Annotated in this window: 105 protein-coding genes, 1 pseudogene, 1 riboswitch and 2 other annotated features (1 of these 109 cut by a window edge); of the genes and pseudogenes, 25 read left to right on the forward strand and 81 right to left on the reverse strand. The window is 36.5% G+C overall.

Annotated features, from left to right (window positions below; translation table 11 throughout):
* Positions 1-241, reverse strand: a pseudogene (locus tag KHA93_RS09440) (sugar ABC transporter permease); the annotation flags it as partial.
* A gap of 217 nt (positions 242-458) precedes the next feature.
* Complete coding sequence (locus tag KHA93_RS09445) at positions 459-1,226, reverse strand: sugar phosphate isomerase/epimerase family protein (RefSeq protein WP_213110514.1); 768 nt, start codon at positions 1,224-1,226, stop codon at positions 459-461.
* Between the two features lie 433 nt (positions 1,227-1,659).
* Here KHA93_RS09445 and KHA93_RS09450 point away from each other — a divergent pair, with 433 nt between their 5' ends.
* The gene (locus KHA93_RS09450; RefSeq protein WP_213110515.1) at positions 1,660-2,646 is read left to right on the forward strand and encodes a LacI family DNA-binding transcriptional regulator; all 987 of its coding nucleotides are present in this window, start codon (positions 1,660-1,662) and stop codon (positions 2,644-2,646) included.
* A 46-nt stretch (positions 2,647-2,692) separates the two neighbouring features.
* Here the strand turns inward: KHA93_RS09450 and KHA93_RS09455 are convergent, their stop codons facing one another.
* The 4 genes from KHA93_RS09455 to KHA93_RS09470 all read right to left on the reverse strand — a co-directional run bounded on the left by KHA93_RS09455 (position 2,693) and on the right by KHA93_RS09470 (position 6,431).
* A complete protein-coding gene (locus tag KHA93_RS09455) occupies positions 2,693-3,343 on the reverse strand; it encodes a bifunctional 4-hydroxy-2-oxoglutarate aldolase/2-dehydro-3-deoxy-phosphogluconate aldolase (RefSeq protein ID WP_213110516.1) in 651 nt (216 codons plus the stop codon).
* On the reverse strand, positions 3,337-4,485 hold the full coding sequence (gene dgoD, locus KHA93_RS09460; RefSeq protein ID WP_213110517.1) for a galactonate dehydratase: 1,149 nt from the start codon (positions 4,483-4,485) through the stop codon (positions 3,337-3,339). The genes KHA93_RS09455 and dgoD overlap by 7 nt, the downstream gene beginning before the upstream one ends.
* 88 nt (positions 4,486-4,573) lie before the next feature.
* Positions 4,574-5,386: a phytanoyl-CoA dioxygenase family protein gene (locus KHA93_RS09465; RefSeq protein ID WP_213110518.1), complete on the reverse strand. Its 813-nt coding sequence runs from the start codon at positions 5,384-5,386 to the stop codon at positions 4,574-4,576.
* Between the two features lie 73 nt (positions 5,387-5,459).
* Positions 5,460-6,431 (reverse strand): ROK family protein, encoded by a 972-nt coding sequence (locus tag KHA93_RS09470; protein ID WP_213110519.1) that lies wholly within the window; start codon positions 6,429-6,431, stop codon positions 5,460-5,462.
* Positions 6,432-6,601: 170 nt separating this feature from the next.
* On the opposite strand from KHA93_RS09470, the gene KHA93_RS09475 reads away from it, so the two are divergent.
* Positions 6,602-7,807, forward strand: a complete 1,206-nt coding sequence (locus KHA93_RS09475) for an ATP-grasp domain-containing protein (protein ID WP_213110520.1) — start codon at positions 6,602-6,604, stop codon at positions 7,805-7,807.
* Between the two features lie 117 nt (positions 7,808-7,924).
* Positions 7,925-8,368, forward strand: a complete 444-nt coding sequence (locus tag KHA93_RS09480) for a CotY/CotZ family spore coat protein (RefSeq protein ID WP_213110521.1) — start codon at positions 7,925-7,927, stop codon at positions 8,366-8,368.
* Between the two features lie 72 nt (positions 8,369-8,440).
* On the opposite strand, the gene KHA93_RS09485 is transcribed toward KHA93_RS09480, so the two are convergent.
* A protein-coding gene (locus tag KHA93_RS09485) for an IS3 family transposase (protein WP_432806308.1) occupies positions 8,441-9,999 on the reverse strand; the annotation gives its coding sequence in 2 pieces (ribosomal slippage) (positions 8,441-9,366 and positions 9,366-9,999; 1,560 coding nt in all).
* Between the two features lie 354 nt (positions 10,000-10,353).
* Between KHA93_RS09485 and KHA93_RS09490 the strand changes: the two genes are divergently transcribed.
* Positions 10,354-12,519, forward strand: a complete 2,166-nt coding sequence (locus KHA93_RS09490; protein ID WP_213110522.1) for a YheC/YheD family protein — start codon at positions 10,354-10,356, stop codon at positions 12,517-12,519.
* 60 nt (positions 12,520-12,579) lie between these two features.
* On the opposite strand, the gene KHA93_RS09495 is transcribed toward KHA93_RS09490, so the two are convergent.
* A protein-coding gene (locus tag KHA93_RS09495; RefSeq protein WP_213108995.1) for an IS3 family transposase occupies positions 12,580-13,916 on the reverse strand; the annotation gives its coding sequence in 2 pieces (ribosomal slippage) (positions 12,580-13,535 and positions 13,535-13,916; 1,338 coding nt in all).
* A 178-nt stretch (positions 13,917-14,094) separates the two neighbouring features.
* Positions 14,095-15,324: an ATP-grasp domain-containing protein gene (locus tag KHA93_RS09500; protein ID WP_213110523.1), complete on the reverse strand. Its 1,230-nt coding sequence runs from the start codon at positions 15,322-15,324 to the stop codon at positions 14,095-14,097.
* A gap of 214 nt (positions 15,325-15,538) precedes the next feature.
* Here KHA93_RS09500 and KHA93_RS09505 point away from each other — a divergent pair, with 214 nt between their 5' ends.
* From KHA93_RS09505 to KHA93_RS09525, 5 genes are all read left to right on the forward strand, one after another.
* Positions 15,539-16,963 (forward strand): Mur ligase family protein, encoded by a 1,425-nt coding sequence (locus KHA93_RS09505; protein ID WP_213110524.1) that lies wholly within the window; start codon positions 15,539-15,541, stop codon positions 16,961-16,963.
* 50 nt (positions 16,964-17,013) lie between these two features.
* Entirely contained in the window at positions 17,014-17,445 is a 432-nt protein-coding gene (locus KHA93_RS09510; RefSeq protein ID WP_213110525.1) for a hypothetical protein, read from the forward strand.
* A 133-nt stretch (positions 17,446-17,578) separates the two neighbouring features.
* Positions 17,579-18,889 carry a YheC/YheD family protein gene (locus tag KHA93_RS09515; protein WP_213110526.1) on the forward strand — a complete coding sequence of 437 codons (1,311 nt, stop codon included), beginning with the start codon at positions 17,579-17,581 and terminating at the stop codon, positions 18,887-18,889.
* Positions 18,890-19,002: 113 nt separating this feature from the next.
* The gene (locus KHA93_RS09520; protein ID WP_213110527.1) at positions 19,003-19,983 is read left to right on the forward strand and encodes a YheC/YheD family protein; all 981 of its coding nucleotides are present in this window, start codon (positions 19,003-19,005) and stop codon (positions 19,981-19,983) included.
* Positions 19,980-21,095, forward strand: coding sequence for a UDP-N-acetylmuramoyl-tripeptide--D-alanyl-D-alanine ligase (locus KHA93_RS09525; RefSeq protein ID WP_213110528.1), 1,116 nt, complete (start codon positions 19,980-19,982; stop codon positions 21,093-21,095). The genes KHA93_RS09520 and KHA93_RS09525 overlap by 4 nt, the downstream gene beginning before the upstream one ends.
* 148 nt (positions 21,096-21,243) lie before the next feature.
* Here the strand turns inward: KHA93_RS09525 and KHA93_RS09530 are convergent, their stop codons facing one another.
* From KHA93_RS09530 to KHA93_RS09535, 3 genes are all read right to left on the reverse strand, one after another.
* Positions 21,244-23,388, reverse strand: coding sequence for an NlpC/P60 family protein (locus tag KHA93_RS09530; RefSeq protein ID WP_213110529.1), 2,145 nt, complete (start codon positions 23,386-23,388; stop codon positions 21,244-21,246).
* 252 nt (positions 23,389-23,640) lie between these two features.
* On the reverse strand, positions 23,641-23,985 hold the full coding sequence (locus KHA93_RS23220) for a C40 family peptidase (RefSeq protein WP_233711477.1): 345 nt from the start codon (positions 23,983-23,985) through the stop codon (positions 23,641-23,643).
* Positions 23,986-24,033: 48 nt separating this feature from the next.
* Positions 24,034-24,960, reverse strand: coding sequence for an NlpC/P60 family protein (locus KHA93_RS09535; protein ID WP_233711103.1), 927 nt, complete (start codon positions 24,958-24,960; stop codon positions 24,034-24,036).
* Positions 24,961-25,272: 312 nt separating this feature from the next.
* Between KHA93_RS09535 and KHA93_RS09540 the strand changes: the two genes are divergently transcribed.
* Complete coding sequence (locus KHA93_RS09540; protein WP_213112856.1) at positions 25,273-26,109, forward strand: MBL fold metallo-hydrolase; 837 nt, start codon at positions 25,273-25,275, stop codon at positions 26,107-26,109.
* Positions 26,110-26,159: 50 nt separating this feature from the next.
* Here the strand turns inward: KHA93_RS09540 and KHA93_RS09545 are convergent, their stop codons facing one another.
* The 4 genes from KHA93_RS09545 to KHA93_RS09560 all read right to left on the reverse strand — a co-directional run bounded on the left by KHA93_RS09545 (position 26,160) and on the right by KHA93_RS09560 (position 30,319).
* Positions 26,160-26,384, reverse strand: coding sequence for a helix-turn-helix domain-containing protein (locus KHA93_RS09545; RefSeq protein WP_213110530.1), 225 nt, complete (start codon positions 26,382-26,384; stop codon positions 26,160-26,162).
* Positions 26,385-27,111: 727 nt separating this feature from the next.
* Entirely contained in the window at positions 27,112-27,879 is a 768-nt protein-coding gene (gene sdhB, locus KHA93_RS09550) for a succinate dehydrogenase iron-sulfur subunit (RefSeq protein ID WP_213110531.1), read from the reverse strand.
* A gap of 2 nt (positions 27,880-27,881) precedes the next feature.
* Entirely contained in the window at positions 27,882-29,642 is a 1,761-nt protein-coding gene (sdhA, locus tag KHA93_RS09555; protein WP_213110532.1) for a succinate dehydrogenase flavoprotein subunit, read from the reverse strand.
* 44 nt (positions 29,643-29,686) lie between these two features.
* Positions 29,687-30,319, reverse strand: coding sequence for a succinate dehydrogenase cytochrome b558 subunit (locus KHA93_RS09560; RefSeq protein ID WP_213110533.1), 633 nt, complete (start codon positions 30,317-30,319; stop codon positions 29,687-29,689).
* A 245-nt stretch (positions 30,320-30,564) separates the two neighbouring features.
* On the opposite strand from KHA93_RS09560, the gene KHA93_RS09565 reads away from it, so the two are divergent.
* Positions 30,565-31,047 (forward strand): YslB family protein, encoded by a 483-nt coding sequence (locus KHA93_RS09565; protein WP_213110534.1) that lies wholly within the window; start codon positions 30,565-30,567, stop codon positions 31,045-31,047.
* Positions 31,048-31,335: 288 nt separating this feature from the next.
* On the opposite strand, the gene KHA93_RS09570 is transcribed toward KHA93_RS09565, so the two are convergent.
* From KHA93_RS09570 to KHA93_RS09605, 8 genes are all read right to left on the reverse strand, one after another.
* A complete protein-coding gene (locus tag KHA93_RS09570; RefSeq protein ID WP_213110535.1) occupies positions 31,336-32,568 on the reverse strand; it encodes an aspartate kinase in 1,233 nt (410 codons plus the stop codon).
* A gap of 253 nt (positions 32,569-32,821) precedes the next feature.
* Positions 32,822-33,008, reverse strand: a riboswitch (Lysine riboswitch).
* 46 nt (positions 33,009-33,054) lie between these two features.
* Positions 33,055-34,827 (reverse strand): excinuclease ABC subunit UvrC, encoded by a 1,773-nt coding sequence (gene uvrC / locus KHA93_RS09575; protein ID WP_213110536.1) that lies wholly within the window; start codon positions 34,825-34,827, stop codon positions 33,055-33,057.
* An 83-nt stretch (positions 34,828-34,910) separates the two neighbouring features.
* Positions 34,911-35,225, reverse strand: coding sequence for a thioredoxin (trxA, locus tag KHA93_RS09580; RefSeq protein ID WP_213110537.1), 315 nt, complete (start codon positions 35,223-35,225; stop codon positions 34,911-34,913).
* Between the two features lie 77 nt (positions 35,226-35,302).
* Complete coding sequence (locus KHA93_RS09585) at positions 35,303-36,286, reverse strand: electron transfer flavoprotein subunit alpha/FixB family protein (RefSeq protein ID WP_213110538.1); 984 nt, start codon at positions 36,284-36,286, stop codon at positions 35,303-35,305.
* A 13-nt stretch (positions 36,287-36,299) separates the two neighbouring features.
* The gene (locus KHA93_RS09590; RefSeq protein ID WP_213110539.1) at positions 36,300-37,064 is read right to left on the reverse strand and encodes an electron transfer flavoprotein subunit beta/FixA family protein; all 765 of its coding nucleotides are present in this window, start codon (positions 37,062-37,064) and stop codon (positions 36,300-36,302) included.
* Positions 37,065-37,231: 167 nt separating this feature from the next.
* On the reverse strand, positions 37,232-38,005 hold the full coding sequence (locus KHA93_RS09595) for an enoyl-CoA hydratase (protein ID WP_213110540.1): 774 nt from the start codon (positions 38,003-38,005) through the stop codon (positions 37,232-37,234).
* A 23-nt stretch (positions 38,006-38,028) separates the two neighbouring features.
* On the reverse strand, positions 38,029-38,613 hold the full coding sequence (gene fadR / locus KHA93_RS09600) for a fatty acid metabolism transcriptional regulator FadR (RefSeq protein ID WP_213110541.1): 585 nt from the start codon (positions 38,611-38,613) through the stop codon (positions 38,029-38,031).
* A 169-nt stretch (positions 38,614-38,782) separates the two neighbouring features.
* Positions 38,783-40,480: a long-chain-fatty-acid--CoA ligase gene (locus KHA93_RS09605; RefSeq protein WP_213110542.1), complete on the reverse strand. Its 1,698-nt coding sequence runs from the start codon at positions 40,478-40,480 to the stop codon at positions 38,783-38,785.
* A 392-nt stretch (positions 40,481-40,872) separates the two neighbouring features.
* On the opposite strand from KHA93_RS09605, the gene KHA93_RS09610 reads away from it, so the two are divergent.
* Both KHA93_RS09610 and KHA93_RS09615 read left to right on the forward strand, forming a co-directional pair.
* A complete protein-coding gene (locus tag KHA93_RS09610) occupies positions 40,873-41,775 on the forward strand; it encodes a Gfo/Idh/MocA family protein (RefSeq protein ID WP_233711104.1) in 903 nt (300 codons plus the stop codon).
* A 133-nt stretch (positions 41,776-41,908) separates the two neighbouring features.
* Positions 41,909-42,232 carry a MazG nucleotide pyrophosphohydrolase domain-containing protein gene (locus KHA93_RS09615; RefSeq protein ID WP_213110543.1) on the forward strand — a complete coding sequence of 108 codons (324 nt, stop codon included), beginning with the start codon at positions 41,909-41,911 and terminating at the stop codon, positions 42,230-42,232.
* 355 nt (positions 42,233-42,587) lie between these two features.
* Here KHA93_RS09615 and KHA93_RS09620 read toward each other — a convergent pair whose 3' ends face one another.
* The 5 genes from KHA93_RS09620 to zapA all read right to left on the reverse strand — a co-directional run bounded on the left by KHA93_RS09620 (position 42,588) and on the right by zapA (position 48,356).
* Positions 42,588-42,995 (reverse strand): DUF350 domain-containing protein, encoded by a 408-nt coding sequence (locus KHA93_RS09620; protein WP_213110544.1) that lies wholly within the window; start codon positions 42,993-42,995, stop codon positions 42,588-42,590.
* Positions 42,996-43,032: 37 nt separating this feature from the next.
* Positions 43,033-45,390 (reverse strand): endonuclease MutS2, encoded by a 2,358-nt coding sequence (locus KHA93_RS09625; RefSeq protein WP_213110545.1) that lies wholly within the window; start codon positions 45,388-45,390, stop codon positions 43,033-43,035.
* A 17-nt stretch (positions 45,391-45,407) separates the two neighbouring features.
* Positions 45,408-47,126 carry a DNA polymerase/3'-5' exonuclease PolX gene (gene polX / locus KHA93_RS09630; protein ID WP_213110546.1) on the reverse strand — a complete coding sequence of 573 codons (1,719 nt, stop codon included), beginning with the start codon at positions 47,124-47,126 and terminating at the stop codon, positions 45,408-45,410.
* Positions 47,127-47,545: 419 nt separating this feature from the next.
* Positions 47,546-48,088: a CvpA family protein gene (locus KHA93_RS09635; protein ID WP_213110547.1), complete on the reverse strand. Its 543-nt coding sequence runs from the start codon at positions 48,086-48,088 to the stop codon at positions 47,546-47,548.
* A 7-nt stretch (positions 48,089-48,095) separates the two neighbouring features.
* Positions 48,096-48,356 (reverse strand): cell division protein ZapA, encoded by a 261-nt coding sequence (gene zapA, locus KHA93_RS09640; protein WP_432806309.1) that lies wholly within the window; start codon positions 48,354-48,356, stop codon positions 48,096-48,098.
* Positions 48,357-48,800: 444 nt separating this feature from the next.
* Here zapA and rnhC point away from each other — a divergent pair, with 444 nt between their 5' ends.
* On the forward strand, positions 48,801-49,733 hold the full coding sequence (gene rnhC / locus KHA93_RS09645; protein WP_213110549.1) for a ribonuclease HIII: 933 nt from the start codon (positions 48,801-48,803) through the stop codon (positions 49,731-49,733).
* Positions 49,734-49,755: 22 nt separating this feature from the next.
* On the opposite strand, the gene KHA93_RS09650 is transcribed toward rnhC, so the two are convergent.
* The 5 genes from KHA93_RS09650 to KHA93_RS09670 all read right to left on the reverse strand — a co-directional run bounded on the left by KHA93_RS09650 (position 49,756) and on the right by KHA93_RS09670 (position 56,438).
* Entirely contained in the window at positions 49,756-50,811 is a 1,056-nt protein-coding gene (locus KHA93_RS09650; RefSeq protein WP_233711105.1) for a PQQ-dependent sugar dehydrogenase, read from the reverse strand.
* A gap of 1 nt (position 50,812) precedes the next feature.
* Entirely contained in the window at positions 50,813-51,358 is a 546-nt protein-coding gene (locus KHA93_RS09655) for a hypothetical protein (RefSeq protein ID WP_213110551.1), read from the reverse strand.
* Positions 51,359-51,854: 496 nt separating this feature from the next.
* Positions 51,855-54,269, reverse strand: coding sequence for a phenylalanine--tRNA ligase subunit beta (gene pheT, locus KHA93_RS09660; RefSeq protein ID WP_213110552.1), 2,415 nt, complete (start codon positions 54,267-54,269; stop codon positions 51,855-51,857).
* A 17-nt stretch (positions 54,270-54,286) separates the two neighbouring features.
* Entirely contained in the window at positions 54,287-55,324 is a 1,038-nt protein-coding gene (gene pheS, locus KHA93_RS09665; RefSeq protein ID WP_213110553.1) for a phenylalanine--tRNA ligase subunit alpha, read from the reverse strand.
* Positions 55,325-55,373: 49 nt separating this feature from the next.
* Positions 55,374-55,630, reverse strand: a binding site (T-box leader).
* 52 nt (positions 55,631-55,682) lie between these two features.
* On the reverse strand, positions 55,683-56,438 hold the full coding sequence (locus KHA93_RS09670) for a TrmH family RNA methyltransferase (protein WP_213110554.1): 756 nt from the start codon (positions 56,436-56,438) through the stop codon (positions 55,683-55,685).
* 97 nt (positions 56,439-56,535) lie between these two features.
* Between KHA93_RS09670 and sspI the strand changes: the two genes are divergently transcribed.
* Entirely contained in the window at positions 56,536-56,742 is a 207-nt protein-coding gene (gene sspI, locus KHA93_RS09675; protein ID WP_213110555.1) for a small acid-soluble spore protein SspI, read from the forward strand.
* 87 nt (positions 56,743-56,829) lie between these two features.
* On the opposite strand, the gene KHA93_RS09680 is transcribed toward sspI, so the two are convergent.
* The 3 genes from KHA93_RS09680 to KHA93_RS09690 all read right to left on the reverse strand — a co-directional run bounded on the left by KHA93_RS09680 (position 56,830) and on the right by KHA93_RS09690 (position 59,563).
* Positions 56,830-57,672, reverse strand: coding sequence for an aminoglycoside 6-adenylyltransferase (locus KHA93_RS09680; protein WP_213110556.1), 843 nt, complete (start codon positions 57,670-57,672; stop codon positions 56,830-56,832).
* 109 nt (positions 57,673-57,781) lie between these two features.
* Positions 57,782-58,867 carry a M42 family metallopeptidase gene (locus KHA93_RS09685; RefSeq protein ID WP_213110557.1) on the reverse strand — a complete coding sequence of 362 codons (1,086 nt, stop codon included), beginning with the start codon at positions 58,865-58,867 and terminating at the stop codon, positions 57,782-57,784.
* Positions 58,868-59,071: 204 nt separating this feature from the next.
* Entirely contained in the window at positions 59,072-59,563 is a 492-nt protein-coding gene (locus KHA93_RS09690) for a dUTP diphosphatase (RefSeq protein ID WP_213110558.1), read from the reverse strand.
* Positions 59,564-59,658: 95 nt separating this feature from the next.
* Between KHA93_RS09690 and KHA93_RS09695 the strand changes: the two genes are divergently transcribed.
* Entirely contained in the window at positions 59,659-60,051 is a 393-nt protein-coding gene (locus KHA93_RS09695; protein ID WP_213110559.1) for a sigma-w pathway protein ysdB, read from the forward strand.
* 9 nt (positions 60,052-60,060) lie between these two features.
* On the opposite strand, the gene KHA93_RS09700 is transcribed toward KHA93_RS09695, so the two are convergent.
* The 5 genes from KHA93_RS09700 to infC all read right to left on the reverse strand — a co-directional run bounded on the left by KHA93_RS09700 (position 60,061) and on the right by infC (position 62,424).
* Positions 60,061-60,651: a TVP38/TMEM64 family protein gene (locus KHA93_RS09700; RefSeq protein WP_213110560.1), complete on the reverse strand. Its 591-nt coding sequence runs from the start codon at positions 60,649-60,651 to the stop codon at positions 60,061-60,063.
* A gap of 48 nt (positions 60,652-60,699) precedes the next feature.
* Entirely contained in the window at positions 60,700-60,972 is a 273-nt protein-coding gene (locus KHA93_RS09705; RefSeq protein WP_213110561.1) for a DUF1294 domain-containing protein, read from the reverse strand.
* A gap of 349 nt (positions 60,973-61,321) precedes the next feature.
* Positions 61,322-61,675, reverse strand: a complete 354-nt coding sequence (gene rplT / locus KHA93_RS09710) for a 50S ribosomal protein L20 (protein WP_213110562.1) — start codon at positions 61,673-61,675, stop codon at positions 61,322-61,324.
* Positions 61,676-61,698: 23 nt separating this feature from the next.
* Positions 61,699-61,899: a 50S ribosomal protein L35 gene (gene rpmI / locus KHA93_RS09715; protein WP_213110563.1), complete on the reverse strand. Its 201-nt coding sequence runs from the start codon at positions 61,897-61,899 to the stop codon at positions 61,699-61,701.
* A 21-nt stretch (positions 61,900-61,920) separates the two neighbouring features.
* Positions 61,921-62,424 (reverse strand): translation initiation factor IF-3, encoded by a 504-nt coding sequence (gene infC / locus KHA93_RS09720; RefSeq protein ID WP_233711106.1) that lies wholly within the window; start codon positions 62,422-62,424, stop codon positions 61,921-61,923.
* A 401-nt stretch (positions 62,425-62,825) separates the two neighbouring features.
* On the opposite strand from infC, the gene KHA93_RS09725 reads away from it, so the two are divergent.
* Positions 62,826-63,368 carry a YusW family protein gene (locus KHA93_RS09725; protein ID WP_213110564.1) on the forward strand — a complete coding sequence of 181 codons (543 nt, stop codon included), beginning with the start codon at positions 62,826-62,828 and terminating at the stop codon, positions 63,366-63,368.
* A 181-nt stretch (positions 63,369-63,549) separates the two neighbouring features.
* Here the strand turns inward: KHA93_RS09725 and thrS are convergent, their stop codons facing one another.
* From thrS to citZ, 16 genes are all read right to left on the reverse strand, one after another.
* Positions 63,550-65,472 (reverse strand): threonine--tRNA ligase, encoded by a 1,923-nt coding sequence (gene thrS / locus KHA93_RS09730; RefSeq protein ID WP_213110565.1) that lies wholly within the window; start codon positions 65,470-65,472, stop codon positions 63,550-63,552.
* A gap of 134 nt (positions 65,473-65,606) precedes the next feature.
* Positions 65,607-65,841, reverse strand: a binding site (T-box leader).
* A gap of 45 nt (positions 65,842-65,886) precedes the next feature.
* Entirely contained in the window at positions 65,887-66,711 is an 825-nt protein-coding gene (locus tag KHA93_RS09735) for a putative sporulation protein YtxC (RefSeq protein WP_233711481.1), read from the reverse strand.
* A gap of 120 nt (positions 66,712-66,831) precedes the next feature.
* On the reverse strand, positions 66,832-67,770 hold the full coding sequence (gene dnaI, locus KHA93_RS09740; protein ID WP_213110567.1) for a primosomal protein DnaI: 939 nt from the start codon (positions 67,768-67,770) through the stop codon (positions 66,832-66,834).
* A complete protein-coding gene (locus KHA93_RS09745) occupies positions 67,757-69,172 on the reverse strand; it encodes a replication initiation and membrane attachment family protein (protein WP_213110568.1) in 1,416 nt (471 codons plus the stop codon). Before KHA93_RS09745 ends, dnaI begins: the two co-directional genes overlap by 14 nt.
* Before the next feature lie 13 nt (positions 69,173-69,185).
* The gene (gene nrdR, locus KHA93_RS09750) at positions 69,186-69,641 is read right to left on the reverse strand and encodes a transcriptional regulator NrdR (RefSeq protein WP_213110569.1); all 456 of its coding nucleotides are present in this window, start codon (positions 69,639-69,641) and stop codon (positions 69,186-69,188) included.
* A gap of 643 nt (positions 69,642-70,284) precedes the next feature.
* The gene (gene coaE / locus KHA93_RS09755; RefSeq protein WP_213110570.1) at positions 70,285-70,887 is read right to left on the reverse strand and encodes a dephospho-CoA kinase; all 603 of its coding nucleotides are present in this window, start codon (positions 70,885-70,887) and stop codon (positions 70,285-70,287) included.
* A 12-nt stretch (positions 70,888-70,899) separates the two neighbouring features.
* Positions 70,900-71,532: a sporulation membrane protein YtaF gene (gene ytaF / locus KHA93_RS09760; RefSeq protein WP_213112859.1), complete on the reverse strand. Its 633-nt coding sequence runs from the start codon at positions 71,530-71,532 to the stop codon at positions 70,900-70,902.
* Between the two features lie 94 nt (positions 71,533-71,626).
* Complete coding sequence (gene mutM, locus KHA93_RS09765) at positions 71,627-72,457, reverse strand: DNA-formamidopyrimidine glycosylase (RefSeq protein WP_213110571.1); 831 nt, start codon at positions 72,455-72,457, stop codon at positions 71,627-71,629.
* Positions 72,458-72,492: 35 nt separating this feature from the next.
* Positions 72,493-75,123 carry a DNA polymerase I gene (gene polA, locus KHA93_RS09770; protein WP_213110572.1) on the reverse strand — a complete coding sequence of 877 codons (2,631 nt, stop codon included), beginning with the start codon at positions 75,121-75,123 and terminating at the stop codon, positions 72,493-72,495.
* 179 nt (positions 75,124-75,302) lie between these two features.
* Complete coding sequence (locus KHA93_RS09775) at positions 75,303-76,328, reverse strand: nuclease-related domain-containing protein (protein ID WP_213110573.1); 1,026 nt, start codon at positions 76,326-76,328, stop codon at positions 75,303-75,305.
* Between the two features lie 683 nt (positions 76,329-77,011).
* Complete coding sequence (gene hflC / locus KHA93_RS09780) at positions 77,012-77,944, reverse strand: protease modulator HflC (protein ID WP_213110574.1); 933 nt, start codon at positions 77,942-77,944, stop codon at positions 77,012-77,014.
* On the reverse strand, positions 77,944-78,891 hold the full coding sequence (hflK, locus tag KHA93_RS09785; protein ID WP_213110575.1) for an FtsH protease activity modulator HflK: 948 nt from the start codon (positions 78,889-78,891) through the stop codon (positions 77,944-77,946). Before hflK ends, hflC begins: the two co-directional genes overlap by 1 nt.
* A 461-nt stretch (positions 78,892-79,352) precedes the next feature.
* Complete coding sequence (locus tag KHA93_RS09790) at positions 79,353-79,832, reverse strand: MaoC/PaaZ C-terminal domain-containing protein (protein WP_213110576.1); 480 nt, start codon at positions 79,830-79,832, stop codon at positions 79,353-79,355.
* A 254-nt stretch (positions 79,833-80,086) separates the two neighbouring features.
* The gene (gene mdh / locus KHA93_RS09795; protein ID WP_213110577.1) at positions 80,087-81,025 is read right to left on the reverse strand and encodes a malate dehydrogenase; all 939 of its coding nucleotides are present in this window, start codon (positions 81,023-81,025) and stop codon (positions 80,087-80,089) included.
* A 227-nt stretch (positions 81,026-81,252) separates the two neighbouring features.
* The gene (gene icd / locus KHA93_RS09800) at positions 81,253-82,524 is read right to left on the reverse strand and encodes an NADP-dependent isocitrate dehydrogenase (protein ID WP_213110578.1); all 1,272 of its coding nucleotides are present in this window, start codon (positions 82,522-82,524) and stop codon (positions 81,253-81,255) included.
* A 68-nt stretch (positions 82,525-82,592) separates the two neighbouring features.
* Positions 82,593-83,711 (reverse strand): citrate synthase, encoded by a 1,119-nt coding sequence (citZ, locus tag KHA93_RS09805; protein ID WP_213110579.1) that lies wholly within the window; start codon positions 83,709-83,711, stop codon positions 82,593-82,595.
* Positions 83,712-84,079: 368 nt separating this feature from the next.
* Here citZ and ytvI point away from each other — a divergent pair, with 368 nt between their 5' ends.
* Positions 84,080-85,204, forward strand: a complete 1,125-nt coding sequence (gene ytvI / locus KHA93_RS09810) for a sporulation integral membrane protein YtvI (protein WP_213110580.1) — start codon at positions 84,080-84,082, stop codon at positions 85,202-85,204.
* Between the two features lie 182 nt (positions 85,205-85,386).
* Here ytvI and KHA93_RS09815 read toward each other — a convergent pair whose 3' ends face one another.
* The 8 genes from KHA93_RS09815 to dnaE form a co-directional block, all read right to left on the reverse strand.
* On the reverse strand, positions 85,387-85,773 hold the full coding sequence (locus tag KHA93_RS09815) for an FxsA family protein (RefSeq protein WP_213110581.1): 387 nt from the start codon (positions 85,771-85,773) through the stop codon (positions 85,387-85,389).
* Positions 85,774-85,956: 183 nt separating this feature from the next.
* Positions 85,957-87,717: a pyruvate kinase gene (pyk, locus tag KHA93_RS09820; RefSeq protein ID WP_213110582.1), complete on the reverse strand. Its 1,761-nt coding sequence runs from the start codon at positions 87,715-87,717 to the stop codon at positions 85,957-85,959.
* 181 nt (positions 87,718-87,898) lie between these two features.
* On the reverse strand, positions 87,899-88,858 hold the full coding sequence (pfkA, locus tag KHA93_RS09825; RefSeq protein ID WP_213110583.1) for a 6-phosphofructokinase: 960 nt from the start codon (positions 88,856-88,858) through the stop codon (positions 87,899-87,901).
* 164 nt (positions 88,859-89,022) lie between these two features.
* Positions 89,023-90,003, reverse strand: a complete 981-nt coding sequence (accA, locus tag KHA93_RS09830) for an acetyl-CoA carboxylase carboxyl transferase subunit alpha (protein ID WP_213110584.1) — start codon at positions 90,001-90,003, stop codon at positions 89,023-89,025.
* Positions 89,997-90,866, reverse strand: a complete 870-nt coding sequence (gene accD, locus KHA93_RS09835; RefSeq protein WP_213110585.1) for an acetyl-CoA carboxylase, carboxyltransferase subunit beta — start codon at positions 90,864-90,866, stop codon at positions 89,997-89,999. The genes accA and accD overlap by 7 nt, the downstream gene beginning before the upstream one ends.
* A 50-nt stretch (positions 90,867-90,916) precedes the next feature.
* On the reverse strand, positions 90,917-91,531 hold the full coding sequence (locus tag KHA93_RS09840) for a FadR/GntR family transcriptional regulator (protein ID WP_349772276.1): 615 nt from the start codon (positions 91,529-91,531) through the stop codon (positions 90,917-90,919).
* A complete protein-coding gene (gene ystJ, locus KHA93_RS09845) occupies positions 91,528-92,766 on the reverse strand; it encodes an NADP-dependent malic enzyme (RefSeq protein ID WP_213110586.1) in 1,239 nt (412 codons plus the stop codon). Before ystJ ends, KHA93_RS09840 begins: the two co-directional genes overlap by 4 nt.
* A 138-nt stretch (positions 92,767-92,904) precedes the next feature.
* Positions 92,905-96,249: a DNA polymerase III subunit alpha gene (gene dnaE / locus KHA93_RS09850; RefSeq protein ID WP_213110587.1), complete on the reverse strand. Its 3,345-nt coding sequence runs from the start codon at positions 96,247-96,249 to the stop codon at positions 92,905-92,907.
* A 511-nt stretch (positions 96,250-96,760) separates the two neighbouring features.
* Between dnaE and ytrH the strand changes: the two genes are divergently transcribed.
* Together ytrH and ytrI are read left to right on the forward strand one after the other, a co-directional pair.
* Positions 96,761-97,093, forward strand: coding sequence for a sporulation membrane protein YtrH (ytrH, locus tag KHA93_RS09855; protein WP_213110588.1), 333 nt, complete (start codon positions 96,761-96,763; stop codon positions 97,091-97,093).
* A complete protein-coding gene (ytrI, locus tag KHA93_RS09860) occupies positions 97,090-97,596 on the forward strand; it encodes a sporulation membrane protein YtrI (RefSeq protein WP_213110589.1) in 507 nt (168 codons plus the stop codon). The genes ytrH and ytrI overlap by 4 nt, the downstream gene beginning before the upstream one ends.
* A gap of 46 nt (positions 97,597-97,642) precedes the next feature.
* Here ytrI and KHA93_RS09865 read toward each other — a convergent pair whose 3' ends face one another.
* A complete protein-coding gene (locus KHA93_RS09865) occupies positions 97,643-98,575 on the reverse strand; it encodes a DHH family phosphoesterase (protein WP_213110590.1) in 933 nt (310 codons plus the stop codon).
* A gap of 125 nt (positions 98,576-98,700) precedes the next feature.
* On the opposite strand from KHA93_RS09865, the gene KHA93_RS09870 reads away from it, so the two are divergent.
* Complete coding sequence (locus tag KHA93_RS09870) at positions 98,701-99,003, forward strand: YtpI family protein (RefSeq protein WP_213110591.1); 303 nt, start codon at positions 98,701-98,703, stop codon at positions 99,001-99,003.
* 154 nt (positions 99,004-99,157) lie between these two features.
* Here KHA93_RS09870 and KHA93_RS09875 read toward each other — a convergent pair whose 3' ends face one another.
* The 3 genes from KHA93_RS09875 to KHA93_RS09885 form a co-directional block, all read right to left on the reverse strand.
* Positions 99,158-100,468 (reverse strand): CBS domain-containing protein, encoded by a 1,311-nt coding sequence (locus KHA93_RS09875; protein WP_213110592.1) that lies wholly within the window; start codon positions 100,466-100,468, stop codon positions 99,158-99,160.
* Between the two features lie 77 nt (positions 100,469-100,545).
* Complete coding sequence (locus tag KHA93_RS09880; protein WP_213110593.1) at positions 100,546-100,785, reverse strand: hypothetical protein; 240 nt, start codon at positions 100,783-100,785, stop codon at positions 100,546-100,548.
* A gap of 69 nt (positions 100,786-100,854) precedes the next feature.
* Complete coding sequence (locus KHA93_RS09885) at positions 100,855-101,538, reverse strand: metal-dependent hydrolase (RefSeq protein ID WP_213112861.1); 684 nt, start codon at positions 101,536-101,538, stop codon at positions 100,855-100,857.
* A 274-nt stretch (positions 101,539-101,812) separates the two neighbouring features.
* Between KHA93_RS09885 and KHA93_RS09890 the strand changes: the two genes are divergently transcribed.
* Positions 101,813-102,904 carry a M24 family metallopeptidase gene (locus tag KHA93_RS09890; RefSeq protein WP_213110594.1) on the forward strand — a complete coding sequence of 364 codons (1,092 nt, stop codon included), beginning with the start codon at positions 101,813-101,815 and terminating at the stop codon, positions 102,902-102,904.
* A 294-nt stretch (positions 102,905-103,198) separates the two neighbouring features.
* Here the strand turns inward: KHA93_RS09890 and KHA93_RS09895 are convergent, their stop codons facing one another.
* Positions 103,199-103,726, reverse strand: a complete 528-nt coding sequence (locus KHA93_RS09895) for a GNAT family N-acetyltransferase (protein WP_233711109.1) — start codon at positions 103,724-103,726, stop codon at positions 103,199-103,201.
* Positions 103,727-103,851: 125 nt separating this feature from the next.
* Between KHA93_RS09895 and KHA93_RS09900 the strand changes: the two genes are divergently transcribed.
* Complete coding sequence (locus tag KHA93_RS09900; RefSeq protein ID WP_213110595.1) at positions 103,852-104,856, forward strand: phosphotransferase enzyme family protein; 1,005 nt, start codon at positions 103,852-103,854, stop codon at positions 104,854-104,856.
* An 82-nt stretch (positions 104,857-104,938) separates the two neighbouring features.
* Here the strand turns inward: KHA93_RS09900 and ald are convergent, their stop codons facing one another.
* Together ald and KHA93_RS09910 are read right to left on the reverse strand one after the other, a co-directional pair.
* Positions 104,939-106,054 (reverse strand): alanine dehydrogenase, encoded by a 1,116-nt coding sequence (gene ald / locus KHA93_RS09905; protein WP_213110596.1) that lies wholly within the window; start codon positions 106,052-106,054, stop codon positions 104,939-104,941.
* Positions 106,055-106,200: 146 nt separating this feature from the next.
* Positions 106,201-106,344: a hypothetical protein gene (locus KHA93_RS09910; protein WP_213110597.1), complete on the reverse strand. Its 144-nt coding sequence runs from the start codon at positions 106,342-106,344 to the stop codon at positions 106,201-106,203.
* Positions 106,345-106,451: 107 nt separating this feature from the next.
* Here KHA93_RS09910 and KHA93_RS09915 point away from each other — a divergent pair, with 107 nt between their 5' ends.
* Complete coding sequence (locus KHA93_RS09915) at positions 106,452-106,904, forward strand: universal stress protein (RefSeq protein WP_213110598.1); 453 nt, start codon at positions 106,452-106,454, stop codon at positions 106,902-106,904.
* A 233-nt stretch (positions 106,905-107,137) separates the two neighbouring features.
* On the opposite strand, the gene argH is transcribed toward KHA93_RS09915, so the two are convergent.
* From argH to KHA93_RS09955, 8 genes are all read right to left on the reverse strand, one after another.
* The gene (argH, locus tag KHA93_RS09920) at positions 107,138-108,523 is read right to left on the reverse strand and encodes an argininosuccinate lyase (RefSeq protein ID WP_213110599.1); all 1,386 of its coding nucleotides are present in this window, start codon (positions 108,521-108,523) and stop codon (positions 107,138-107,140) included.
* Positions 108,520-109,731, reverse strand: coding sequence for an argininosuccinate synthase (locus tag KHA93_RS09925; RefSeq protein ID WP_213112863.1), 1,212 nt, complete (start codon positions 109,729-109,731; stop codon positions 108,520-108,522). The genes argH and KHA93_RS09925 overlap by 4 nt, the downstream gene beginning before the upstream one ends.
* A 143-nt stretch (positions 109,732-109,874) precedes the next feature.
* On the reverse strand, positions 109,875-110,474 hold the full coding sequence (locus tag KHA93_RS09930; protein ID WP_213110600.1) for a hypothetical protein: 600 nt from the start codon (positions 110,472-110,474) through the stop codon (positions 109,875-109,877).
* Positions 110,467-110,988: an RNA polymerase sigma factor gene (locus tag KHA93_RS09935; RefSeq protein WP_213110601.1), complete on the reverse strand. Its 522-nt coding sequence runs from the start codon at positions 110,986-110,988 to the stop codon at positions 110,467-110,469. Before KHA93_RS09935 ends, KHA93_RS09930 begins: the two co-directional genes overlap by 8 nt.
* Before the next feature lie 129 nt (positions 110,989-111,117).
* Positions 111,118-111,624 carry a MogA/MoaB family molybdenum cofactor biosynthesis protein gene (locus KHA93_RS09940; RefSeq protein WP_213110602.1) on the reverse strand — a complete coding sequence of 169 codons (507 nt, stop codon included), beginning with the start codon at positions 111,622-111,624 and terminating at the stop codon, positions 111,118-111,120.
* The gene (locus tag KHA93_RS09945; protein ID WP_213110603.1) at positions 111,621-112,466 is read right to left on the reverse strand and encodes an EcsC family protein; all 846 of its coding nucleotides are present in this window, start codon (positions 112,464-112,466) and stop codon (positions 111,621-111,623) included. The genes KHA93_RS09940 and KHA93_RS09945 overlap by 4 nt, the downstream gene beginning before the upstream one ends.
* Before the next feature lie 39 nt (positions 112,467-112,505).
* The gene (locus KHA93_RS09950) at positions 112,506-113,699 is read right to left on the reverse strand and encodes an acetate kinase (RefSeq protein ID WP_213110604.1); all 1,194 of its coding nucleotides are present in this window, start codon (positions 113,697-113,699) and stop codon (positions 112,506-112,508) included.
* A 45-nt stretch (positions 113,700-113,744) separates the two neighbouring features.
* Entirely contained in the window at positions 113,745-114,734 is a 990-nt protein-coding gene (locus tag KHA93_RS09955; protein WP_213110605.1) for a class I SAM-dependent methyltransferase, read from the reverse strand.
* Positions 114,735-114,914: 180 nt separating this feature from the next.
* Here KHA93_RS09955 and KHA93_RS09960 point away from each other — a divergent pair, with 180 nt between their 5' ends.
* Positions 114,915-115,343: the start of a helix-turn-helix domain-containing protein gene (locus KHA93_RS09960; RefSeq protein WP_213110606.1), read on the forward strand. 693 nt of this gene lie beyond the right edge of the window; only the first 429 of its 1,122 coding nucleotides appear in the window; the start codon lies at positions 114,915-114,917; the stop codon falls past the right edge of the window.

A 115,343-nucleotide genomic window follows, 5' to 3' on the forward strand; every position in this document is an offset into this window, starting at 1 on the left:
CGGTAAAGAACATATTAAAATGTTTCCAACCCGCCCAAGGACTTTCCGCAATCCCCTTGAATATGTTGTAATCCTTAAACGCCATGATGATTCCGTACATCGGAATATAACTAAAGATAAAGACGAATATAATGGCAGGAATTACCATCAATTGGAGTTCCCACTGACTCATAAGTCTAAAGAAGACTGATTTCTTCTTTGGAACGATTACGACATTTTTATTTGCAACTGCTTTTTCCATATGCCCCCCCATTTACTCTTTCGCATGTATTAAAATTTTTCTGAAAATGGCCAGCACACAAATATTTAAAAATCAGTTTTTTAGGAATATTTCACTTTTCCTTAACCATTTCTAAAAAATCATCCAAATCATTCAAGCTGCACCAATTTCTCCCTTATTAAGCGTTATCAAAAATATTTTTATATTCAGGAGAGAGAAGTCTCTCTCCTGAAACACTTTATTTAGCTAGATAAGGCAACTTTTCTTTTAAATAGTTAATGCTAATTTCTATACTTTCAAAAGGTGTTTTACGGCTTACGTCTTGTTCAACTACATACCATTGTACATTTGCTTCGTCACCAATATTTAATACCGCCTCAATATCGACGCCACCTGTACCTAGTTCAGCAAAGAACTTTTCATCATCTGTCGTCATATCTTTTAAATGAACTAATGGTGTTCTATTTTGATATTTTTTAATCCACTCAACTGGATTTTCTCCAGCTTTCGTTAACCAATAAATATCAAATTCTGTTTCCAAATTTTCAGAACTTACATCATCAAAAATGCTTTCGAGTGCTGTTCTACCATCTGATAAACGATCAAGTTCAAAATCGTGGTTATGGTAGCAAAGTGTGATGCCTTCCTTGCGACATTCTTCACCTGCTTTTTCTAAAAACGGAATAAGTTCTTTATAGTCTTGTTCACTTCTTTGATCTGGCATTAAATAAGGACAAACTATAAAGTTACTGCCTAATATTTTTTGTTCTTCGATAACTTTTGCTAGATTGCTTTTTAAATCATCTAATCCTACGTGACTTGAAGCTGCTTTAAGTCCATACTCATCAAGTAGGGCTCTTACTTCTTTCACATCTAGGCCGCCGTACCCAGCAAATTCAACACCATCAAATCCTAGATCTGCAACTTTTTTCAGTGTACCAGCAAAATCTTGAGCACTTTCATCACGCAATGTGTACATTTGAACTGCTACTGGAATCGTTCTCATAATAACCTCTCCATTTCTACTTTTTGTGAAAATGCAGCCTTTCCATTTAATGAAGGAAGGGTAGAGTTGATTAACAAAGAAGAAGATTTACTATCTTAAAATATTTATAGATGCATAACATCTCCTTCTATATGTAGATCTGTAACAAAGCTTGTTGAAAATTTTTCCTGTTAACCGTTTACAAAATTTAATAGTTTAACGGGAGTTAATCGTTTCAACTGATGTAATTGTATATCAACTTTTTTAATCTTTCAATACATTTTTACATTTTATGATCTTTTTTGTCAAATCTCGCATATAATATGTATTATGATTACATAGATTTCCTATTTCGTAATATTTTTTTCTTAAACGATTAACTTATTTCTGTTATTATAGTAAAATAGCAAAAGATATGAAAGCGATATCATTACAACTATTGGGAGGTGGAGACATGGTAAGTATGAAAGATATTGCGAAAAGAGCTGGTGTCTCTATTGCAACTGTTTCTTATGCATTGAATGGAAGCTCAAAAATTCCAGAGGCGACTCGAAAAAAGATAAAAGATATTGCAAATGAGATGTATTACGTTCCGAATGCAATGGCACGTTCATTAAAAAAGCAGGAAACAAAAATAATTGGTATATTTTTCATTCTTGATTACAGTGGTAGTTTTTTCGGACCGATTTTGCAAGGTATTTATGAATCACTTGCCGATACGGGATATGAAGTGATTGTTTGTTATGGAGAAAACTCACATCGATTTTTACCCGAACAAGTTATTGATGGCGCCATTATACTGGATGCAGGATTTTCTACTGAAGAATTGACAAGGTATGCTGATCATGGGCATAAAATGGTCGTCTTAGATAGAGAGATTAATCACCCGAATATTAATCAGATTTTACTTGATAATAGAGGTGGATCCAAAATAGCTATTGACTATTTACTTGAAAAAGGTCATAGAAAGCTTTACATCGTAAAAGGCCATGCTGATGCCTATGATGCTAATGAACGACTTCTTGCTGTAAGAGAGACGGTACAGCAATATAAAAATATTGAATACTATGAGATTGAGGGTTCTTTTGATAAACAATCAGGGGAACTAGCTGCGGAAAAAATCGTCAAAGAATACAGTGAACCAGCTGCTATTTTTTGTTTAAATGATAATATGGCCATCGGGATGTATGATTACATCTCAAATACACATTATCGTATTGGTGAACATTTCCACATAATAGGATTCGATCATACTGAGCTTTCTCAATACGTTACACCGAAACTAGCTACTATCGATTATTCGAAACGACAATGGGGTACTATTGCTGCTAAAAATTTATTAAAATTACTAGATAACAAACAAGTTTCAAATGAAATGATACAAGTTTCGCTCGTCGAAGGGGAATCTGTAAAAAACGTAAATAATGAAATATTAGACTAAAAAGATGGACAGGGTGACGTGTATTGACCTTGTCCATCATACTCCATTACTCTTCCATTTTGGCTAATTCTATATATTGTTTTGCCAGTTCGGTCAATCCTCTAAAATTTCTACTATCAATCATAGTCTTATTCACAATATTACTTCCTATCCCTACCCCTATTACTCCAAGTTTGAAATAGTCTTGAATATTGTATAGGTTTACTCCTCCAGTCGCGATTATTTTTACGTTAGATAAAGGTGCTCTAATTTCTTTTAAATAATTCAATCCAAGTGAACCCATTGGAAATAACTTAACTGCATTTGCTCCTGCCTTTATTGCCTTCATAATTTCTGTTGGCGTCACTACTCCAGGGAAAATTTCAATTCCTTGTTTGCATGCCAAATCAACTACATCCTCATCGAGATTTGGTGTCACGATATATTGAGCTCCAGCCTGAATCGCCTCGAATGCCATTTCCGTATCCAATACGGTTCCCGCTCCAATACAAACATCATCATGTTTAAAATATTCACGCCACTCGCTAATAATCTCAGTTGCGCCTTCTGTATTCATTGTCACTTCTATAAAACGGATGCCGCCTGCAACCAATGCTTCAGCAACAGGAATACAGTCCTTTTGTTTAATTCCTCTAACAATGACAATTATTTTCTCTTTTTCTATCCTTTTTATTAGATCACTCTCATACTTTACCATTCTGCTACACTTCCATCACGATGACGCCAAACAGGATTTTTCCAATCGTGTCCAATTTCAGCCATCTTACGGACATATTCTTCATCCACTTCAATTCCCAGACCTGGACCTTGCGGAATAGCAACATGCCCTTCATTATACGAAAATACAGCTGGATCTTTTATATAATCAAGCAAGTCATTTCCCTTATTGTAATGAATGCCTAAACTTTGTTCTTGAATAAAGGCATTATGTGCGGTTGCATCAACTTGCAAACATGCAGCTAATGCAATCGGACCAAGAGGACAATGAGGTGCGACTGCCACATCATATGCTTCTGCCATTGAAAAGATTTTCTTGCATTCTGTAATTCCTCCTGCGTGCGAAAGATCCGGCTGAATAATATCTACATATCCATCATGTAATAAATGTTTGAAATCCCAACGTGAAAACATTCTTTCACCTGTAGCAATTGGAATATTCGTTGAACTTGCAATTTCTTTTAGTGCTTCATTGTTTTCAGGGAGGACAGGCTCTTCAATAAACATCGGACGAAAAGGCTCCAATTCCTTCGCCAATATTTTTGCCATCGGTTTATGTACACGACCATGAAAATCAATTCCAATTCCTAAATAGTCACCTGCAGCATCACGGACAGCTGCAATTCTCTCGACGGCTTCGTCAATCTTTTTATAGGAATCAATATATTGCAACTCCTCTGTCCCATTCATTTTCACAGCAGTAAAACCATTTTCTACTGCTGCTTTAGCTGCTAAACCGACATCAACTGGCCTGTCCCCTCCTATCCACGAATAAACGCGAATCGATTCGCGACAAGCCCCTCCTAATAATTGATATACTGGGGTTTGCAAAAACTTTCCCTTTATATCCCAGAGTGCCTGGTCAATTCCGGAAATTGCACTCATGATAATTGGTCCACCGCGGTAAAATCCGGATCTGTACATGACGTTCCAATGATCTTCAATGCGTAAAGGATCCTTCCCAATCAAATAACTCATTAATTCTTCAACACACGTTTTAACCGTTGCCGCTCTTCCCTCAACAATCGGTTCCCCCCACCCAACAATTCCTTCATCTGTTTCCACTTTCAAAAAAAGCCATCTAGGGGGAACTTGAAATAGTTCAAAACTAGTAATCTTCATATTATTTCCACCTTTTCCATCTCAAAGTGTAAAAGAAGAGATGATGGTCAACGCCACTATCTCTTCCTCTTTAGCTATTACTTAACTATTAATCAACCGCCACTTTTTCTTCCTTTGTAAATTGCTGCATATTTTCCCTATAATGCATCCAAATATCTGTCATTGGTGCTTTCCAATCTTTTCTCACATCTACATGATTAATTCGGAAAAATGTAGCATAACGAATATTCGGTGAAATATTAGGGCCTATACCATGGGCTAGTTGGTAATGGCAAAAAATGATATCACCAGCTTTTCCCTTTATTTGAATTGGTTCGGGCATATCTATAGGCGGCATACCTTCCAATAATGCCTCTGGGCCATGTTCTCTAAAATATTGTTCATATTGAAGGTGAGTCCCAGGCCATACTGTAAAATTACCTGCGTCCTCCTCTGGTAAATCGCTTAATAAGATCCCGACTAATGCGGTAAAATTCTGAATTGTACCTTCGGGAACCCCGTTGTTAGGTGAGTACATTCCATCAATATGTGGGCTAGCTGGAGGTATAGGGTCCTCCATTCTTGGAAAACGCAATGCAATCTGAGCTCCTGTAATAGGATACGTCTTATCTAAGTCAATGACTGAATTAACAAGATCAAATACCGGTGTTTTATTAAAAAGATCCGAGATGACAGAAGTATATTGAATCTCAGGACAATACGATTGGGAACGTAGAATTGGCAGCTTTTCCTTGTTCATACCTTCTTCACCAAGTGAATGGTTGATGGCTTTTTTCACTTCATCCAACATAACTTGCGGGATAACTCCTGGAATCACTACAAAACCATTATCATACAACTCTTTCCTTTGATTAAAACTTAACTCCATTTCTTCACCCCTCTTTAATGTTTGCGCTTTCATTATAGTACAAGCTGAATAGCACCGCAATAAAATTCACTCAATTCAAAAAAGTAAAACGGTGCTAGTTCTCTTTTTAATTGTTATTTTGTTCGAATTCTGCTACCGCTAAATGGGCAGAACCTATAAGTCCCGCAGAGTCTCCAAGACTACCAATCACTAATTTTGGCAGCTCACTATTATCATAATGTTGTACAAATATATCTTGAATAGGCTCTAAAATAAACTTACCCGCTGAAGCTGCTCCGCCTCCAATGATTATGGCTTCAGGATTCAATAAAAACGTAGCGGTTAAAAGTTTCTCAGCCAATGTCTTACCAACATAATCAAATATCCCTAATGCCACTTGATCATTTTGTAAACAAGCCAAATATACATCTTTTGAAGTAATCGTACCATCGTTAGACTTTAAAATGGTTTGATCTCCAGATTGAATGGCTTCTTGTGCCAATCTACTAATTCCACTAGCAGAAGCAATTGTTTCTAGACATCCAATTTTACCACAGTTACATAGATAATTTGCTCCAGGTACTGGATCATGTCCTAATTCTCCTGCATAATAGTCTGATCCTGTTACCATTTGGCCATTTATCATGACTGCTGCTGCCATTCCTGTCCCTAACGTTATACAGATCAAATTATCGGCACCTTTGCCACTCCCTGCCAACGCTTCTCCCCTTGCATAGTTTCGGACATCGTTATCAATAAAAACCGGTACACCTAATCTTTTTTCCATTTCGGATGCAAATGGGACCTCTTCGTAACCTAAATTTACTGCCCTAATGACGATACCTTTGTTCGGGTTAACTTTACCAGGAACGCCTATTCCTACACATTTTATTTTATTTTTATAGTCATTTTTTTCAGCAAGTGCGCTTACTTCTACTTCAATTAAATCGAAAAATTCTTCCGGATTACTCGTTTTTTTAGGAAAATAGGGCTTCAACGTAGGAATGCTTACTTTATCTAGCAATTCTAATTCATGATTAAAGATTCCAATAACCGTATTCGTTCCCCCAATATCAATCCCAATAACTCCCTTTTCCATACCATCGCTCCTCTTCAGAATAAATTTCTTATTAAGATGGATTTTATCATGGTACCTATTAATCGAGCAATTTTACTCTTAACTTGTCCATGATTATTTTATTAATTTCCCCTTCATGATTCGATTTGCATAATATAAAAAAAGGGATTTACAAAAGGAATGAAGAACAATTGGAAACAATCATTTTTATAGGTTGTAATAATACTGGATCGAGTATGGAAGCGTTAATGATAGCAAAAGAAATGGACTACTTTATTGTACTATTTACAAACAGAATAATTCCTTGCCTCCCCAATGTTGATAAATTAATTCATATGAAAAATATATTTAATGAAGAGATGGTACTATATGAAGTAAATTTATTAAAAGAACAAGGAAAGCAGATTCGAGCATGTTTAAGCTTTATTGATCCCTTTGTCTCGTATGCTGCTAAACTTTCAAATAAGCTTGGATTAATGAAATTATCAGTAGAATCTCTGTATCTAATGGAAAATAAAATAAGGGTACGAAATACGCTTCTTAATCATCCTACCTCTCTTCTCTATACGACCATAGATGGGAATAGTACACTGGAGGAACTGCTAAAAAAATATCATCTCTCTCTTCCATTCATTCTTAAAAGCCCTACATCAAATGGATCCAGAGACGTTATTCTTGTTAATAATCCGGAATCATACATTAAAGGAATTCGTTTATTGCAAAACAAACATGCAGCCCCCATACTACTGGAGGAATATATTACAGGCCCTCAATACTTAATCGAATTGATTATATTCAATAAACAACCATGCATCGTGGCGGTCATTGAACAAGAGGTTGTATATAATGGAGCTTTTATTGTTGTTGGGTACAATTATCCTGCTGAATTAACAAAGAATGAGTACGAAAGCTTAACAGAGTCTATAGAGGGCATTGTAAATCTACTTGGAGTCACAAACAGTTCATGCCATTTAGAAATGAAAAAAATACAAGGCAGCTGGAAACTAATAGAAATAAATCCAAGAATGTCTGGAGGACATATGAATCAAATCATTGAAGAAGGGACAGGAATTAATCTTATTAAAGAAATTATTAAAATGAATATAGGAGAACAGCCATCTTTAATACCTTCTAGGACTGAATATGTATATGCACATTATTTAACCGTAAAGTCAAATGGCACCCTTCTTAAAGTAATAGGTAAAGACGATGCTTTTAAACATGACGGGGTAAAATTGATCGACATTAAAGCAAAAGAAGGAGATCTTGTAACAGTACCGTATTCTATGGGCAATCGATATGGATGTGTAATTGCTGTTGGAGAGTCAAGGCAAGTAGCAAAAACAAATGCGCTGAATGCTTTAAGTGAAATAAAGTTTTATTTAGAAGCCTTATGAAAAATCCCCAATGAAAATGGGTGTTGTAACCAAGTCCATATTCTAATATTATTTACACCTTCCCACGCCCCGACAATACTATAGATAATAATAATCAACGAAGGGGCTGACATCTAAATGCCTAATAAACATAACAAAAAGCATACTATATGTCATGCACTAAATGAGTTAAAAACGATGCAGGACTTATTAACAGAATCCTCATACAAATATTTAGGTAAAATGCTTTCAGATTTAGTAGGTGCAGATACAATCCCTTTCATTATGTATACAAATGATGGTTTATTCAATCGAATTGGACGGGAAACAACAACGAATGATGAAACGTTTGTAACTAATTATTTTCGCATTGAATCAATCAATAAAGAAAGTGGCAGAGCAACTATTTCTTTGCTTCGCCCATTCGATATCCATGGGAAAAATACACTTTCAATTGACGAGCTAATCGTATTGAAAAAAACATCCTCATCCATGAGCATTGATTTATCACATATAAATGGAATCCAGCCATTAGACATAGATTATATGAAAAGAAAGAATATTATTGAACAAAAATGGTAAATCGACAAATTTCACTCTAGGCATACTGAACTGCCCCCTGTCAAGTAGACAGTGGAAATAATAAAAACTAATCTAAGCGGCGTTAGCTCTAAATTCCATAGGGCTAAGGCCGTTTAGTCGTTTTTGATATCTTTCATGATTATAAAAACGAATGTATTCATTTATCGCTTTAGAGAGGTCTTCAAATGTCTCGTACTTATCTAGATAATACTTCTCGCATTTGAGTGTACCCCAAAAAGATTCCATCGGTCCATTATCGATACACCTACCAACTCGTGACATACTCTGTGTCATCTCTGCTTTATCAATTCTACGTTTAAAGCCATGAGAGGTATATTGGAATCCACGATCACTATGAATAAGTGGATGATTCTCGTCCAATTGTTTTGTAGCTTGATCAAGTGTTTTAAACACAAGGTTATTATTATTGGAATGTCCTAAAACATAGCTAACAATTGAGCCATCATACAGGTCAAGAATAGCGCTTAAATAAGCTTTCTTTGATGGACCATATTTAAATTCTGTGACATCAGTTACCCATTTTTCATTGGGCTTTTCAGCTTTGAAGTCACGATTTAATACATTCTCCGCAACATGTTGGGGGATAGAACGCTTATAACGTTTCTTCTTTTTCCGTATGATGGATTGTAAACCAGCAACCCTCATCAGCCTATAATAACGTTTGTGGTTGAAGTTCTGCTCGAATTTTCGATTTATGTTCAACATCATTCTACGATAGCCATAAATGCCCCCCACTTTTTCATGGAGAGCCTTCATCTCTTTTATAATTTCATCATTCTGAAGTTCTCTTGCAGATGGTGTACGTTTAAGCCACTTATAGTAAGCAGCTCTTGAAATACCAGCGATTTTACAAAGCAAGAAAAGACTCAAATCTTCCTTCACATGAACCTCATGAATAGCGATATAAATAGTTTCAAATCGGATTCGGCTTACTTTCGCCTCCTTTCGATCTCCTCTAACTTTTTTAAGAATAAGTTCTCCGCACGTAAACGTTCATTTTCTCTTTCTAACTTTTTCATCTGAAGTTTGATTTTCTCTTCTGGCGTTAGCTCAGCTTCTTCCTTCTTTCTTCCACGTTTATCTTTAAGTGCCTCATCTCCGCCATCTTCATACTTCTTAACCCACTGATACACTTGTTGATAAGAAACTTCAAACTTCTCAGCTGTTTTTTGATAATCTTTACCGTTCCCCAAGAAATCCAGCACTATTTGTATCCGTTCATCCCAAGTAGTTTTTCTCCCTTTAGTCATAGAGATCGTTCTTCCTTTCGACGTATCCTTTAATTCTCTATGACTATTATACTTGTTAATCCATTCTCTGAGGACAGAGTTATCCGAGATATTGTACTTTCTCACAATCTCTCGAAGAGAGTATTCGCCTGAATGATAATCCCTGACAGCAGCTAGTTTTAATTCTTTACTGTACCTTTTCCAAGATGATGACTCTTTAAGACCTTCGGTACCATATTTATCAAATTTATATTTCCACTCATTAATTGTGGATATATTTACCTGGTACTTCTTAGAGATTTCGGTTAATGTCCATTTTCCATCTTCGCATGCTTTTATTACTTTATACTTATACTCTGCTGTGAAAGCTCTTTTAGACACAAAAAATGCTCCCCTTTTGGTAGTCAGATTTTTATTTTTTAATCTGTCTACCATAAGGGGAGCATATCATACTTAGAGTGGTTTTTTTATTTCAACTTTCAAACTCCACAAAACTAAACGTCTGTCAGTTACAAAAGAAAAAGGAAATGAATCTAATATACAAGGTATCTATATGGAAAAGCGCAAGCCATTGCTTATCAATATACAAACTTCTGGACCGAAGACTTGCTATAGGTAAGTCCGACAACACACAAGGTGAGAAGTTTGTTGTTCGAAAGGAGCTGGACTGGACAAAAAAATGCTTTTCTAAATACTTTTTATACTTTCTTTAGAAATGAAAGAGGAGATTATTCAATGACATCGATAGGAATGTTACATCATCGGAAAGATCCAAATACGGTCATTAAGTCATATGCTTATGCTGCTGTGGCCAAGGCAGAAGGTGCAACATTTTTCTACTTTTCCCCCGGTAAAGTCAATTTCGCGAACAGTACAATTAGAGGACAGGTTTACGAAAATGGGAAATGGGTAGAAAAGATTATGCCTTTCCCGGATGTTATATATAATGCCGGGAGTCCAGAAAAGCTAGCGAAATCAAAAGAGGTTATACAAAAGTTAAAGGATAAAATTCCTTTTACCACTCACTCAATCGGGAATAAATGGAACGTCCAAAAGAGATTGAAAGAAGCAAATGAGTTCTCAAATTATCTTATCCCAACTGAAATCATTAAGTCTTCTGATAGCTTTTTCAAATATATGGATGTATTTGAAAAAGTGGTGTTTAAACCAATAGATGGAAGAAAAGGGAAAGGGATATTATTCATTACCAAAAAATCGAATGGCTTCCATGTACAGACTGACTCAGATAGTAAATTCTATACAACTCAACAGCTAGCAGTCCTTATCAAGTCAAAAATTAAAACGGGCACCCATATTTTGCAACCATATATAACATCGGTAACAAAGTCGGGGCAAGTATTTGACTTTAGACTTCATGTCCAAAAAAATGGAGAAGGAAAATGGGTGATCACCACCATCTACCCAAGGATTGCCCCATCGGGATCTATTATTGCAAATATTAATAACGGAGGAAATACAAATTACTTAGAACCATTTTTAGAACAAGAATTTCAAGAAAAGGCATTTAATATTAAGAGAATGCTAGAGTACTTTTCCCTATCACTTGCAAAACATTTAGATGAGATTCAAATGTTACTTTTTGATGAAGTTATTGACGAAATTGGCATAGATGTTGGGTTAGACCAAAATCATAAAATATGGATTTATGAGGTGAATTGGCGACCAGGTTGTCCTCCTGCTTTTTACTTAGAGTTAGACGTAGTGACGAATACGATACGATACGCCATTTACTTAGCGAATAATCAACAAAGGATTAAAGCACAAATAAGACAACTAAAGAGAAAAAGGAATCAGAAAAAAAGAGAAATCCCAATTATTGCGATAACCGGAAGTGCTGGTAAAACAACTTCAAAAGCCTTCCTTGCATCTATTTTAGCGAAAAAGTGGAATGTTTTTGAATCTAAAGATTATTGGAATACTACGGAGCATACGAAAAAACATAAAGAGCTAATAGAACCTTCACATGAAGCGGTTGTATTGGAATACGGAATGGCCTATCCAGGTGTTATTACAGAGCATTGTAAAATCATTACGCCAAATATCAGTATCGTAACGAATATCGGTCTTGCTCATGTTGGTAATTTTAATAGTGATATTAGAGGAGTAGCACATGCAAAGTCAGAGCTAATCCACGGAATGGATCAACATGGTTTGCTAGTCGTGAATAAAGATGATGCTAATTCGAGATTTTTGGAGACTCAGAAATTTAAAGGAAAAATCCTAACAGTCGGTATAAAATCAGCAGCAGACTACAGAGCCTATGACGTAAAATATGCGAAAGAAGGCATGGAATTTAAAATAAGATTGCAAGGTAAAGTTATCCAACTATATATCCCTATTTTAGGTGAACATCATGTTTATAATGCTCTTAATGCCATTGCAGTTGCAGACCAGCTAGGATTTTCTCCTATGGATATTAAAGCAGGACTAATCTTTAAAAAGCCACCAAGAAGATTAACAATCTACAATTGCAAAAATAATATTACGGTCATTGATGATACCGTTCACTCTCACCCACAAGGGGTCCGTGCAGCGATTGATGTTCTCTCCAATATCAGTAAGGACCGGACAATTGCTATTATTGGACAAATGAGGGAATTAGGTGATTTAAGAGAAGCGGAATATCGAAAACTTGGCGAGTATCTATTGAGCAAAAAGATTGACTACTTAATCACATATGGCTTTAGAACAGATGAAATTAGTAATCATGCAAAAGCAAAAGGATTTCCTTCACAAAGAGTGTATCATTTTACAGATAAAGATAAATTACATGATTTACTGTCACAAATCATTAGAAGTAATGATACGATCTTAGTTAAAGGTGCAAGTAAAACAAACATGTTTGAAACCGTGAAGTTTTTAGATGAAAAATATGGTTAATTTTTAAAAGGACACCACTTAATCTAAACTGTACCCTTTGTAAAGGACATTAAAAAAAGGTTATGCAACTTGGAGAAGATGATTTCTGTATTCAACAGGAGTCATCTTCTTTAAATTCCATTGATACCTAAAATTATTGTGATAAGTCATATAACTTCTTATTTCCTTTTTAAGTTCATCTAAAGAACTACATGTCTTTATAGTAGCTTCATCCTTAAGATGTCCAAAAAAAGATTCTTGTGGTGCATTATCCCAACAGTTTCCCCTTCTTGACATCGATTGCTTTAGCCCCAGTTGCTTAACTTGTTTTTGAAAAGTAGGACTAGTGTAATGTCCGCCCTGATCCGAATGAATAAAAGCTCCTTCAGCAAACTCTATTTTTCTATTATTTTTTAACTTTACTAATGTATCCGTAGCTAGATCCAATGTAAGTTTATCGGATACGTTATAGGCCACTATTTCATTCGTTGACCCGTCTAAAATAGTGGATAAATAAGCCTTTTGATTCTTTCCATAATAAAGATAAGTGATGTCTGTAAGCAGCACTTTACCTGGAATATCTTGTTTGAACTCTCTATTTAGTAAATTGGGCAATATGGAGTGTTCCTGGGTAGCCTTTAACATTTTCTTATAAGGATTAGCTCTTCTAATAGGACATACAATATTATATTTCCTCATGATTCTTCGTATTAGCTTTAAGTTGTATGTAATATTAAACTGCTTTTCTAAGGTCATTTTAATCTGTCGGGCGCCTTTAGTACGGCGTTTATAATGAAAAGCCTTTAAAATAATATCTTTTAGTACTAAATCTTTCTTCTCTCGTCGATTTCTTATTTCCTTTGATTCTACAGAGAAATATTTATAGTAACCTGATCGTGAAACCTGTGAAAGCTCGCACAAATAACCAACCATATTTTTAAGTTCGTACTCTTCAATCACTGAGTGAATTAAAAGAAACTTCTGTTCAGCAGAAACCTTTACTTGTTTATCTTCACTCCCCTTTCCATCATGTCTAGCTTTTTTAACAACTCGTTCTCCGCACGAAGAAGGTGAATCTGAGCCTCTAACTTTGCATTTTTTTCTTCTAGTGAAAGTTCCTTTTCAGACGGTCTCCCAGAATTCGTTGTACGTGCATCCTGAAGACCAAATACCCCAGATTCTTTAAATGCTTTTCTCCATCTATAGGCAGCCTTATGAACTCTGACTATTCCAATCAGTTCAACGTCAAAACCATGATCTTCAAAAACCTGTCTAGGTGTCTTGCCATTCTCTGTTTCAGCTATCAATATTCTTTTAAATTCATCTGAATAAGTAATACCCTTTGAACTAACAGATTTAGCATATGGATTATTAGAAAGTAATTTTATTTCTTTCTCTGAAAAGTGTTTTTTTGTCATTTTATTGTTCTCCGATTCCCCATTTTGTTCATTATACAAAAAAGTACCCTATAGGGCAGACCTTTTTTAGTGTCTACTCTATAGGGTACAGTTTAATCAAATGGTGTCCTTTTAATGTGTTGTTAGATTAATTCTCAAGTATCAGACTGCCAATAGTCAACAGTTTAAGGACACCAGGTTATTGGGTGTCCTCGTTTAAATGAAATGTAATTTCTCTTGCAGCTTTTTTGGCATTTCTTTTTGCTTCATCAATACTGTCCCCCGTAGCAATTACATACGCGTATCGATGGCCTAAAGATAATGGAGGTGTAAGTCGAGTCCCTTTTTTTGGCTTAATGAATACTTCAACCACCCCAGGTGATTTTTTTGCTCTTCCTCTCCCTGTTACCCTTTCCAATATACCTTTTCTTGTCACAATTACATATTGTGTATATATATGATTTATATGTTTAGGTTCTAATGAAGGTGTTTCTCCTAGAAATAACTTTAGTGTTTCCTCAACTAGACTAAAACCAAATGCCGCCTTTAGCATGTTGTTCATAGCCCCACCAGAAATTCTAGGGTTGATTTCAATTATTTTTAATCCACGACCTGTACTTCTTAGTTCGAGATGGAGGGTTCCATTCTTAATGTTGAATTTTGAGACAACCGAATTCAATACCTTTTCAATACTAGACATTAAATATACTGGAGGATCTACTAGTACCCCATATCCTGTTATGATAAATCTTCGACCTCTAATAATTTCCTGCTCAATAATTCCTGCAATCATAACCTTACTATTATGAACCATTGCCTCTACTAAGTATTGTTTTCCTTCAATGTATTCCTCAACAATCATCACTTCATAAGGGTTTTTTTCCTGCAAACTTTTAGTATGTCTTATTAATTCATCGTTATTCGCAGCATATAACACATCTTTTGATCCTGTTGATTTTGGAAACTTAACAATTACCGGAAAAGCCATTTTTTCACTAACGGAATCAAAAGAGTCACCTGGCTTAATGATAGAAAATTTTGGCGTGTAACTTTGATCCTTTAAGAATGATCGAGTTTCTTCTTTATTTTCCATCATTTCTATTGCTCTTGATGATGTATAATTTTTACAATACTCACCACAAAGCAGCGAAGCAATATGAACATAGGAATCTAGAAAACTAACAACCGTTAGAATTTCATACCCTTTTTGCTTCAAATTCATTATTTCGTTTTTCATTTCAGTATAATTATTTGTGTCTACTAAAATCATTTCATGAACATCTTTATATTCTTCTCTTTGCTGAATCTGTCTTTCATTTTTCGTGAAAAGGACGTTAAAATAACCTAATTGTTCCGCGGCCTTAATTGCCTCCCTGCTCGATCCAGATTTATTTGTACCTATAAAGATTATCGTTTTCAAATGGCCCACTCCCTAATAAACTTCAATAAAACAACTCGATATATATTTATGAAATAAACCGTTTTATGTATAGTTACCTATCATGCAGGACCGATTATTACGAAAATTAGTCTTTTTAAGCAATGATAAATGTAAGTGTAGTAGAAAATTAATTAGGATATTCGTACAAACGAGATGTTAAATGTATCATATTATGTCTAACGTGAAAGGAGCGCATTGCCATATGAAACCCTTACTGGTTAGACAAATTAGAAATATCCTTTCTGGGACATTACTTCACGGATCCGATGAGACCACTGTTCATCATGGTGCATACCGTTTAAAACATATAAGTAAGAAGAATACCATTTTTTTTTCAAAAAAGAGAATAGCCAATTTCAATCGTTTTAAAGAATTTTTTCCTTTAGTGATTGTAACTCACCAGAATATTAATAAGAGTATGCGAACTGAAGGAGTGACGATTATACAGGTAGACGATACTGATAAAGCTTATTGGGAATTTGTACATTATTATCGTGGTCTTTTTAACTTGCCAGTTGTTGCAATTACCGGGACCTCTGGAAAAACAACGACGAAAGAAATGATCAAACATATTTTATCTTTTGATAAAAATATTACCGCTACATGGATAACGAGTAACTCACGTACTGCGCATTTACAATATTTATTAAGTATTGATGATGATACGGAAGCTGGTGTTTTTGAAACAGCTGTCGGTTCTCCTGGAGATGTTTTACGGGCATGTGAATATTACAAACCTACCATAGGAATCATTACAAATATTGGTGAACATCATTTAAATAGATGTAAATCACCTGAGGAATATATTAAAGCAAAAGGCGAAATGGTTGCTGCGCTCAATAATGAGGGAGTACTCATAATCAACTCGGAAGATGAAAATATTAAAAAAATAGATTTAAAACATTATCATGGCCGAATAATCGAAGTTGGAAAATCAGATTCTAGCCATTTTGTCGCTAAAAATATTCAATATAGTAATGATGGAATGGAATTCATATTGCAGTTTAACCAAAAAGAGTATCCATTATATGTTCCTGGATTTGGAGAACACCAAGTATATAACGCCCTTTCCGCTATTGCAGCAGTCAACGAAATTGGAATTAATCCTACAGAAGCAGCTCAGCGCCTAAAAACATTCCGTAAATTCAACAAACAATTACAAGTTCTAGATGGTTTAAATGGCTCTACAATTTTAGACGATACCTGGAGTAGCACAACAACTTCATTGGAAGCAGCCCTTAAAGTATTAGATGAAATTGGAAAAGGGAAAAAAAAGATAGCCATAATTGGAACAATTACTGATGTCGGATCATGGGGATATTATATTCACGAGAAGGCAGGAGAAATCGTAAATAATCATGATGTTGATGTACTTATTACAATCGGTATGCATGCAAAAATCATCGCAGACCAAGCAGTAAAATGTGGTTTTCAGTCCTTGGTTTATTCATTTAACAATAACATTCTAGTTTATAATCTATTAAGTGAAATTGTAGATAAAAATACGATTATATTGATTAAAAGTGATATGTATAGTGAAGCCATCATTGAGCTAGCAGCAAGAATTAAGGTAAATAAGAAAGCTGAAAATGTACAATCAACCAAGGACAAACACATTGCCGAATAACGATCCCCTTTAATATATTATAGTATCCTATTAGAAAGGGGGTATCGATTATGGGTGTAGCTTGTACTTGCGGTGTTGAGGTTAATGCATTCTCAGCGAGTAACAATGTTAAATTTACTGGGCAAACAGGAACAACAAAAGGAGATTTAACCTACTTGGCTGATGTGTGCGTAAACTCCCTTGAAACTTCAACACTATCATTACACTTTCAAGATACAGAAACTGGAGCAAACACTTTTACATTTACAGCAAATGCCATTACATCTGTGACATGTAAGAAAGAAGGCCAAAACTGTGTAGTTACCGTAGTTGGAACAGGGTTAGTCAATGGTACACAATTTTCCTTCAAAGCTGTATTTAGAGATCAAGTTGCCACAGCGGCTAAAGACAATGTACAAAGCTTTGTCATCACAGGTTTCTTTGACCAAAATGGTGCAGCACCTGTGCCACAGGGATCCATTGTTGCAGTAGGGTGTCAATAAAGCTCCAATCCTTCAAACTCTTAGCGAAATGCTAAGAGTTTTTTTATGCTCTCACTCTATTTGCCAAAATATACAAGCAATTATTTCTAAGGTCGAATAACCTAAATTACGGATTATTAAGGGGGGGGAACATATGAATGTTAGTAGAGGGAGGTTTGGTCAATACAAAATATTAAACTCTGAAAAGTCTTTACGTAAGCATCTGTTAGAAACTGATCTTTTATCGGAAAAATCTTTGTACGAATTCTTAAAAAAATATAAATCTGTGGAAATTAGACCTTCCTTTGGACCAGGAGAAATAACGATTTTAAACGAAGAAAATACATTTACACTCCATTCACAGTCCAATTTTCTTAAAGAATCAACAAAAGATGAAATCTACCAAGACTTAAAATCCTTTACAATTAATCAAAAACATTTCATTATTCGACCAAAAAAACTCCCTTCACGTTTCTTTCAAAGCCCTTTTCAGTATTATGTAACAGTCAATAGAGAATCAGTAGACTCGGATTGGAATTATATATCAAAAACGGAAAAGTATAGTTCAGTATTTGGTCGTTTTTTTTATATGTATTTTCTACGAAAGATTGAACAATTGTCGTTATTAACTGCTAAGAAGCTAGGTGAATCCTTTCCTGATTGCAATACGATGGTGATCGAGATTTTATACGATTTGAAAGGTGGTATATGGATTCGTGATGTGATTTTTCATTATTCTATAAGCAAATGGAACCAGAAAAATACATTATCAAAAGTCGATACACTTGTGCCTTTAATCCCAAAAACAGATCTATTAACGAAGGTTACGTTTTACGATTATATAAAAAAATACAATCAAGTAATCTTGAAACCTACGAATGGTCAGGAAGGAAAAGGGATAGTCAAACTCACTGCTATAGATGATGTAACGACTGAAATCCATACTGGCAGAAAAAAAATAATAAAAACATCCATGGAAGAAACATACAACTATCTTCAGAGTCATTTTTTTAATAAAAAATATTATCTGATCCAAGAAACATTACAACTCGCAACAATTAACGATTGTCCATTTGATGTCAGGGTTATAGTACAAAAAAATCATGCCTCATGGAAAGTAAGCGGAATAGTAGTAAAAGTAGCTAGCAAAGAATTCTTTATTACTAATGTAGCTGAAAAGGTATTGACACTAGATGAGGCTATGTCTGTTTCAAGTATATCTCATCTAAATACTCATTTTCTTGAAAGTCAAATGAGTGATATTTGTATTTCCTCCGCAAGACAACTAAATAAAGACAACAAGAACATTAAGATTATTGGATTTGATATAGGTTTAACAAATCAAGGCGACATACGGATTATTGAAGCAAATTTCGCACCTGATCTAGCTATGTTTTACAGGTTAGAGGATAAAACAATGTATCAAAATATTTATAAATCTAAAAAAAATGAGATACGTTCATGAAATTTGCAATCGGGGTAATTCTTACTCCATTCAGACAAAGATACAAGCGAAGTGGAAACGAATGCATAAAGTATACGAATAGCTAGACATTATTACTTCAAGAGGTGAACCTGATGAGTGTAATTGGGTTGTTATACCCGAAAGGAAAACTTTTAAAAGAAGATCTTTATCAATTGTATGGCATTGAGGCCGGTAATCTTGGATTAGAACTAGTATTCTTTACGAAGGAGGCAGTCAATTGGAGCACTAAGACAGTAAAAGGTCATATTTACCATGATGGAGGATGGAAAAAGAAAAACTCTTCTTTGCCTAATATACTAATTGTAGCGAATGAAAATCTTATGAATGAAGAGGATTCACGATTGAGAGAATTAATGGTGCCATTCCCTACACTAGGTTATTTAGGAAAATATAAATGGACAATCTATGAGAAGCTTCAAAACGGTGAATTTCAAACTGACTTGATACCTTTGAATAAAATTAGATCATCAGGACAATTTCTTAGAATTCTTAAGGAATATAGGAAAGTAGTGATAAAACCTACTTTTGATACTTATCAGTACTTAATCGAACAAATAGGAAGTCATTATATTGTTACCGGCAGAGGTGAAACAACAGAGAAAAGCCAAGAAGAACTAAGGAGTTTTATTAAAGAATTACAAAAACATGAAGAAAACATCGTTCAGCCACATTTGCTTTTTCGAACAAAAGATGGAGAAACTTTTAACATTGAAGTAAATCTAAAAAAAGATGAAGGTAAAAAATGGACAATTAATAAAGTTGTTCCAAGATTTTATTTAAGAAATGTTCAGAAGTTTAAAGGTTATAAGGATATAAACTCTTTTCTAAAGTCCCAATCTCCTTATAAATCTACCATGCTTTACCGGAACATCCAGGATTTCTCCATAGATTTTGTCGAAAGACTAGAGAGAGTACACAAGGAGACAAATGAGCTTTCTCTGTATTTAAAAATAGATGATCTTCAGAAGATTTGGGTAGATGAAATTAAATGGAATATAGAGGAAGTCGATATAGTAAAAAGAAATCTTAAAGATGCTCTCTCTTTGCTAAGAAGAAAGGAGGGGCTTAAATGACTGTTGATTTTAAGAAAGTAAAACCGACCATTGCTGTAACTGGTAGCGCGGGAAAAACCACTGTTAAGACGATGATAAGTTCAATCTTAAGAGAAAAATGGATTACTTATGAATCGAGTGATTATGATAATACAACCGAAAACACAATTAAACATAAAGAAAAGATAGGACCTATCCATCGAGCTGCTGTTTTAGAATATGGAATGGGTTTCGCTGGACAAATAACAGAACATTGCTCAATCCTTAGGCCCGATATTGCGGTTATTACGAATGTTGGGTTGGCACATATCGGAAATTTTGATAGTAAGTTAGAAAACTTGGTTGCTGCAAAATCTGAGATTATTAAAGGAATGAATCAGAACGGTGTGTTGTTCTTAAATAGGGATGATCATAATTCTAAGATGCTTCACACATCAAAATTTAAAGGTAAGATTGTTACAATCGGAATTGAAAAACCTGGTCAATATAGAGCTCAAAATATTCGCTTTGGAAAAGAAGGAATGGAATTTACTGTACAATTAAAAGGAAAAAAATATACATTTAAAATTCCAGTATACGGACAACACAACGTTTACAATGCTTTATTTGCAATTGCCGTAACGGATTTATTAGGTTTTACACCTAAAGAGATGCAGAATGGTCTCAATTTCATAAGTAAACCAGAACATCGATTATACTTTTTCCATTTAAAAGATGGCATCACTGTAATTGATGATACTGTTCATGCCCATCCCCCTGCAATGAAGGCTGCCATTGATGTTTTGAAGCAGGCAGGACGAAAGAAAAGGATTGCTGTGCTGGGGAGTATGAGTGAGCTCGGCGAACGAAATGACGCGGATCATTTGGATGTTGGCAGATACGTGGCAAATAATGGAGTTAATCATTTATTTACGTATGGAAACTATTCGAGAAATATTACAGAAGGTGCTTTGTCTGCAGGGATGGCATTGAATAAGGCAAAACACTATACAGGATTATATCGCAAAAATCTTCATCAGGATCTTTTAGAAGCAATTGAACCTGGAACAACCATCCTCGTAAAAGGATCCAGCAAACAGAATCTATTTGAAACAGTAGAATTTTTACTTCAACATTATAGTGAAGATGCGTGAAATAATCTTTTAAAGTATTTTTGAATTGAATTTGCCAAAGTATAAAAGAGCAATAGTTGCTTGTTATGACTAACAATCAACTATTGCTCTTAATTGGTTTCAGTTGCCCTATACTTTTTATTTGTTTATATTTCTTTCGTATTTAGAACTAAAATACTCTTCTTGCTGTAACATAATTTTTCTTTGTCCAATCAGAATTTAAGTTATCCTTCAATACAGCTCTTTCCCTAGAGGATAAATAAATAAATTCATTGTTTCCTAAATAAATACCAACTTCCACCACTGTTTTGCCGCCGTTTGTGAAGTATAGCAAGTCACCTTTTTGCATGTTATTCTTATTAACTTCTTTACCAACGCTTAATTGACCACTTGCAAGTGTTGATTTTAGGTCAACTCCCTCGTTTTTGTACAGGTAAAGTACAAATCCGGCGCCGGTGAACGTCAAAGCATCTTTATCATAAGCGTATCCAAACTTAGTTTTGTCGGCAATATTTAAAGCATAGTCTACTATCTTATCAGCTTTTGTTGGTTGTTCACCTACAGCACCTGTACCGGATTCCTCGGTATCTAAAAGGCGTTTTGCTACTATATAGTTGTCCCTAAAATAATCCTGAAACATAAGTCTTATGTGAGAACCTGTATCAGACGGAACAATAAGTCTATGTTCTCCCGCGTAAATTGCCATAATTAGCGGAACATTAGTGTCTATGCTACTAAAGAATAATAAATCACCTTTTTTTAGTTCATTTTTGCTGATTTCTTTTCCATTTTCCATCAATTCGCTTATTTTGTTACCCTTCAATGTCACACCGTAGTCACTGTATATGTTCTTGATATAGTCCACTTTCGGTGTTTGTACCCCTAACTCATCAAAAGCCCTTTTCACTAATTGTTCCGTTTTGGCATTTGGGTTGTACTGCATCAAAGAGGGTAACACTCGTTTCGCTTCAACAAATCTATTTTGATAGTACGATGAATCTAAGTCTGAAATGACAACATTGGACTCTTTATTCGCCAAGGAGATAACTTTATTATCACCAATGTACAAAGCCATATGGTGCGCTTCTTTTCCAGAACCATTGCTGCTGTCAAAAAACATCAAATCCCCTTTTTGTACCTTATCACGAGCAACAGATTCCCCCATTACGACCATCTGGGGAGTCGGTGCCGCGCCTAAGTACACGCTGTTTTGCAAAAAGATGTAATCAATAAAATCAGCTGTTCGGAATTGTAATTTGGAATAATCGACATTCCCTATATCAACATATTTTGCTTTACCAATTAAACTTTTTGCAGTTGCAATAATTTCATCAGCCTTTTTTTCTACAGCAGATTGATTATTATATTTATTAACTGTTAAAACTGAATCTTCTGTTGTTGGAACTTTGATATTAGTATCATCCACCGTATCTGGTTTATCTTCTTTAGAATTGGAAGTAAATCTTCTAGCGGTTACAAAATTACCTGCTTCTTCTGCGTAATATTGGTCAAACAACATTCTTTTCGTTGTTTTTCCTGTATCAGCAACAATTATTCTATGTTCTCCAGTGTAAATTGCGGGAATAAGTCGTGTTCCGCTGGTCTTGAATAGGACAAGATCGCCTTCTTGTAATTTATCTCTCGTTACTTTATCACCTTTTGTAAGGTAGTCCGTACTGTTAGTAATGTTTAAATCAACACCATTTTGTTTGTATATTTCATTGATTAATTCCAAATTTCGCAAATTACTATTCATCAACTCATAACTCGTCTTAACAATGCCATTTTTATTTGCTTTTATTAAACTAGGGACAACTCTTCTCGCTTCGATATAACTGTCCGTGTAATAAGATTTATTTGTCATATCTGTAACTGTGATGCCCAGGTCCTTATTTGCTGCGTGAACAATCTTGTTTTCTCCGATATACATGGCTACATGATTAGGAAGTCCATCTTTTCGAGTTGTAAAGAATAGCAAGTCACCCTTTTTTAAATCCTTTCGATCAACATGTACACCTTGCTTTATCATCTGTTTTTCATCCGCATTGTGCAACTCTAATCCATTTTGCCCGAAAACATAATCGATAAAAGAAGCACAACGGAATTTTAATTCTTTATAGTCAACCTGACCAAGGTCAACATAAGTTGCTTTATCAATTAGATTTATGGCTGTCTCAATTAATTGGTCTGCTTTTTGCTCTACTTCTGATTGATTATTATGCTGTTCTGTTTTTGCGTCAACTTGGATTGAATATAATGGTAATGAACTTAGTACTAATCCTGCTGCGAGTAAAATATGTCTGTGTTTTTTCATTTTTAGAGCCTCTCTTATGTAGTAACATGTGTCAACCGTGTAGTTGATTTATTTTAGTTTCGCCTTTATTTGCCAACTAAACTTACAAAAAGTAATAAATTTTCATTGTAATAGTTTATCCGCAAAATGTAGATACAACTACTACAGCCGGCATCCTAGTTGCTTTGCTATACATTGTTAAAACGAGTTCAAAATGACGATTCCTCCTCGTCAATTTGAACTCGTTACATTTATTTGGTTGTCTTCGTTATTTTAGAGTACTTGACGTGCGGTAACGAAATTTTTAACTGCCCAATCAGTACTCAGACTATCTTTTACAACTTGTCCATTCGTTGATAACGCGATATATTGATTACCACCGATGTAAATTCCAGCTTGATTTATATTTTTCCCATTGTTATCTGTTGAGAAAAAGACAAGATCGCCTTTATGGAGGTGAGATTTTGATACTGCTTTACCGACTTGTGCCTGTTGACTTGCTAGTTTACTTTTTAAATCAATTCCATATTGTTTAAATACATAAAACGTAAATCCGGCACCAGTAAAGGTTAAGGAAGATTCGTCGTATGAATATCCAAATTTAGCCTTACCAATCAGACTGGAAGTAAATTTATGATATTATCACTTTTTGAAGGTGTTACTATTTCAAAAAAAGCGTTTAGCCGTAATATAGTGCTGAGTATAGTAATCTACAAATAGGACTCTCGTATTAATACCGCTAGAACTCGGAATAATAATTCGATGATCACCTGCATAAATTGCCACCATATTTGGAGTCTTAGATCCCGTTACACTATTAAAGAAAACTATATCGCCTTTCTTTAAATTCGCTTTTGATACGGTCGTTCCTTTACTCATAAGTTGTTTAATATCTGTTGTTCCAAGAGTTATACCATTTTTTTTATAAACATAATTTACAAAACCTGTTCCAGTAAACTTTAAGGCTGATTCATTGTTCGTATTTCCCATCGTCACTTTATTCATTAAAGTATACGCTTGTGAAACAACTTTATCCCCTTTAGTTGCTGGATTGGCTGATAATAAGCTAGGTAGTACTCTTCTAGCTGAAAAATATTTATCAGTATAATATGGTTTGCTGCTCATATCCGTAATAACAATGTTTTGTTTGGAATCTGCCATATGAATAATTTTATTATCACCAATATACATTCCTACATGATCAGGATCCGTTCCAGTCGTTTTATTTTTAAAGAAAACTAGATCCCCTTTTTGCAATTGACTTCTTGGGACATAATATCCTTGCTGTACCATATAATCTTCGTTATAAGTGGCAAGATCAACCCCACCTTGTTTAAACACAAAATCTATAAAACTTGCACATGCAAATTTATAAGGGTAACTAGTTTTATATTCTTGTTGACTATAAGTAGCTTTTCCTATTAAGCCTTTAGCTATTTTAATTAATTGATCTGCTTTTGCGTTAACTGCCTGTTGATTATTATAAGGGTTTACTGTAGCAGCTGAAACAGTAGTTGGCTGTAAAGTCGGTACTGCCAATGCGCCGAATCCTAATGTGAATGTTAGTGTGGTTGAAATCAATACTTTTTTCATAAGTGACCTCCTGCTGTTTTATATTAGCTCTTGCAAAAAGAATTCTATCATAATAAACGACTCCAACTAGTGGAAAAACCTTACAACAGCATGGTCAAGATGACCTGAGACCTAGTGCCTACTGAATTCTCGAGGTAACTTTACAGTTTGGTAACAGCTGTCATTAAATATTAATACTTGAACGGTGAATATACTTCAAAACCTTTATGCTATTGACTTTATAGACATATTAATTTTTGTTTGAATATTCAACATTCGATTAGAAATACTAATTTCTGAAGAATACTTGTTAGCCGGAGGTATGATATGAATATGGAGTATGGTGAAGACCAAAAATATATACCTGTTACATCCATTAATAGTCGGTTAGGGCAAGAAATCGGCAAAGATATTTATTGCTATACAATTCAGGTGGTAAATCTTTATTTTATTGGGAATCCTGAAAAAAATGAAGAATGGTTTATTATTGACACCGGGATGCCTAAATCAGCAAACGATATTATATCAGAAGCAGAAAAGAGATATGGGGCTACTAGAATCCCTAAGGCGATTATTCTTACACATGGTCATTTTGATCATGTCGGGGCTGTCGTCGATCTTGTGGAGCATTGGAATATTCCAGTGTACGCACATGAATTAGAGATCCCTTATTTAACTGGAAAAAAAGCTTACCCTGAACCAGATCGTACAGTTGAAGGTGGATTAGTCGCTAAAATATCTTCCATTTTCCCAAATGAACCAGTTCATTTAGGTCAAAGAATACATCCATTACCAAATGACGCGAGTATCCCAGGTCTTACTGATTGGCGCTGGCTGCATACTCCCGGACATTCCCCTGGCCATATATCTTTATTTAAAGATAAGGATCGGACTCTCATTGCTGGAGATGCGTTTATTACAGTAAGGCAAGATTCTTTATTTAAAGTATTAATTCAAAAAGAAGAGATTAATGGCCCGCCAAGATATTTGACTACCGATTGGCGTGAAGCGTGGGAATCTGTTAAAAAATTGGAATCATTAAATCCTAATGTAGCATTAACTGGGCATGGCAACCCTGTATCAGGAGATTTCTTAACAGCTGGATTGTCTAGGCTTGTCCGTAAATTCGACAGCTTAGCTATTCCCGATTATGGGAAGTTTATTCATTAATTAATAATAACCAACAAAACCGGCTCCCAAATGGATAGCCGGTTTTGCTTTTATAACTTTAGTTCTCCCATACGCAAGAGTTCCACGACAGCTTGGGATCGGCCCTTTACTCCGAGCTTTTGCATGGCGTTGGATATATGGTTTCGAACCGTTTTTTCACTGATAAATAGCTCTTTTGCTATCTCTTTAGTTGTTTTATCTTGAACTAACAGTTCGAAGACTTCTCTTTCTCTTTTTGTCAGCAGCGGTTTGTGTGTGAATTCATTCTCCTTCAACTATTGTAACCCTCCTTGCCTTCGCCAGCTTTAAACCGCGGGGATGGGTATTTTTTGATTGTCACCATATCATATGTGAGGGAAATAATGTGAGTGACATCATGAAGGCAAGAAATCGCGAAATAGGCGAAAAAAACACCCATTTTTATGATAAATCATAATGGATGTTTATTGTATTGTTAACTGTGTATGGTCTCATAGCTGCTCTTCATCAAATACCGCTTTACTCTATATAATGCAAATGCCCGATAGATGTTCCACCTTTTATATTTTGAAAAGCTTTTATGAAAAAACGGTCTTGATAATGTCTATACTAATATTTGCCGCTAAGTTGATTGAAGCTGAAGTCGCGAGCTTCTGAGAGTAAAAAAGTATAGGTACCTTTCTCAACGACGTATATGCCCAAAGGATGCGGTCAGTTGACGTTACAAACATACTTCCCCAATTAGGTAGTTGACTGAGGAAAGGGAACCCAATAAGCGTGATAAGCGAATTTGATTTATCAAGTCAATAGCGTCTAGAAACGCATCTTTTTTACAAAGAAAATCAAATCAAATTTTATACTTTATGCTAAAGGAAAAACAGGTTAAGGTAGATCCGGAAGCACTTAAAGAATCAAGTAGTCGCGGACCACCCTCGGAAAGTGAATAGTGGTGAGAAGATCAACATCCAAGCTTTAACAAAGCCAAAAAATAGGGATTATCCCAAAAAGGATAATCCCCAATTTTTATTCTACCATATGGTCGCTTCCGAAGAAGTTTTTGAACATTTGAATGTTTGTCGCTCGGTTCATGGCAGCAATGGACGTAGTTAGAGGAATTCCTTTTGGACATACCTCAACACAGTTTTGTGAGTTTCCACATTGAGAAATTCCACCTTCATCCATTAACGCCTCAAGACGTTCATCCTTATTCATCGCTCCAGTTGGATGTGCGTTATATAGGCGAACAAGTGAAAGGAATGCCGGTCCAATAAAGTTCGTTTTGCTATTAACATTTGGACATGCTTCTAAGCAGACACCGCAAGTCATACATTTCGATAATTCATATGCCCACTGACGTCTACGCTCCGGCATTCTTGGACCTGGTCCAAGATCATAAGTTCCATCAATCGGAATCCAAGCTTTAATTTTCTTTAATGAATCAAACATCCTACTTCTATCAACAACAAGGTCACGAACAACCGGAAATGTATTCATTGGAGCTAAGCGAATTGGTTGTTCTAATTTATCAATAAGCGCCGTACATGACTGACGAGGCGTTCCGTTTATGACCATTGAACATGCTCCACAAACTTCTTCTAAACAGTTCATGTCCCAAGCAATAGGAATTGTCTTTTTACCTTCAGCATTTACCGGATTTCGTCGTATCTCCATCAATGCAGAGATAACATTCATATTTGGTCGATAATCCAATACGAATTTTTCTTCATAAGGCTGAGATTCAGGATTATCTTGACGAGTTATGATAAAGGTAACCTTTTTATTTTCACTCATCCTCATTTCACTTCTTTCTGTTTTGAATAGTCGCGTTTACGAGGTTTGATAAGAGATACATCGATATCCTCGTAGCTAAACTCAGGATTGTTCGTACTAGAATTGTAATTTGCAATCGTCGTTTTTAACCATTCATCATCATTACGATCTGGAAAATCAGGTTTATAATGTGCCCCGCGGCTTTCGTTACGGTTCAATGCACCAATTGTAATGACACGGGAAAGTTGAAGCATATTATACAATTGTCTTGTAAATAAAGATCCTTGATTGCTCCAATTTGTTGTATCGTTAATATTAATGTTTTTCCAGCGTTCCAATAATTCCTGGATCTTATTGTCTGTTTCTTGTAATTTATCATTGTAACGAACAACTGTTACATTGTTAGTCATCCATTCTCCCAGTTCCTTATGTAGTACATAAGCATTTTCAGTGCCATCCATGGACATAATATTTGCATACTTTTCTTGTTCATGTTTAGCCGCACCTTCAAATAAAGAAGAAGAGAAGGAATCAGAACTTTTTTCTAGACCTTTAATATATTTAACAGCTTCCGGCCCTGCTACCATTCCACCATAAACTGCTGATAATAAGGAGTTCGCGCCAAGACGGTTCGCACCATGTTGTGAATAATCACATTCACCTGCCGCAAATAAACCTTCAATATTCGTATGTTGATTATAATCAACCCATAGACCACCCATTGAATAGTGGACAGCTGGGAAAATTTTCATAGGAACTTTGTGAGGATCTTCTCCTGTAAATTTCTCATATATTTCAATGATACCACCAAGTTTTACATCAAGCTCATGTGGATCTTTATGTGAAAGATCCAGGTAAACCATGTTTTCACCATTAATACCAAGTTTCATATTTACGCAAACATCGAAAATTTCCCGTGTCGCAATATCACGAGGAACAAGGTTACCGTATGCAGGATATTTTTCTTCAAGGAAATACCATGGTTTTCCATCTTTATACGTCCAAATTCTTCCGCCTTCCCCGCGAGCAGATTCACTCATTAAACGAAGTTTATCATCCCCAGGGATAGCCGTTGGATGAATTTGGATAAATTCACCGTTCGCATATGCTGCACCTTGCTGGTACACGATAGAGGCAGCAGAGCCTGTATTGATTACAGAGTTTGTAGATTTACCAAAGATAATTCCAGGTCCTCCAGTTGCCATAATAACAGCATCTGCAGGAAATGACTTAATTTCCATAGAGGTCATGTTTTGTGCGACAACCCCACGACAAACACCTGCATCATCCTGAATAATACCTAGAAAGTCCCAACCTTCGTATTTATTAACGAGGCCTGCGACTTCATGGCGACGAACCTGCTCGTCCAATGCATATAATAATTGTTGTCCAGTTGTTGCCCCAGCAAATGCAGTACGATGATGCTGAGTACCACCAAAACGACGGAAATCAAGTAAGCCTTCTGGTGTCCTATTAAACATAACACCCATTCTATCGAATAAGTTAATAATGCCAGGAGCCGCTTCACACATTGCTTTAACGGGTGGTTGGTTTGCTAAAAAGTCCCCACCATAAACTGTATCATCAAAATGGATTAAAGGAGAGTCCCCTTCTCCCTTCGTATTTACAGCACCATTAATTCCACCCTGTGCACATACAGAGTGCGAACGTTTTACCGGTACTAGCGAGAAGAGGTCTACTTGACTTCCTTCTTCTGCTATTTTTATTGTTGCCATCAAGCCGGCTAATCCTCCACCGACCACGATGATTTTTCCATTACTCATCGTATGACTCACTCCTTTTCACAGTTGTTCAATCCTTTAGCACCTTAACCCACAAATAATTCTGGATAAACAAATGCTAATGCCGCACGAATACCGATTATCGAAATAACTACGAAAAACACAGCCATAACCCATGAAGAAATTCGTTGGGATGACGGTGATTGCGTAATCCCCCATCTAACAAGAAATGACCATAAACCATTTGATAGATGGAACGAAGCTGAAAGAATTCCAATAATGTAAAGAACAAGTGCAACTGGATTGGATAAAATATTCGCCATCATATCATAGTCCACTTCAACGTCAAAAAAGGCTTTCTGAATCCGTGTTTCCCAAACATGCCAAGCAATAAAAGCCAATAAAATAACACCGGTGATACGCTGAATAGTGAACATCCAATTACGGAAAAAGCTCAATCTTGTCGTATTATTATTTGCCGCAAACGCAATGTAAAGCCCTAGAATTCCATGAAAAAGAATTGGTATGTAAATAACTGCGAATTCAAGGAAAATGACAAATGGAAGATTTCCCATAAAGCCTGAAGCTTTATTAAATGCTTCTTCACCACGTGTAGCGAAATGGTTGACAATTAAATGCTGCACTACAAAAATACCCACCGGGATGACACCCAACAAGGAATGCAGCCTACGCCAATAAAACTCGTTTTTACCTGCCACAATTTACCCCCCTTAGTAGTTAAGCCTCTGTGTTGTAGACAATGTGTGTTCGAAACGATCGCATGTCAAACAACACAAAATGATTATAACAATTATGTGACATATACATTCTACTCCCGACTTTCTGACGCGTCAAGGCAACGGTTTCACCTTCAGTTCTACAAAATGAATGATCTTCATATATTAGTTCTGTCCAAATCATAAATATTTTTCCAAAAACAACTCGTTTTTGTATATAATAGCTTATGAAGAAAGAGGGGATTGTTGTGTACTCATCATTGAAACAAGGACTTCAAAATTCACCCGAAACTAACAGCCAAATGAATATTCCTGTTTTCGGATATGAATTGCTTCGCGATATATTAATGCCTGGAATTCTTGGCAAAGATACTCCCGAAATTTCATATTGGGCTGGAAAACACCTTGCCCGCAAATTTCCACTTCTCTCTAGTAATGAAATTACTTCCTTCTTCCAAGAATCTTCTTGGGGAGAGCTGCATCTCATAGAGGAAACAAAAAACGAGATGAAATTTGAACTCAAAGGAAATATAGTGGAAAGAAGAATTCAAATGAACTCAGATCCTTGCTTCACCCTCGAAGCTGGATTTATAGCGGAACAAATTCAAAATCAAAAGCAATTTATTACTGAGGCCTTCGCAGAATTAAATAAAAAAAAGAATCACGTCATCTTTACTGCTCGTTGGGACCGGAAAGACCCAATAAAGTAAGAAAAACATTGGGGCTGTTCAATCATTGTAGATTAAACTGCCCCATTTTTTTTTTTGAAAAGTAAGGTTTTCTCTGTCTATCTCCAGCGTCTATCGGCTAGCAAACTTCTTATCTCTTTCCTACCATCAGTCAACATCGATTCGTAGATTTTGTCCTGTTCCTGAATCCAACCTCTCTTCAGGAACTTACCGTTTATTTTATCTCAGTTAGAAGCCATAGTGGATTGTCGCAGGACCAACATCCTGTGCGCCTGTATGTTGATAAACATGGCACATATGCTCATTTAATTATTGAGCTTTTCCTACGACTGCGCCTAAATTGAACGCTTCATGAAGAACCTGAGCTGCCTCAGTCATTTTTTCTTCATTGATGACGACTGATACTTTAATTTCTGATGTGCTTACCATTTTTACTTGAACATCTTCATCTGCAAGAACTTGGAACATTTGCGCTGCAACTCCAGGATTTGAAATCATTCCTGATCCAACGATAGAAACTTTTGCCAATCCAGCTTCATATTCAATACTGTCAAATCCAATCTTCTCTTTTTGATTTTCAAGCACGTTTACAGCTGCCTGGCGGTCTTTATTTTTTATGGAAAACGATAAATTTGTCTTATTTCCATCTGTTTGACTTTGAATAATAATATCAACGTCAATTTGATTATTGGCTAGTTCTGAAAACACAGCAGATAAACCAGTCATTTCATTTTTCAAGCCAAAAATCGTTAATCTTGTCATATCTTTTTCAAATGCTACTCCTCTAACTACGAGGTTTTTCTCCATTGATGCTTCCTCCTCAATGACAGTTCCTTCTTCATTTTCTGTACTTGATCTTACTTCCAATGGCACACGATAATTTTTAGCAAATTCAACAGCGCGAGGATGTAGAACTCCTGCACCGAGATTTGCAAGTTCAAGCATTTCGTCGTATGAAATGGATGAGAGTTTCCTTGCTTGTTGTACGTAACGAGGATCGGATGTAAACACCCCTGTCACATCAGTACAAATGAGACAACGCTCAGCTCCTAGTGCTGCCGCTAAAGCTACAGCCGTCGTATCAGAGCCCCCTCTTCCCAACGTTGTAATTTCTCTCTCCTCAGTAACTCCTTGAAAGCCTGCTGCTACTATTATTTTGCCTTCACTTAATTTTTCTTTAATATATTCTGTCTTTACATCAACAATACGAGCATTGGAATGGATTTTTTCAGTGACGATTCCTGCTTGCCAACCAGTAAAAGATACTGCAGGAGCCCCCATTTCTGATAAAGCCATAGATAAAAGGGATATAGATACTTGTTCTCCTGTAGCTAGAAGCATATCCATTTCACGTTTTGCAGGGCTATCTGTTATTTGACCTGTTAACTCCAGAAGCTGGTCAGTTGTTTTTCCCATAGCGGAAACAACAACCACTACTTCCTTCCCTTCTTTTTTCAGTAAAATAATACGTTTTGCCGCATTTTTAATTTTTTCTGTAGTGCTTAATGATGAGCCTCCAAACTTGATGACAATTAAACCCATGATCCTGCCTTCCTTCTAAAAGTAATATAAGACTCTTTTCTTAAACTGTTTTGCTTTTGGATAAAATATATTGACTTTCAATAATGGTTATTTAGATTTTGTGAATTCAAAAAGAAAAGATGCCACTAAACCTATAATCATTCAAGCTTAATAACTTAATCCTAAAAGCGACAATAAAAGCGAAAATAGCCTAAATAAAAAAGCAATGAGCATAATACTCATTGCTTGTGAAACGTACATAAAAATAATCACAACATGAGATAGCTCTCCAAAAGGATCTAATCCATTTTGACAATCCTACATTTCTTAAACGCAGGACCAGCAGAAAAGAATTAAGAGTTACTTTTCCACTTCGGCAAACGATCCCTTTCAAAACCAGTCATGGAAGCCCTTCTTCTCATGGTTTTTACTATTGATTGCTTGCAACCTCTATCGAAATTATGAAATTGGAATAATTATAACATTGAGGTCATAAATACTCAATAGCTATTTGTCCAAATGATTTTTAATATTTTCAGCGATGTTTTTGGGAATCCCCAACTGTATAATATCTTCAACCGTTGCTTCCTTCATTTTTTTCAAAGATCCAAAATGGCGTAGTAGAGCCTTTTTCCTGACGGGACCGATCCCTTCAATATCATCCAAGGTGGATTGAAATGCAGATTTTCCTCGTAATTGTCTATGAAAAGTTATGGCAAATCTATGAACTTCATCTTGAATTCTTTGTAATAAATAAAATTCTTGACTATTTCGCTCCAATGGCACAATTTCAAGCGGGTTACCGAATAATAATTGGGATGTCCGATGTTTTTCATCCTTTGCCAGTCCTGCAACTGGAATATTTAAATTGAATTCATTTTCCAATATATCTTTTGCTGCCTCAATTTGGCCTTTTCCACCATCAATTATGATTAAATCAGGTAATGGAAGATTTTCTTTGAGAACTCTTGCGTATCTCCTTCTAATTACCTCACGCATGGATTCATAATCATCCGGGCCTTTAACGGTCTTGATTTTATATTTACGATACTCTTTTTTATAGGGTTTTCCATCTATAAACACTACAAGTGCTGATACTGGATCTGCTCCTTGTATATTTGAGTTATCGAAAGCCTCGATTCGATGTGGAGTATATATTTGCATAGCTCCTCCGAGCTTATCAATTGCATGGATTGTTCGTTCTTCATCCTTTTCAATTAATGCAAATTTTTCTTTCAAAGCAATCTGGGCATTTTTTGTTGCCAAGTTCACTAGCTCTTTTTTTTGCCCTTTTTTTGGCTGTATGACTTTTACACCTAATAATTGTTCCGCTAACTGTTGATTGGCGGATTCAGGAATGAGAATTTCTTTCGGTTTAAGATGATTTGTTTGAGAGTAAAATTGACCAAGAAAGGTTAAGAATTCTTCCTCATGTTCACTATAAATAGGAAAGAGGGAAACATCCCTTTCAATCAACTTACCTTGCCGTATAAAAAATACTTGTACACACATCCAGCCCTTATCTAATGCAAATCCAAACACATCTCGATCTGTAAAATCGGAAGACATCATTGTTTGCTTTTCCATTGTTGTCTCGATATGGGTAATTTGGTCTCGAAATTCTTTTGCTCTTTCAAACTCAAGATTTTCAGCAGCTTCATACATCTTTTTTTCCAAATCTTTTTTTATGGACGTAAAGCCACCGTTCAAAAACTTTGATATTTCGTCCGTCATTTGTTTGTATGTCTCAGAAGCAACTTCGTTTACGCAAGGAGCTAAGCATTGACCAAGATGATAATAAAGACAAACACGATCAGGAAGCGTTTGACATTTTCTTAGAGGATAGAGGCGATCAAGAAGTTTTTTTGTTTCATTTGCAGAATGTGCATTTGGATACGGACCAAAATATTTGCTTTTATCTTTTTTTACTTTCCGTGTAATGATTAGTCTTGGATGCCTTTCGTTCGTTAATTTAATGTAGGGAAAGCTCTTATCATCTTTGAGCATGATGTTATATTTTGGGCTATGCTTTTTTATTAAATTCATTTCCAAAATAAGTGCTTCAATATCGGATGCCGTGACAATATATTCAAAATCCTCTATTTCATTCACAAGTCTTTGTGTTTTCGTATCATGGGAACCGGTAAAATAAGAGCGTACCCGATTTTTTAAAATTTTTGCTTTACCTATATAAATGATAGTATCTTGCCGATCCTTCATTACATAACAGCCTGGTTGATCAGGCAAAATCTCTAGTTTATGCTTTATTCTTTCGTTCATAAAATCACCTCTATCTAAGACCACAACATATAACCATTATATTGAAAAAAATCCGAGCAATAAAGCCCGGATTTTCTACTATTTTATAGATGTTTATTTAACAATTCAGCTAGTGCCTCTTTCGGTTGAAAGCCGACAGTTTTATCGACAAGTTCACCGTTTTTAAGGACTACCAATGTTGGAATACTCATAATACCGAATTTACTTGCAGTTTCTTGATTATCATCTACGTCAACTTTAACAATTTTCGCTTTTCCATCAAGATCTCCATCTAATTCCTCCAATACAGGAGCAATCATTTTACAAGGACCACACCATGGTGCCCAAAAATCTACTAATACGACACCTTCGCTTGTTTCAGCTGAAAAATTCTCATCTGTTGCATGAGTGATTGCCATATGTCTAACCTCCTTAATTTACATTCCGAACATAGCGCAAGTATACCATCATCAACCAAAACGTGCTAACTTTTTGCTCAACTTTGAGATCCGGCTTTTATCCTGCGAAATTCCTCTGTTAAGAGCGGTACCACCTCGAAAAGATCACCGACTATACCATAATCCGCTACATTAAATATGTTTGCCTCTGGATCCTTATTGATCGCCACTATCACTTTAGAATTGGACATGCCGGCCAAATGTTGAATAGCACCTGATATACCACAAGCAATATATAAATCAGGGGTTACTACTTTTCCAGTTTGCCCTATTTGTAAGGAATAATCACAATAGTCCGCATCACACGCCCCACGAGAAGCGCCAACCGCTCCACCTAATACATCCGCCAATTCTTGAAGAGGTTCAAATCCTTCCGTACTCTTAACCCCTCGGCCTCCAGCAATGATTACTTTCGCTTCTGATAAATCAACACCTTCACTAGCCTTCTTGACAACTTCTTTAATGATAGTTCGTAAATCTTTTATTTCAACGGATACTGATTGTATTTCACCCGTTTTAGTTTCATCTTTACTTAATGGCTCGATATTATTTGGTCGAATTGTAACAAATATAGTACTTTCTACCATTTTTTTCTTTTCAAACGCTTTTCCAGAGAAGATGGGTCTTGTAAAAACAATATCTCCATCTTTTTCTTCAATCGCGGTGATATCAGAAATAAGACCTATATTTAGTTTACTTGCTATTTTTGGGGATAGATCTTTTCCAAGTGCTGTATGACCAAAAACGATACCTTCCGGATTTTCTTGTTCAATAATTTTAAGGAGAGCCTGAGAGTAGCCATCCGAAGTATAATGTTTTAGTTTCTCAGCTTCGACAGTCAGAACACGATCTGCCCCAAATTGAATCATTTCTTTACCTTGACCGTCAATTTTTTCTCCGACTAAAACCGCAATAACTTCTCCACCATTAGCAATTTGTTTTCCTGCTGAAATTGCTTCAAACGAAACGTTTCTTAAAGAACCCTCACGCATTTCGCCAAGTACAAGTACTTTTTTTGTCATGCCCTACCCCTCCTCAAACTAACTTATTTAACAAACCGGCAAGTTCTTTTACTTGCTCTTCAATATCGCCTTCCAATTTTCTGCCAGCATCTTTAGCAGGAGGAAGAAAAATCTCAATGGTTTCAGTTTTGGCCATTACATCATCTTCATCTAAATCTAAATCATCTAATTCAAGTTCTTCCAAAGGTTTTTTTCGAGCTTTCATTATTCCTGGCAGTGATGGATAACGAGGATCATTTAAACCTTGTTGAGCTGTTACTAAGAGCGGCAAAGACGTTTCGATTATTTCTGAATCCCCTTCTACGTCCCTAGTCAATACTACTTTTTCGCCCATTATTTCCAGTTTTGTAATGGTTGTAACATAAGGAATTTCCAAAATATCTGCAACCCTTGGTCCTATTTGTCCAGAACCTCCGTCAATGGCAACATTTCCTGCAAGAATTAAATCTACATCTTTATTTTTTAAATATTCTCCAATAATAGTAGAAATCGTAAATTGGTCACTTTCTTCTATATCATCTTCTATATTGATTAATACAGCTTTATCTGCGCCCATTGCCAATGCCGTTCTCAGCTGCTTCTCCGCTTCTTCTCCATCTACTGTCAAAACAGTTACCTCACCGTCGTATTCATCGCGTAGCCTTATGGCTTCTTCAATAGCGTATTCGTCGTATGGATTAATAATAAATTCCGCTCCATCATCATTAATTTTCCCGTCTGAAATGGAGATTCTTTCTTCTGTATCAAAGGTTCTTTTCATGATTACAAAAATATTCATTCAATGCCCCTCCTAATATAGGAATCTATTTGGATTAAGACTTTTACTAATAAGAAAAGCGAACCGCCTTGCTCATCGACGTACAGGCCCCACAGGATGTGGGTCAGTGGACGTTGGCACAGGACGTGGTGGTTTGTCGACGTTCCTTTAGAAAACTTATACTTTCTTTAATTACCTGTAAAAATAGGATTACGCTTTTCAAGAAACGCTCTTATGCCTTCCTTGCCATCTTCAGAATCAAAAACGAATCCGAATTTTTTTGCTTCGTGTCTAACTCCTTCATAAAATTGAGGTGTTTTACTAAACTGAAGCAATTCAATCGTTGCTCTTAAAGCAAGTGGACTTTTTGCTGCAATTTTATGCACCATTTCCTTTGCTTTTTCTAATAGTTGCTCCTCAGGAAAAGCATGATTGGCTAATCCCCACTTAACTGCATCAATACCTGATAAAGGATCACTTGTAAATAGCATCTCCGCCGCTTTAGCCGTTCCGACTAACCGAGGAAGTCTTTGTGTGCCTGCAAATCCAGGTATTAATCCCAACTGTAATTCAGGAAGACCTAATTTAGCATTTTCACTAACAAGCCTAATATGACATGACATCGCAAGCTCAAGGCCTCCCCCTAGGGCTGCTCCATGAATTGCCGCGATAATTGGTTTGGGGAAATTTTCAATTTTTTCAAAGACTACTTGCCCGTTTACTGCAAGTTTTGAAAATTCCTCTCCGTTGTTAATTCCAGTAAATTCCTTTATATCCGCTCCTGCAGAAAAAAATCGACCTTCTCCATGAATTAAAATCGCTCGTATTTCATCATCATTCTCCAGCTGATCAAGAATATTTCCAATGTCTTGTATCAATTCGAAAGATAGGGCATTTGCAGGTGGTCGATTCATTGTAATAATAGCTGCATTCCCTTCCCGATAATGAGATAAGTATGCCATTCACTTCAACCTCCCTAACAGTATTATCTTACAGCACATCCATGTAACAGCAGCTTATGGACAGCTGGTGCTAAAGATACTAAATCATACTTTTGATCATTGATTACCCACGTCGTTACTGTTTCATCGATTGTTCCAAATATCATTTGTCTTGCAAGCCGTATATCCATATTTTTATCAAATTCACCTTGCTCTTGACCAAAGCGCAAAATATCATCCACAACATGTAAATAATCTTTCAACACATCATTAATCTTCATTCTTAGCTCTTTATTCGATTGCCTTAACTCCAGTTGTGTGACAATGGCTAAATATCGATCGTTTGAAAGGATTGTAAAATGATTTTCAATCATTACTAATAATTTCTCTGCAGCCGTTTCTTTTCCTGCAATAACTTCTTTCATTTTTTCAACGAAATATCCCATTCTTTCATGGAAAACCGATATTAATATATCTTCTTTATTTTCAAAGTAAAGATAGATTGTTCCATCAGCTACTCCAGCCTGCTTAGCTATTTTCGAAACTTGTGCTTGATGGTAACCATTTTCAGCGATGACAACTACTGCTGCATCAATAATTTGTTTGTATTTTGGTTTATTTCTTTTCAATCATTTCACCTGCTCCAAAACGCTCATATGTGACTGCTAGTAACAGAACACTTGAGCTACATTATAAAAATGAATGACTATTCATTCATATCTTAATCATAAATAGTCCCCATTTCTATGTCAAGTACGCTAAAAAAAAGAGCCGTATCGGCTCTTTTTTTTCATTAAATTAACCGAGTTTTTCATCATGCTGTAGCTTATTTCTTTCTTCATCAACTAATACACGGCGAAGTATTTTTCCAACAGCGGTTTTGGGAAGTTCATTACGAAATTCATATATCCTAGGTATTTTGTAAGCAGCTAAATATTTACGAGCGTATGCATCAAGTTCTTCTTCAGTAACGGTTGCTCCTTTTTTCAATACAATATATGCCTTCACTGTTTCACCACGATAAGCATCTGGAACACCAGCGACAACCAATTCTTGAATGGCAGGATGTTCATAAAGCACTTCCTCAATTTCTCGAGGGTATATGTTGAACCCTCCAGCGATAATCATGTCTTTTTTTCTATCGACTACATAGAAATAACCGTCCTCATCCATATAACCCATGTCTCCGGTTAGTAACCATCCATCCCTTAGAGTAGCTGCGGTATCTTCAGGTCTATTCCAATATCCTTTCATAATTTGAGGACCTTTTACAGCAATTTCGCCTATCTCACGTGGTGGAGAGTGCTCTCCAATTTCAGCAGAAAAAATTGCCGCTTCCGTATCAGGCCATGGAACTCCGATACTACCTTTCACCCTTTTCTGGCCATATACAAAATTCGCATGTGTGACAGGAGAAGACTCTGTTAAGCCATAGCCTTCAACAAGTTTTCCTCCTGTTACATCTTCAAATTTTTCTTGGACCTCGACAGGAAGTGGAGCCGATCCGCTCAAACACGCTTCAATTGAAGAAAGATCGTATTTTTTTAAATCTGGGTGGTTTAAAATTCCTATATAAATAGTTGGAGCTCCAGGAAATATAGTTGGTCTTTGTTTATGAATAGTTTTCAATGTCGTTTCCACATCGAACTTTGGCAAAAGAATCATTTTGTACCCTTGCATGACAGCTAAAATTAATACAGTCGTCATTCCATAAACATGGAAAAAAGGTAAAAGGCCGAGAATGACTTCTTCCCCTTTTTTTGCCTCATAGAGCCATGCCCCACATGCAGTAGCATTGGCAATTAAGTTCTTATGAGTAAGCATGACACCTTTCGGATAACCAGTTGTACCACCAGTATACTGAAGAAGAGCTAAATCATTTTCAAAGTCGATATCATATTCATACGTAAGTGGTTTTGATTTTAGCATGATATTTTTGAAAAGGTGCTGATTCCCTTCATGCTTTACATCGACAACAATCCCAGTGTCTCTTTTTTGGATGAAAGGGTAAATGATGTTCTTTGGGAAAGGTAAGTAATCTTTGATAGCGGTTACAATGATGTGTTCTAGTTTGGTGTGTTTAATGACTTTGGATATACGAGGGTATAAAATATCTAGTGAAATAATCGCTTTCGCTCTACAATCCTTCATCTGATACTCAATTTCGCGTTCCGTATAAAGAGGATTTGTTTGTACAACCACTCCTCCTGCATATAATATTCCATAATAACTTATGACAGCTTGTGGACAATTTGGAAGCATAATGGCAACGCGGTCACCTTTTTCAATGCCAATTCCACGAAGATAACTAGAGAGCTTTAAAGCACAGGAGTACATTTCCTTATACGTCATTTCCTTACCCATAAAATGGACAGCTGATTTATTTGGAAATTCTTTTGCTGCCTCTGTCAAATAAGATTGGACCGTTTTCGGTTCATATTCTAACGTTGTTGGTATTGATTCTGGATAGAGCTTCAGCCATGGTTTCTTTTCCATACAATCCCCCCTCGTTTTAATGAACAGTTCGAAAATTAGCACTTCTCTCCTATATTATATGCCAATCATTTACTTCATACAATGATTCGGAATAAAAGAAATCAGCATTTAAACTTTTATTAAGTCTATATTAATTTTTGATTTTCCCACTCCATTGTTTGGAGCGGAATGGGTGATTTTTTGGTGATCATCGCACTTTGAATATTCCATTGTTACCTTGGAATCGATTTTATAGTGGTGAAGGGCACATTGAATGCTCCATCGTTACCCCGCACTCCATTTTTGAGCGGTCAAAGGCACATCGAGGAAATCAACATACAATACTTTATTTTAAAAGCATATTTTCATATATAATGAAGTTAGTAAAAAATTTGAATATTAAGGTGATCATAATGAAAATAGGGATGATAGGGATAGGGGATATAGCGTGGAAAGCATATTTACCTGTATTATCACAAACAAAGGGTATTGAACTACATATTTTTACTAGAAATAAAGAAACTCTTAACGACGTTGCAGCTACATATCATATAGAGCATATTTATCATAATTTTGAAGAATTGTTAGCGAGTGGGATTGAGGCAGCATTCGTTCATTCTTCAACAAGTTCACACGAGGAAATTATTGATAAGCTATTAGATCATGGTATCCATGTGTATGTCGATAAGCCCATTACATACTTTGGTGTTTCTTCCACTAGGCTAATTGAAAAAGCAAAAGAAAAAGGGCTTATATTAATGGTCGGATTTAATCGCCGTTTCGCTCCCCCTTACAGGCAATTAACTGAAGTCGCCAATCCGAATATGGTCATTATGCAGAAAAATCGAGGTCACCATCCTGCTGATACAAGAACATTTATTTTCGACGATTTTATTCATGTCATTGATACATTACTTTATTTATTTCCGTATACGATTGAAGAAGTGATTATACGTGGAAAAGTGAAAAACGGAGAACTGTATCATGTGACTTTACAACTAGAAGCGAGTGAAGGAACGGCTATCGGTATCATGAACCGTGATGCAGGCACAACTGAAGAAATAGTCGAAGTTAAAAGTCCAGACGAGACACGCAAAGTAGTGAATGTAAGTAATATTACTTCACACCTAAATAAACAAATCCTCGATTTCGGTAGTGATGACTGGCAGCCAACACTTGAAAAAAGAGGATTTTACGATATCATTTCTCAATTTCTAGATTTAATTCGAAACAAGTCTTTACCATACACTGGATATGATAGAGATTTGGAAACACACTTACTTGCAGAAAAAATTGTTCAGCACTTAAAAAAATAGAGACCATAGGAAGATAGAATAGATTTATATGTTCATAATATTGCGATAGCCATTAGCTGAACGAAGCAGAGTTGAAGAAGTATTACTTTACCTAGAAAAAATATATAAGACCTATTTAATTCAGGGAGAATAAATGGAAAAGAATATTACTATTAAAGAATTACAGAATTATATTAAGCAAAAGGACTATAAACCAGAACTGAAACATGCTTATTTCCTAAAATTAATTGAAGAAGTGGGAGAACTTGCTGAAGTTTTGAGAAAAGATAGGAGATTGGAACATCACGACACAATAAAAGGAACAATTGAAGAAGAACTATACGATGTCCTTTATTATGTGATTGGAATAGCCAATGTTTATGGTATTGATTTAGAGAAGTGTTTTTATCTAAAAGAAGAACTTAATAAAGAAAAATATCAGTATGATACTGATGCTTTAGTTGAAAAAGAAATATAACGATAAAGAGCTTGGTGAATTTCCCAAGCTCCTTTTGTAGTTTTTGGTTAATCTCGATGCAAGAATATGGGATTTTTTTACCAAAAGGAAACAAGTTAGCTTAAATTTTTAAGCAGTTATTAAATAAATTATACCTAAAATAAGAAAAATGCCACATAATATGAGCAGCACTTTTGCAAGTTTTTCCACAACCTTCTACTCCTTGTCTAGCTACAGCGCCTATCGACTAGCTAACTTCTTGTCCTCCTCACGATAAGTCAACATCAATTCGTCCTGCCTAATTCATTGTGTTTCCTTTATCGCAAGGCTTAGGACCTGAAGTTCGTACGTAGATGAACAGGCGCTTTTGCTTTTCTTACGGGATTCCCGCACCAATAACGTAGGAAAGTCCAACTGAAATAACGAGGGAAATAAAGCCTACGGCGCGGTTATCCTTTTCAATTTCTTCATCAATTTTAAATTTTGGGGTTAAAAATTCAAAAATAAAATATCCAGTCAATAAAAGGAAGAAGCCAAAAATTCCCCACCCAATCATGACAAAAAGCGTGTCATGGTTAAGGATTGAATGCCTAAAAACATTTGCGATTCCAAAAATTTTTCCTCCCGTCGCCATTGCAACTGAGATATTTCCTTTTTTTATTTCCTCCCAGTTTTTGTATTTTGTTACTAATTCAAAAATAAATAAAAACAAGATAATGCATAGGACCGTTACACTATAATAGCCTGCTGTTTGAACAAAAGAATTTTCCCAAAAAGAGTCCATTCATTTTCCCCCTTTGTTTTTGGGAGGTGAAATATAGTTACTTAAATTCTACGATCGTTACTCCACTTCCACCTTCACCCGCTTCACCTAACCTTATACGTTTGACAGAGCGATGATGTTTCAAATATTCCGTAACTCCTGTCCGAAGTGCACCGGTTCCTTTCCCATGAATAATTGAAACACGTGGGTAATTTGCTAACAAGGCATCATCAATGTATTTTTCTACTTTTTGAAGTGCATCTTCATAACGTTCTCCACGCAAGTCTAACTCCAATTTCACATGAAAGTCTCTTCCCTTAATTGTTGCCATTGGTTTTGTTTCTTTTTTCTCTTCCGCTTTTATAAAAACTAAATTTTTCTCGTGTACTTTCATTTTCATAATTCCTATTTGTACTTGCCACTCAACAGATCCAACTTTCTCAATGAGATGACCTTTTTGCCCAAAGGTTGTAACGGTTACTTCATCACCAGGCTGAAACTCTCGCTTTTGTTTATTTATTTTCGTTGGATCCGTAACTTTATCTAGGTTCGGTAGTGCAGCATCAAGTTTCCGTCTTGCTTCTATCAATTCATGTTCTTTAACTTGTGTACCGCCCTCAAGCCTCATTTGACGAAGCTCTGCCATCACTTCTTCCGATTCTGCCTTTGCTTTTTCAATCACCTTCGCAGCTTTTGCTTCTGCATCGTCATACATTTTCTGCTTCCGTTCATGAAATTCGATCATTTGCTGTTGTAAATCGTGAAACAGTTTTTCTGCATTTTTTAGATAGTCGTGAGCTTCCTTATACTCATCCTCCGCTTCCTTCCGGCTTTTTTCTAACGAGGCAATCATATTTTCCACTTCGTTACTTTCTGTATCAATCATCGATCTTGCAGATGAAATGACAGAGTCTGAAAGTCCAAGCCTTTTTGATATTTCGAAGGCATTACTTCTACCAGGAATGCCTATTAATAATTTATAGGTAGGGCGTAGGGTCTCTACATCAAATTCTACACTTGCATTTATTACACCTGGACGATTGTAGCCATACGCTTTTAGTTCCGGATAATGCGTTGTTGCGATAACATGTGATCCTCGCTGGTACACTTCGTCCAAAATGGAAATGGCAAGAGCAGCACCCTCTTGTGGATCTGTACCTGCTCCAAGCTCGTCAAAAAGCACAAGACTTTCATGGTCCACTTTCTTTAATATGTCAACTATATTGACCATATGGGATGAAAATGTACTCAATGATTGTTCAATCGATTGTTCGTCTCCAATATCAGCGAATACTTCTTTGAATACTGCAATTTCCGATCCTTCTAATGCGGGTATTTGCAGGCCAGCCTGTCCCATTAGCGTCAATAATCCGACCGTTTTTAATGTGATTGTTTTTCCACCTGTATTCGGTCCAGTAATAACCATTGAAGTATACTCATCACCTAGTGTAATATCATTGGCTACAGCCTCTTCAATAGGCAATAGAGGATGACGAGCTTTAAACAAGCGGATGATTCCATCTTGATTGATTTTAGGTTTCGTCGCTTTCATTTCTTTTCCAAAACGAGCTTTTGCAAATATAAAATCAAGCTCCGCCAAGACTACAACAAGATGATTTAAATCTTCAGCTGATTCAGCAACTTTAGCCGAAAGTTCTGAAAGAATCCTCTCAATTTCCTGCTTTTCCTTTAACTGTAATTCTCTTAAAGCGTTATTTAATTCAACAATGGCTTGCGGCTCAATAAATAATGTTTGTCCAGAGGAGGATTGATCATGGACAATCCCACCATAATGAGCTCGATATTCTTGTTTAACTGGGATAACATAACGTTCATTTCTAATTGTAATAATCGAGTCGGATAACATTTTTTGAGCATTTCGATTTCTGATTAAACTTTCCAGCTTTTCTCTAATTTTCCCTTCACTTCGTCTTGATTGTTGTCTAATACTTCTCAGCGTTTCACTGGCAGAATCAAGAACCTCACCGTTCTCATCGATTGCATTCTTTATTTGTTTTTCAAGATCAGTTAAAATCACAATTTGGTTTGCTTTGTCTTCTAGTATTGGAATAGCTACCTCATTCTCCAATAATCCCTCAATAAAACGTTTCATCGTACGTCCTGCATAAATTGTGCTAGCTGTTTGCGTTAGCTCAATGGCGTTTAATACCCCGCCAATTTCCGCTCTTTTCACATGAGGTTTAATATTATGAATTCCACTTAGTGGAGCATGTCCTTTTAATCTAAGCACATGAGCAGCTTCATCCGTTTCGTTTTGCATCTCCACGACTTCATCTAATGACGTAGAAGGCGTCAAGTTTTTTATTTTGTCTACTCCTAACACGGATGACGCAAATTCCTCCAACTGAGCAAGGATTTTATTATATTCAAGGGTTTTTAGTATTTTTATGTTCATCGTTAAAAACTCCATCCCTAATCGTTTCTCTTTAAAAATTGAAGTAATTCATCCGGTTTCATGGCATTAATGACTGATGTTTTTTTCACCCAACCTTTTTTAGCGGCTGAAACACCAATATCCATAAAATCTAAGCTACGAATATTGTGAGCATCCGTATTAATAGCCACCATTACACCAGCGTCAACAGCTTTTTTCATATGTTCAGCACTTAAATCCAGTCTTTCTGGGTTTGCATTCAATTCAAGCGCTGTATTTGTTTCCTTTGCGAGTTTGATTAATAAGTCGATATCAACATCGTATCCGTCTCTTCTTCCGATTAATCTGCCTGTTGGATGCGCAAACATATCAACATGAGGATTTTTTAAAGCATTGTAAAGACGCTCCATAATTTTTTCCCTCGGTTGCGAAAAACTGGAATGAATGGACGCGATGACAAAATCAAGTTCTGCTAAGACATCGTCTGAGTAATTCAAACTTCCATCTGGTAAAATATCCATTTCAATGCCAGATAAGATTAATATATCATCATATTTTTCGTTTAAAGCTCGAATCTCTTCATTTTGAAGTCTGATTCGCTCTACTGACAGACCATTGGCAACGCGCAAAAACTCAGAATGGTCCGTAATGGCCATATATTTATAGCCCTTTCTCCTACAAGCTTCTACCATTTCCTCTAAAGAATAAGCACCATCAGACCATGTCGTATGCATATGGAGATCACCTTTAATGTCTTCCAAAGTGATCAAGCGAGTATTAGAGTTGTAAATCTCGATTTCTTTTCCATCATCTCTAATTTCAGGTGGAATAAAAGGCAAGCCGAAGTGGTTGAAAAAGTCTTCTTCAGTTTTGAATGTTAAAACTTCACCAGTTTCAACATTTTCCACACCATACTCACTAATTTTTTCTCCTCTTTCTTTTGCCAACTGACGCATGCGAACATTATGATCTTTTGAGCCTGTAAAATGATGTAAAGCTGTTGCATATTGTTCTGGAGCAACTAATCTAAAATCAACGGAAACCTCGTATTTTCCATTCATTACGATTGTCACTTTCGTTTCACCACTTGCAGTTGCTTCCTTTATTCCATCAATCGTAAGGAGTTTTTCCTTCACAACTGCAGGAGATTTTGTTGCAATAATAAAATCAAGATCTTTTATTGTTTCTCTAGTTCTTCGCAAACTTCCTGCTTTTGAAAAAGCACTTATTTCTTTAATCTGCTCTAGATAAGACTCGATATGATTAGAAAATGGCAACATGTAAGCAATTGGCAGACGATTTGGTTGAGCACCGAATTGGGAAATGGATGCCAGAATATTATCTTGTGTTTTTCTCCCAAATCCTTTTAATCCTGCAACGAGATCATGAGCACACGCTTCTTTTAATGAGTTCACATCTACCACACCAAGTTCTTGATATAGCCTTGAGATTTTCTTACCACCAAGTCCAGGTAACTGTAATAATGGGATTAGCCCTTTTGGAACTTCTTCCTTTAGTTCTTCCAACACGGAAGAGGATCCTTCTTTAATAAATTCCTCTATGACAGCGGCTGTCCCTTTCCCGATGCCAGGAATATCTGTAAACACAGTGATTTCAGATAGGCTGCGATCATCTACTTCCAATGCATTCGCTGCCTTTCGGAAAGCCGCAATTTTAAATGGGTTTTCCCCTTTTAGCTCCATATATATCGCAATTTGTTCAAGTAAACGTATAATGTCTTTTTTATTTATTTTCATATTTTATCACCAGCCGTTCAAAATATCTCCTTGATAGAAAAGTGGAAGCGCCTTGACCATCGACGTACAAACTTCAGGTACTTCGAATGAGATAAAGGAAACACGACGAGGCACGAGTCGATGTTGACTTATCGTTAGGAGAAGGACAAGAAGTTTGCTAGTCGATAGGCGCTGAAACTAGACAAAGAAAAATGAAAGCTCCGTGTCCCATCGACGTACAGACCCACAGAATGTGGATCCGTCGACGTTGGCACGGGACATGCCGGTCTTAGTCGACGGCTTCTTGCGCTAGACAAAGATAATATTTATTTTAACAATGGATAATAATCTATTCTTTCTTATCATATTAACAAAAGAGGCTGCCCTATTAAAGCTTGCGGTTCCTTTTAGGGTTTCCGCATTTTAATAGGGACAGCCACTTATTGTTGAATATAATCTAGCCACCATTTTTTTACTTCTGCCGAAAAATATGGTGTATTTTTTAATATTACTTCGGCGATAGTTGAATCATTTAAGGCAGTCTGAATCATTCCCATCGGTATTAAAGCAGCAATGTATAAAAGAATGAAAATAAGTAAATACATTTCAATTAAACCGAGAATGCCTCCTGCCCATATATTAACGAACTTAATAACTGGGAGGCTAGCAACAATATCAAGTGCAGATCCAATGATTCCAAGAATGATTCGGACAGCAAAGAAGATGATAGCAAAGGCGATCACACGATAAAAGGCGTCATCGAAACTTATTCCATCCAATACCATTTTAAATGTGGCATTACTACTTAAATCTGGATATGGAATCCAAAGCTTAAGCAATGGAGCAAGATCTTCATAATACTTGTAAGCAATAATTAATGAAATAATGAACCCTACCATGTGTATTAATTGGAGGATAAACCCCCTTCTTAATCCTATTAAGAAGCCAAAAATAAGAATACCTACTAAAATAAGGTCAAGCATAAAAAATTCAGTCCTTTAATTGTTTAAATTCCTCTTCAAGTGTTTCATATTTTTCTTGTAGTTTAATATATTCATGGATAGTATTAACGGCTGTCAATACGGCAAGTGCACTCGTATTAAGATTAGGATTTACAGAATGTATTTCTCGCATTTTTTTATCGACTATCGCTGCAACTTGTTGCATATGCTCTGTCGTTTCAGTTCCGGAAATGGTATACTGTTGTCCATAAATCATGACCATGGCCCGAATCTTTTCATTTTCCGTCAAACCATTAGCCTCCAATCGCTAGAATCCTATTCAATATCATATCACGAATAAAAAAAGATGGGAATATATTGTCTAAATATGTGGCACAAACGTTATAAAAAGATAATTGAATTTAAACAATTGGCTATGGTAAAGCTCATTGTTCTTTCTGTTACTATGTTGAATGGAGTGAAGGTGCGAAACTCCAGCGATAAGAAAAGTAAAAGCGACTTACTGGACCACAGGATGTTGTTCCTTCGACTTTGGTACAAGACAAGGCGGTTTTAATCGATATCCCTTTCTGTCTTTGACTGAGACAAAGGAAACTAGATGTGTCTTGTATGGCTGGAGTACCCCTTCTTTTCAGCCTTAAGGAAAGCGAGCGCCTGAAGCGGGAATCAATTTACATAGCTTTAGAGCATTATAATTTAGAAAAATGTTTTGATTTAGAAAGGAAGTGTTCTTTTGGCGAATATCGTCATTCAATTAACCCCGGCTAATTTAGAAAAAATCGACTCATATTACGAAAATGATAAAATAAACAAAACTCCTCCCGGTGCTATTTTTATTGCGAAAAAAAATGGATGCACCATCACCGCCTACCGCTCTGGAAAGGTTATGTTTCAAGGAGTAGGGAATGAAGAAGAAGCAAAACGATGGAGTAATTCTCACGAACAATTAAACAAACCTGTTTCAAGAAAAACATCGGGGCCATTACTTCCACCTAATATTTCATCCATGTCTGTACTCGGATCGGATGAAGTAGGAAAAGGTGACTATTTCGGGCCGATGACGGTTGTTGCAGCATATGTAAAAAACGATCAATTGTTACTTTTAAAAGAGCTTGGCGTAAAAGACTCGAAGAATTTAACGGACTCACAAATCATTAAAATCGCCAAAGATTTACTTACCTTTCTTCCTTACAGTCTATTAACATTATCCAATGAAAAATATAATCAACTACAGGCATCAGGAATGACGCAAGGTAAAATTACAGCTATCCTACATAATCAAGCTTTAAATCATTTATTGAAAAAGATAGAACCCGAAAAGCCCGAAGCCATCCTTATTGATCAGTTTGCAGAGGCATCTATATATTTCCGCCACCTTCAAAAACAGAAAGAGATCTTGCGTGAGAATGTTTATTTTAGTACAAAGGCAGAAAGCATTCATTTATCGGTTGCCGCAGCATCGATATTAGCACGCTATGCGTTTTTGAATGCTTTCGATAAACTAAGCGAAAAAGCAGGCTTTCCTTTAACTAAAGGTGCAGGTCCAAAAGTAGATCAAAATGCTGCTAGATTAATCAAAGAGAAAGGACTTTCCGCGTTAAATCAATTTACAAAACTTCACTTTGCTAACACAGATAAAGCGAAGAAAATTGCGGGACTAAAATAAGGTTGTGCTTAAAAGCTCAACCTTACTTCATCTCTATTTTAATTATTCGATCATCGTTTTCTGCAGATGTTCCTCTACCATCTGTATTATTTGTTATAAAATACAAGGATTTACCATCTATATAAACATCTCGTATCCGGCCGTATCCTTCAATTAAAACACTTGCTTCTTTTAGTTCTAAATCAAAGACTCTAACAGCCTCTCCCCTTAAAGAAGAAATATATAATTTTCCGTTTTGATAAGCTACTCCACTAGGTGCCCATGTGTTTTCATTTGTATGGTAAATAGGTGATTCCATTCCCTCTTTTTGCTCATCACCTTGGATAAGTGGCCATCCGTAATTTTTCCCAGGACTAATCATATTAATCTCATCATGAGCGCTTTGCCCATGTTCTGTTTCGTATAATTGCCCGTTCTCTGTCCATGCAAGTCCTTGTGGATTTCGATGACCATAAGAATAAGTTGGTGAGCCTTTAATCAGATTATCAATTGGAATCGAACCATCAAATTCTAATCGTAATATTTTTCCTGATAAGATTTCAGCATTTTGGCTTGACTCAGGAACCGCAGCATCACCAGTCGTTATGTAAAGCTTATTATCGGGACCAATTTTGATTCTGCCTCCATTATGAATTTTGGCACCTGGTATATTTTCAATAAGCACCTCTGTTTCCCGCCAAGCATCTTTTTCTTTTACGATGCGGATAACACGATTATAAATACTTCCGTTTTCTTCATATGTATGATAAGCAAAGGCTTCTATATTTGTATCGGGAATTAACTCTATTCCTAAAAATCCACCTTCCCCCCCTGTAAACAGCTTCTTCTGCAGATTTACTGGAAATTTTTGCGTCTCACCTGAAGGTTCATGAATAGAAGTGATCGTTCCATGTCTCTCACTTATATAAAACGTATCATTCTTATGCGTTATGGTCCACGGCACTTCTAGATTTTCCGCAAGTACGAGATCGCTTTTATTTCCAATCGTTGGTTGTTCTTCTCCTTCAGGAAAAGATTGATTGTCATGATCTTTTTCTGAACAAGCGGTAAGAAAAAGAATGACGAAAAACAACAACAAACTATGGCTGGAAAGAGACTTTCTCCAAGGCTTCATGCTTTCTACTCACGTCCTCTAAGTTAAGTAAAATTTCATTTAACTCTTTATCAAACAAATCAAGTTGATACATGTCCCATAAATAAACGTAAAGCTCTTCAATTGCATCCATTTGTTTTTTGGAAAGGTTAATATCACCTTTAGTTGATGTTTTTAACTCATAGAGTGAAGAAAGGATATGCTCCAAAACGACGTCTGTTTTATTTACTTGCGATTCCTTAATAAATTTAAAATTGACGCCCATGGCTTTTAATTCTGAATAGCTTGAATACACGCGTTCTACTCCGCCAATTAGATGATCAAGCTGCGACTCTGAGACAGTGTTGTTCTCCCTTATTTGATTAATTGGAACTTTCTTATATAAATCTTGTATCCCCATTCGAAGTCCATTTATATAACTTGTAACTTTATCGGGAGAATATTCCTGACTGGTTGATTTCCCATAAACAGTCATGACTGCAACGATAGCTAAAAATAAAAATAAATATATTAATAAACGTTTTTTCTTCATGTTTTCCGCCCTCTTGTTGTTATTATAATTATGATTGTATAGAATTTATTATCCTTTGTTAAGTGAAAATGCAAAAACGCGAGCTATATTGCTCGCGTTGGTTACTATAATGTCTAGGGCTTCTGCTTTTCTTGTCTAGCTCTAGCGCCTATCGACAGCAAACTTCTTGCCCTTCCCCTACGATAAGTCACAACGACTCGTCCCTCGTCGTGTTTCCTTTATCTCAGTCCAAGGCCAAACAAGGAACGTCGACTAAAATCGTCACTTCCTGTGCCAACGTCGACGGACCCACATCCTGTGGGCCTGTACGTCGATGAGCAAGGCGCTTTCGCTTTTCTCTGTCTAGCTCCAACGCCTATCGACTAGCGAACTTCTTGCCCTTTTCCCTACGATAAGTCAACAGCGGCTCGTCTTATCAGACTCGCCGTGTTTCCTTTATCTCAGTCCAAGGCCCTGAAGTTCGTACGTCGATGGACAGGCGCTTCCGCTTTTCTATTTACCCTCTTAATTCTGCTCCTGCTTTTTCTTTTATTTCAGTAAGAACTTTATTATGGGCTTTTACAACCTCTTCGTCCGTAAGAGTTCTTTCAGGATCAGAATAAGTTAGGGAGAAGGCGATTGATTTCTTTCCTTCTTCCATATGTTCTCCTTCATATAAGTCGAACACATGGACAGACTTTAATAACTTTTTACCCGCTTCCTTAATAATTGAAGATAATGTACCAGCACTTACTTCTTTATCTACAACTAATGCAATATCCCTTGTAATGGATGGAAAACGTGGAATCGGCACGTATACGAGTGGCGGTAATTCAAAATTGAATAATGGACCTGCCATAATTTCAAAAACATACGTATTTTTTAAATCTAGTGCTTTTTGTACATGTGGATGTACTTGACCAACAAAGCCGATGACTTCTCCAGATAGAAGAATTTCTGCTGTTCTTCCTGGATGCATACCGTCAAGTTCCGCTCTTCGCCATTCTACACTTGATGATACTCCAAGTTTAGTTAAAAGGCCTTCTAAGATACCTTTAGCAACGAAGAAATCAACTGGTCTTTTTTCACCTTGCCATTCATTTTCCACCCAAAGGCCAGTGATTGCGCCTGCGATATGTTCACGTTCCTCCGGCTGTTCATTTTGGCCATTGCTTAAAAAGACGGATCCAATTTCATATAATGCTATCGAATCATGTTGACGAGCTAAGTTATAAGAGACAGATTCCAAAAGCTGTGGGATAATGCTTAGTCTTAGTCTGCTTCTTTCTTCACTCATAGGCATGGCTAATTTAACAGGTTCGCGTGCTTCAATAGCAAAACTAGCCGCCTTTTCCACACTTGTTAATGAATACGTAATAGCCTGATAGAGTCCAGCTCCTTCCAGAAAAGCTTTTGCCGCTCTCCTTCTTGATTGAATTTTGCTTAATCCACCAGGTAAAGAAGCGCCTTTCGGCAATGTTTTAGGGATATGATCGTATCCGTAAAGTCTAGCCACTTCTTCTACTAAATCTTCTTCAATCGTAATATCCCCACGACGAGTTGGGACTGTAACGATAAATGTTCCATCCTCAACTGCCACCTCGAAGTTTAAGCGATTGAAAATATCATTAATCGTTTCTTTGTTAAGATCCGTTCCAAGCACACGATTTATTTTTTCCAACGTAATGGATACAACAGCCGGTTCGACTTGTAAATAATTCGCCTCTACAATACCTTCAAGAACTTCACCATCCGCAAGCTCTGCAATCAATTGTGCTGCTCTTTCAGCTGCTGGGTGTACTCTTTCTGGATCTACGCCTTTTTCATAACGGCTGCTTGCTTCACTGCGCAATCCTTGATGTTTAGATGTATTGCGAATGGATTGACCTGCAAAATAAGCAGATTCAAGGAGAATCGTTGTCGTATCATTGCTGACCTCAGAATTTGCTCCCCCCATAACACCAGCAAGTGCTACAGGCTCTGTTCCATTCGTAATGACAAGCTGGTCAGAAGTTAGAGTACGCTCTGTATCATCTAGCGTAACAATTTTTTCACCTTCATTAGCCAGTCGAACGACTACTTCTTTTGAACCAAAACGATCGTAATCGAATGCATGGAGCGGCTGTCCATATTCAAGTAAAATAAAATTCGTAACATCAACGACATTATTATGCGGTCTGATTCCTGCTGACATTAGTCGAGTTTGCAACCAAAGTGGCGATGGACCAATTTTAACATTTTTAATTATTTTAGCTGTATATAACGGGTTTTCCTCTTTTGCATCAACCTTAACAGAAATGTAGTCTTCTGCCTTTTCCGGCGTTGATTTTATTGTGATATTTGGCAATTTTACTTCTTTATTTAAAATGGCTGCCGTTTCATACGCTACACCTATCATACTAAGGGCGTCAGCACGATTCGGGGTTAAATCAAGCTCCAAAACTTCGTCATCTAAATTTAAAAGTTGTAGAGCATCTGCACCCACTTCTGTATTTTCCGGGAATACAAAAATCCCATCAGCAAATTCTTTTGCTACTAGTTTTCCTTCAATGCCTAATTCTTGAAGGGAGCAGATCATACCGTTTGATTCTTCGCCACGGAGCTTCGCTTTTTTAATTTTAAAGTTACCCGGCAGAATAGCTCCTACCTTTGCTACAGCTACTTTTTGTCCTTTTGCCACATTCGGTGCACCGCAAATAATCTGAACAGGTGCATCCTCGCCAATATCAACGAGGCACTTATTTAATTTATCGGCCTCCGGATGCTTTTCACATTCAAGCACGTGTCCTACAACTATATCTTTCATCCCTGCACTTAATTGCTCTACTCCATCTACTTCTATACCACTTCTCGTAATTTTTTCAGCTAGCTCTTTAGCTGTTACGCTGCCAAGATCAACGTATTCTTGAAGCCATTTATATGAAACAAGCATGTTTTACCCTCCCGTTATTATTCTTGCCCTGCAAATTGTTGTAAAAAGCGAACGTCATTCGTGTAAAAATGGCGAATATCATCTACACCATATTTCAACATCGCAATTCTTTCTGGACCCATTCCAAATGCAAAGCCAGTGTATTTCTTTGAATCAAATCCCGCCATTTCAAGTACGTTTGGATGAACCATACCGGCTCCTAAAATTTCTATCCAGCCTGTTTGTTTACAAACGCGACAGCCATCTCCACCACAAATTTTACAAGAGATGTCCATTTCAACAGAAGGTTCTGTAAACGGGAAGAAACTAGGGCGTAAACGAATTTCACGATCTTCTCCGAACATTTTTTTCGCAAATACTTCTAGAGTTCCTTTCAAATCACCCATCGTAATATTTTCATCCACGACCAAACCTTCAATTTGAGTAAACTGGTGCGAATGAGTCGCGTCATCATTGTCACGACGATATACTTTTCCAGGACAAATGATTTTCACAGGGCCGATTCCTTCATGTTTTTCCATAGTTCTTGCTTGAACAGGTGATGTATGTGTACGAAGCAAGATTTCTTCCGTAATGTAAAATGAATCTTGCATATCGCGTGCAGGGTGCCCTTTTGGCAAGTTTAAGGCTTCAAAGTTGTAGTAGTCTTTTTCAACCTCGGGACCTTCCGCCACTTTGTAGCCCATGCCAATGAAAAGATCTTCAATTTCCTCAATAATCTTTGTAAGTGGATGACGGTTTCCAGTTTTAATAGGTCTTCCTGGCAGAGTAATATCGATTGTTTCAGATTCAAGCTGTTTGCGAACAGATGCTTCTTCTAATTCTTGTTGTTTTTTTCCAATTTCCTCAGTAATTTTTTCTCTTACAACATTGACTAGTGCCCCCATTTTCGGACGCTCTTCCGCAGATAATTTACCCATTCCACGCAGAACTTCCGTAATCGGACCTTTTTTTCCTAAGTAGGCAACCCGAACTTCATTCAATAATTTTAAATCATTAGCTTCAGTGATTTTAGCTAGTGCTTCAGCTTCTAATTGTTTAAGCTTTGCTTCCACTACAAATTCCTCCTTCGATATATTTGAATACAAAAAAGCCCCAATCCCAAAAAGGGACGAGGCTTAGGTCGCGGTACCACCCTTATAAACATATTGTCTAGCTCCTGCACCAAGCGCATTTGCTTTACAATTCATGTTCACTTCATTGTCATAACGGCAATTGCCGGGGTATCTTTACGTATAATACGGTCCCGATACCGACTCAGGAGGTGAACTTCACCTAGATTCCACTGAAAATGCTCACAGTCAAGGCATCTTCTTCCTGATAGCTTCCTCTCGGTTACTTTTCTCCGTCACAGTCATTATCTTTATTTAGATATACAAAACATTATAGATGGTATAGCCAGCAATTTCAAATCTATTTTCGCAAGTAATATAAAAGTATGCCTGCTGCAACAGCGACATTTAGTGATTCGCTCTTACCATAGATCGGAATATAAAGATTTCTATCCGTTTTGTTAAGAATGTCTGAGGCTACCCCTGCACCTTCGTTTCCAACGATTAAAGCGAAAGAATCGCTCGGTGAAACTTCTTTATAAGAAACTGCTCCTTCTAGTGCCGTACCATAAACTGGTATGCCAGATTTCTTTAATGTTTCTATCCATGTATGCAAATTTCCTAATATGATTGGCAAATGAAAATGGCTTCCTTGTGCAGATCGGATAACTTTAGGATTATATACATCTCCAGAACCTTCTCCAAGTATAACCACATCAATCCCTGCGGCATCTGCAGTACGAATCATTGTACCAATGTTACCGGGATCTTGGACGCCATCAAATAACAAAAATCGTTTATGCTTTGTTAAATCGATAGTATGCTCTTTTTTACGGCAAACGGCAAATACTCCTTGAGGTGTCTTCGTGTCTGAAATAATTTTGCTAATATCAGCGGATATTGTTGTAACAGGAGGGATATCCGAAGTAAGCCATGAGTCTGGAAGCTTTATGTTTTCCTGAAGAATCAATTCGATCACATCATTGGTTTCCAATGCTTCTTCAATGAGATGTTCCCCTTCAATTATGTATCTCCCCGTGATATCACGATCCTTTTTCGCGAGAAGTTTTTTCCATTCTTTCACTCGAGAATTTTTCGTTGATTGAATATGTTCCATCCGTCAAGTCCTTTCAAATTCATTCTTATACCATTATACATATTATTGTGAAATTGCGAAAAACTAAGTTGAACTTACATAGAAAGGAGTTTAAATTATGGACATTAACTTACGAAACGCTGTAATTCACAATGTTTCAGGAAATTCACAATCTCAGTTAAGAGATACAATTGTAGATGCAATCCAACGTGGCGAGGAGAAATTACTACCTGGGTTAGGAGTATTATTTGAAGTCATATGGCAAAACGCGGATAATCAAGAACAAAATATGATGCTGGAAACATTGGAACAAGGTTTGAAATAAAGCCAGGCGCATGACTGTTCATGCGCCTTTTTTTGAAGAAAAAAAGTTGATTTTTTATTTGTATAATTAAAATAACTTTCTTTGCATTTATTGTTTTTCAAGCCAATTTATATACTCCCTGGCTTTTGCGTGATCAGAAAAAATGGGGTATCCTAATTTTTTAGCGACAGCTTCACTTATTTCTTCAAATAGTGAGCACATCGTGTGAATACCTCTCCAAATATCTTCGTAATCTCCGTTTGAATATGTGGAAACAAATTTTTCCCATACCTTCTTATCTAAATACCTTTCAAGCCATTTTCCTTCTTTGCCAGTGTTAATCATAAATGAATGATTACTTCCTATATACCAATTAAGCATGAGCACAAGCATTTTACGTACGGGACCTTCCATCATCGATTTGGCATAAGGAAGCTCAGAGCGCTTTAATCCTTTCGCAACATATGTCGCCACCCACCAAAATTCATTTTGGCAATCCAAAAATTCTTCTGTTGTTGGCTTTTTCGTCATATAGTCAGATTCGTTTGGTTTCGGCAAAGGGGGAAAAAGCTTATCTTTATCTAAGAGTATCACACTTAAACTATCAAAATTTGAATGCTTTTCTATCTCTTCGATAGGAAGCAACGTTAAATCAATACGGTTCCCGTCAGCAAATTGCATTAAATAACTAAAGCCTGGCCAATCTGATGGAAAAAGGGACATTGCATCCGGCATTTGCATAATGATTCGTTCTCCGAATGCATTTACCCAGGAATGATCGGCTAAAAAAGAGCTTATTTCATGTACGTAATAAACGATATCAAAATCTTGATAACGATCTTTCTTTACATTTGGATTTACTCTAGAACCATTCATCAATACCGCTCTAATTCGTTCATCATTTTTAGCAATTGAAAGTATCAGAGACATCATTTCCTGCTCAGTTCGCATAAATTTCCCCTCTATTTTATATTTTTTATTATTTATTTGGTAGTGAGGAGGAGAACGAGCTTGTGGCCAACGTTATAACATGCAAAATCGCTTTTTCATGGCACTCTCCTTATTCAAAAGTAATTTCGTCGACGGTTTTCCGATCTAAACGCTTTACAACTTCTGTAATAAGCTTAACCGCATTTTCAAAGTCATCACGATGGAGAATTCCAGCATGTGTATGGATATAGCGCGTTGCAATGGTAATGGCTAGGGACGGTGCACCCTCATGAACTAAGTGAGTGGAACCTGCATCTGTTCCACCACCAGGAATCGCATCAAACTGATATGGAATTCCAAGTTCATCTGCAGTCTTCGTTACTAGGTCGCGAAGTCCTTTATGAGAAACCATAGATGCGTCATATAAAATAATTTGTGGTCCGTCTCCCATTTTACCCATCGCTTCTTTTTCGCTAACTCCTGGTGTATCGCCGGCAATACCAACGTCAACCGCGATGGAAATGTCAGGCTGTACTTTATTTCCTGCCGTTTTTGCTCCTCTAAGACCAACTTCTTCTTGTACCGTTCCAACTCCATATACGACATTCGGATGATTGTCATTTTTTAAATTCTTTAACACGTCAATCGCTATCGCACAACCAATTCGGTTATCCCAAGCTTTTGCAAGTAAGTGTTTTTCATTATTCATGACAGTAAAGTCAAAATATGGAACCGCCATGTCTCCTGGGCGAACTCCCCACTCCATTGCTTCTTCACGGCTTGAAGCACCGATATCAATGAACATATCCTTGATGTCGACTGGTTTTTTACGTACTTCAGCTGATAAAATATGCGGGGGTTTTGAACCAATCACACCTGTAATATCACCTTTTTCTGTTACAATCGTCACTCGCTGCGCAAGCATAACTTGGGACCACCAGCCACCAACTGTTTGGAAACGTAAGAATCCATTCTTGTCAATTTGAGTAATCATAAATCCGACCTCATCCAAATGGCCGGCAATCATAATTTTCGGTCCATTCACATCACCAATTTTCTTGGCGATGATACTTCCTAGACCATCCATTTCGATTTCATCCGCGTAAGGGGTGATATATTTTTTCATCACTTCTCTAGGTTCACGCTCGTTTCCTGGGATCCCCTTTGCATCCGTTAATTCTTTAAGCATTATTAATGTTTCATCCAATTTTTGCATCTTGTAACCTCCATATATTTAATATTAAGGCTCTTTTCTCAAACATTGATGCTATTTGGCGTAAATCTAAATAATGAAAAATAGATTTTGTCCTTAAAACTAATATGTAAATGAGAAAAGAGTTAAAAACTTCATAAGAACCGCTAAACTTCCTTTTTAGGCTTTTACAAAAACAACAAACTTAAAAAAAATAGCCGAAATTAATTAATACCCCTCTTGTTGCCTTTTGTAGTTTACTTCATTTTTAGCCTTATAAGCATTATGAACATCATCAATCGTAAAACCTAAAGATTGTCCAAGGATAAAATATTGACGCATCAATTCTTCATAAATATCAAACGATCTTTTTTGTCTTAGATCATCCACTAGGGAAAATACTGTTAAAAAGCTCCGAACTAAATCCTCATTTCCATATGCAGATACAATTGATATAGGTTCGTTAGTAAAACCGAGTTCTAGCCCTATTGAAAGAATAAAATGAATCCCATCAACAAATTCTTCTAATATAACATGACTTTCTGATGCAGGCTTTTTACTCCAAAATTTAAAACATCTTGTTTCATTCGCCAGTTCACCAATTTCAACGAGCAAGGCTAATATTTTTTCTTCCAACAACTGATGATGCTCTAGCCCATGCTCGTTTTCTATGTACTGATCTAACTTGGCTTGCATGGAAAACATTTCTTCTAATTTCATTGGTTAATCCCTCCAAAAAAATTATAACAGAAATTGAAACCTTTTCACTCTTTAAACGTATAGGTGGATAAGATTACTTGAATGGAGGCCTCTTCATGATTTACGTGCTGAGACTCGCAATTTTTGCATTTATTATTTACCTCATTTATAAAATAGTCAAGTTTATACTCGACCCGAAGAGAAAACTTGAAAGTGCCCATGAACAAAAAAAATATTTTTTCTATGATATTCCTGATAATATAAGGAAAAATTTCCTTATTACGTATAATGGTATCATGTTTGAGGGCGAAAAATACTTAGGAACAACTGATCGTTCATTTGAAGTTGTATCAATCTTCATATGGCCGCATAATGCCGATCTTCTCAAAGGTTTGTCCTATGATGATTTTGTATATATTGAAAATGAGGTTAAACTTAGGTATCCAGATAGTGAAATCGACTGGAAAAGTCCGATTAAGGAACTTATGGCAAGAAAAAGTAACAATTAAACCCCTGTTTCAGCAGGGGTTTTTCTCTTGGTTTGAATGTCTGAAAAAGTCATCCCAAGCCATAATAACAATTTTTTCTCGCAATATATAAAACAGCAATAAAAGTGAACTAATAATTACAATTGCTATAGTAGGAGTAAAATGTGTAATAAATTCACCAAATACGGTATAAAAGAAAGCTAGCGGTAAATTAGTCGCAAACGCCCCTTTCATAAAACCTCGAAAATCTGGTCTTCTTTCAAGCAAACACAAATTAAGTAAATGATAGTGAAAAAAAGGTATAAGACGTAAGACCGCAATTTGTCCGACTGTCATTTTAGTATAGCGTCCGAACCATTTATATTTAATCTTCATTAATTTTGCATGCGTTCCTGGCATTTTTCTAATAAAAAAATAGAATAACGCAGAAAGAAGAAGTAATCCTGCCATAGAGTACACGGTCCCTAGGAAACTTCCGAAAAGGATCCCTCCTGCCATACAGAGGATCACGACAGGGATAAATAAAAATTGCCTTAGAACGTGAAAAAAGATAAAGATGAAAGGAGCTAGTATCCCCGTTCCTTCCATAAATGCAAGCATGATCAGTAACTGGTCATCCATCTTGATCACCTGCTTTCTTACCACTATTTTATTTTTCCTGCTCGTCTGTTATGACACGAGGGTAAACAGATAAAAATAAATCAACAAATCAATGATTGCCAGTATCGGAAAGCCATATTTGAATTGAAAATGCTTTGTTTTATGACGGTACATCTTCATCCCAATAAAAGTTCCCGGCGCCCCTCCGATCAACGCTACCATCCATAGGTTTTTCTCACTGATTCTTCTTTGATGATGTATAGCTCTTTTTTTATCGTTTTTCATGATTTGCATTCCGAAAACATTAATAATGATAAAATACCAAATTAATAAAAATCTCATAGTTACACCCCTAATAAACATTACTATATTGAATTTACATAGGATTTGAGACAATATCCAGTCTTTTTTGATTTTCTTAAAAAACTTTGTAAATAGATATAGTGACAGCCATAACAATTTCTGTACTTAAATCTTAATTTTTCGAATTATTATCTGAATGAAAAGAATTTAGACTCTCTGCCACTTTTTCCAATTATTTATTTCGATTTGAGAGGAATCGAGACTTTACCCACTCTTTTTTCCGTTTTCTGTCTCGATTGGAGACGAATCGAGATCCAATAATCCTTTTCCTTATTAAAAGCAAAAAAACCATTCCCCAAATATATTGGAGAATGGTTTTTATAAAGAATTAAAGAGAAGCTTTCGCTTTGTTTGCTAATTCTGCAAATGCTTGTGCATCAGATACTGCAAGGTCAGCAAGCATTTTGCGGTTCACTTCGATGCCAGCTACTTTTAAGCCGTGCATTAAACGGCTGTAAGATAAACCGTTCATACGAGCAGCAGCGTTAATACGTGTAATCCATAATTTACGGAAGTCACGCTTTTTGTTGCGGCGATCGCGATAAGCGTACATATATGATTTCATTACTTGCTGGTTTGCTACTCTAAATAATCTATGTTTCGAACCAAAATAACCTTTAGCTAATTTTAAAACTTTTTTACGACGTCTGCGGGTAACTGTACCGCCTTTTACACGTGGCATAATAATTCCCTCCTAATTGGATCCTATTTCAGGTTGTCTAGCATGTGGCGAATACGGCGGAAATCACCTTTAGAAACCAATGCTGCTTTACGTAATTTACGTTTTTGTTTTGTCGATTTATTTGCAAACAAGTGGCTTGTATAAGCTTGTGAACGTTTCAATTTACCAGAACCTGTTCTTTTGAAGCGTTTTGCTGAGCCACGGTGTGTCTTCATTTTTGGCATAGAGTATTCCTCCTCAAAACATTACTTTTCATTTTTTGGTGCTAAAACTAAGAACATGCTTCGACCGTCCATTTTCGGAACCGATTCAACCGTTGCTACATCGTTGCACTCTTCAGCAAAACGATTTAATACGCGTTGTCCGATTTCTTTGTGAGTAATCGCACGTCCTCTGAAGCGGATAGAGGCTTTTACTTTATCGCCTTTTTCCAAGAATTTGCGACCATTACGAAGCTTCGTATTAAAATCATGTTCATCAATTGTAGGACTCAAACGAACTTCCTTCACGTTGATCACTTTTTGATTTTTACGTGCTTCTTTGTCTTTTTTCTGTTGTTCAAAACGGAATTTCCCATAGTCCATAATACGGGCAACAGGAGGCTTTGCGTTAGGAGCAACAAGAACAAGATCAAGATTTACACGAGCAGCAATTTCAAGCGCTTCATTGCGGGATTTCACTCCCAGCTGTTCACCATTATGGTCAACGAGACGAAGTTCACGGGCACGGATGCCGTCATTTACCAACATATCTTTGCTAATAATTAGCCACCTCCAAGGTTTTTTAAAAGAATACGATGTTTGTTTCTAAAATGCTGCCCAAAAATGAGCATTAAAAAAGCACGGGCACAAGCAACCCGCACTGTATTCACGCACAAATAAAATGAATCACAATAATTCCATTAACCTGTCAACAGCTTATGTATGCGTCAATCAGGCGAGAAGCGGGCAGCTCCTTCTTCTACAAACGAGTATTCAGTTCACCTTAGTTACTTTATCATAAACAGATTGCTGAGTCAATGATGAATCCATCTAATCAACGTCTTTCATCATAACAAAAGCACCCACATAAAGCAATGTTTTTTTTGAAAATGTTTAAAAAGGCTTTAACAGGAAAAACTTTTGGTAACACATTTAATGGAGGCATCATTATGAAAAAAGTATATCTCCCCTTATTGGGAATCACACTCATTTTTAGCTTATCCGCTTGTTCAAACGATCCTTCTGTAGACAATAATCCGAAGGAGCAAGTAGTCCCTACTCAACAATCAGAAAATGCAAATACTCCCGACGACAATAGTAAAGATAATAGCGGGAATAAATCGGTTGGAACTGTAACAGACGATAATAATGCAACAAATAAAATGCAGGAGCTCAATTTTAGTAAGTTTGACTTGGAAGTTCAATATGCCAATGATCAAGACTTTGATATTGAATACGAGCAAGGAAGTAATAATGGTGATTACGAGGCCAAGATGGAAGATACCATAAATGATAGAAAGTTAAAAGGTATGGAAGCATTCAATACAATTTATACACAATTAAAGGACCTAGCCATAGATGCAAATACTCCAAAAGCCGATGTTATTCAAAAAGTACTTCAACGATTCAATCTAAGTGACAATTATCGTACATTAGAATTAGAATACACTTTTAAAGATGGAACAAAAATGGAAATAAAAGATAATAAATAAAAAGTAAGGCACCTCATTCAAATTTAGGAGGTGCCTTTTTCGGAAAATTTTTCCCAGTTTTCAATTCTTCAGTTGGTGACCACCAATTCATCGGGCCATCTATTCAGCAAATAATCTAATATCAAACTCATTAAAAAAAGCCAGCAGAGAAAAATTTTCCCTACAGGCAAATGCATTAGCATCATTTTACTTCATTTTTTAAGTTCACTATAAAATCGTCAAATGGAATTGTTTCTGATTTTTGCTCACCATATTTTCTTACATTAACAGACTTACTTTCAATTTCATTGTCCCCAACAACGAGCATGTAAGGAATCTTTTGCATTTGCGCTTCCCTGATTTTGTAGCCGATTTTTTCATCACGCTTATCGAGTTCAACACGGAAGCCGGATGCTTTTAATTGATCCACGACTTGTTTTGCATAGTCAAAATGCGCGTCAGGTGAAACTGGAATGACCTGTACTTGAACTGGAGCAAGCCATGTTGGAAACGCTCCTTTATATTCTTCAATTAAGAAGGCTACGAAACGTTCCATTGTAGATACAACCCCGCGGTGTATAACAACCGGGCGATGTTGTTTTCCATCTTCTCCTACATATGTTAAATCAAATTTTTCTGGAAGAAGGAAATCAAGTTGAACAGTTGAGAGAGTTTCTTCCTTCCCTAAAGCTGTTTTCACTTGCACATCAAGCTTAGGACCATAAAAAGCAGCTTCTCCTTCAGCCTCGAAATAATTAACACCTAGGGTCTCCATCGCTTCTTTTAACATCGCCTGTGCTTTATTCCACATTTCATCGTCATCAAAATACTTTTCTTTATCCTCAGGGTCGCGATAAGAAAGTCGGAATGAATAATCGTTAATGTCAAAGTCTTTATATACCTCATTAATTAGCTGAACAACGCGGATGAACTCTTCCTTAATTTGGTCAGGACGAACAAAGATATGAGCATCATTTAATGTCATTCCGCGAACACGTTGTAATCCTGATAGAGCACCAGACATTTCATAACGATGCATTGTACCTAACTCAGCAATTCGAATTGGTAGTTCACGATAACTATGAATGTCATTTTTATACACCATCATATGATGTGGACAGTTCATTGGGCGTAATACAAGCTGCTCATTATCCATATCCATGACAGGAAACATATCTTCACGATAATGATCCCAGTGTCCACTTGTTTTATAAAGCTCCACACTTCCCATTATTGGAGTATACACATGGTCGTAACCAAGCGCCACTTCTTTATCAACAATATAACGTTCGATAATTCTACGAATTGTTGCCCCTTTTGGCAGCCAAAGAGGTAAGCCTTGACCAACCTTTTGCGAGTTCGTAAATAAGCTAAGTTCTTTTCCAAGCTTACGATGATCTCTTTCCTTCGCTTCTTCTAACATTTTTAAATGCTGCTCAAGATCTTCTTTTTTGAAAAAGGCTGTTCCATAAATACGTTGCAGCATTTTATTATCGCTATCGCCACGCCAATAGGCACCAGCAATGCTTAAAAGTTTAAATTCTTTAATCTTCCCAGTTGAAGGGACATGAACACCGCGACAGAGATCAGCGAAATCACCTTGTTCATAAATTGTTACTTTTTCGTCGGCAGGTATGGCATCAATTAACTCCTGTTTATATTCATCATGAGCAAACATTTGCTTCGCTTCTTCGCGAGATACTTCCTTCCGGATAACTTCAATGTTCTCATTTATGATTTTTTTCATTTCCTTTTCGATGAGAGGTAGATCTTCCGGTGTAATGGAATGCTCAAGATCCATATCATAATAAAAACCATTTTCAATGACAGGGCCTACTCCCAATTTTACATTAGGAAACAATCTTCTTACAGCTTGTGCCATTAAATGGGCTGTACTATGGCGCAAAATTTCAAGTGCTTCATTACTTTCAGGTGTGATAATTTCAATTGAACCATCTTGATGAATTGGTGTTTTCAAATCTATTAAATGACCATTCACTTTTCCAGCCAATGCTTTTTTTCGTAAGCCCGGACTAATGGAAGCTGCAATGTCTTCTGTTGTCGTTGTATTTGAAAACTCCTTTATTGTTCCGTCTGGGAAAGTAATTTTTACTTGATCTGACATGACACTACACTCCTTTTTATTGTTTTAGGTTTAGTTAAACTTTAATGTTGATTTCCGGTCCAGGCGTTCCCTTTCTCTTCAATCAACAATGAACTTTAACATAGCCTATTTTAAATATAAAAAACCCGCCCCTGGAAAGGGACGAGTTTTATACACGTGGTTCCACCCTAATTTTCATCATGTTAATAACATAATGACTTTGGATTATTCATAACGGAGATCTTCCGCCAATCAATACTACACGCTTATACGGATTCATGATTGGAGTTCAAAGGTGGTAAGCATTAAGTTCGTGTTGGAAAGTTCGCAGCTATTCTTTCCTCTCTGTAAACCGTAACAAAATACTCATGTCCTTATCAAAACTTTTAGATTTTTAGATTATGTACGCTATTATAGTCGTTTTGAAAATGAAAATCAAGTATCAGAATAAGCTTTTAATAAAGTATTTAAATGGGTTGTCGGCAGGATAGATAAACGTTCTTCAAAAATATTTTTTAACGTCCTAATAAGTGGCTGGTCCTCTTCGACAGAGTATAAAAAAATTTTAATCGGAGCCATTGATAATAGAGGTGCGATGACGGATGAATCCACATATACTGGATGGTTAGAGAGCAAACGTCGATCCATTATCTCCTTGATTTCTTCCTTTCCCATTTCTTTAAGTTTTTCGTTAAAAAACAAAATTGGTTTTTCAAGTAACACATGTACGACATTTTTTTGGGGGCTACGATTTTTCAAATAATCCCTCAACATATTTACAAACATTTGATATTCTTGTTCCATTTTATATTCATCTATTGCAACTTTTAAATACTCCGTAACACATTCAAAATATTTTTTTAGACGGAAGCGTAAAAATGAATCAAATAAAACCGCACCCTTAAAATTAAGTAAGTCCACTACAGCTTCCTGAATTAATTCTTCTTCATCCATTTTCCCAGCTAATGAAACTAATTCAACTCGTTCTCCAATAAACATTTGATTTAAGATAGTTATGATTTCAATGCGTTCATCTTCAATTTCATACTTATACGTATCACGTAATGCATTGTCCACCCATTCATTTCTTTTTATTTCATGAATAAATTGGATTAAAGCTTGCATATACCGCTCTTTTTTGACAAAAAGATAGTGAAAGGAATATATAAATTGGCTTTGCCTTTCCGTAAAGGAGTCTTGCAAGCCATTGGCAGATAAAAAAGCTTTAAAACGTACAGCATCGTGAATGGATTTAAACATTAACTCCAAGCCTGCTCCCCCTTTTTTCCTGCATTGTTACATATATATGAGAACACGCTTGGACTAGACCAGATAATATGATCAAACAATAAAAAAACACCTACAATACGGTGTAGGTGTTTAAAAATGTCTTCTATTGGGTCCATCCACTCTTACTGGTATGGAAAGATATTTGATTCGCTCCATAATCCGAGCAGCTTTCATCTTTTCTTCTTCTCCCCTTTGGGAATATGTTAGATGATGCTCGAGTCCAACATAATCAAAATTGGAAGAGAAAAAGGTGGGAAGCTGTTCGTGCATTCTAAATTGCAAAATAGAACCGAGTACTTCATCTCTTGTCCAACTTGACATTGCTTCCGCTCCTATATCATCAAGCATAAGAACCTTTGCATTTTTTACAGCTTCCATTTTTTCATTTAATGACTGATCACTTAATGATTGCTTCATCTCACGCAAAAATTCAGGAACATATACAATCAATGTTGAGATTTCTTTTTCTGCTAATTGATTGGCAATCGCCCCCAATAAATAGGATTTACCGACACCAAAGCTGCCATGTAAATATAAGCCTTTCATCATTCCCTTTTCAGGATTATAGGAAGAAGCAAACTTCTCGGCATATTCAAATGCATCAATTCGGCCTGGGCTATTTAATGAGAATTCAGCAAAGGATGCTTGAAGAATTTCTTTCGGAACATAAATACTACTTATTAATCTTTCAGTTTTTCTTCGTTCATCTTGAATCACTTTAGTTGGACACGGGCTATAATATAGTCCGATAGATTCCCGTTCTATGACAATCTCTGGTTCGTATCCAGGCATAAGATTGCAGCACTTTTCTAAACTTGTACAATTCGCACATTTTTTTGTTTGCGAAACGTACTCATATAGCTTCATCATGTTTTTTTCGATGATTTCATCTGTAAGATTGTCGCGGTTTTTTTCTAAAAATGCTAGAACCTCGGGATTTTGTAAAACTTCTGTTTTCATATCAGCATATCTTTGTCTAAAGCTCGATGATTGCGAAAGTTTTTTTATTGTATTATCAATTCTTTCCACCTTTATCACCTCCATTTTTTTGATATTTTCTTTGAATGGCTTCTAGCCTACGGAGTTTATCTTCCAATTCTTCTGTTTGCATTTCGGCATCATTATGAGAAGAATCTTCTTGGGAAACAAACCAATCAGGAAGTTTTTCTGTACGAATAGGTTTTTTTCGCTTCTGTGTTGAATCCTTCTTTGAGCTTGCCCATTCTTGGTATTGCCTATGTTCACTTTTCGCTAAGTCCATGGCCGATTTCACAGTCTTAATTTTTTTACGCGACCAATGAGACGCAATTTTTTCCAAATAATTTTTCGACAGCTTCATATCGGTTTTCAACATGACATAATGAACCAAGACATTCGTTACTCCTGGAGGTAGCTTTTGTTGAAACATAATATCTTCGACAGCTTGAAGATCAGATTTCGAAGGCTCTCCTCCATCAGAGAGATCGATTAAAAGCTGTCTTGGAGAAACAGTTTCCAAGTAGGAAATAAGTTTATCCTCTTTTGTTTCTAATCTTGTCTCATTTTCACGATGGATAACTGGCTGAATTCGATCAACTAATTGAGGCAAACGGGTTTCATTTTCCATCTGATACCAATCTCGAGCGTTTTTCCTAAGGTCATCTATACTTATCTTTTGATCAGGCGTAAGACTTTGCAAAACGATGTTTTTCATGTCTATCGCATTGATAGAATATAAATATGAAAGTTTGGCAATAGCGTCCTTAATAGCAGAAGTGAATAACTTTCTCGGAACCATAACCTCAGATAAGCCGACAAATAGTAGATCAAAATCAAAATGACTTCCATCTATGGATATGGGATGAGATTTTTGTCTATGAAAATACTCTTCCTCATGTTCTGGAATACTAGCTGTATGTCCTTCACTATGTGCTAAAGTATTCGCACCCATTGATGTAAATACATCTTGAAAGCTACGAGTTACTTCACTAAAATCTTTCATATCTAATTTCTTTTCAGTGAAGGATTTTTTTAATTTTAAAAAATGCGTTTGTCCTAATTTTTGGTATAAATATATATTTAACATCCCATCCGTAAAAAATTGCTCTGCGGAAAGCGGCGGCTGAAGTTCGTATATAAAGGAGCGCCTATCGTTATTTGTTTGTGTATATGTTTTTAATAAGCCGATTCCTTCTAACTTAAGTCTCGCATGATAAATCTCTTCCAAATTTAGATCAAATGCATTCATTAAATGATAATGAGTCCATTCCTCCGATAACGTTCTACCTTCCTCAACCATATACAAAAGCGTATTATATAAAGTTGTGGAAATGGGCCCAATGAGAGGCTGATATAATAATGCAATGATTTTTTTATCGTGTTGATGTAAAATACCGTTCATAACTACGGTAAATGCATCAATTGGCTGAACCTCGTTCCAATACTGCTTCATAGTAAACACACTTTCAATCTTTCTTAATTAATTCTTTCAGTTCATCTAAAAATACATTAAGATCTTTAAATTGGCGGTAAACAGAGGCAAACCTTACATATGCAACTTCATCAATTTTCGCCAATTTATCCATAACCATTTCACCAATTATTTCTGATTTCACTTCAGGTTGTCCAAGATTTCGCAAATCTCTTTCTATATCATGAGTAATCTTTTCAAGCTGCTCTAAAGCGACAGGACGTTTTTCACAAGCACGTATTAAGCCGCGTAAAATTTTCTCTCTGCTAAATTCTTCACGAATTCCTTCTTTTTTGACAACAATAAGTGGAGTTTCTTCCACTCTTTCAAATGTTGTAAAGCGATACGAGCATTTCTCACATTCTCTTCTTCTTCGGATCGATCGTACTTCATCAGCAGGTCTTGAATCGACAACTCGTGTGCCATTATGATGGCAAGAAGGGCATTTCATACTATCAACTCCGATCAAAGTGCTTTTAAATACTTAAATCAGGATAAACATATTCTATGAATAAATTTATATCTCATTTATTATTGTTCTTTCCAGCGACTATCTACTTGCAAACTTCTTGCCTTCTCCCTACGATAAGTCAACATCAATTCGCCTTATCAGGCTCATTGTGTTTCCTTTATCTCAGTCAATGGCCCTGAAGTTTGTACGTCGATGGGCAAGGCGCTTTCGCTTTTCCTCTATTATACCGTTTTTTGTCGTAATTAAAAAGGAGTGTATGTTTCCATACACACCATAATATTAAAACTTTATTATGTTTCATTTTTACTGGTCTTATATCACGTGGCATTTCAATGGTTTCTCTTGTTACAGCATTTAATCTGTAGCTATATTGGGAAGTAAATCCCCGTAAGTATATACATTGATACTTGCATTATCATCTTACGGTTGGGAAATTAGTCCAATAAAATCCTACACCTTTAAACAGTATGCGAGAAAAATGTAAAATCATAAAACAATTTATATTTTACTTACGACGTATAGTATAAAGTTAATCTAGGGAATATTCAACACGTTAACTCAAATAGATAATTTCTAAGTAAATGCAGAAAAATCCTAAAAGAGATTCCTTTTAGGATTTAAATTATGGTTCTAATTTCCAGTTAGTAATCAATTCATTTACTTGTCTTTCCGTTTCATCAATCGTTCCATTATTATCAATAACAGCGTCAGCTCTCTCTTTTTTTTCCCGGAGAGGAAGCTGGGAACGAATTCTTGCCAAAGCTTCTTCTTCTGTTAAACCATTTCGATTAAGTAATCTTTTAAGTTGTACGTCCTCATCGACAAAAACGACTACTACTTTTTCCACTAAATAAGTAAGATTACTCTCATATAAAAGCGGGATATCATAAATAATGGTCTTTTTTCCTTCTTCTAGCGCCTGTATTTTCCAATCATTCAAGCATTCTCTTACAGTAGGATGTACGATGCTATTTAACATTTTCCGTTTTTCTTCATCGTTAAAAATAATCGATCCCAATTTTGAACGATTAATTGTGTCATCGCTATTTACTATTTCATGGCCAAATGTTTCAATAATTTGATGATATGCTTTCTGGCCCGGTTCAACGACGACACGAGCAGCGATGTCAGCATCTAGAATGGTAAATCCCCGATCTTTTAACATATTAGAAACAGTGCTTTTTCCACTCGCGATACTTCCAGTGAGTCCGATCATTTTTGGCATAAGCAACCTCTTTCATAATTTTAATATTCCTATTAGTATTAACAGTATCCCTGGGATAAAAGCAAACTTTTGCATCCAGTTTAAATGAGAAAAAACCCGCCCCAACTGTAAACCGCATAAAAGGAATATAGAACTCATTAAAGCTGCTAATCCCGAAAGTAGTAAAGGGGAAAATCCAAGCATCGCAGCACCAATACCTGCCCCAAAGGCATCTAATGATAAAGCTGTTCCAAGTATAAGCGCTTCAACCCCAGTAATGGTTCCTGAACCATCAAAGTCAGCTCTTGTCGGTTTCTTTAAAATATTGATCACAATACCTAATGATTTGATTTCCCAATTAAGGACAATTTTTTCATGTGTCAAAACATGTTCTTTTTCAGTTTTAAAAAATTGATACACAACCCAAGCACCAATCAGGATCAATATAGCTCCTCCAATACGGCTTGCCATCATAGGCGAAAGCATATTTACAATCAACTGACCGCCAAACATCGCAAGCCCTAGAGAAACTGCCGTACATGATGCAATAATTAAGATTGATTTAAGTGGAATCTTCATTTTTCTCAGTCCATAGGCAAGACCAGTACTAAAACTATCCAGACTAATTGCCATTGCTAGTAAAATAAGTGAAAACGAAAAGTCCATCTTCAAACCCCTTCCCCACCTTAAGTCGATAACCCAGTATATGAGGAAGGCTAGTTATTTGTTAAAAGCTAAAAATGCTGGTCGTGTAAAAAAATCAAGTATTTGCCTGGCATGTTGGACAGAAATGAGTACCTCTACCCGCCACCTTAATTTTTTGTACAGCTGCCCCACAGCGGTAACACTCTTGATCTTTTCTGCCGTACACCTTCAATTCATTTTGATATGTCCCACTTAGCCCATGGGAATTCATATAGGTGTTGACAGAGCTCCCACCTGCATCGATAGATTCCTTTAATGTAGTTGAAGCTTGTTCCCGCAGTTCCAATATTTCCTGATCCGTTAATGTGTTTGCTATTCGTAGTGGATGTATGCGAGATCTAAACAATACTTCATCTACATAAATATTTCCAAGTCCAGTTATAACCGTCTGATCAAGTAAAACGCCTTTGATGGACCTTTCTGTTTTCATTAATTTACCTTTAAAATATTCAAATGTAAATTCATCCGAAAAAGGCTCCGGTCCTAGGTTCGATAACGGAGGAACTGTCCATTCCGATCCTTTGCTGAATAGGTGCATCGTTCCGAATTTGCGAACGTCACGATACCTTAATTCTTTCCCGTCTGAAAAACGGAAGATTACATGTGTATGCTTATCAACTGGATCTTCCGTTTTTTGCAGACGATAGTTTCCTTCCATTCTTAAATGGGATACAAGAGAATAATCGTCTAATAAAAAAACTAAAAACTTTCCTTTTCTATCCACGTCATGGATTGTTTGCCCTTTTAAAGCATCTTGAAATTGTTCATATTGTTCAGGTCTTTTTATTATTTTCGGCCATCCAACATTAACATCTATAATTTTTTTCCCTGCTACTAGTTCTACAAGTGATCTTCGTACTACTTCTACTTCAGGTAATTCTGGCATAATATCCTCTCTCTTCTTGCTCGATTCTATGATGATTACTTCGCATCAAACCAAGTCGCCCCATAAGAATATTCGACTTTTAACGGGACTGATAATGGAAGAGCATTCTCCATTACATCAGGAACAATTTGTTTTAATGTTTCAATTTCATCTTTTGGAGCTTCGAAAATTAATTCGTCATGTACTTGAAGCAACAAACGCGTTTTTAATCCTTCAGCCTTTAATCGTTCAGCCATATCAATCATGGCTTTTTTTATAATATCCGCTGCACTACCTTGGATTGGCGTATTCATAGCTGTTCTTTCAGCAAAACTACGCAAATTAAAATTACGGCTTACAATTTCAGGAATATATCTTCTTCTATGCAAAAGTGTTGATACATACCCTGTTTCCCTTGCTTTCATGATGATGTCATCCATATAATTTTTTACGCCAGGGAAACTTTCCAAATAGCGCTCGATAAATTTTCCAGCTTCTTTTCTAGTAATACCAAGATTTTGCGATAATCCATAATCGCTAATCCCATATACAATTCCGAAATTAACCGCTTTTGCTTGCCTGCGCATATTACTGTCGACTTCTTCTGCAGAAACATGGAATACATCCATTGCTGTTTTTGTGTGAATGTCCATATTATGCGTGAATGCTTCTTTTAGATTTTCATCATTTGCTATTTCGGCGAGTACTCTTAGTTCAATTTGAGAGTAGTCCGACGCAAATATTACCCAATCTTCCTCCGAAGGAATAAATGCTTGTCTAATTTTCCGTCCTTCTTCAAGGCGAATCGGGATATTTTGTAGATTGGGATCAATCGAGCTCAGTCTTCCTGTCGCGGCAAGGACCTGATTAAAGCGAGTATGAACTTTATTTGAATCCTTCTGTACAACCTTTAATAACCCTTCGATATAAGTGGATTGTAATTTCCCGAGCTGTCTATAAGTTAATATTTCCTTAATGATTTCATGTTCATTTTCCAACTTTTCTAATACATCAGCAGAGGTTGAAAAGCCCGTTTTAGTTTTCTTAATAGCCGGAAGTCCTAATTTTTCAAATAAAATGACCCCCAACTGCTTAGGTGAGTTAATATTAAAGTTTTCACCTGCAAGTTCATGAATTTTAGATTCAATTTCTACTAATCTTTCGGCAAGCTCTGTTTTCATGGTTTCCAGCCTGTCGACATCTACCCTCACTCCGGTATATTCCATATCCGCAAGCACAAGTGAAAGAGGAAGTTCCAGATCATAAAATAATTCTGTTTGTTCATTTTCATCGAGTTTTTTTAGACAAGGCTGCGTTAATAGCTCAATACCTATCGCCTTTCGAACGAGATGTTCAGCTAATGTATCGCCTTCTGCGGCTTTTTTCTTCGCACCTTTTCCATAGACGGATTCGTCCGTTTTTACATCTGTATAATTATGAAGCTTAGCAACACCCGCAAAATCATCAGTTGACTCTGTAGGATTAAGTAAATAAGACCCTAGCAATAAATCAAAATCGATTCCTTTTAAATCAATCCCTTTTCTTTTTAATGCCACAATGGAAAGCTTGGCATCATACACACGTTTTTTCTTTTCTTCATCTTCCGCCCATTTTTTAAAGGCTTCTGAAGCTAGTGCTTTTTCAACTGGTAAATAAAAATGGCCATTTTCATTGGAAAGCGCAAAGCCAATTATTTCACCTGTAAAATAATTATCATCTAAAACCTCAACATAAAATGAGTTTTCATTGGCAAATATATCGTCCGTAATCGATTCTACCGTTTCATACGTAATCTCATTCACTTCGTTTGATGCATCTTCATCTACAATTTCTAATTTTTCAAGCAACGAATTAAAGCCCAACTCTTTAAAAATAGTACTGAGCTTAGATGGATCATAGCCTTCATATAAAAGATCATCGACTGAAATGCTCACAGGAGCTTCCTTCGTAATTGTGGCAAGCTCTTTACTCATAATAGCCTGGTCTTTAAATTCTTCTAGTCTTTCCTTTAATTTGTTGCCACTCACTTTGTCGATATTATTTAGCAAGTTTTCCAACGTATCAAATTGCACAAGTAACTTAATGGCAGTTTTCTCACCAACACCTGGGACACCAGGGATATTATCAGACTGGTCGCCCATTAAGCCTTTCATATCAATAATCTGGTCAGCTGTAAGTCCGTACTTTTCTTTTATATATTCAGGTGTATAACTTTCTATCTCAGTTATACCCTTTCTTGTAATGTTGACCGTAATTTTATCAGTACTGAGTTGCGTTAAGTCTTTATCTCCAGAAATAACTTGAACATCATACCCTTCTTTTCCTGCTTGTGTAGCAAGAGTTCCAATAATATCATCCGCTTCATAATTCTCAAGTTCATAACGCTTAATGCCATATGAATCTAGAAGTTCCCTCAAAAAAGGAAACTGCTCTGATAGTTCTGGCGGTGTTTTTTGGCGTCCACCTTTATATTCTTTAAATGTGGAATGGCGGAACGTTGTTTTTCCCGCATCAAACGCAACAAGAATATGTGTAGGTTTTTCTTCTTCCAATACCTTCATCAACATTGTAGTAAATCCGTAAACAGCGTTCGTATGGATCCCTTTGTCGTTATTGAGAAGTGGTAGTGCAAAAAAAGCTCGGTATGCAATGCTATTCCCGTCGATTAACATTAATTTCTTCTTCATATTTTCCTCCCACTGGAGCAGGCTCGTCCATTTGATTTATTTCTTATTTTAGCATGTAGGAATAGGAATGTGAAAACAAACAGTTGTTCCTCAATTGTAATAGCCATTGTCTTCTTTTTACTGGCTTTCCATACTATCTTACTGACCGGCTTCTTTTTTTACTAGCCAATCATATCATGTTACTTCCTGGGGCACTTGGTTACTTGCCCATCTTTATTATTTGAAACTAACTTCCTCTGTAAGTCACTTAATGATAGGTTATATGCTCTATTTCTATAGGTGCCTATGAATGATAGATTTAATGTGCGAAGTAGTTTTGAGGAAATTGAACTTGAAGAAAGTTGAAGGAAATCCTTACATTGTTGATTAGTAATTGTTTTACCTTTTAACAAATAAAAATCTATCAAAGCATGAATAAACGCAGTATTATTCTCTTGACCACAATTTGTACATAGCCACTTTCTATAAGATTTGACGATGGTTAAACTTTGACAACTCTCACAATAGATGCCTGATAATATTTCATCATCCGTTATTTGAAATTGTTCAAGAACATTAGGAAAGGCTGGGGTGTGTAGTTTCAATAGGATTCTAGATAATTTCTGCATATCTTTTTTATCAAATATTTCTTTATTATTTTTCCTGCTATAATGCAAGGTTTTTTGTAAAATAGCGGGAGTACGAATAACTTTTTCAAAAGCAAGACGGTAGTCGGGATTTATTTCAATTTTTGAGGAAGAATTAGTTACAACGACAAAAGAAGTATTTGGAAGTTGTTTATTGAAGTATTTCTTTATCAAATTTTCGAAGTGATATTGTTGATTTTGAACTTGAACAATGGGATCCAAAAACATTTCTTCCTGGTCATCAAGTGTTCGAATAAGTTGATTAAAATCAAAATACAAGTGGCCCAATATATTTTTCCCTTCGTAAATAATGAAAAAAGATGGAGTTATCAAGAGAATATCAATTTGGAAATAAGTATTACCTGCGAGCGGTAAACGGAGGTCTTGAAAAATGAGGAGGTTATCTTGCGGTAACTGTGCTAAGAAATAATCCATTGACTGTTCTCCACGATACCCCGCATAACCTTTGCTTAGTTCTTCCTGTAAGAGATTCCTTTTAGGATGGGTAAAAGAGAGACGTCTTAACAATGCTTCCAATATAAGAATTTTAATAGGTATTTCTCTTAACTTCTTAAACATAATATCACCTCTATTTTTATGTTTTTTATATATTTTAATGTTTCTTTATCTTTTCGACAGATTTTTCAAAATCCCTCCTTTTTTGACATACTCCTGGGAATATCTTTGAGTAACAATACTAAAAACTGATGATGTTATGCATAGCAGGATGGCTTTCAGGTTTATTCAATCATTTTACCAGTGAATCTGTTAAATTATTTGGCATTACAATAAGTTTTCTAGCTATCTTTTAGGCTTACTAGTGGCAATTATTTGTTTTACGCGCGATTTTCTCGACTTTATTGGCGGATGTTATCTGTTTACTAGCCGGCTTCATATGATTACTGGCCGCTCACTTCTGTTTACTGACCATTATTTGTTTTACACGCGATTTTCTCAACTTTACTGACGGATATTATATGTTTACTGGCCGGCTTCATAAGATTACTGGCCACTCGCTTCAATTTACTGGCCAGCACTTGCTTCAATGGCGATTTTCTCGACTTTACTGACGGATATTCTCTGTTTACGGGCGGGATTCATGAAATTACCGGCAGCTCGCTTCCTTTTACTGGCCAGCATTTACTTTAATGGTGGGGCATTTGATTTACTAGCCTTCTGGCAATCGATCGGTTGATTGGATGTCATTCGTTAAACTTATCGTATAAAAAAATCCCGCAAGGGTTTAACCATGCGGAATCATGTTATTTTGTATATCCCATTAGTACACGGGCATAAGGTGAATTGGAAGGAATGACAATGACTGTATCCTCGCCAATTGTTTTCTTATACGATTCTAATGTACGGTATAGGTTGTAAAATTCCTTATCCTTTGAAAAAGCGTTATTGTATATTTTTGCGGCTTCTCCTTCACCTTCAGAACGAATGACCTCCGCCTCCGATTGGGCCTTAGAAAGCATCTCGCGCACTTTACGATCTGTTTCTGCAGTGATTTTGTTCTTCTTTGCATCACCAATTGATAAGTATTCTTGTGCTTTTGATTCACGTTCTGAAACCATTCTCGTATAAACAGATTTTTCATTTTCCTCAGGTAGGTCTGTACGTTTCGTACGGACATCTGTAACGGTTATACCGTATTGATCCCTCGTTAGTAATTCATTCACCTTTTCTGTTACTCTATCATTTAAGCTACCACGTGAGGATTTTTCGTCGTTTATTATTTCATTGTAATTTATTTGCCCTAGCTCGGCGCGAACAACAGAGTAAATGAATTCTTCCATACGAGATTCAGCATTTGCTACTGTTCTAGCATTTGAAATCATTTTTCTTGGATCATCGATTTTCCAAATGGCGTAATTATCAATAATCATTCGTTTCTTATCTTTAGTATTTATTTCGGCTTGTGATACATTATACGTCATTTGATATTTTGGTAATGAAGAAACACTTTGAATAAATGGGACTTTAAATGCAAGCCCTGGCTCACTTTTAATACCAACTACTTCTCCAAACTGACGAATAACCTTATATTCACCTTCTTTTACAATAAAAGCACTTGCCATGAGTAGTATAAATAAAACAATCAATATGAGAAAAAACAATCCCATTTTCACGTATTTTCTCCACTGAAGATCAGAACTTTTACGGGATTCTAAATCGACTACTTTTTTATCCATTACTCATTCCCTCCTTCTTCCTTGGATGGTTTTGCCTGTTCTTTGTCCAATGGACGAATTGGGAAGTATTTTAATGTGTTTCCATCATCGTTCATAATATATATTTCCGCACTAGGTAAAACTTGTTCAAGTGTTTCAAGGGTCAAACGTTCACGAGTTATTTCAGGGTTTGTCTTGTATTGTTCATACAATTTATTAAAAACAGCAACATCACCACGGGCTAATTCAATTCTTGCTGATTTTTCTCCTTCAGCCTTGGAAATGATAGCTGCTTTTTCACCTTCTGCTTCATTCATACGCTTATTTTCATATTTTTGAGCTTCATTAATCTTCGTATTCATTGTTTCACGAGCATCTGTAACTGCTGTAAAGGCGCTACGTACTTCTTGGTTTGGAAGCTCAACATCTTTCAAGTTAACCGCTAAAATTGAGATGCCAATATCATATTTTTCTAATAAGGTCGTAAGCAAGTCTCTGACCTCTGCTTCAATTTCAGCTTTTCCTGATGTCAAAGCATCATCAATCTTAGAACTTCCAATGATGCTTCTTAGCGATGCTGATGTTGCATCATATAAAATTTCTTGAGGCTTCTCAGAATTAAATAAGTATTTTTTGGGGTCAGTGATTTTCCATTGGACTACTAAATCGGCAAGAACAATGTTTTCATCACCAGTAATCATTTTTGTTTCACTGGACTTTCCATTAGCTTCTTTAAAACCAAAGTCTAGCTTCAATGTTTCACGAGCTAGCTTTTTCACATTTTGAACTGGCCACGGTAATTTGAAATGAAGCCCAGGTTCCGTAATCGTCTCATTCGCTTTTCCAAATGTCATAATTACAGCCTGATCGGATTCATCTACCGTATACCAAGATGTAAATACAACGATAGAAAGTACAATGACCGCGATGACAAGTCCCGTAACTGTGTATATTCTCTTTAAGCTCATATTTCACTTTCCTTTCTCCTATTCACTCAGTTATTGTATACGTTCAACAATATAATTGGTTTCATAAAAATCAAAGATTGTAAAAGAAATAGAATGGTACTTTCCAAAAGTGAGTATTTTCTGAGACGAAAGATGACTTTGTTAACGTGAAATGAGAAGAAGGGGATTTGCTTTAATTAAGATAAGATGAGGAAAATATCACTTGAGCCGCTTGCGTGTGGATCACGAATAGAATTCAAAAATCGAATGATCGGCATCGAATATTCAAAAAAATGGAGGGGCTGTCCCGAATCATTACGGATCGAGACTGAAATACGAAAAAAGTGATAGATTTGTTAAAAGGATTCGAAAAAAGCGAAAGATCTCTCCCAATTGGTTCTTAAATAATTCTATACTTTATAAATATAAAGCACATTAAAATAAGTCCAGATTCATTTGAACCTGGACCGTGATTTTAAATATTATATTTTTGTATGTTGTTCATCCTCTTCAGCCGATTCAATATGTTGCGGAGGGCAAACTTCGAGAGTGCCTTTAATGACCGTATCTTCCTGTTCATCGGTTGCTTGGACATGGATGGTAATTATTCGACGATCTCGGTTGATTTTAACGACTTCAAATAAAAATTGGATAGTGTCATAGTGGTAAACAGGCTTAACGAATTCAATTTCCTGTTTTAAAATATGTGAGCCTGGCCCTGGCATGTATTTGGAAATAGCGGAGGTAATTATGCCAGTAAGCATAATGGATGGTACAATTGGCTTTTTATAGTCTGTCTGTGAAGCGTAATCGTGTTGAATGTATAATGGGTTTGCATCATTCGTCAAACCTAAAAAAAGCAACAAATCCTTATCTTCAATCTTCTCAGTTAGCGACAATTTTTCCCCAGTCGATATTTCCTCCAGCTTTCTGCCAAGCTTACGTTTTTTCCCCAATAACAACACATCACCTCATCCGTTTATTTGACACCTATATGGGATTGCGCTCTGATTTTTACTTAATTACGTAAAAATCTAAAACACCTATCGAAGGCTAACATAATCAAGCTAGACCACCAGTTATCATATTGAAAAGCATCCGCTGATTTTAGTTAGCGCTTTCATTGGTTTGGCATTATAATACCATGAAATGAAACGTTATAGAAGCAAAAAAGCTGTTCCAATTCATATTCCTTGGAACAGCTCTAAAAACAATACTATGCAAGAACTTTCATAACTTCACGAACTGAATTTGCAGATTTCTCTAGAGCTGCTTTTTCATCTTCAGTAAGATCAAGTTCAATAATTTTTTCTATACCGTCTTTTCCAAGGATTGTTGGAACACCTAGATAGATGCCTTCAAATCCATACTCACCTTCAAGGTAAGCAATTGATGGAAGAACACGACGTTGATCTTTTACAATCGCTTCAACCATTTCTACTAAAGAAGCAGCTGGAGCGTAATATGCACTACCATTACCTAATAAGTTGACGATTTCGCCGCCACCTTTTCTTGTTCTTTCAACAATGGCGTCAAGTCGTTCTTGAGGAATTAATTTCTCAAGTGGAATTCCACCTGCATAAGAATAACGGACAAGAGGAACCATATCATCTCCATGTCCTCCTAAAACGAATCCTGTTACGTCTTTAACAGATAGATTTAATTCTTGAGCAACGAATGTACGGAAACGCGCAGTATCGAGAACTCCGGATTGACCAATTACACGATTTTTAGGAAAACCTGATTCTTTGAATACTGTATAGGTCATCGCATCTACAGGATTAGTGAGAACAATAATATAGCAGTTCGGGGAATTCTTCACGATTTCCTTCGTTACACTCTTCATAACTTTTTGGTTTATTTGTACCAAATCGTCACGGCTCATTCCTGGTTTACGCGCGATTCCTGCAGTGATTACAACGACATCAGAATCCTTCGTATCTTCATAATTTGAAGTACCTGTAATGTTTGCATCGAATCCTTGAACAGGACCAGCTTCAAGCATATCAAGTGCTTTTCCTTTTGTCGGATTTTCCATTTGAGGGATATCTACTAAAACAACGTCACCAAGTTCTTTTTGTGCGAGTAAAAATGCAGTGGTGGCTCCAGTAAAACCGCCGCCAATTACTGAAATCTTTTTCCGCTTCATTGCCATGAGAAATTCCCTTCTTTCATAAAATTAGGATTAGGTAGAAAAGCGAGCGCATCCGCTTTGGCGGTTTGCGCTCGTGTATATTGCATATTATATGACGCAGGCCCTATCGATTAGAGATCTTTAGACCATTTTACTATGATAAGTTAACATTGATTGCCTTTCAGCTCACTCTGTTTTTTCACCTCAGTCAAAGAGATCCTAATGTCGATGGAAGGCACTTACGCAAATTAAGCCATATTTTCGATCAATGCTGTTGCGAACTCAGAAGTTTTAACTTCTGTTGCACCTTCCATGAGGCGTGCAAAGTCGTAAGTAACAACTTTTGATTCGATAGTTTTTTCAACTGATTTAATGATTAAGTCAGCTGCTTCATTCCATCCAAGATGCTCAAGCATGAGGACACCTGAAAGAAGGACTGAAGATGGATTTACTTTATCAAGTCCTGCGTATTTTGGAGCTGTACCATGAGTTGCTTCAAAAATCGCGTGACCTGTTTCATAGTTGATGTTTGCACCAGGTGCAATTCCAATTCCACCTACTTGAGCAGCAAGTGCATCGGAAATATAGTCTCCGTTCAAGTTCATTGTAGCCACTACATCAAACTCTTTCGGACGAGTTAAAATTTGTTGTAGGAAAATATCAGCGATGGAGTCTTTAATGATAATTTTTCCAGCAGCTTCTGCATCGGACTGAGCTTTATTTGCTGCATCAGTTCCTTGCTCCGCTTTAATTCTGTCATATTGATCCCAAGTGAATACTTTGTCACCGAATTCTTCTTCGGCAAGCTCATATCCCCAATTTTTAAACGCACCTTCCGTAAATTTCATGATGTTACCTTTATGAACAAGTGTTACGGATTTGCGTCCTTCTTTAATGGCATAATTGATTGCCGCACGAACTAGACGTTTAGTACCTTCAGCAGATACAGGTTTGATTCCAATTCCAGAAGTTTCAGGGAAACGAATTTTGTTAACTCCCATTTCTTCTTGAAGGAATTTAATTACTTTTTTAACTTCGTCAGAGCCTTCTTTATACTCAATACCTGCATAGATATCTTCTGTATTTTCACGGAAAATAACCATGTCTGTATCTTCAGGACGCTTAATTGGTGAAGGAACACCTTGGAAATAGCGAACCGGACGTAAGCATACAAATAAATCAAGCTCTTGACGTAGAGCAACGTTTAATGAACGGATTCCACCGCCGATAGGTGTTGTAAGTGGTCCTTTAATCGCAATAAAGTATTCACGAATTGTATCAAGTGTTTCTTCAGGAAGCCATTCGCCAAATTTATTGAATGCTTTTTCTCCTGCATACACTTCTTTCCATTCGATTTTCTTTTCGCCTGCATAAGCTTTTTCAACTGCTGCATCCATTACTCTTTGAGCTGCAGCCCAAATGTCAGGACCGATCCCGTCTCCTTCAATAAAAGGGATGATTGGGTTATTAGGTGTATGTAAAACACCATTTTCTACAGTAATTTTTTCACCTTGTGACATAAATTTTCCCTCCTGTTACAATCTCAACTACTAATATTATCAGAAAAACTGACTATTTTCTATATAAGTCAATTTCTCTCATCGACTGGTACATAGTTTCTTAATCCTGGGCCTGTATATTCGGCACGTGGACGGATCAAGCGGTTATTCTCATATTGTTCAAGAATATGCGCAAGCCAACCTGATACACGCGATACAGCAAAGATTGGTGTAAATAAATCATGATCAATTCCTAAGCTATGATAAACAGAAGCTGAATAGAAATCTACATTTGGTGGCAATGGCTTTTGAGAAGTAAATACTTCATGGACTTTTGCAGAAATTTCATACCACTGAGGCTCGCCTGTAACTTCTGTAAGTTTCTTCGACATTTCTTGTAAATGTTTAGCACGAGGATCACCTTTACGGTAAACGCGATGTCCGAAGCCCATAATTTTTTCTTTATTACTTAGCTTGTCCAAAACATATTTTTCAGCATTTTCTGGGCTGCCAATTTCAGACAACATTTTCATAACTTGTTCATTAGCTCCACCGTGTAGTGGTCCTTTTAATGCTCCGATAGCAGCAGTAATTCCTGAGTAAACATCGGAAAGAGTAGCTACACAAACACGCGCAGTAAAAGTAGAAGCATTTAGCTCATGGTCTGCATGAAGAACCAACGCTTTATTAAAAGCCTCGACTTCAATTTGTTCAGGCTCTTTCCCTTTTAGCATGTAAAGGAAGTTTTCTGCAAAACTGAGGTCCTTACGCGGAGCAATTGGAGTTAGCCCTTTTCTAACTCGAGCAAAAGCTGCTACGATAGTAGGCATTTTTGCTTGTAGACGAATAGCTTTTCTATAATTTGCTTCTTTATCCATCACATCTGCTTCTTCATCGTAAAGGCCAAGAGCAGAAACTGCTGTACGCAGGGCAGCCATTGGATGAACCTTATCGATTGGATATGTTTTAAAGCTATCAATTATTTCTTGAGGAAGGTCCATATTATCCGCTAATTGTTGTTTAAGCTCTTGTAGCTGTTCACTATTTGGCAATTCCAAGTGCCATAGTAAGTAAATGATTTCTTCAAAGCTGGCTTTTTCGGCTAAGTCATCGATATTATAACCAACATATGTAAGAGTGTCGTCTATGATTGAACTTATAGAGGACGTAGTTGCAACTATTCCTTCTAAACCACTTGTTGCTGTCATAAAAAAAATCTCTCCTTTATCTTTCTTTTCTAACATAAATAAAATTTAGCATTGTAAATATATGCTGTTAAAATCTTGATAAAAAGATAGTGTGGATGCATACATATTCTATTATAGACAATTCATTTATCTTGTCTATAAATTCATTCCATGTATTCTTCTTCCTTAGACATTATAACCAAATCTTTTGTCTTTGGAAATGAAAACGCTTATGAGCATTTATTTATTTGGATAACTTAATTAAAATCATAGTTGAAATTCCCTATGTTGTTTGAAAAGAAATCAACATAGTTTAACGAAGCCAACGGGATTAAAAAAATGATATAATAATGGAAAATATTAAAGTGATTACAAAGTGAGGTGGCTATGTGAAGCGTGAGAATATTGATAAAATAATTCGATTTTTACTTGTGGTAGGAGTCGTAGTTATTTCCCTAATGTTACTTTATTATATTTCAAAAGTAACATATCCCTTCATCATAGCAATCGTGATTGCTATGATCATCAATCCTGCTGTTCACTTCTTAGAAAAAAGCTGGAAGTTTCCTAGAGTCTTAGCTGTTCTAACTTCATTACTTCTGTTAATCGCGATATTTACCGGCCTAATCACGCTACTGATTGCGGAAATTGTGTCGGGAGCAACTTATTTCTCCAACGTTGTACCAGAACATGTGAAAACATTAATCAATTACTTTGAAGATCTTTTTGCTGGACAAGTCATTCCATTTTATAACAAAATCGCAAGTATGTTTAAGGGGCTTGATAGTGGCCAGCAAGAAACCATAATGGAAAGTATAAAAAACACTGGCAACAAAATAACGGAAAGCGCGACAGTTTTTTTGCAAAATTTCTTTTTAAAGCTTCCTGCACTCGTGTCATGGATTCCGAATGCCGCGACTGTGCTTGTCTTTTCTTTACTTGCAACATTTTTCATAAGCAAAGATTGGGAAAAACTTACAATTTGGTTTAGTCGCTTTATTCCCGAGAAGGCAAAATCGAGTGGAAAAACTGTTTTTGCAGATTTAAAAAAAGCACTTGTTGGATTTATTAAAGCCCAATTGACGCTAATTTCGATTACGCTTGTAATCGTATTAATTGGACTTCTAATATTACGTGTGAATTATGCCATCACGATTGCACTTATTACAGGGATCGTGGATTTACTTCCTTATTTAGGTACGGGAACTGTTTTTATCCCATGGATTATTTACGAGATTTTAACTGGGAATTATGGGCTGGCACTAGGTCTCGGTATTCTGTACACGGTCGTCGTCGTTCAACGACAAGTAATGGAACCTAAAATCCTATCTTCAAATATTGGTTTGAATCCTTTAGCAACCCTTGTTGCCTTATTTGTTGGTTTTAAGCTTATTGGATTTTTAGGTCTTATCCTAGGTCCTGTAACACTCGTTTTAATCACTACCCTTCATAGAGCAAATGTCTTCAAAGATGTTTGGAATTATATTAATGGAACACCACCAATCATAAAGTAAAAGAGACTATATTGTAGAATTTCAGACTGTAAAAAAACGCTTGCTTTCTTCATTGCTCACCTTCTTGTGGTGTTCATGCCATGTATGGCAACTCCGCTACACAGAAGGCTTGCACCTCGAAAGACAAGCGTTTTAACTTGTTTGAACGTAGTCTACAAACTGAGAGCCACCATAGTAAACTCTTATCTATAAATATAAATTTGTTTTCGACTAATCCATTTCTTTATCAATTTTAATAAAAATGGTCTCATGGCATATCTTGAAACGGGAAGTAGAAGTAACAATCCCATGATGTCAGTTAAGAATCCAGGTGTTAACAATAGTAAACCACCTGCTAGAATACAGACCCCATCTAGCATAGCATTTCCCGGGGGAATTCCAGAGCGCAATTCGTTTTGTACTCTTCTTAAAGCTTCTAATCCTTGCTTTTTGGCAAAATAGGCTCCCACGATCCCCGTAAGGATAATTAACCCTACTGTTGGAAGTACACCAATCGTTTTTCCAGAAAGAATAAACAAACCAATTTCTATTGCTGGAATAACAATGAAAAGTAAAATAATGAATCTCAATTTGTTTCACTTCTCTCGTCGATTTTTTTACATTATAACATTTTCTTGCAAGAAAAATAAAAATGCCGGACTGAGTCTGAGTCCGGCATTTTTACATTTTTAGGCTTTGTTAAACTGGTATGTTGTTTTCCACTACCATTAACTTAGCGTGAAATAAACAATGAGCATTTACAAAGCGAATTTTTAAAGTACACTTGCATGTCCGTTGTATATAATTCCACGTGTAGCATCGACTGTGATGTCTTGACCATCTTTAATGATCTTGGTTGCATCTTCAACACCAACGATCACAGGAATTCCCAAGTTTATACCTACTACTGCTGCATGACTTGTTAATCCACCTTCTTCTGTGATTAAAGCAGAACAATTTTCTAAAAGAGATACCATTTCTCTATCCGTTCCGATTGCAACCATGACAGAACCTGGAACGATCTTTTCTTTTGCTTCCATCGCATCCTTCACAATTACAGCCTTACCGAATGCTGATTTTCTTCCAATGCCTTGTCCTTTCGCCAAAACATCACCGACAACATGGACCTTCATTAAATTAGTTGTCCCTTTTTCGCCTACCGGAACGCCACCTGTAATAATGATAAGATCTCCATGTTGGACTAAGCCTGTATTTAAGCTTTCCTCTACTGCGCGCTCAAGCATTTCATCCGTAGTTGAAACTTTTTGCCCCATTTGAGGGTATACACCCCATTTTAAGGAAAGCCTACGTACGATCGCCTCATTATATGTAACGGCGATAATTGGAGCTTTAGGGCGATATTTTGAAATCATACGAGCTGTATGGCCGCTTTCAGTCGGCGCTACAATCGCACTAACTTCTAAATTAATTGCAGTATGTGCAACAGATTGACAAATCGCATCTGTCATATTTGGCTCGCTGTTTTTTCTTAAATAAGTCAAAATTTCTTGATAATTGAGTGCTTTTTCAGTAGAAACTGCAATATTATGCATCGTTTGAACAGCTTCCACAGGGTAAGAACCAGCAGCTGTTTCGCCAGAAAGCATGACTGCATCAGTTCCATCAAAAATAGCATTTGCAACGTCACTTGCTTCGGCTCTAGTAGGTCTAGGGTTGCGTTGCATAGAGTCAAGCATTTGTGTAGCTGTGATAACTGGCTTTCCTACTTCATTACATTTTCGGATCAATTGCTTTTGAACTAGAGGAACTGCCTCTGTAGGAATTTCTACACCTAAATCTCCACGTGCTACCATTAATCCGTCAGAAACGGCTAAAATCTCATCGATATTGTCTACGCCTTCCTGATTTTCAATCTTAGGAATAATATTGATATAGGAACCGCCATTTTCTTCGAGAAGTTGTCTAATTTCTAAAACATCCGTTGCCCTTCTTACGAACGAAGCTGCGATGAAATCAACACCTTGCTCAATTCCAAATAAAATATCTTTCGCATCTTTCTCCGTCATTCCCGGAAGATTGACAGATACACCAGGAACATTTACACCCTTTTTATTTTTCAAAATACCGCTATTTAATACTTTCGTTACAATTTCACTTGATTCTCTCTTAATTTCTACCACTTCAAGACCAATTAAGCCGTCATCCAATAGGATTTTTGAACCTTTATGAACATCATTGATTAATCCTGGATAAGAAATTGAGAATTTTTCTTCCGTTCCCTCTACTTCTTCCATGGCAACGATGACGCTCGTACCTTCTTTAAGTTCAATGGATCCATCTTTCATGTCGTGTGTTCTAATTTCAGGACCTTTTGTATCTAATAAAATTCCAATATTTTTTCCGGTTTTTTTTGCAGCTTCTCGAATATTAATGATTCTATTTAAATGTTCTTGATGATCACCATGTGAAAAATTTAAACGGGCTACATTCATTCCTGCATTAATTAAATTAAGAAGTGTTTCTGGATTTTCACTTGCCGGTCCTATCGTACAAACTATTTTTGTCTTCTTCATGTTTATTTCCTCCTAAGATCTCAGACGCTTGCTACATATGTAAGAGTTGATCACATCAATGACTATTTGGCGGTATCGATTTATTTTTCTATTATATCTGTAAGATAACATCCGCCGTCGTTATCTATAAGAAAGTTTCCCCTAAATCTATTATCTAATGGTAATTCCCTAACGCTGGATGTTAAATAGATAAAATTTGTGACAAATCGTACATGTCTGCTGAGAATGTTCTTGGCTGTCCAATCACACTTATTATATCATTATCAATGATTTTATCTTTTTCAATTCCAACTGTTCTTCCGCCTTTTCCATCCATGAGCAATTCAACCGCCCTTGCTCCAAGACGACTCGCCAAAACGCGGTCAAAACCAGTTGGAGTGCCTCCTCTCTGAATATGTCCTAATACAGATACTCTCGTTTCAATATCGATTGAATTTTTTAGTTCCTTAGCAAAATCAGTAGCACTCATTACACCTTCAGCAACAATGATAATACTATGCTTTTTACCACGTTTTTGTCCACTTTGCAGGCGCTCAACAATATTGTCCATATCGTATTTCTCTTCTGGAACAAGAATCGTTTCGGCACCACCTGCAAGTCCTGCCCATAGTGCTATATCACCTGCATCCCGTCCCATTACTTCAATAATAAAAGTCCGCTCGTGAGAAGTTGCTGTGTCACGAATTCTATCAATGGAATCTAGAACTGTGTTCAATGCTGTATCAAACCCAATCGTAAATTGAGTTCCAGAAATATCATTGTCAATTGTAGCTGGAACACCGATGCATGGAAATCCTTGCTCTGTCAATGCTTTTGCGCCCATAAATGAACCATCTCCACCAATGACAACCAAAGCATCAATTCCAAATTTTTTCAGTTGTTCTATTCCTTTTTGCTGACCTTCTTTAGTTTTAAATTCATCACAACGCGCTGAGCGAAGCATCGTACCGCCACGATGAATAATATCCCCTACAGATCCAAGTTCAAGCTGTTTAATATTTCCATTGATTAAACCGCTGTATCCTTGATAAATACCATATGCCTCAAGTCCATTATAAATAGACTTTCTTACTACGGCTCTAATGGCAGCGTTCATACCCGGTGCATCTCCACCACTTGTTAAAACACCTATTCTCTTCAATTTTTCCACCTCGATGTTCATATTAACTAAATATACTTAGTTTTTATAATATGTAAAAATATATTTTAATTAATTTAAAAATACCATTTTATCGACAGTTTCTCAAATTTTTCATAGAATCGCTATATAAGCATTAAAGAAGGCATTGCGCAATAGGCAATACCTTAAGAGTGAATATTTTCATATCGATTTATTTCTGTATATTTACCCATACGTTTATATTTTTGATATCGGTCTTCAATAAGCTTTTCGACCGGGACCGATTGAAGCTGTTGAAGAGCTTTTAATAAAACTTTATCAATTGCCTGCGCTTGGCCTTCAACATCTTTATGGGCCCCACCTTTTATTTCTGGAATGATTTCATCAATAATTCCTAGTTCTTTTAAATCAGGCGCTGTAATTCTCATCGCTTCCGCAGCCTTTTTAGCTTGAGAAGCATCCTTCCATAAAATAGATGCTGCTCCCTCTGGAGTAATGACGGAATAAGTAGAATTCTCAAGCATGAAAATACGATCGCCAACCCCTAAGGCAAGGGCACCACCACTGCCACCTTCTCCAGTTACAATACAAACTATCGGAACCTTAAGCCCGGCCATTTCAAACAGATTTCTTGCTATCGCTTCACTTTGTCCTCGTTCTTCAGCAGCTTTTCCAGGATAAGCACCTTTCGTATCAATGAAGCATATAATTGGACGGTTAAATTTCTCCGCTTGCTTCATGAGACGCAACGCCTTCCTATATCCTTCTGGATGAGGCATTCCGAAATTACGGCGGATATTTTCTTTCGTATCCCTTCCACGTTGGTGACCAACAATAGTCACTGGAATACCTTTATACTTTGCGATTCCACCAACTAGGGCAGTATCATCACCGAACACTCTATCTCCATGAAGTTCAAGAAAATCTGTAAAAAGTAAATCTACATAGTCCAGTGTTGTTGGTCTATTAGCATGTCTTGCAACTTGTACACGATCCCATGGAGCCATATTATCATATATATCTTTTTCAAGTTTTTCTAAACGTGCTTCTAGTTTATCTATTTCCTCAGACAAATCCACTTCGGAGTTTTTAGTGAACTCCCTGAGTTCCGCAATTTTATTTCGCAGTTCAAGTACAGGTTTTTCAAATTCCAATCCACTTACCATATGAGCTCACCTTCTTGCTGATGGATTTCTAGTACAGTTGTTAGTTTTTCTTTAATATCTTGGCGGTGGATAACGGCATCAAGCTGACCATGATCAAGAAGAAACTCAGCTGTTTGAAAATCGTCAGGAAGCTCTTCTCTTATTGTTTGCTCAATGACTCGACGGCCAGCAAATCCAATTAATGCTCCCGGTTCAGCAAAATTAAAATCTCCCAATGAAGCAAAGCTTGCTGAAACTCCACCAGTGGTAGGATGTGTCATAAATGAAATGATTAACCCACCCTTATCGCTAAACATTTTTAACGCTGCGCTAGTTTTAGCCATTTGCATTAGCGATAAAACGCCTTCTTGCATCCTTGCTCCACCCGATGCTGTAAAAATTAAAAAAGGCACGTCGAGCTTAGCGGCTTCCTCAATTGCCCTTGCTATTTTTTCACCTACAACTGAGCCCATGCTTCCCATTCTAAAATGTGAATCCATAATCGCAATAACAACGTTGAAGCCATTAATGGAACCAGTTCCTGTTAATATGGCCTCATCCAAATTCGTATTTTTCTTATCTTTTTCAAGCTTTTCTAAATATCCTGGGAATTCGAGTGGATTTGCAGATGCAATTTTCTCTTCAAATGCAACGAATGATCCTTCATCAATCAGACTTTCCACTCGCTCATATGCAGTCATTCTCATATGATGGTCACAATGCAGACACACCTTTAAGTTTTTTTGCAAATCCTTTGTATACATGATTTTTCTACATTCTGGACATTTAGTCATAATTCCTTCTGGAACATCTTGTTTTGATGCTTCCGAAGGAATGGCAGCATATTTTTTCTTTTTAGGTTTAGAAAAAAGGTCCTTTAACAATCTGAGTCCCCCTAAAACGACTTTTATTAACTAGTTAGTATTTTAATCTTCTAAATGAGAAATTGACTAGTGTCCTTTCTCTCATAAATAGCTATAGCTTTATCAAAATTTCCTTCTATGAGTGCGTCTAAAAAAGGTATAGCACCATTTGACATATGTTGGCCTTGGTTGTCCATTATTTCTGCGGAGTAACTTTTTAATACTTCCCAAATCCTAAATAGGAGGCGATTACTCTCTAGCCCCATAATCTTATCAAAAAGGTTTGAACATTCTTTATATGCATTCTTTCGAAGGGTAAGAAGCTGCTCTTTATCTGTTAATGAGCAAATATTTCTGATGATATCTTTTTCAAGAATTTCTCTCGTTTTCGTTATATCGTTTTTAACATTTGGATCTTCTAAAATAAACATACCAAGCAATTTAATCAGCTGATTGTTTTTAAAATCTGCTAAAAAGGTCCCTTCTCCTCTACGTGTCTCAATCAATCCTAAAAGTTCAAGTGACCTGAGAGCTTCACGGACTGAGGAGCGACCCACTTTAAGTCGCTCTGTTAATTCACGTTCAGATGGAATCTTGTCACCCTGCTTTAAACCATCATCTGATATCATTTGCCGAATATCTTTTACGATACTAAGATAAACTTTTGATTGGCTCACTTCTTTCACTCGCCTTTTCCTATCACTGCGAGCCGCATCGTCCTTTCCCTAACCTCTTCCGGATCTACTTTTATCCGAGCAACTCCTGTTTCCATCGCAGCTTTCGCGACTGCTGCTGCAACTTGAGGAGCGACTCTAGGATCAAATGGACCTGGAATAACATAATGAGGAGACAGTTCTTCCTCAGAAATCAGGTCCGCAATGGCTGAAACGGCTGCCTGTTTCATTTTTTCATTAATATGAGTGGCTCTAACATCGAGTGCGCCTCTAAAAATCCCAGGGAATGCTAGGACGTTATTTACTTGATTCGGGAAATCTGAACGTCCTGTTCCGATTACTTTTGCTCCCGCTTCCATAGCATCTTCTGGCATTATTTCCGGTACTGGGTTCGCCATTGCAAAAATAATCGGCTCGGGGTTCATGGATTGAATCATATCTTTCGTTAAAGCTCCTGCAACGGATACACCGATAAAAACATCTGCACCTTTAATAACATCTTTTAGGCTTCCACTTAGTTTATCTCGATTCGTATATTTAGCAACAGCTGCTTTTACATCATTCATGCCTTCAGGACGCCCTTCGTATATCGCACCCTTTGTATCACACATGATTATATCTCGAACGCCATAACTATATAAAAGTTTAATAATAGCAATACCTGCAGCTCCAGCACCATTCGCCACGACCCTTATACTGGACATTCTTCGCTCTGTTAATTTGAGCGCGTTCACCAACCCGGCGACAGTTACAATCGCAGTACCATGCTGATCATCATGAAATATAGGAATATTAGTTTCTTTCTTTAATCTTTCCTCAATAACGAAACAATTCGGAGCGGCGATATCTTCCAGATTTACTCCCCCGAAATTCGGCTCTAGAAATTTAACAGTCTGAATGATTTCTTCGATATTATTTGTATTCAAACAAATGGGAAAAGCGTCAACACCGGCAAAGCTTTTGAAGAGAACTGCTTTTCCTTCCATTACAGGCAAGGCTGCTTCAGGTCCTATATTTCCAAGCCCTAAAACGGCAGTACCGTCAGAAACAACTGCTACCATATTACCTTTCATTGTATAATCGTAAACTGTCTCTGGTTTTTCATAAATTTCTTTACAAGGCTCTGCTACACCAGGTGAATACGCAAGACTTAAATCTTTAGCGTTTTTCACTTCAACTTTTGATTTTGATTCCAGTTTTCCTATGTGTATCTTGTGCATATGCAGTGCTTCTTCACGCAAAGTCAAAGAGTTTCACTCCTTCTATTACTGAATCCACTGAAAGTGCCTTATACCAAAACAGCCGTTATAAATCTTAAGTAAAAAGTGGTCTGACCACAAAAAGCTTCTAAAACAATATAACATATTTTAGTCTGTTTGAAAAAACTATTTTAATATTACGCAATCCTTACCAAGTAGTGACCTTATTTCACTCAGCGTTTCAATTGATGGATTAATCCAATCTTTCGATGATAATTTCATGGTTTGTTTTGTTGATTCATAATGGAGTACGATCGCAGTATTCCCTTTATGATTCCGAATGATTTCATGTAAAGAATGGAGAGTTTCCTTCTTATGTAATTCGGTTCGAATTTTTACATATAACACCGCTGGATTATCTAGCTCTTTTGCAAGTTGTATATGTTGTACGATGAATTGAAGTTCTCCATCTCTACTTTCAATATTCCCCGAAACGAGAACAATTTCTCCTTCTTTGCAAATTAAGTTGAACCGTTTATATGTTTCCGGAAAAACGACTCCCTCCATATCGCCTGTCGGATCGCTCATCTTAATAAATGCCATCAAATCTCCTTTTTTTGTTCTAATTGATTTAACGCTAGTTAAATAAACTCCTACAGAAACGCGCCTTTGATTTGGTTGTAAATCGATGAGAGGGATCGCACTAGCATATTGGAATCGATCCGCGTACATTGAAACAGGGTGGTCAGAAATATATAAACCGAGGGCAAGCTTTTCTAGCAATAATTTATCTGTCGAACTAATTGGCTCAACATCAATATATTTTGGCTGAATCCGAAACATCTCATCGTTTTCAAATAAATCCGGGCTTTCTTCAGCCGGTCGCATCAACTCAGCATGTTCCATGGCAACATCTAAAGTGGCTAATAACACTGCTCGATCATAGCCAAATTCATCAAATGCCCCTGAAGAAATAAGTCCTTCCATTATTTTTCTATTAACAGCTCTTTGTGGCACCCTTAAACAAAAATCAAAAAGGTCCTTATATGGCTTTACGCTGCGGGCTTTAATAATTTCTTTTAGTGTAGTAGCACCGATCCCTTTAATAGCTGCAAGACTAAAACGAATTCCATTTTTTTCAGCAATAAATGGATAGTGACTTTGGTTAACGGATGGAGGCAGCACTTTAATCCCCATATGCCTTACTTCAGAAATGTATTCGGCAATTTTGTCTTCATTTCCAACAACAGAAGTGAGTAATGCTGCCATAAAATCTTCTGGATAATTTGCTTTTAAAAAACTAAGCTGCCATGAAATGATACTATATGCAACTGCATGGCTTCTGTTAAATCCGTAATTGGCAAAACGAACAATCAAATCGTAAGTCTCGTTTGCGATTTTTTCACTATAGCCTTTTTTTAATGCCCCAGACACAAAATGCTTACGTTCCTGGTCCAATACTTCTTTCTTTTTTTTGCTTACCGCTCTCCGCAATAAATCAGCTTCACCAAGAGTAAATCCTGCCATGACAGAAGCTATTTGCATAATTTGCTCTTGATAAACGATCACTCCATAAGTTAGCTCTAAAATATGTTTTAAATCAGAATGGAGAAAATGTACTTCTTTTTTTCCATGTTTGCGAGCAATATATTCAGGAATATTTTCCATTGGACCTGGGCGATATAATGCATTGACCGCAACAATATCTTCAAACTCTGTTGGACCTAATTCACGAAGAACTTTTCGCATTCCTTCCGATTCTAATTGAAATATTCCAGTTGTATCCCCTTTTCTAAGCATGGCGAATGTTTTTTCATCGTAGAAAGGAATTTCTTTCGGGTTAATTTTTTTCCCTATCCTGATTTCAATACTTTTGACAATTCTTTCAAGCAAGGACAAATTGCGAAGGCCTAAAAAATCCATTTTTAATAGACCGATTTCCTCTAAATCCTCCATCGGGAACTGAGTCAAAAACGTACTTGATTCGTCACCTTGAATCGGAATGATGTCAGTTAGTGGTTTTTCTGAAATGATCACTCCCGCGGCATGAGTAGAAGTATGGCGGGGAAGACCTTCTATTTTCAAAGCTGTTTCGTAAAGTTTTCGATTCAAATCTGACTCATTTACGAATGCCTTTAGGCCATCCGACTCTTTATATGCTTGTGCAAGGTTCGATCCAAATCTTGAAGGAATCAGTCTAGATAGCTGATCCAATTCTTTCGTATTCATTCCAAAAACTCTTGCTGTATCCCGAATGGCTGCTCTTGTAGCGAACGTTCCAAATGTTAGGATTTGCGCTACGTGCAATTTTCCATATTTATTCATTACATATTCAATTACTTCATCCCGTCTATGATCGGGAAAATCAATATCGATATCTGGCATACTAACTCGCTCAGGATTAAGAAACCTTTCAAATAACAAACCATGTTCAATTGGATCAACATCTGTTATGCCAAGTACATATGAGACTAATGATCCCGCAGCAGAACCACGTCCTGGTCCTGTTAAAATGGCTTGTTCCCTTGAAAACTTCATAAAATCCCAAACAATTAAGAAATAATCATCAAAGCCCATTTTTCCAATAATTTGTAATTCATAATTCAGTCTATCGATATAACGTTTGTCCGAACGGGCTACTCTATCTTTCAACCCTGCAAAACATAAGCTTTTTAGAAGTTCTTCTGCAGTTTCGCCATCTGGGATAGGATACTTCGGCAAAAGCTCTTGATGAGTTTTAATCATCACATTACAGTCGTCTACAATTTTTAATGTGTTTTCTAAAGCCTCCGGCATATCAGAGAATAATTCAGCCATTTCTTGCTGACTCTTAAAGTAATATTCACTTTCTTCTCCTGTTAGCTCATCAAAATTGGACAGTTTTTCACCGTCACGAATAGCTTTTAAACATGTGTAAGCAAATGAATCTTTTTTTTCTAAAAAGCGAACATTATTCGTTGCTACGATAGGAATATCTAAATGATTTGCTAATGAACGGATTGATGCATTCATGGATTGATCAAAATGTGTTCCAAAGTTTTGCATGCTTATATACAGGGATTCGCCTTCAAATGAATCTTTAAACGACTTAACTAAAGCTGCTGCTTCGTTCATATGTCCTTCGGATATTAGCTTTCCAATTTTCCCATCACGAGCTGAGACTAAACCAATTATTCCACTCGTCAAAGCTAAGAGTTCATCCCAAGGAATATGCCCTTCACGGCATGTTTTTATATAGCTTGATATTTTAACTAAGTTTTGATAGCCTATATTATTTTTCGCTAACAATACAATTGAATGAGTTTCATCCTTTTCCGCTAATAATACTTCTGCAGTCAATCCGATAATTGGCTTTACATTCGCTTTTACACATGCATTATAAAAGGGTAAGACTCCGTATAATGCATTGTGATCTGTAATAGCTAATGCAGAATAGTTAAATTCCTTCGCCTTTTCTATAAGGGATGAAATAGAAATCGTACTAGACAACAAGCTATATGAAGTTGATATTTGTAAATGGGAAAAAATCATTGTCCACACCCTTTCCCGATTTTTTATTAAAAAGTAATTATTAACGTCTTTTGTTAACACACGTTGATTGCAGTGGAAGGCACAAGACTTCTGGAGGGAAAACGTAAGCGCGTGGCCCCGCAGGCGCGTCAAGCGCCGAGTCTGCTCGGAAACTTCTCTAGCTTCGGCTCCTAGTTGCTACTGAATCTCCAGCCACTTACCTACGATAAGTCATCATCGACTCGTCCCTCTTCGTAATTCCTTTATCTCAGTCTGTGACCTAGAAAACTCATACGCCACTAAACAGTCGTCTCCGCTTTTCGGTGCAACCCCCAGCGAGCGCCTGGAGCGGAAATCAACATATAAGGTTAAAAGAACCTTTAGAAAAAAAACATGACATTCTTGAACCTTCTTCTATTATGAACCAGCTTGTGAAAAAAGAAAATATGTTCGATTTCTCTTTTTCATACAATGACCCTTTGTCCCATATATTCAATAATAACGGTAATCTTAAGAAATTGGAGATGGTGTAATGAATGAGGCTTTCTTTCCGACGTTTTTTTACTGCTTTTTTACAGCTTTCGGTGTCATGTTGGGAGGTTCTTTAATTGGGGGTCTAGCTGCTTTTATTACGGGCGAACCGCTTTTTACAGAGATAACCAAAATAGGTGATAGAATTAGAATTTGGGCCATAATTGCTGCAATAGGTGGAACATTTGACACAGTTTATAGCTTTGAAAGAGGGTTCTTGGATGGAGGCACAAAAGATATATTCAAGCAATTTTTATTAATTTTATCGGCCATGGGTGGCGCTAAATCTGCAGCTCTTATCATTAGTTGGTTGACGCAGGAATATATATCATGAGGATTCCACCGCTATACCGAAAACCGTCGTGGCAGCGCTTCTTTGCAGGAGCTGCTGTTGGTGGTTGTATTAGTTGGGTAATATTTTTATATATGTTTGGGGTCATGCAAGAAAAAAATGGATACTTAATAGAGGAACAATCCAATAAAATAAAACAGTTGCAAGACGACATAAAAATATGGCAAGAAGATTATCGGGAACTAAATAAGAAAAATGAAGAAATGCTTACGATTCAAAAAATTGATATAAGACTAGTCGGATATGAAAAATATCAAATTAAAGATAGGCAAAGTATTTTCAATGTTGAGGAGGCGATTCGAGAAGATTTAAAATCCTTGTTGGCAAAAGATTTAAGTACCGTTCATAAAAATAAAGATATTGTCAAAAAAACTATTGAAAACAAGATCATTAATATCAATGGGAAAAGATATAAATTCATCGTGCAGGAAATGTACTTTTATACTACCATTAACATTACAGTTGAACTGAAATTGGCCGGATAATATACCGGCCATTTTAGTTAGAGTAACAAGGCACTAAGAGTTTCACCTATTTACATATTTCTTCAATTTCCCGCTTCACTTTTTCTACTTCGCCCCATGAATTTACAGAAGCGCCAGCAGCAAGTGGATGACCTCCACCATTGTATTTCATCGCAATCGTATTGACGATTGGCCCTTTCGAGCGCAGCCGAACCCGTATTTCCGCTTCTTCCTCTATAAAAAAGCACCATGCTTTAATTCCTTTTATGCTCCCTAGTGAACTTACGAGAATCGAGGCTTCGGACGCAGTTACATCATAATCATTAAGTATTTCTTTGTTTAGCACAATCGTAGCTGCGCCATTCTCATTCATTGTAAAATGATCATAAACATATCCCTGAAGTCTGATTAGTTTTGGCTCCATCTCGTACATTTCATTGAATAATGAAGTTCGATCAAACTGGTAGCCAATTAATTCACCTGCGTAGTCAAAAGTCTTTTGTGTCGTACTTGGATAAATAAACCGACCCGTATCCCCCACGATTCCAGAGAAAATCAGTCTTGCTGCTTCATCCGTCATTTTTAGCCCATCGTTCTTACCATAAAGATAAAATTCGTATATCATTTCGCTCGTAGATGATGCAGAAGTATCGACCCATAATAAATCGCCATATCGATCTTCATTTGGGTGATGGTCAATTTTTATTAACATATCTCCCAATGTATAGCGATCATCACAAATTCGTTCCTGATTTGCCGTGTCACAAACAATCACTAAAGCCCCTTCATATTGTTGATTCGCTATCTTATCAGGTACAAACAAATAATCAAGAGATTCATCACGTTTACCAACCACACATATCTTTTTATTTGGAAAAGAAGCTTTTAATATTTCTGCAAGTCCACCTTGAGAACCATAAGCATCAGGGTCTGGCCTAACATGCCTGTGAATAATGATTGTATCGAACCGTTGAATTGCTTCTAAAATTTGTTGTTTCATATTGTGCCTCTTTTCTTCAATCTTCATTTGTCATTCAATATTCATTTCTCTTAAGTAGAATTTTAGCTTTTTTATCGTTACAATAAAAGAATCATGACATAGATGAAATGGAGGCCATTTATTCAATGCCATTTTTGGTTTTCTTTATTATATTATCATTTTCTTTTTATATCTTTTACAAAATAAAATATGTACGCAGTAGAAGACCAATGGAGAAAAAAATGCTCAACGGTAAATCTAGTGTGGCACTAGGACTTTTTGTTTTATTATTTGGTGTAAACCAGCTATTCCTATATGATACGACACTCACGTATATCATTGCCGTTGTATTTATTTTAATGGGTGGTTTTAGTACTTGGGTTGGTTTTAGAGCATATCGCCATCACGTACCATACGTAATTAGAGAAGCAGAAGAAATGTCTAAATAATAATGTTGGAGAGGCTATTTCATAAATGAAATAGCCTTTTTATGCATAGCTCCAGCGCATATCGACGTGTTTCCTTTATCTTTATCAAAGCACTAGACGAACCCACATCCTGTAGGCCTATACGTCGAAAAGAAAGGTGCTTGCATTGTTCATATTATTTATCAATTAACTTGCACATTAACAGAGCTTTTCCAATTAATTCTGTCCCATTAAGTACTTCTACATCTACTTTTCCAAATTTCCTCCCTGCCTCGAGAATTTTAGGCTGAACGGTAAGAACACTTTCCATTTGGGCAGGTTTTAGGAAATAAATCGTCATATTTTCGACAGCTAGTTCCCCTTTTTTCTGTTGCCTAAAAATACGGTTCGCCGCCTCTACTACAATAGAAGTAAACACTCCATAGGAAATGGTTCCAATTTGGTTTGTCATTTGTGGAGTAACTTCGAACAAAAACGACGTATCCCCTGTGTTTTCCCATGCTGAAAGTTGTTTTGAAACCGTGTCATCAATCGTCTCTCCTACATGAGGCTGACGCTGAATCATTTGCAGGGCTTTCAATACATCCTGCCTACTAATAATTCCTTCAAAACGATGTTGTTCATTTACTACCGGTAATACTTCGATCCCTTCCCAGATCATCATATGTGCTACTGATGCCACACTTGTTTTTACTCCAACGGTTAAAGGATTTTTGGTCATCACTTTATCAATCGATAGTAATTCATCTTGTCCAATTACATCTTTTCCTGTTACCATCCCAAGTACTTTTTGATTGGAGTCAATGACTGGAAAACGACTATGGTTCGTTTCTTTCTTTTTGTTATACCAATCTCTTACCGTATCTTTAACTGTCATACATGCAGATTTATCCGGTGGGGTTAAAATATCTTCGACTAAAATGATTTCTTTTTTAATAAGTTGGTCATAGATGGCTCTATTAATCATCGTCGCTACTGTAAACGTGTCGTAGCTCGTAGATATAATAGGGAGCTCCAGCTCATCAGCTAGCCTTTTAACGGCATCACTCGTATCAAACCCGCCTGTAATGAGAACCGCTGCCCCCGCTCGTAATGCATGCTCATGCACTTCTGTTCGATTCCCAACAATCAACAAATTTCCAGCGCCTGTATATCTCATCATCGCGTCAATTTTCATTGCACCAATGACAAATTTCGTGAGTGTCTTGTGGAGACCTGCTTTTCCTCCGAGCACTTGACCATCGATAATATTAACAATTTCAGCAAACGTTAATTTTTCAATATTATCTTTTTTCTTCCGCTCTATACGAATCGTACCAACTCGTTCAATTGTACTGACATATCCTTTATTTTCTGCGTCTTTAATTGCTCTATATGCTGTTCCTTCACTTACTTTTAGTACTTTCGCAATTTGCCTTACGGATATTTTTTCGCCTATTGGAAGACTATCAATATGGCGAATAATTTGTTCATGCTTTGTTGACAAGCTTTTCACCCTTTTCTCATACCATTCAATGTATCATTATTATAGCGAGAAAAGGCACTATCAGCAATTTATGGAAATTATCGTGCCCGTAACCGCTTGATTTCAGAACGAGAAACGTGTTTTTCTCCTACCGAATCTCTTCTTTTTGGTATAAATAGGAGGGCTGATAAATTACCTGCTATGACAATAAAAGCAAAAACTAACCACGAAATTACAAAGATCCCTTCTAATCCTGATGAACTAACAGTTAGACGTGGTACAGCAATGTACAATAAAACTCCGCAAAGAAGTAAACAAAGTAAATAGCGATTTTTCACAGAAAAGCCTCCCTGTATACTTTTTGTTATTGTATGCAAGGGGGCCGTTGTAAAAAACCAACTTTGTATTTAAAGTTCCAATGTTTCTCCTACTTCCATAATTTTCCCGGAAATATGATCCTCTAGCAAATCAATAAAGTTTTGTGGGTTCTGTCTTATAGGAGGAAATGTATTGTAATGAACCGGAACGACTAACTTTGCACCAATTAACTTAGCCGCTATGGCTGCATCTTCTGGGCCCATCGTAAAATTATCACCAATTGGTAAGAATGCTAGATCAATTGGGTGTCGTTCTCCGATTAATTTCATATCTGAAAATAGGGCAGTGTCCCCTGCATGATAAATTGTTTTTCCTTCAGCTGTGAATAGAACTCCAGATGGCATACCCATATAAATAATTTGTTGATCCTCCGTCACTACTGCAGAGCTATGAAAAGCTTGAGTATATTTTACCGTTCCGAAACTAAAATCGTACGAACCGCCAATGTTCATTCCGTGTGTTTTTAAACCTTTCCAACCTAAATAGACAGCTAGCTCGTTCGGGGCAACGACAAGAGAATTGCTTCGTTTTGCAATTGCTTCTGTGTCACCTACATGATCCCCATGTCCATGGGTTAAAATAATGGCATCTGCTTTTTCTTTTTCTGCCTGTAAATCGGTAAGACCATTACCCGAAATAAAAGGATCAAACAAAATTGTTTTTCCTTCTGTTTGAATTTTTACGACTGAATGACCATGAAAAGAAACTTTCATCATGCAACACTCCTTTATTAGATTGTTCTTTATATCTCTTCGAGTCTTTATTGTTAATTCCCTTCTATTCCTTTTCTTAATCTAAAAAAACTGATACTCTTTTATCATAAGAAAAAAAGCGAAAGCACCTTACTTATCGTCGTACAGGCTATAGGATGTCGCTCTGTCGACGATCCTTTTTCGATCTTTGACTGAGATAAATGAAATACATTGGGCCTCGAAAAGCGGAAGGCGCTGGAACTGGAAATTGAGAATGTTAAAGGAGTGAATACTTATGAATGAAAGGCTAACAAAACTTGCAAATTGGCTGAAAAAAGAAGAAATCGATGCGGTTTTTATAACATCGCCCGATAATGTTTTTTACTTATCTGGTTTTCAAAGTGATCCCCATGAGCGACTTTTAGGACTTGCTGTATTTCAAGAAAAAGAACCCTTTTTAATTTGTCCAAAAATGGAAGTAAATGACGCTAAAAAATCAGGCTGGAACTTCGAAATTATTGGTTATAGTGATACAGAAAGGCCATGGGATTTTGTTGAGGATCGAGTAAAAGCCCGAATAAATAAAGTCCAAAGATGGGCAGTAGAAAAAGAGCATTTAAACGTAGAAAGATATGAGGAACTTTTATCTCGTTTTAATGGAGCATCTTTTCATAGCGCTGAAGCCATCCTTCATCAGCTACGTATGATTAAGGATAACAATGAAATTTCCATACTTCGAAAAGCATGTGAACTTGCTGATTTTGCTGTTCAAGTAGGAGTCAATGAGATTAAGGAAGGTAAAACTGAACTTGATATCATTGCTGCCATCGAATACGAAGTGAAGAAAAAAGGTGTTTCCGGAATGTCTTTTGACACAATGGTACTTACTGGTGCAAATGCTGCTTCTCCTCATGGAACACCAGGAGAAACGAAAATTCGAAAAGGCGATTTCGTACTGTTCGATCTTGGGGTCATTTATGAAGGATATTGTTCTGATATTACGAGAACAATTGCTTACGGTGATATTAATGATGTGCAAGAAAAGATCTATCAGACAGTTCTGAAAGCTGAAGAAACAGCGGTCAATGCAACAAAGCCAGGAGTGCTTGCAAAAGACCTCGATTCTATTGCACGGGAAATAATTCATCAGGCTGGATATGGAGACTATTTCCCACATCGACTTGGCCATGGACTTGGAATCAGTGTTCACGAATATCCTTCCATGACAGCTACGAATGAACTGGAATTAAAGCCAGGGATGGTTTTCACCATTGAACCAGGAATTTATGTACCTGGAGTTGCAGGAGTAAGGATTGAAGACGATGTTTTAGTAACGGAAAGTGGAGTTGAAGTTTTGACGAAGTTTCCAAAAACGCTAGTTCTATAATTTTCATGAGAAGTGGCTGTCCAAAAAAGTCAGGCAATTGAACTTTGGTAGCCCCTTCTTTTTTTGAGGGCTATGTTAATGTACCGGTTTCTTTGCGATCCAGGCGCCTCGTTTTCCGCGGTCGTTCCGGAGACTTACTTTGCGGGGTTTCGACAATTACCATCTCGAGTTAGGAATTGTGGCTTTTGCTCACAATATTAAAAGTAGCAGGGACTTTCAGAAAATGATCCTAAAAATACAAAAGCATGTGGAGAAAAACGAATGATTTTTCTCCATCTGCTTTATTTTAGGGACTTATCGGACAATCCCGTTATTTTTATCTATTATCATCTCATAATAAGGTTCTTCCTGTTCAGTATCTTCGAACCACTTCATACCTTGATATTCAAAACCAACTTTCTCTAATATTTTTAAAGACTGGGCATGTTTTGGGTCTGCTGAAGCAAAAATACTTTTTACATTGCCATTTTCTTTTGCAATTTTTACACATGCAGCAGCTGCCTCAGTAGCAAAACCTTTACCCCAAGATTCTTTGGAAAAGTGGTAGAGAAGTTCTACGTTTTCTAAAGAACCCCTTATGTTAAACCCAGCAGCACCAATAATCTTTCCGGTTTCTTTTTCAACAACTGCATAGACGGAAAGTCCAGTTGCCTTGTAACAGCGTATGTAGGAGTCTAATACTATTCCTAAATTCTCATAAGGAGTAGGTCCTCCACAATAAGCCATGACCTCTCGATCCCCCCAGAATCTCTTAGCAGCATCCATATCCTCGGCATCAAAAACTTTTAATATCAATCTATTAGTTTCGGATATAACGATCATTCCATCACCTCTTATACATTGTTCTCCAGTCCTCATAACTAATTTAATTAATTCTAGTTATTAGAAGAAGGAATTTCGAGCATTATCACTAATTTACTATATAAAAAATATTATGTGAGGTACATATGGAAAAAGAAATGATAGATGAATTTAGTTATGAAATTCTTGAATTAGGAGCTAAAAGTTTTGGTGTTGCACCTGAGAATCTAATACATATAGGAAATTGGCAAAACTTTATTTATGAATACAAAATAAATGGACAATCATATATATTAAGATTCACCCCTTCTCCCCACCGCCCAGTTAACAAAGTAAAGGGAGAAATTGATTGGTTGCTTTATTTATCTAAGAATGGAGTTTCTGTATCTAATCCTATTGAGTCTAAAAATGGTCATTTTGTTGAAGTGATAGAAACAAATAATACTGGTTTTATTGTAACCTCTTTTACAAAAGCACTAGGTAGGAAAATTGGATATCCAGAGTGCCTAAATGACAACGAATTATATTATAAACTCGGACGTATTACTGGAAGAATTCATTCGTTATCCCAAAAATATAAACCGAGCGACAAAACTATTCAGAGGCATGATTGGCATCAAAATTATTACCTTCAAAACATCGGTAAGTTTGTTCCAATCAATCAGAAACTAGTGCATGAATCCTGCTTCAACTTAATGAAAACGATTAAAGATTCGTTACCTAAAGATGAAACATCATATGGTCTTATTCATGGAGATATTGGAGTAGGAAACTTTCTTGTAAATGAGGAAGGAATCATCACACTTTTTGATTTTGATGAAGCCCAATACAGTTGGTTCGTTGAAGATATTGCAGTTCAATTATATTATTTGGTTTACGTCTACGGAGGAGAAGAAGGTAAAAATAATAGGGAAGCTCAAGCCTATCGATTTATGGAATATTTCTTAAAAGGATATGAACGAGAACATTCAATAGATGAATATTGGTTAAAACAGATCCCTTTATTTCTTAAATTAAGAGAAATCATTGTCTACATAGGCTGTAACCGTAGTTGGGATATGACTAATCTGAATCAGTGGTCAAAAGATTATTTAACTGAAAGTAAAGAAAGAATTGAAAAAGGCGAACCAGTTGTTGATATTTGGAAATAGCTTGAAAGAAAACAAATAGGATAATATTAATAGACGCTTGGATTTACATCCAAGCGTCTATTTGTAAGGTAGTTTGATATCTTTATCCCAATAACACTCTTACATCATGATAAGGATATTGGAATGCTTCTGCTACCGCTTTATACGTAATATGCCCTTCAAGGGTGTTAACACCTTTTAGCAATGACTCATTTTCAAGACATGCTCGTTTATACCCCTTATTTGCGATTTGCAGTGCGTAAGGAACCGTCACATTTGTTAATGCGATGGTAGATGTACGTGGAACAGCTCCAGGCATATTAGCAACGGCATAGTGAACGACACCGAATTTTTCATATGTTGGATTGTCGTGAGTCGTAATGCGATCACTCGTTTCAAAAATTCCTCCTTGATCGATCGCAATATCAACGACAACTGATCCAGGTTTCATCGATTTAATCATATCAGACGTTACAAGCTTCGGTGCTTTGGCACCCGGAATTAATACTGCACCAATGACAAGATCAGAATCCTTGACTGCCTGTGCGATGTTAAATGGATTTGATATTAATGTCGTAACATCGTGTCCAAATAAGTCATCAAGCTGACGTAATCGATCTGGAACTAAATCAATAATTGTTACATCTGCACCAATACCAATTGCGATTTTTGCCGCATTCGTACCGGCGACGCCGCCTCCAATTATCGTCACTTTTCCTCTCGGCACACCAGGTACTCCTGAAAGAAGAATCCCTTGCCCTCCATTTTTTTTCTGAAGGTATTGGGCACCTATTTGGACAGCCATTCGGCCAGCAACCTCACTCATTGGGGTTAGTAGCGGCAAAGTTTTATTTGGTAGTTGAACTGTTTCATATGCGATTGCCGTTACTTTATTGCGGGTCAAGGCATCCACTAGTTTTTGCTCATTTGCTAAATGCAAATAAGTGAACAGTATTAATTCTTCTCGTAAAAATCGATATTCATCTTCAAGTGGTTCCTTAACCTTCATAACCATTTCTTGAGCCCAGGCTTCTTCAGCTGTATTAACAATTTGGGCTCCTGACTGTATGTAATCTTCGTCCGTGAATCCCGAACCGAGACCAGCACCGGTTTCAATATATACGTTGTGCCCAGCCGTTGATAATGTGACAACTCCCGCAGGGGTCATCGCAACTCGATTTTCGTTATTAATTATCTCTTTTGGAATCCCAATTCTCATTACCATGTCCTCCTGTTCGATGATTCTACACAATCCATCATAACATTATGGCAGAATCATGACAGCAACTTTTTTCCCTTTTAGTGAAAAATTCAAAAGATTTGATGTTAAAATACGAGGCTTTTTGCAAATAAAGGCCTCGGTAATTATTCATCTGTTCTTTTTTGCTCTTTTTCATCATTTATTTCACTTTGTTCAATTGCCCCACTTATATAAACATCTCGTATTTGATCTATCGTTTCATCATTATTTTCCTCATTATATTGAAATGGAGTATCCTTCTTTTTCACCTAACACAGCTCCTTTTCCGTTTTTACATATTATTCGATATTTAAAAACAGAAATTCCTACCTAATTATGTTAAAATAGTGGAAAGAGGAATAGGAGGCTGGTAAAAATGACACTTATGTATCAAAACATTTTAGTCGCAGTCGATGGTTCTAAATCTGCAGAATTCGCCTTCAAAAAGGCCGTGCAAATTGCCAAACGCAATAATGCCAAGCTAACTCTTATTCACGTCATAGACACAAGATCCTTTACGACCATTGACGCCTATAACGGAACAATGTCGGAAAGGGCCGAAACGTATGCTAAAGAACTGCTGGATGAATACAAAAAAGAAGCTGAAGCTGAGCAGCTTACCAATTTCGACACTTTAATAGATTATGGATCACCTAAAACGGTCATCCCAAAACAAATAGCACAAAAAATAAATGCTGATTTAATCATTTGCGGTGCAACAGGACTAAATGCAGTTGAAAGATTACTTATCGGAAGCGTATCTGAACATATTATGCGCTCCGCTGAATGTGATGTTTTAATTGTAAGAACTGATGATGATGTAAATTAGTACAAATAAAGAGCATCATTCCTGTTATTACAGGGATGTGCTCTTTTTTACTGACCGTCCTTTTAATTTACTGGAGGTCATGCTGAATGTACTAGCCATTATTCCGATTTTACTAGCCGTTGCCACATTTTTACTGGCCATTCTATTCAGCTCACTCGCCGTCTATTCAAATTACTGGCCTCGCCATGAATTCACTGGCCATGCTTGTCGATTTACTAGCCGTTCTTTCGAATTTAAAGGCCAGCCTCCAATAAATTGTGTTTCGCTTTTTCCAATTGTACCCTTACTTGATCAAATCCTGTGCCGCCGTATGAATTTCTCCGTTTAACCGCTTCTCTTGGTGAAAGAATAACAAACACATCTTCTTCGATTTTTGCACAAGCTTCTTGAAGTTGGTCCAATGGCAAATCCAGTAAATAACAATTTTGATTAATACATGTTAATACGAGCTTTCCAACGATTTCATGTGCTTCTCGGAATGGAATACCTTTTGCAGCTAAATAGTCGGCTAATTCTGTCGCGTTAGAAAAGTCTTGGTTTACTGCCGATTCCATTTCTTCGTTTTTCACTGTCATAGTTTGAATCATACCAGTAAAAATCTTTAAAGAGCCAATCATTGTATGGACAGTATCGAACATGCCTTCTTTGTCTTCTTGCATGTCTTTATTGTAGGTAAGTGGCAAACCTTTTAACACCGTCAACATTCCCACTAGATTACCGATGACTCGACCACTTTTCCCTCTAATTAACTCTGCCATATCTGGATTTTTCTTTTGTGGCATGATACTGCTTCCAGTCGCATACGCATCATCCAGTTCAATGAAACCGAACTCTTTGCTTGTCCAAAGAATAATTTCTTCAGCTAGTCTGGACAAATGTGTAATGGTGAGGGCTGAATTACTTAGAAACTCAACAACAAAGTCGCGATCACTTACAGCATCCATACTATTTTCGTAAACATTTGAAAAACCTAATTGCTCAGCAGTAAAAAAACGATCGATTGGGAAAGTTGTTCCGGCAAGGGCACTTGCTCCAAGAGGAGAAATATCAATCCGTTTCAAGCTATCCTCAAAGCGTTCATAGTCGCGTTTTAGCATCCAAAAATAAGCAAGCATGTGATGGGCAAAAGAAACTGGCTGCGCACGCTGTAAATGGGTGTAGCCTGGAAAAACTGTTTCAACGTTTTTCTCTGCTTGTTCTACAAGTGCTGATTGCAATTCCTTAATGTGCTCCATGATGGTTTTAACTTGTTTTTTTAAATACAAATGCATATCTGTTGCAACTTGGTCATTCCTGCTTCTCCCTGTATGAAGTTTCCCTCCGACAGGACCAATTTCGTTGGTAAGCATTTTTTCAAGGTTTAAATGAATATCTTCCTCTGAAATCGAGTATTGTAATTCTCCAGCTTCAGCTTTTTGTTTCAGCTTCAGCAAGCCAGCCACGATTTGTTCACTTTCATCAAGTGAGATGATATTCGATTTTCCGAGCATTTTCACATGAGCAATACTGCCATCAATATCTTCCAATACTAGCTCCTGATCAAAGGAGATGGAGGCGCCGAATTCTTCAATCCATTGTTCGGATGACTTCGAAAAGCGCCCTCCCCATGCTTTTTTCATGCTTTAACCCCGTCCTTTTTATGAATCATGCTGTGAACTTCAGTTGGAAGACCCCAAAGTTTAATAAACCCAACAGATGCTGATTGATCGAATTCATCATCCGCTGTATATGTTGCAAGTTTTTCATCATATAAAGAATTTGGTGATTTTCTGCCTTCAACGATCGCATGACCTTTAAATAGTTTCACTCTAACAGTTCCATTCACGTACTGTTGTGTTTCTTTTAGAAATGCAATTAAAGCTGGTCTTAATGGTGAGAACCAGAGCCCATCATATATCAATTCAGTCAATTTTTTTGATATAACTGGCTTAAAATGAGCTAATTCCTTAACCAAAGTTAAATCTTCTAGCTCTTTATGTGCAGTTAAAAGTGTTATTGCACCTGGGCACTCGTATACTTCACGTGATTTGATTCCAACTAATCTATTTTCAACATGATCAATTCTTCCAACCCCATGCTTACCTGCAAGTGCATTTAATTGTAAGATTAGTTCACTTAAAGGATAATGTTTACCGTCAATTGATACGGGAACGCCTTTAACAAATTCAATTTCAATTACATCAGGCGTATTCGGCGTAACTTCCAATGCAGAAGTTAATTCATAGGCGTTTTCAGGTGGAGCAGCCCAAGGATCTTCTAAAATTCCACATTCATTCGCTCTACCCCATAGGTTTTGGTCAACGGAGAATGGACTATCTAAATCAATCGGAATTGGAATTCCTTTTTCTTTTGCATAAGCGATCTCTTCTTCACGGGACCAGCTCCATTCGCGTACAGGTGCTAGCACCTCAAGATCAGGATTTAATGCTTTGATCGATACTTCAAAACGCACTTGGTCATTTCCTTTTCCTGTGCAACCATGTGCAACAGCATCTGCATTTTCTTGCACTGCAATCTCAACTAGTTTTTTTGAAATCAACGGTCTTGATAATGCAGATACAAGTGGATATTTATTTTCATACATTGTGTGTGCCTGTAATGATATTAATGCATATTCATTAGCAAATTCTTCCTTCGCATCGATAACAAAACTTTTTGATGCTCCCATATCCAATGCTTTTGATTGTATAAATGCAAGGTCTTTTCCTTCACCTACATCTAGGCAGCAAGCTACTACCTCATAGCCTTGATCAATAAACCACTTTATCGCAACAGATGTGTCCAAACCACCTGAATAGGCAAGCACAACTTTCTTACTCATGTAAATTCCTCCTGAACGCCTAATGTATACTTATACAAAGAACCTTATTTTTAATCATTTAATATATAGGATATTAACATAATAGACTTATATTTTCAATAGTTATTCATAAAAATGAATATAAATAAGGTGAATAAATTTCCTGGTAATTATTCAAGAATTTTAAATGTCTTCATAATTTCTATTGCTTCATGCAATTCAAAAGCAGGCAAGTGAAAATAAACATCATATATCTGATTCTTTTCTTCATCGATTGGTACATAAAAGTGATTAGTTTGTATCACATTATTCATTTTCACGTGATGTAATTTTCGTATGGTTGGGTGGTGAAGACCCTTCATCTCTTCGGTTTCAAATACTGCATAATTACCACTATTCATTTCTTGCTCAGTGACTACCTCAAGTCCTCCTACATATTCCCCATTTCGCATAAACCAAATTGACCCATCCTCTTTTTTCTCTATCTGAACATTTGAAGGGAGGTCTATCGTAAAATTTTTATACGGATCGTTACCTGCACCAAAACGAAATAGGTTCTCCCCTGTAATAAGTGAATAAGAATAAGCAGTTATTACACTAAATATTATGAGTAAAGCGATGACACTAATAACTGGCATAAAACGCTTTGTAAATGAGGGATATTTTCTTTTTGATGTATAAGAATTCAATTGCTTCAATATTTTATTTCGCTGCTCATGGTTCAGTTCAAACCGTGGATACTTTTTTCCATTTAATAATTGGTTACTCATTTACAATCCCTCCATCAAAAACATTCACCATCATTTGTTTTAAACTACTTAAAGCACGATGACATGTTATACTTACTTTTGATTTTGACCAGCCAAGAATTTCAGATGTTTCTTGCACCGAGTATTCTAAAATTAATCGGCAAATTAACACATTTCGATAAGATTCCTTCATCGAATTTACACAACTATAAATTTCATTAAGTGTTTCATCGCCAATTACAAGGTCTTCAGTAGATTGATTGGATATGGCATTGTTTCTTAGCAGGTCTACTGGAAGTAATTTTTGTCGTTTTTCTTTTCGGTACTGGTCGATTACAAGCCTTCTAGCAATTGAGAGTAGCCATGTTTTAGGGTTAGCACGTCCTTCGAACTTATCCGCTGATTTTATTGCTTTAAGAAAAACTTCATGTACAATATCCTCAACATCATGCGATCGAGTATAGTAAACGAGAAAGTTATATACATCATCCCCATATTCTAAAAACCACTCCTCCACCTTCACATGATTCCCCATCTCCATCCCCTTTTCAGAAAACATTATTTAATAGATTAGACGTTTAAAAGTTCCAAATATTTCACACAAAAAAAAGAAGGTAACCAAAAAGCCGTTAAATGGCGTTTCATAGTTAGCCTTCTCTTTGTTTCATTTAATTAATTCCCTGACAACATGTCCCAATTCTTTCAAAATCAATTTCTCCATTGCAAGCTTTACTGCTCCAGATGAACCTGGCATTACAAAAATCGCTTTATCGCGATATGTTCCAGCACACGCTCTAGACATCATCGCAGCCGATCCAATGTCCTCCAGATAACTTAGCATTCGGAAGATTTCTCCAAACCCTTTGATCTCTTTTTCAAATAAGTCGGAAACCGTTTCGATTGTAACATCGCGTTTTGCAATCCCTGTACCACCTGTTATTAAAATTACGTTAACATCATCTTTTCCAGCTGCCTCTTCAGTCATTGCTTTGATAGATGTTTTATCATCTTTTACAATTTTATAAAAGGAAACATGATGTCCGTTTTCCTCTAAAAGTTGTGTAATGAGGTTGCCGCTTTTATCATTATTAACCGTTCTTGTATCGCTAACAGTAATAACGGCACAGTTCACCCGATGAGGTGATTCTTTTTTATGCTCTACAACACTCATTTTAGTTCTCCATTTTTTTCGAGCAAGTATTTATATTGATAATATTTAATTGCGAAATGAGTCACCTTTCTTGTACTCCGATAATTCATTCCTGCCCCAATTGCCACTGAAATAAGAGGAATGCCCGAAATTGATTTTCTGGAAAATAAAATAATTAGGCTGATTTTAAGGAGCTCTTTTAATGGTTCATCAACCCAAGTATGGTCAGTTATCCGTTCATGAATATCAAAATAAAATTGTTCGTCTTCTTTTTGCAAATCTTCCATTAAATCTTCCCAGCCAAACATTTTCATCCGCTCCGGCATTGTTGCTACATTAAATACTTTTAATGTTTCGAGCAAGCCTGCTGGAGATTGAACATCATAACCAAAGGACATGGCTGTAAGTTGAACTGCGCGTAAATTAATGACTAACATTGCGATAAAATCACTTGTAATAAATAAAGGTTGTGCCGATCCAGCCATACTTCCCTGAACTAAAGAATAAATCCTATGTCTGGAGGCTTGTTGTTCGGCTAAGAAAGTCAATTGAGCTACAGGCATCTTTTTTCTCATATCTGAAAAGGATTCTACTTCTTCATTTAATGATTTTGCAGCGTTTAATATCCTTTCACTAGCTTCTTTTTGAAGCTTCGTTCCCCGCAAAAGTGAATTAAGTTGAAAAAGCCAATCATCCAACTTCTCAAAAAATTGAATTTGCAACGAATGAGGGAGAAGTGAAAATGCTTGATCTACCCATTTATCATAAGAGTTTTCTAAATCAGTTGCTTCGTACTCAAAAAAGGATTGTCGCCACTTGTGGAGTTCCTCCAAAAGTACTTCTTCTCTTTGCGTTAAGGTCATTGATTCCACTCCCTTTATTCATTAAGTTTAATAATCATCCTATTCATTTTTAGAAAGTTTAACAACATCTCTGGCAATCATAATTTCCTCATTAGTCGGAATCACAATTACTTTTACAGGTGAATGTGGATAATTGAGAAAAATTTCTTGACCACGAATTTTATTTAAATCCTCATCCCAGTATACACCCATAAATTTAAGTCCATTCAATACTTTCGCACGAATCGTACTGCTATTCTCACCAATTCCCGCTGTAAAGATAATGGCGTCTACACCTGACATTCTTGCTGCATATGAGCCTAAGTATTTATGAATTCGATCTGCAAAAATATCAAGAGCCAATTCAGCTCGATGATTCCCTGTGTTTGCCTCAAGTTCAATATCACGCAAATCACTTGAAAAACCGGATACGCCTAGCATACCTGATCTTTTATTTAACACTTCTATTACTTCTTCAGCTGTTTTTCCAGTTTTTTCCATTAAAAAAGGAATAAGTGCGGGATCAATATTACCCGATCTAGTTCCCATCGTCACTCCTGCAAGAGGAGTAAAGCCCATAGAAGTATCAATTGACTTGCCACCTTTAATAGCTGCTATGCTTGCACCATTCCCTAAATGACAAGAAATTAGTCTTAACTGTGATAAAGGTCGATCCAGTAATTGTGCCGCTCTTTGGGATACATACTTATGGGAAGTTCCATGGAATCCATATTTCCTTATCCCGTAATTTGTATAATAATCATATGGAAGACTATATAAATATGAACTTTCAGGCATAGTTTGATGGAACGCTGTATCAAAAACAGCCACCGACGTTACTCCTGGCAATGCTTTCTGAAATTCTCTTATTCCCGTTACATTGGCAGGGTTATGAAGGGGGGCCAATTCTGAAAGTTCTTCAATTTTTTCTAAAACTTCAGGAGTAATCAGGACTGAATCATTAAATACTTCTCCTCCGTGAACTACTCGGTGACCTACACCTTCAATTTCTCCAAGGGATGATATTACACCGTTTTTAATAATTCGATCAAGCAATAAAGCTACGGCACTTTCATGGTTTGGAATGTCGATTGTTTCCTTCAATTCCTTTCCCTCAACGCTCATTGTGAAAACAGAATCTTTCAATCCGATTCGTTCAATCATTCCTTTAGAGATGACCTTTTCTTCAGGCATATTGAAAAGTTGAAATTTTAATGATGAACTTCCTGCATTTACAGCAAATATTTTCGCCATAAGAATCACCTTTCTCTGTAGTATAATTATTATCGCTAGCAATCCTTATTTATTTTCTTTGAACCATTTTTCCATCCCCAGCATCATTTTATCAAGCGCTTCTTTATTCGAGAGCTTAGGCAATGTTGCAAGCAAAACTTCCTTAGGGGCTTCAATCCCAGGTTTTTTCTTTTGAAGAATAAGAATGCTTTTTCCAGCATTATTATCTTTAAACAACGAAAGCGGAAGTTGTAACACACCTTGTATATAAACGGTACGTTTTAAATAGGTGTGGAGCTTAGAAGCTTCTTCCGATTCAAATAATCCGTTCGGAATTAGGAAAAATAAATAGCCGCCGGGCTTTGTATGTTTAATGCTTTGTTCTATAAATAAATGATGAGCATAAGCATGACCTTTTGAAGCGTTAAGTTCAAATTGACTTGCTTGAATATCATTTGGATAATAACCGATCGGTAAATCACAAACAACTAAATCAACTGGGTCTATGAATAACGGTTCCAATGCATCTTGTTGAAAAAACTCAGTTTGTTGCTTTTGAAGATTCGCCCCTACATAAGCCAGGTTAATTAAAAGTTCATCTACCTCTACTCCAAAAGCCCGAGTTTGACTGGCATTTCCTTGACGATTGATAATCGTGGAAAGCAAATTACCTGTCCCTACAGCGGGATCCAATATGGATAAATCTGTCTTTGCGCCTAGGAATTTATCTGTAAAGTAGCTTATAATAAAACCGATTGTATCGGGAGTCATTTGGTGGTTGGGTTGTATATGTCCCTTCATCCCTTTTAAAATAGATAATTGAAACGCCTTTCTGATATCTTCAGCAGCATATGATGCAATAATAATATCTGCATATTTTCGTTTCAGTCTTTTTCTTGTAACCTCGCTCAATGATTCCTGCAAAATATCATCATGAAAAAGGTTTTCGCCTGATTCGGCAAGCGCCTCTAAATATGTACAATCTAGTTCTTCTTGTAAAATTTCTGCTGTTTCATCAAACAACATAAACAGCTTTTCTACTGGAGTCACTTTCAAATTCCTTCCCCCCGTCAACCTTATATACTTATAGTTTAGCTTTCGTTACCTCAGCAAACAAGAAATAAGTATAAATCTCTAAAATTAGACTTCATTTGTGTATAAAAAAATAAAAAGCAAGGAAGGCTTGCTAGCTTTTTCCAAATATTGTGGGAAAATTTATGTAAGGGAGGGGATGGTATGAATATTGGTGAAAAACTTAGGCTTCGGAGAAAAAAAGCAGGATTTACTCAAGAACAAGTAGCAGAAAAGTTAAATATTACTAGACAAACTCTTTCCAATTGGGAAGTCGGTAAAAATTACCCAGATATAGATTCCATTATTGCGTTAAGCCATATATATCAACTCTCCTTAGATGAATTGTTGCTAGGAAAAATTTATTTTAAAGGAGCGCTACCCATGGCTAAAAAATTAACGGATGTGGAGATTCAACAACTGATAAAAACCCATTATCCTTTCGCAGAAAATGTTAAGGAGCTTAATGGTGGGCTAGTTTCTCAAACATACTCATTTAATTCAGGTGAGTATCGATATGTTTTTCAAGTAGGTAATCGTCCCGAAGTATATGAAAAAGAGAGATGGGTTTACAACCATTTTAATCACCTACTT

This window comes from Lederbergia citrisecunda (assembly GCF_018343695.1).
Lineage (GTDB): Bacteria > Bacillota > Bacilli > Bacillales > Bacillaceae_C > Lederbergia > Lederbergia citrisecunda.

What these genes read in the sequence shown, in the direction of transcription:
- KHA93_RS09445 (WP_213110514.1), bottom strand. Translation starts at nt 1,226, where the DNA reads ATGAGAACGATTCCAGTAGCAGTTCAAATGTACACATTGCGTGATGAA.
- KHA93_RS09450 (WP_213110515.1), top strand. Translation starts at nt 1,660, where the DNA reads ATGGTAAGTATGAAAGATATTGCGAAAAGAGCTGGTGTCTCTATTGCA.
- KHA93_RS09455 (WP_213110516.1), bottom strand. Translation starts at nt 3,343, where the DNA reads ATGGTAAAGTATGAGAGTGATCTAATAAAAAGGATAGAAAAAGAGAAA.
- dgoD (WP_213110517.1), bottom strand. Translation starts at nt 4,485, where the DNA reads ATGAAGATTACTAGTTTTGAACTATTTCAAGTTCCCCCTAGATGGCTT.
- KHA93_RS09465 (WP_213110518.1), bottom strand. Translation starts at nt 5,386, where the DNA reads ATGAAAGCGCAAACATTAAAGAGGGGTGAAGAAATGGAGTTAAGTTTT.
- KHA93_RS09470 (WP_213110519.1), bottom strand. Translation starts at nt 6,431, where the DNA reads ATGGAAAAGGGAGTTATTGGGATTGATATTGGGGGAACGAATACGGTT.
- KHA93_RS09480 (WP_213110521.1), top strand. Translation starts at nt 7,925, where the DNA reads ATGCCTAATAAACATAACAAAAAGCATACTATATGTCATGCACTAAAT.
- KHA93_RS09490 (WP_213110522.1), top strand. Translation starts at nt 10,354, where the DNA reads ATGACATCGATAGGAATGTTACATCATCGGAAAGATCCAAATACGGTC.
- KHA93_RS09505 (WP_213110524.1), top strand. Translation starts at nt 15,539, where the DNA reads ATGAAACCCTTACTGGTTAGACAAATTAGAAATATCCTTTCTGGGACA.
- KHA93_RS09510 (WP_213110525.1), top strand. Translation starts at nt 17,014, where the DNA reads ATGGGTGTAGCTTGTACTTGCGGTGTTGAGGTTAATGCATTCTCAGCG.
- KHA93_RS09515 (WP_213110526.1), top strand. Translation starts at nt 17,579, where the DNA reads ATGAATGTTAGTAGAGGGAGGTTTGGTCAATACAAAATATTAAACTCT.
- KHA93_RS09520 (WP_213110527.1), top strand. Translation starts at nt 19,003, where the DNA reads ATGAGTGTAATTGGGTTGTTATACCCGAAAGGAAAACTTTTAAAAGAA.
- KHA93_RS09525 (WP_213110528.1), top strand. Translation starts at nt 19,980, where the DNA reads ATGACTGTTGATTTTAAGAAAGTAAAACCGACCATTGCTGTAACTGGT.
- KHA93_RS09530 (WP_213110529.1), bottom strand. Translation starts at nt 23,388, where the DNA reads ATGAAAAAACACAGACATATTTTACTCGCAGCAGGATTAGTACTAAGT.
- KHA93_RS09535 (WP_233711103.1), bottom strand. Translation starts at nt 24,960, where the DNA reads ATGAAAAAAGTATTGATTTCAACCACACTAACATTCACATTAGGATTC.
- KHA93_RS09540 (WP_213112856.1), top strand. Translation starts at nt 25,273, where the DNA reads ATGGAGTATGGTGAAGACCAAAAATATATACCTGTTACATCCATTAAT.
- sdhB (WP_213110531.1), bottom strand. Translation starts at nt 27,879, where the DNA reads ATGAGTGAAAATAAAAAGGTTACCTTTATCATAACTCGTCAAGATAAT.
- sdhA (WP_213110532.1), bottom strand. Translation starts at nt 29,642, where the DNA reads ATGAGTAATGGAAAAATCATCGTGGTCGGTGGAGGATTAGCCGGCTTG.
- KHA93_RS09565 (WP_213110534.1), top strand. Translation starts at nt 30,565, where the DNA reads ATGAAGAAAGAGGGGATTGTTGTGTACTCATCATTGAAACAAGGACTT.
- KHA93_RS09570 (WP_213110535.1), bottom strand. Translation starts at nt 32,568, where the DNA reads ATGGGTTTAATTGTCATCAAGTTTGGAGGCTCATCATTAAGCACTACA.
- uvrC (WP_213110536.1), bottom strand. Translation starts at nt 34,827, where the DNA reads ATGAACGAAAGAATAAAGCATAAACTAGAGATTTTGCCTGATCAACCA.
- trxA (WP_213110537.1), bottom strand. Translation starts at nt 35,225, where the DNA reads ATGGCAATCACTCATGCAACAGATGAGAATTTTTCAGCTGAAACAAGC.
- KHA93_RS09585 (WP_213110538.1), bottom strand. Translation starts at nt 36,286, where the DNA reads ATGACAAAAAAAGTACTTGTACTTGGCGAAATGCGTGAGGGTTCTTTA.
- KHA93_RS09590 (WP_213110539.1), bottom strand. Translation starts at nt 37,064, where the DNA reads ATGAATATTTTTGTAATCATGAAAAGAACCTTTGATACAGAAGAAAGA.
- KHA93_RS09595 (WP_213110540.1), bottom strand. Translation starts at nt 38,005, where the DNA reads ATGGCATACTTATCTCATTATCGGGAAGGGAATGCAGCTATTATTACA.
- KHA93_RS09605 (WP_213110542.1), bottom strand. Translation starts at nt 40,480, where the DNA reads ATGGAAAAGAAACCATGGCTGAAGCTCTATCCAGAATCAATACCAACA.
- KHA93_RS09610 (WP_233711104.1), top strand. Translation starts at nt 40,873, where the DNA reads ATGAAAATAGGGATGATAGGGATAGGGGATATAGCGTGGAAAGCATAT.
- KHA93_RS09615 (WP_213110543.1), top strand. Translation starts at nt 41,909, where the DNA reads ATGGAAAAGAATATTACTATTAAAGAATTACAGAATTATATTAAGCAA.
- KHA93_RS09620 (WP_213110544.1), bottom strand. Translation starts at nt 42,995, where the DNA reads ATGGACTCTTTTTGGGAAAATTCTTTTGTTCAAACAGCAGGCTATTAT.
- KHA93_RS09625 (WP_213110545.1), bottom strand. Translation starts at nt 45,390, where the DNA reads ATGAACATAAAAATACTAAAAACCCTTGAATATAATAAAATCCTTGCT.
- polX (WP_213110546.1), bottom strand. Translation starts at nt 47,126, where the DNA reads ATGAAAATAAATAAAAAAGACATTATACGTTTACTTGAACAAATTGCG.
- KHA93_RS09635 (WP_213110547.1), bottom strand. Translation starts at nt 48,088, where the DNA reads ATGCTTGACCTTATTTTAGTAGGTATTCTTATTTTTGGCTTCTTAATA.
- KHA93_RS09655 (WP_213110551.1), bottom strand. Translation starts at nt 51,358, where the DNA reads ATGAAGAAAAAACGTTTATTAATATATTTATTTTTATTTTTAGCTATC.
- pheT (WP_213110552.1), bottom strand. Translation starts at nt 54,269, where the DNA reads ATGCTTGTTTCATATAAATGGCTTCAAGAATACGTTGATCTTGGCAGC.
- KHA93_RS09670 (WP_213110554.1), bottom strand. Translation starts at nt 56,438, where the DNA reads ATGGAACATATTCAATCAACGAAAAATTCTCGAGTGAAAGAATGGAAA.
- sspI (WP_213110555.1), top strand. Translation starts at nt 56,536, where the DNA reads ATGGACATTAACTTACGAAACGCTGTAATTCACAATGTTTCAGGAAAT.
- KHA93_RS09680 (WP_213110556.1), bottom strand. Translation starts at nt 57,672, where the DNA reads ATGCGAACTGAGCAGGAAATGATGTCTCTGATACTTTCAATTGCTAAA.
- KHA93_RS09685 (WP_213110557.1), bottom strand. Translation starts at nt 58,867, where the DNA reads ATGCAAAAATTGGATGAAACATTAATAATGCTTAAAGAATTAACGGAT.
- KHA93_RS09690 (WP_213110558.1), bottom strand. Translation starts at nt 59,563, where the DNA reads ATGAAATTAGAAGAAATGTTTTCCATGCAAGCCAAGTTAGATCAGTAC.
- KHA93_RS09695 (WP_213110559.1), top strand. Translation starts at nt 59,659, where the DNA reads ATGATTTACGTGCTGAGACTCGCAATTTTTGCATTTATTATTTACCTC.
- KHA93_RS09700 (WP_213110560.1), bottom strand. Translation starts at nt 60,651, where the DNA reads ATGGATGACCAGTTACTGATCATGCTTGCATTTATGGAAGGAACGGGG.
- KHA93_RS09705 (WP_213110561.1), bottom strand. Translation starts at nt 60,972, where the DNA reads ATGAGATTTTTATTAATTTGGTATTTTATCATTATTAATGTTTTCGGA.
- rplT (WP_213110562.1), bottom strand. Translation starts at nt 61,675, where the DNA reads ATGCCACGTGTAAAAGGCGGTACAGTTACCCGCAGACGTCGTAAAAAA.
- rpmI (WP_213110563.1), bottom strand. Translation starts at nt 61,899, where the DNA reads ATGCCAAAAATGAAGACACACCGTGGCTCAGCAAAACGCTTCAAAAGA.
- infC (WP_233711106.1), bottom strand. Translation starts at nt 62,424, where the DNA reads ATGTTGGTAAATGACGGCATCCGTGCCCGTGAACTTCGTCTCGTTGAC.
- KHA93_RS09725 (WP_213110564.1), top strand. Translation starts at nt 62,826, where the DNA reads ATGAAAAAAGTATATCTCCCCTTATTGGGAATCACACTCATTTTTAGC.
- thrS (WP_213110565.1), bottom strand. Translation starts at nt 65,472, where the DNA reads ATGTCAGATCAAGTAAAAATTACTTTCCCAGACGGAACAATAAAGGAG.
- KHA93_RS09735 (WP_233711481.1), bottom strand. Translation starts at nt 66,711, where the DNA reads ATGTTTAAATCCATTCACGATGCTGTACGTTTTAAAGCTTTTTTATCT.
- KHA93_RS09745 (WP_213110568.1), bottom strand. Translation starts at nt 69,172, where the DNA reads ATGAAGCAGTATTGGAACGAGGTTCAGCCAATTGATGCATTTACCGTA.
- nrdR (WP_213110569.1), bottom strand. Translation starts at nt 69,641, where the DNA reads ATGAAATGCCCTTCTTGCCATCATAATGGCACACGAGTTGTCGATTCA.
- coaE (WP_213110570.1), bottom strand. Translation starts at nt 70,887, where the DNA reads ATGCCAAAAATGATCGGACTCACTGGAAGTATCGCGAGTGGAAAAAGC.
- ytaF (WP_213112859.1), bottom strand. Translation starts at nt 71,532, where the DNA reads ATGGACTTTTCGTTTTCACTTATTTTACTAGCAATGGCAATTAGTCTG.
- mutM (WP_213110571.1), bottom strand. Translation starts at nt 72,457, where the DNA reads ATGCCAGAATTACCTGAAGTAGAAGTAGTACGAAGATCACTTGTAGAA.
- polA (WP_213110572.1), bottom strand. Translation starts at nt 75,123, where the DNA reads ATGAAGAAGAAATTAATGTTAATCGACGGGAATAGCATTGCATACCGA.
- KHA93_RS09775 (WP_213110573.1), bottom strand. Translation starts at nt 76,328, where the DNA reads ATGTTTAAGAAGTTAAGAGAAATACCTATTAAAATTCTTATATTGGAA.
- hflC (WP_213110574.1), bottom strand. Translation starts at nt 77,944, where the DNA reads ATGGATAAAAAAGTAGTCGATTTAGAATCCCGTAAAAGTTCTGATCTT.
- hflK (WP_213110575.1), bottom strand. Translation starts at nt 78,891, where the DNA reads ATGAGCTTAAAGAGAATATACACAGTTACGGGACTTGTCATCGCGGTC.
- mdh (WP_213110577.1), bottom strand. Translation starts at nt 81,025, where the DNA reads ATGGCAATGAAGCGGAAAAAGATTTCAGTAATTGGCGGCGGTTTTACT.
- icd (WP_213110578.1), bottom strand. Translation starts at nt 82,524, where the DNA reads ATGTCACAAGGTGAAAAAATTACTGTAGAAAATGGTGTTTTACATACA.
- citZ (WP_213110579.1), bottom strand. Translation starts at nt 83,711, where the DNA reads ATGACAGCAACAAGTGGTTTAGAAGGAATAGTTGCAACTACGTCCTCT.
- pyk (WP_213110582.1), bottom strand. Translation starts at nt 87,717, where the DNA reads ATGAAGAAGACAAAAATAGTTTGTACGATAGGACCGGCAAGTGAAAAT.
- accA (WP_213110584.1), bottom strand. Translation starts at nt 90,003, where the DNA reads ATGGTAAGTGGATTGGAATTTGAAAAACCTGTACTTGAACTGCGAAAT.
- dnaE (WP_213110587.1), bottom strand. Translation starts at nt 96,249, where the DNA reads ATGATTTTTTCCCATTTACAAATATCAACTTCATATAGCTTGTTGTCT.
- ytrH (WP_213110588.1), top strand. Translation starts at nt 96,761, where the DNA reads ATGAATGAGGCTTTCTTTCCGACGTTTTTTTACTGCTTTTTTACAGCT.
- ytrI (WP_213110589.1), top strand. Translation starts at nt 97,090, where the DNA reads ATGAGGATTCCACCGCTATACCGAAAACCGTCGTGGCAGCGCTTCTTT.
- KHA93_RS09865 (WP_213110590.1), bottom strand. Translation starts at nt 98,575, where the DNA reads ATGAAACAACAAATTTTAGAAGCAATTCAACGGTTCGATACAATCATT.
- KHA93_RS09870 (WP_213110591.1), top strand. Translation starts at nt 98,701, where the DNA reads ATGCCATTTTTGGTTTTCTTTATTATATTATCATTTTCTTTTTATATC.
- KHA93_RS09885 (WP_213112861.1), bottom strand. Translation starts at nt 101,538, where the DNA reads ATGAAAGTTTCTTTTCATGGTCATTCAGTCGTAAAAATTCAAACAGAA.
- KHA93_RS09890 (WP_213110594.1), top strand. Translation starts at nt 101,813, where the DNA reads ATGAATGAAAGGCTAACAAAACTTGCAAATTGGCTGAAAAAAGAAGAA.
- KHA93_RS09895 (WP_233711109.1), bottom strand. Translation starts at nt 103,726, where the DNA reads ATGATCGTTATATCCGAAACTAATAGATTGATATTAAAAGTTTTTGAT.
- KHA93_RS09900 (WP_213110595.1), top strand. Translation starts at nt 103,852, where the DNA reads ATGGAAAAAGAAATGATAGATGAATTTAGTTATGAAATTCTTGAATTA.
- ald (WP_213110596.1), bottom strand. Translation starts at nt 106,054, where the DNA reads ATGAGAATTGGGATTCCAAAAGAGATAATTAATAACGAAAATCGAGTT.
- KHA93_RS09915 (WP_213110598.1), top strand. Translation starts at nt 106,452, where the DNA reads ATGACACTTATGTATCAAAACATTTTAGTCGCAGTCGATGGTTCTAAA.
- argH (WP_213110599.1), bottom strand. Translation starts at nt 108,523, where the DNA reads ATGAAAAAAGCATGGGGAGGGCGCTTTTCGAAGTCATCCGAACAATGG.
- KHA93_RS09930 (WP_213110600.1), bottom strand. Translation starts at nt 110,474, where the DNA reads ATGAGTAACCAATTATTAAATGGAAAAAAGTATCCACGGTTTGAACTG.
- KHA93_RS09935 (WP_213110601.1), bottom strand. Translation starts at nt 110,988, where the DNA reads ATGGGGAATCATGTGAAGGTGGAGGAGTGGTTTTTAGAATATGGGGAT.
- KHA93_RS09940 (WP_213110602.1), bottom strand. Translation starts at nt 111,624, where the DNA reads ATGAGTGTTGTAGAGCATAAAAAAGAATCACCTCATCGGGTGAACTGT.
- KHA93_RS09945 (WP_213110603.1), bottom strand. Translation starts at nt 112,466, where the DNA reads ATGACCTTAACGCAAAGAGAAGAAGTACTTTTGGAGGAACTCCACAAG.
- KHA93_RS09950 (WP_213110604.1), bottom strand. Translation starts at nt 113,699, where the DNA reads ATGGCGAAAATATTTGCTGTAAATGCAGGAAGTTCATCATTAAAATTT.